This is a genomic window from Ancylobacter terrae (assembly GCF_045108345.1).
Taxonomy (GTDB): Bacteria; Pseudomonadota; Alphaproteobacteria; order Rhizobiales; family Xanthobacteraceae; genus Ancylobacter.
In genome coordinates this window covers 1-111,174 of record NZ_JBJGXH010000004.1, presented here as the reverse complement: position 1 = coordinate 111,174, position 111,174 = coordinate 1, and the positions used below count along the sequence as shown (strand labels likewise).

101 protein-coding genes and 1 tRNA gene (1 of these 102 only partly in view) are annotated in these 111,174 nt (G+C 69.4%); 46 read left to right on the top strand and 56 right to left on the bottom strand.

Features of this window, described 5'->3' with window-relative positions; genetic code table 11:
* The 3 genes in view from ACEUEL_RS19010 to ACEUEL_RS19000 are tightly spaced (at most 8 nt apart) and all read right to left on the bottom strand, a layout consistent with a single transcriptional unit that may run on beyond the window.
* Window positions 1-431, bottom strand: the start of a protein-coding gene (locus ACEUEL_RS19010) for an FAD-binding protein (protein WP_405708727.1). It extends 781 nt beyond the left edge of the window; only the first 431 of its 1,212 coding nucleotides appear in the window; it begins with the start codon at window positions 429-431; its stop codon lies off the left edge, out of view.
* Window positions 432-436: 5 nt separating this feature from the next.
* Window positions 437-1,855, bottom strand: a complete 1,419-nt coding sequence (locus tag ACEUEL_RS19005; RefSeq protein ID WP_405708724.1) for an 8-oxoguanine deaminase — start codon at window positions 1,853-1,855, stop codon at window positions 437-439.
* An 8-nt stretch (window positions 1,856-1,863) separates the two neighbouring features.
* The gene (locus ACEUEL_RS19000) at window positions 1,864-3,360 is read right to left on the bottom strand and encodes an FAD-linked oxidase C-terminal domain-containing protein (protein WP_405708721.1); all 1,497 of its coding nucleotides are present in this window, start codon (window positions 3,358-3,360) and stop codon (window positions 1,864-1,866) included.
* 176 nt (window positions 3,361-3,536) lie between these two features.
* On the opposite strand from ACEUEL_RS19000, the gene ACEUEL_RS18995 reads away from it, so the two are divergent.
* A complete protein-coding gene (locus ACEUEL_RS18995) occupies window positions 3,537-3,935 on the top strand; it encodes a hypothetical protein (protein WP_405708718.1) in 399 nt (132 codons plus the stop codon).
* 39 nt (window positions 3,936-3,974) lie between these two features.
* Here ACEUEL_RS18995 and ACEUEL_RS18990 read toward each other — a convergent pair whose 3' ends face one another.
* Window positions 3,975-4,676 carry a thioesterase domain-containing protein gene (locus ACEUEL_RS18990; protein ID WP_405708716.1) on the bottom strand — a complete coding sequence of 234 codons (702 nt, stop codon included), beginning with the start codon at window positions 4,674-4,676 and terminating at the stop codon, window positions 3,975-3,977.
* Window positions 4,677-5,059: 383 nt separating this feature from the next.
* Here ACEUEL_RS18990 and ACEUEL_RS18985 point away from each other — a divergent pair, with 383 nt between their 5' ends.
* Window positions 5,060-6,364: a DUF3422 family protein gene (locus ACEUEL_RS18985; RefSeq protein WP_405708713.1), complete on the top strand. Its 1,305-nt coding sequence runs from the start codon at window positions 5,060-5,062 to the stop codon at window positions 6,362-6,364.
* A gap of 40 nt (window positions 6,365-6,404) precedes the next feature.
* Here the strand turns inward: ACEUEL_RS18985 and ACEUEL_RS18980 are convergent, their stop codons facing one another.
* The 11 genes from ACEUEL_RS18980 to ACEUEL_RS18930 form a co-directional block, all read right to left on the bottom strand.
* Entirely contained in the window at window positions 6,405-7,256 is an 852-nt protein-coding gene (locus ACEUEL_RS18980; RefSeq protein ID WP_405708710.1) for a hypothetical protein, read from the bottom strand.
* Between the two features lie 109 nt (window positions 7,257-7,365).
* A complete protein-coding gene (locus ACEUEL_RS18975) occupies window positions 7,366-8,667 on the bottom strand; it encodes a M16 family metallopeptidase (protein WP_405708707.1) in 1,302 nt (433 codons plus the stop codon).
* A gap of 53 nt (window positions 8,668-8,720) precedes the next feature.
* The gene (locus tag ACEUEL_RS18970) at window positions 8,721-10,067 is read right to left on the bottom strand and encodes a M16 family metallopeptidase (RefSeq protein ID WP_405708704.1); all 1,347 of its coding nucleotides are present in this window, start codon (window positions 10,065-10,067) and stop codon (window positions 8,721-8,723) included.
* Window positions 10,068-10,380: 313 nt separating this feature from the next.
* On the bottom strand, window positions 10,381-11,010 hold the full coding sequence (locus ACEUEL_RS18965; protein ID WP_405708701.1) for a hypothetical protein: 630 nt from the start codon (window positions 11,008-11,010) through the stop codon (window positions 10,381-10,383).
* Between the two features lie 128 nt (window positions 11,011-11,138).
* Window positions 11,139-11,651, bottom strand: coding sequence for a signal peptidase II (gene lspA / locus ACEUEL_RS18960; protein WP_405708698.1), 513 nt, complete (start codon window positions 11,649-11,651; stop codon window positions 11,139-11,141).
* Between the two features lie 7 nt (window positions 11,652-11,658).
* Window positions 11,659-14,730 carry an isoleucine--tRNA ligase gene (gene ileS / locus ACEUEL_RS18955; RefSeq protein ID WP_405708695.1) on the bottom strand — a complete coding sequence of 1,024 codons (3,072 nt, stop codon included), beginning with the start codon at window positions 14,728-14,730 and terminating at the stop codon, window positions 11,659-11,661.
* A 70-nt stretch (window positions 14,731-14,800) separates the two neighbouring features.
* Window positions 14,801-15,748, bottom strand: a complete 948-nt coding sequence (locus ACEUEL_RS18950; RefSeq protein ID WP_405708692.1) for a bifunctional riboflavin kinase/FAD synthetase — start codon at window positions 15,746-15,748, stop codon at window positions 14,801-14,803.
* A gap of 78 nt (window positions 15,749-15,826) precedes the next feature.
* Entirely contained in the window at window positions 15,827-16,291 is a 465-nt protein-coding gene (locus ACEUEL_RS18945; RefSeq protein WP_405708689.1) for a MaoC family dehydratase, read from the bottom strand.
* Between the two features lie 111 nt (window positions 16,292-16,402).
* Window positions 16,403-17,293, bottom strand: coding sequence for a TIGR01459 family HAD-type hydrolase (locus tag ACEUEL_RS18940; RefSeq protein WP_405708686.1), 891 nt, complete (start codon window positions 17,291-17,293; stop codon window positions 16,403-16,405).
* Between the two features lie 126 nt (window positions 17,294-17,419).
* Entirely contained in the window at window positions 17,420-20,395 is a 2,976-nt protein-coding gene (polA, locus tag ACEUEL_RS18935; RefSeq protein WP_405708683.1) for a DNA polymerase I, read from the bottom strand.
* Window positions 20,396-20,571: 176 nt separating this feature from the next.
* Window positions 20,572-21,615 (bottom strand): acyltransferase family protein, encoded by a 1,044-nt coding sequence (locus tag ACEUEL_RS18930; protein ID WP_405708680.1) that lies wholly within the window; start codon window positions 21,613-21,615, stop codon window positions 20,572-20,574.
* Between the two features lie 155 nt (window positions 21,616-21,770).
* On the opposite strand from ACEUEL_RS18930, the gene truA reads away from it, so the two are divergent.
* The gene (gene truA / locus ACEUEL_RS18925) at window positions 21,771-22,511 is read left to right on the top strand and encodes a tRNA pseudouridine(38-40) synthase TruA (RefSeq protein WP_405708678.1); all 741 of its coding nucleotides are present in this window, start codon (window positions 21,771-21,773) and stop codon (window positions 22,509-22,511) included.
* A 5-nt stretch (window positions 22,512-22,516) separates the two neighbouring features.
* On the opposite strand, the gene ACEUEL_RS18920 is transcribed toward truA, so the two are convergent.
* Window positions 22,517-22,987, bottom strand: a complete 471-nt coding sequence (locus ACEUEL_RS18920; protein ID WP_405708675.1) for a DUF4279 domain-containing protein — start codon at window positions 22,985-22,987, stop codon at window positions 22,517-22,519.
* Between the two features lie 10 nt (window positions 22,988-22,997).
* Window positions 22,998-24,344 carry a dihydroorotase gene (locus ACEUEL_RS18915; RefSeq protein ID WP_405708673.1) on the bottom strand — a complete coding sequence of 449 codons (1,347 nt, stop codon included), beginning with the start codon at window positions 24,342-24,344 and terminating at the stop codon, window positions 22,998-23,000.
* 118 nt (window positions 24,345-24,462) lie between these two features.
* Here ACEUEL_RS18915 and ygfZ point away from each other — a divergent pair, with 118 nt between their 5' ends.
* The 7 genes from ygfZ to ACEUEL_RS18880 all read left to right on the top strand — a co-directional run bounded on the left by ygfZ (window position 24,463) and on the right by ACEUEL_RS18880 (window position 29,767).
* On the top strand, window positions 24,463-25,317 hold the full coding sequence (gene ygfZ / locus ACEUEL_RS18910) for a CAF17-like 4Fe-4S cluster assembly/insertion protein YgfZ (RefSeq protein WP_405708670.1): 855 nt from the start codon (window positions 24,463-24,465) through the stop codon (window positions 25,315-25,317).
* Window positions 25,314-25,922 carry a DNA-3-methyladenine glycosylase I gene (locus ACEUEL_RS18905; protein WP_405708667.1) on the top strand — a complete coding sequence of 203 codons (609 nt, stop codon included), beginning with the start codon at window positions 25,314-25,316 and terminating at the stop codon, window positions 25,920-25,922. Before ygfZ ends, ACEUEL_RS18905 begins: the two co-directional genes overlap by 4 nt.
* An 83-nt stretch (window positions 25,923-26,005) precedes the next feature.
* Window positions 26,006-26,572 carry an HD domain-containing protein gene (locus ACEUEL_RS18900; protein WP_405709529.1) on the top strand — a complete coding sequence of 189 codons (567 nt, stop codon included), beginning with the start codon at window positions 26,006-26,008 and terminating at the stop codon, window positions 26,570-26,572.
* Window positions 26,569-27,075: a tyrosine phosphatase family protein gene (locus ACEUEL_RS18895; protein ID WP_405708664.1), complete on the top strand. Its 507-nt coding sequence runs from the start codon at window positions 26,569-26,571 to the stop codon at window positions 27,073-27,075. Before ACEUEL_RS18900 ends, ACEUEL_RS18895 begins: the two co-directional genes overlap by 4 nt.
* Before the next feature lie 117 nt (window positions 27,076-27,192).
* A complete protein-coding gene (locus ACEUEL_RS18890) occupies window positions 27,193-27,696 on the top strand; it encodes a c-type cytochrome (protein WP_405708661.1) in 504 nt (167 codons plus the stop codon).
* A 176-nt stretch (window positions 27,697-27,872) separates the two neighbouring features.
* On the top strand, window positions 27,873-29,114 hold the full coding sequence (locus ACEUEL_RS18885; RefSeq protein WP_405708658.1) for an MFS transporter: 1,242 nt from the start codon (window positions 27,873-27,875) through the stop codon (window positions 29,112-29,114).
* A gap of 200 nt (window positions 29,115-29,314) precedes the next feature.
* Window positions 29,315-29,767 carry a hypothetical protein gene (locus ACEUEL_RS18880; RefSeq protein WP_405708656.1) on the top strand — a complete coding sequence of 151 codons (453 nt, stop codon included), beginning with the start codon at window positions 29,315-29,317 and terminating at the stop codon, window positions 29,765-29,767.
* A gap of 16 nt (window positions 29,768-29,783) precedes the next feature.
* Here ACEUEL_RS18880 and ACEUEL_RS18875 read toward each other — a convergent pair whose 3' ends face one another.
* Window positions 29,784-30,683, bottom strand: a complete 900-nt coding sequence (locus ACEUEL_RS18875; RefSeq protein WP_405708653.1) for a LysR family transcriptional regulator — start codon at window positions 30,681-30,683, stop codon at window positions 29,784-29,786.
* A 112-nt stretch (window positions 30,684-30,795) separates the two neighbouring features.
* On the opposite strand from ACEUEL_RS18875, the gene ACEUEL_RS18870 reads away from it, so the two are divergent.
* Complete coding sequence (locus tag ACEUEL_RS18870; protein ID WP_405708650.1) at window positions 30,796-31,221, top strand: DoxX family protein; 426 nt, start codon at window positions 30,796-30,798, stop codon at window positions 31,219-31,221.
* 55 nt (window positions 31,222-31,276) lie between these two features.
* Here ACEUEL_RS18870 and ACEUEL_RS18865 read toward each other — a convergent pair whose 3' ends face one another.
* Window positions 31,277-33,976, bottom strand: coding sequence for a DUF2339 domain-containing protein (locus ACEUEL_RS18865; RefSeq protein WP_405708647.1), 2,700 nt, complete (start codon window positions 33,974-33,976; stop codon window positions 31,277-31,279).
* A gap of 418 nt (window positions 33,977-34,394) precedes the next feature.
* Window positions 34,395-36,158, bottom strand: a complete 1,764-nt coding sequence (locus ACEUEL_RS18860; protein WP_405709526.1) for a tetratricopeptide repeat protein — start codon at window positions 36,156-36,158, stop codon at window positions 34,395-34,397.
* Window positions 36,159-36,443: 285 nt separating this feature from the next.
* Between ACEUEL_RS18860 and ACEUEL_RS18855 the strand changes: the two genes are divergently transcribed.
* Together ACEUEL_RS18855 and ACEUEL_RS18850 are read left to right on the top strand one after the other, a co-directional pair.
* Window positions 36,444-37,373 (top strand): 4-(cytidine 5'-diphospho)-2-C-methyl-D-erythritol kinase, encoded by a 930-nt coding sequence (locus ACEUEL_RS18855; RefSeq protein WP_405708644.1) that lies wholly within the window; start codon window positions 36,444-36,446, stop codon window positions 37,371-37,373.
* The gene (locus tag ACEUEL_RS18850) at window positions 37,370-37,696 is read left to right on the top strand and encodes a YnfA family protein (RefSeq protein ID WP_405708641.1); all 327 of its coding nucleotides are present in this window, start codon (window positions 37,370-37,372) and stop codon (window positions 37,694-37,696) included. The genes ACEUEL_RS18855 and ACEUEL_RS18850 overlap by 4 nt, the downstream gene beginning before the upstream one ends.
* 15 nt (window positions 37,697-37,711) lie before the next feature.
* Here ACEUEL_RS18850 and ACEUEL_RS18845 read toward each other — a convergent pair whose 3' ends face one another.
* Window positions 37,712-38,722, bottom strand: coding sequence for a polyprenyl synthetase family protein (locus ACEUEL_RS18845; RefSeq protein WP_405708638.1), 1,011 nt, complete (start codon window positions 38,720-38,722; stop codon window positions 37,712-37,714).
* 136 nt (window positions 38,723-38,858) lie between these two features.
* On the opposite strand from ACEUEL_RS18845, the gene ACEUEL_RS18840 reads away from it, so the two are divergent.
* From ACEUEL_RS18840 to ACEUEL_RS18805, 8 genes are all read left to right on the top strand, one after another.
* The gene (locus tag ACEUEL_RS18840; protein WP_405708635.1) at window positions 38,859-39,080 is read left to right on the top strand and encodes a putative signal transducing protein; all 222 of its coding nucleotides are present in this window, start codon (window positions 38,859-38,861) and stop codon (window positions 39,078-39,080) included.
* A complete protein-coding gene (locus tag ACEUEL_RS18835; RefSeq protein ID WP_405708632.1) occupies window positions 39,064-39,885 on the top strand; it encodes a tRNA1(Val) (adenine(37)-N6)-methyltransferase in 822 nt (273 codons plus the stop codon). The genes ACEUEL_RS18840 and ACEUEL_RS18835 overlap by 17 nt, the downstream gene beginning before the upstream one ends.
* Before the next feature lie 32 nt (window positions 39,886-39,917).
* Entirely contained in the window at window positions 39,918-40,808 is an 891-nt protein-coding gene (locus tag ACEUEL_RS18830; protein ID WP_405708629.1) for a S49 family peptidase, read from the top strand.
* 47 nt (window positions 40,809-40,855) lie between these two features.
* Window positions 40,856-41,059 (top strand): hypothetical protein, encoded by a 204-nt coding sequence (locus ACEUEL_RS18825; protein WP_405708626.1) that lies wholly within the window; start codon window positions 40,856-40,858, stop codon window positions 41,057-41,059.
* Window positions 41,060-41,147: 88 nt separating this feature from the next.
* Window positions 41,148-42,347: an efflux RND transporter periplasmic adaptor subunit gene (locus ACEUEL_RS18820; protein WP_405708624.1), complete on the top strand. Its 1,200-nt coding sequence runs from the start codon at window positions 41,148-41,150 to the stop codon at window positions 42,345-42,347.
* Between the two features lie 76 nt (window positions 42,348-42,423).
* Window positions 42,424-44,382, top strand: a complete 1,959-nt coding sequence (locus tag ACEUEL_RS18815; protein WP_405709523.1) for a MacB family efflux pump subunit — start codon at window positions 42,424-42,426, stop codon at window positions 44,380-44,382.
* Between the two features lie 72 nt (window positions 44,383-44,454).
* On the top strand, window positions 44,455-45,723 hold the full coding sequence (gene purD / locus ACEUEL_RS18810; RefSeq protein ID WP_405708621.1) for a phosphoribosylamine--glycine ligase: 1,269 nt from the start codon (window positions 44,455-44,457) through the stop codon (window positions 45,721-45,723).
* Between the two features lie 122 nt (window positions 45,724-45,845).
* On the top strand, window positions 45,846-46,736 hold the full coding sequence (locus ACEUEL_RS18805; RefSeq protein WP_405708619.1) for a patatin-like phospholipase family protein: 891 nt from the start codon (window positions 45,846-45,848) through the stop codon (window positions 46,734-46,736).
* Between the two features lie 47 nt (window positions 46,737-46,783).
* Here the strand turns inward: ACEUEL_RS18805 and ACEUEL_RS18800 are convergent, their stop codons facing one another.
* Together ACEUEL_RS18800 and ACEUEL_RS18795 are read right to left on the bottom strand one after the other, a co-directional pair.
* Window positions 46,784-47,572: a hypothetical protein gene (locus ACEUEL_RS18800; protein WP_405708616.1), complete on the bottom strand. Its 789-nt coding sequence runs from the start codon at window positions 47,570-47,572 to the stop codon at window positions 46,784-46,786.
* Between the two features lie 83 nt (window positions 47,573-47,655).
* Window positions 47,656-48,090: a nucleoside deaminase gene (locus ACEUEL_RS18795; RefSeq protein ID WP_405709520.1), complete on the bottom strand. Its 435-nt coding sequence runs from the start codon at window positions 48,088-48,090 to the stop codon at window positions 47,656-47,658.
* Between the two features lie 91 nt (window positions 48,091-48,181).
* Between ACEUEL_RS18795 and ACEUEL_RS18790 the strand changes: the two genes are divergently transcribed.
* Window positions 48,182-50,527 (top strand): pseudouridine synthase, encoded by a 2,346-nt coding sequence (locus ACEUEL_RS18790; RefSeq protein ID WP_405708613.1) that lies wholly within the window; start codon window positions 48,182-48,184, stop codon window positions 50,525-50,527.
* Between the two features lie 3 nt (window positions 50,528-50,530).
* Complete coding sequence (rsmD, locus tag ACEUEL_RS18785; RefSeq protein WP_405708610.1) at window positions 50,531-51,088, top strand: 16S rRNA (guanine(966)-N(2))-methyltransferase RsmD; 558 nt, start codon at window positions 50,531-50,533, stop codon at window positions 51,086-51,088.
* A 9-nt stretch (window positions 51,089-51,097) separates the two neighbouring features.
* On the opposite strand, the gene ACEUEL_RS18780 is transcribed toward rsmD, so the two are convergent.
* Window positions 51,098-51,874, bottom strand: coding sequence for an alpha/beta hydrolase (locus ACEUEL_RS18780; protein WP_405708608.1), 777 nt, complete (start codon window positions 51,872-51,874; stop codon window positions 51,098-51,100).
* A gap of 133 nt (window positions 51,875-52,007) precedes the next feature.
* On the opposite strand from ACEUEL_RS18780, the gene ACEUEL_RS18775 reads away from it, so the two are divergent.
* Window positions 52,008-53,288 (top strand): glycosyltransferase family 4 protein, encoded by a 1,281-nt coding sequence (locus ACEUEL_RS18775; protein WP_405708605.1) that lies wholly within the window; start codon window positions 52,008-52,010, stop codon window positions 53,286-53,288.
* A gap of 219 nt (window positions 53,289-53,507) precedes the next feature.
* Entirely contained in the window at window positions 53,508-54,038 is a 531-nt protein-coding gene (gene infC / locus ACEUEL_RS18770; protein WP_405708603.1) for a translation initiation factor IF-3, read from the top strand.
* A gap of 177 nt (window positions 54,039-54,215) precedes the next feature.
* On the opposite strand, the gene ACEUEL_RS18765 is transcribed toward infC, so the two are convergent.
* From ACEUEL_RS18765 to ACEUEL_RS18745, 5 genes are all read right to left on the bottom strand, one after another.
* Window positions 54,216-55,574, bottom strand: a complete 1,359-nt coding sequence (locus ACEUEL_RS18765; protein WP_405708600.1) for a bifunctional folylpolyglutamate synthase/dihydrofolate synthase — start codon at window positions 55,572-55,574, stop codon at window positions 54,216-54,218.
* Window positions 55,575-55,587: 13 nt separating this feature from the next.
* A complete protein-coding gene (gene accD, locus ACEUEL_RS18760; RefSeq protein WP_405708597.1) occupies window positions 55,588-56,523 on the bottom strand; it encodes an acetyl-CoA carboxylase, carboxyltransferase subunit beta in 936 nt (311 codons plus the stop codon).
* A 75-nt stretch (window positions 56,524-56,598) separates the two neighbouring features.
* Window positions 56,599-57,438, bottom strand: a complete 840-nt coding sequence (trpA, locus tag ACEUEL_RS18755) for a tryptophan synthase subunit alpha (RefSeq protein ID WP_405708594.1) — start codon at window positions 57,436-57,438, stop codon at window positions 56,599-56,601.
* Window positions 57,435-58,676: a tryptophan synthase subunit beta gene (trpB, locus tag ACEUEL_RS18750; RefSeq protein ID WP_405708591.1), complete on the bottom strand. Its 1,242-nt coding sequence runs from the start codon at window positions 58,674-58,676 to the stop codon at window positions 57,435-57,437. Before trpB ends, trpA begins: the two co-directional genes overlap by 4 nt.
* On the bottom strand, window positions 58,673-59,377 hold the full coding sequence (locus ACEUEL_RS18745) for a phosphoribosylanthranilate isomerase (protein ID WP_405708588.1): 705 nt from the start codon (window positions 59,375-59,377) through the stop codon (window positions 58,673-58,675). The genes trpB and ACEUEL_RS18745 overlap by 4 nt, the downstream gene beginning before the upstream one ends.
* A 180-nt stretch (window positions 59,378-59,557) precedes the next feature.
* Here ACEUEL_RS18745 and cysP point away from each other — a divergent pair, with 180 nt between their 5' ends.
* The 3 genes from cysP (at window position 59,558) to cysW (ending at window position 62,628) form a co-directional block, all read left to right on the top strand.
* Entirely contained in the window at window positions 59,558-60,583 is a 1,026-nt protein-coding gene (gene cysP / locus ACEUEL_RS18740; protein ID WP_405708585.1) for a thiosulfate ABC transporter substrate-binding protein CysP, read from the top strand.
* Window positions 60,584-60,939: 356 nt separating this feature from the next.
* Window positions 60,940-61,761, top strand: a complete 822-nt coding sequence (gene cysT, locus ACEUEL_RS18735; RefSeq protein ID WP_405708582.1) for a sulfate ABC transporter permease subunit CysT — start codon at window positions 60,940-60,942, stop codon at window positions 61,759-61,761.
* Between the two features lie 3 nt (window positions 61,762-61,764).
* Entirely contained in the window at window positions 61,765-62,628 is an 864-nt protein-coding gene (gene cysW, locus ACEUEL_RS18730) for a sulfate ABC transporter permease subunit CysW (protein WP_405708579.1), read from the top strand.
* A 21-nt stretch (window positions 62,629-62,649) separates the two neighbouring features.
* Here cysW and ACEUEL_RS18725 read toward each other — a convergent pair whose 3' ends face one another.
* From ACEUEL_RS18725 to ACEUEL_RS18695, 7 genes are all read right to left on the bottom strand, one after another.
* Entirely contained in the window at window positions 62,650-63,054 is a 405-nt protein-coding gene (locus ACEUEL_RS18725) for a lipopolysaccharide assembly protein LapA domain-containing protein (RefSeq protein ID WP_405708577.1), read from the bottom strand.
* A 173-nt stretch (window positions 63,055-63,227) separates the two neighbouring features.
* Window positions 63,228-63,515: an integration host factor subunit beta gene (ihfB, locus tag ACEUEL_RS18720; protein ID WP_405708574.1), complete on the bottom strand. Its 288-nt coding sequence runs from the start codon at window positions 63,513-63,515 to the stop codon at window positions 63,228-63,230.
* Window positions 63,516-63,587: 72 nt separating this feature from the next.
* The gene (gene sppA / locus ACEUEL_RS18715) at window positions 63,588-64,574 is read right to left on the bottom strand and encodes a signal peptide peptidase SppA (protein WP_405708572.1); all 987 of its coding nucleotides are present in this window, start codon (window positions 64,572-64,574) and stop codon (window positions 63,588-63,590) included.
* Window positions 64,575-64,788: 214 nt separating this feature from the next.
* On the bottom strand, window positions 64,789-65,403 hold the full coding sequence (locus ACEUEL_RS18710; RefSeq protein ID WP_405708569.1) for a DapH/DapD/GlmU-related protein: 615 nt from the start codon (window positions 65,401-65,403) through the stop codon (window positions 64,789-64,791).
* Window positions 65,400-66,116: a DUF1045 domain-containing protein gene (locus ACEUEL_RS18705; protein ID WP_405708566.1), complete on the bottom strand. Its 717-nt coding sequence runs from the start codon at window positions 66,114-66,116 to the stop codon at window positions 65,400-65,402. Before ACEUEL_RS18705 ends, ACEUEL_RS18710 begins: the two co-directional genes overlap by 4 nt.
* Before the next feature lie 9 nt (window positions 66,117-66,125).
* Entirely contained in the window at window positions 66,126-67,265 is a 1,140-nt protein-coding gene (locus tag ACEUEL_RS18700) for an alpha-D-ribose 1-methylphosphonate 5-triphosphate diphosphatase (RefSeq protein WP_405708563.1), read from the bottom strand.
* A gap of 168 nt (window positions 67,266-67,433) precedes the next feature.
* Window positions 67,434-69,029, bottom strand: coding sequence for a gamma-glutamyltransferase family protein (locus tag ACEUEL_RS18695; RefSeq protein WP_405708561.1), 1,596 nt, complete (start codon window positions 69,027-69,029; stop codon window positions 67,434-67,436).
* A 126-nt stretch (window positions 69,030-69,155) separates the two neighbouring features.
* Here ACEUEL_RS18695 and ACEUEL_RS18690 point away from each other — a divergent pair, with 126 nt between their 5' ends.
* Window positions 69,156-69,437 carry a hypothetical protein gene (locus ACEUEL_RS18690; protein ID WP_405708558.1) on the top strand — a complete coding sequence of 94 codons (282 nt, stop codon included), beginning with the start codon at window positions 69,156-69,158 and terminating at the stop codon, window positions 69,435-69,437.
* A 6-nt stretch (window positions 69,438-69,443) separates the two neighbouring features.
* On the opposite strand, the gene ACEUEL_RS18685 is transcribed toward ACEUEL_RS18690, so the two are convergent.
* Window positions 69,444-69,854: an SRPBCC family protein gene (locus ACEUEL_RS18685; RefSeq protein ID WP_405708555.1), complete on the bottom strand. Its 411-nt coding sequence runs from the start codon at window positions 69,852-69,854 to the stop codon at window positions 69,444-69,446.
* A 701-nt stretch (window positions 69,855-70,555) separates the two neighbouring features.
* Between ACEUEL_RS18685 and ACEUEL_RS18680 the strand changes: the two genes are divergently transcribed.
* From ACEUEL_RS18680 to ACEUEL_RS18670, 3 genes are all read left to right on the top strand, one after another.
* The gene (locus ACEUEL_RS18680; protein WP_405708552.1) at window positions 70,556-71,686 is read left to right on the top strand and encodes a type III PLP-dependent enzyme; all 1,131 of its coding nucleotides are present in this window, start codon (window positions 70,556-70,558) and stop codon (window positions 71,684-71,686) included.
* Between the two features lie 233 nt (window positions 71,687-71,919).
* Entirely contained in the window at window positions 71,920-72,564 is a 645-nt protein-coding gene (locus ACEUEL_RS18675; RefSeq protein ID WP_405708549.1) for a GNAT family N-acetyltransferase, read from the top strand.
* 79 nt (window positions 72,565-72,643) lie between these two features.
* A complete protein-coding gene (locus ACEUEL_RS18670) occupies window positions 72,644-73,615 on the top strand; it encodes a uracil-DNA glycosylase family protein (RefSeq protein WP_405708546.1) in 972 nt (323 codons plus the stop codon).
* Between the two features lie 6 nt (window positions 73,616-73,621).
* Here the strand turns inward: ACEUEL_RS18670 and ACEUEL_RS18665 are convergent, their stop codons facing one another.
* On the bottom strand, window positions 73,622-74,425 hold the full coding sequence (locus ACEUEL_RS18665; protein ID WP_405708544.1) for a glutathione S-transferase family protein: 804 nt from the start codon (window positions 74,423-74,425) through the stop codon (window positions 73,622-73,624).
* A gap of 291 nt (window positions 74,426-74,716) precedes the next feature.
* Here ACEUEL_RS18665 and ACEUEL_RS18660 point away from each other — a divergent pair, with 291 nt between their 5' ends.
* A complete protein-coding gene (locus ACEUEL_RS18660; RefSeq protein ID WP_405708541.1) occupies window positions 74,717-75,934 on the top strand; it encodes a polyhydroxyalkanoate depolymerase in 1,218 nt (405 codons plus the stop codon).
* 154 nt (window positions 75,935-76,088) lie between these two features.
* A complete protein-coding gene (locus tag ACEUEL_RS18655; protein WP_405708538.1) occupies window positions 76,089-77,516 on the top strand; it encodes a homospermidine synthase in 1,428 nt (475 codons plus the stop codon).
* 159 nt (window positions 77,517-77,675) lie between these two features.
* Here the strand turns inward: ACEUEL_RS18655 and ACEUEL_RS18650 are convergent, their stop codons facing one another.
* A complete protein-coding gene (locus tag ACEUEL_RS18650; protein WP_405708536.1) occupies window positions 77,676-78,476 on the bottom strand; it encodes a pyrroline-5-carboxylate reductase family protein in 801 nt (266 codons plus the stop codon).
* Window positions 78,477-78,626: 150 nt separating this feature from the next.
* Here ACEUEL_RS18650 and hemH point away from each other — a divergent pair, with 150 nt between their 5' ends.
* Entirely contained in the window at window positions 78,627-79,703 is a 1,077-nt protein-coding gene (hemH, locus tag ACEUEL_RS18645; RefSeq protein ID WP_405708533.1) for a ferrochelatase, read from the top strand.
* Between the two features lie 122 nt (window positions 79,704-79,825).
* Window positions 79,826-80,359, top strand: coding sequence for a sugar O-acetyltransferase (locus ACEUEL_RS18640; protein WP_405709517.1), 534 nt, complete (start codon window positions 79,826-79,828; stop codon window positions 80,357-80,359).
* Between the two features lie 7 nt (window positions 80,360-80,366).
* Here the strand turns inward: ACEUEL_RS18640 and ACEUEL_RS18635 are convergent, their stop codons facing one another.
* From ACEUEL_RS18635 to ACEUEL_RS18615, 5 genes are all read right to left on the bottom strand, one after another.
* Window positions 80,367-81,122, bottom strand: a complete 756-nt coding sequence (locus ACEUEL_RS18635; RefSeq protein WP_405708531.1) for a DUF2161 domain-containing phosphodiesterase — start codon at window positions 81,120-81,122, stop codon at window positions 80,367-80,369.
* A gap of 160 nt (window positions 81,123-81,282) precedes the next feature.
* Window positions 81,283-81,720, bottom strand: a complete 438-nt coding sequence (locus ACEUEL_RS18630) for a type II toxin-antitoxin system VapC family toxin (RefSeq protein WP_405708528.1) — start codon at window positions 81,718-81,720, stop codon at window positions 81,283-81,285.
* A 3-nt stretch (window positions 81,721-81,723) separates the two neighbouring features.
* Window positions 81,724-81,993, bottom strand: coding sequence for a type II toxin-antitoxin system Phd/YefM family antitoxin (locus ACEUEL_RS18625; RefSeq protein ID WP_405708525.1), 270 nt, complete (start codon window positions 81,991-81,993; stop codon window positions 81,724-81,726).
* Window positions 81,994-82,144: 151 nt separating this feature from the next.
* Window positions 82,145-83,857, bottom strand: coding sequence for a 30S ribosomal protein S1 (gene rpsA / locus ACEUEL_RS18620; RefSeq protein ID WP_405708522.1), 1,713 nt, complete (start codon window positions 83,855-83,857; stop codon window positions 82,145-82,147).
* A gap of 467 nt (window positions 83,858-84,324) precedes the next feature.
* Window positions 84,325-84,546 (bottom strand): hypothetical protein, encoded by a 222-nt coding sequence (locus ACEUEL_RS18615; protein WP_405708519.1) that lies wholly within the window; start codon window positions 84,544-84,546, stop codon window positions 84,325-84,327.
* Between the two features lie 197 nt (window positions 84,547-84,743).
* Between ACEUEL_RS18615 and ACEUEL_RS18610 the strand changes: the two genes are divergently transcribed.
* The 4 genes from ACEUEL_RS18610 to ACEUEL_RS18595 all read left to right on the top strand — a co-directional run bounded on the left by ACEUEL_RS18610 (window position 84,744) and on the right by ACEUEL_RS18595 (window position 90,763).
* Window positions 84,744-85,541: a VHL beta domain-containing protein gene (locus ACEUEL_RS18610; RefSeq protein ID WP_405708516.1), complete on the top strand. Its 798-nt coding sequence runs from the start codon at window positions 84,744-84,746 to the stop codon at window positions 85,539-85,541.
* A gap of 573 nt (window positions 85,542-86,114) precedes the next feature.
* Window positions 86,115-87,167, top strand: coding sequence for an Ldh family oxidoreductase (locus ACEUEL_RS18605; protein ID WP_405708513.1), 1,053 nt, complete (start codon window positions 86,115-86,117; stop codon window positions 87,165-87,167).
* Window positions 87,168-87,349: 182 nt separating this feature from the next.
* On the top strand, window positions 87,350-89,014 hold the full coding sequence (locus tag ACEUEL_RS18600) for a COG3904 family protein (RefSeq protein WP_405708510.1): 1,665 nt from the start codon (window positions 87,350-87,352) through the stop codon (window positions 89,012-89,014).
* A gap of 195 nt (window positions 89,015-89,209) precedes the next feature.
* Complete coding sequence (locus ACEUEL_RS18595; RefSeq protein ID WP_405708507.1) at window positions 89,210-90,763, top strand: EAL domain-containing protein; 1,554 nt, start codon at window positions 89,210-89,212, stop codon at window positions 90,761-90,763.
* A 3-nt stretch (window positions 90,764-90,766) separates the two neighbouring features.
* On the opposite strand, the gene ACEUEL_RS18590 is transcribed toward ACEUEL_RS18595, so the two are convergent.
* The 3 genes from ACEUEL_RS18590 to aroA are packed head-to-tail and all read right to left on the bottom strand — an operon-like array spanning window position 90,767 to window position 93,190.
* The gene (locus ACEUEL_RS18590; RefSeq protein WP_405708504.1) at window positions 90,767-91,162 is read right to left on the bottom strand and encodes a carboxymuconolactone decarboxylase family protein; all 396 of its coding nucleotides are present in this window, start codon (window positions 91,160-91,162) and stop codon (window positions 90,767-90,769) included.
* 37 nt (window positions 91,163-91,199) lie between these two features.
* Window positions 91,200-91,844 (bottom strand): (d)CMP kinase, encoded by a 645-nt coding sequence (gene cmk / locus ACEUEL_RS18585; RefSeq protein ID WP_405708501.1) that lies wholly within the window; start codon window positions 91,842-91,844, stop codon window positions 91,200-91,202.
* On the bottom strand, window positions 91,841-93,190 hold the full coding sequence (gene aroA, locus ACEUEL_RS18580; RefSeq protein WP_405708498.1) for a 3-phosphoshikimate 1-carboxyvinyltransferase: 1,350 nt from the start codon (window positions 93,188-93,190) through the stop codon (window positions 91,841-91,843). The genes cmk and aroA overlap by 4 nt, the downstream gene beginning before the upstream one ends.
* A 145-nt stretch (window positions 93,191-93,335) precedes the next feature.
* Here aroA and ACEUEL_RS18575 point away from each other — a divergent pair, with 145 nt between their 5' ends.
* From ACEUEL_RS18575 to poxB, 3 genes are all read left to right on the top strand, one after another.
* The gene (locus tag ACEUEL_RS18575; RefSeq protein WP_405708496.1) at window positions 93,336-93,728 is read left to right on the top strand and encodes a TIGR02300 family protein; all 393 of its coding nucleotides are present in this window, start codon (window positions 93,336-93,338) and stop codon (window positions 93,726-93,728) included.
* Between the two features lie 125 nt (window positions 93,729-93,853).
* Window positions 93,854-93,929: transfer RNA gene (locus tag ACEUEL_RS18570), tRNA-Ala, on the top strand.
* An 892-nt stretch (window positions 93,930-94,821) separates the two neighbouring features.
* Window positions 94,822-96,552: a ubiquinone-dependent pyruvate dehydrogenase gene (poxB, locus tag ACEUEL_RS18565; protein WP_405708493.1), complete on the top strand. Its 1,731-nt coding sequence runs from the start codon at window positions 94,822-94,824 to the stop codon at window positions 96,550-96,552.
* Between the two features lie 111 nt (window positions 96,553-96,663).
* Here the strand turns inward: poxB and ACEUEL_RS18560 are convergent, their stop codons facing one another.
* Window positions 96,664-98,991, bottom strand: coding sequence for an acetamidase/formamidase family protein (locus tag ACEUEL_RS18560; protein ID WP_405708491.1), 2,328 nt, complete (start codon window positions 98,989-98,991; stop codon window positions 96,664-96,666).
* A 325-nt stretch (window positions 98,992-99,316) separates the two neighbouring features.
* Between ACEUEL_RS18560 and ACEUEL_RS18555 the strand changes: the two genes are divergently transcribed.
* The 3 genes from ACEUEL_RS18555 (at window position 99,317) to ACEUEL_RS18545 (ending at window position 102,743) form a co-directional block, all read left to right on the top strand.
* Window positions 99,317-100,765 (top strand): acetamidase/formamidase family protein, encoded by a 1,449-nt coding sequence (locus ACEUEL_RS18555; RefSeq protein WP_405708489.1) that lies wholly within the window; start codon window positions 99,317-99,319, stop codon window positions 100,763-100,765.
* Window positions 100,766-100,987: 222 nt separating this feature from the next.
* Entirely contained in the window at window positions 100,988-101,239 is a 252-nt protein-coding gene (locus tag ACEUEL_RS18550; RefSeq protein WP_405708486.1) for a hypothetical protein, read from the top strand.
* Window positions 101,240-102,041: 802 nt separating this feature from the next.
* Entirely contained in the window at window positions 102,042-102,743 is a 702-nt protein-coding gene (locus ACEUEL_RS18545; RefSeq protein ID WP_405708485.1) for a TIR domain-containing protein, read from the top strand.
* Window positions 102,744-103,579: 836 nt separating this feature from the next.
* On the opposite strand, the gene ACEUEL_RS18540 is transcribed toward ACEUEL_RS18545, so the two are convergent.
* The 8 genes from ACEUEL_RS18540 to ACEUEL_RS18505 all read right to left on the bottom strand — a co-directional run bounded on the left by ACEUEL_RS18540 (window position 103,580) and on the right by ACEUEL_RS18505 (window position 111,117).
* A complete protein-coding gene (locus ACEUEL_RS18540; protein WP_405708482.1) occupies window positions 103,580-104,161 on the bottom strand; it encodes a recombinase family protein in 582 nt (193 codons plus the stop codon).
* 685 nt (window positions 104,162-104,846) lie between these two features.
* Window positions 104,847-105,545 carry a hypothetical protein gene (locus tag ACEUEL_RS18535; protein WP_405708479.1) on the bottom strand — a complete coding sequence of 233 codons (699 nt, stop codon included), beginning with the start codon at window positions 105,543-105,545 and terminating at the stop codon, window positions 104,847-104,849.
* A gap of 61 nt (window positions 105,546-105,606) precedes the next feature.
* Window positions 105,607-106,728, bottom strand: a complete 1,122-nt coding sequence (locus ACEUEL_RS18530; protein WP_405708476.1) for a hypothetical protein — start codon at window positions 106,726-106,728, stop codon at window positions 105,607-105,609.
* Window positions 106,729-106,782: 54 nt separating this feature from the next.
* A complete protein-coding gene (locus ACEUEL_RS18525; protein ID WP_405708473.1) occupies window positions 106,783-107,808 on the bottom strand; it encodes a hypothetical protein in 1,026 nt (341 codons plus the stop codon).
* Entirely contained in the window at window positions 107,805-108,278 is a 474-nt protein-coding gene (locus ACEUEL_RS18520; protein WP_405708470.1) for a ribonuclease H family protein, read from the bottom strand. Before ACEUEL_RS18520 ends, ACEUEL_RS18525 begins: the two co-directional genes overlap by 4 nt.
* The gene (locus tag ACEUEL_RS18515; RefSeq protein ID WP_405708468.1) at window positions 108,275-108,757 is read right to left on the bottom strand and encodes a hypothetical protein; all 483 of its coding nucleotides are present in this window, start codon (window positions 108,755-108,757) and stop codon (window positions 108,275-108,277) included. The genes ACEUEL_RS18520 and ACEUEL_RS18515 overlap by 4 nt, the downstream gene beginning before the upstream one ends.
* Window positions 108,754-109,425: a hypothetical protein gene (locus ACEUEL_RS18510; RefSeq protein ID WP_405708465.1), complete on the bottom strand. Its 672-nt coding sequence runs from the start codon at window positions 109,423-109,425 to the stop codon at window positions 108,754-108,756. The genes ACEUEL_RS18515 and ACEUEL_RS18510 overlap by 4 nt, the downstream gene beginning before the upstream one ends.
* A gap of 1,164 nt (window positions 109,426-110,589) precedes the next feature.
* Window positions 110,590-111,117 carry an RNase H family protein gene (locus tag ACEUEL_RS18505; protein ID WP_405708462.1) on the bottom strand — a complete coding sequence of 176 codons (528 nt, stop codon included), beginning with the start codon at window positions 111,115-111,117 and terminating at the stop codon, window positions 110,590-110,592.
* Between the last annotated feature and the right edge of the window lie 57 nt (window positions 111,118-111,174).

Genomic DNA, 111,174 nt, shown 5'->3' with positions numbered 1-111,174 from the left:
AACACTTCGCCACGTCCCGAGACGGCGCGGATGCCGAGCGCGTGGTCCCGGGCCGCGCCGGCGCTCAGCCGCCGAGGTCCGGCGAGATTGCAGGCGAGCAGTCCGCCGAGCGTGCCGCCGCCGGGAGGCTCGCCGAGCAGGGGGCCATAGTCCATCGGCTCGAATGCCAGCATCTGGCCCTGCGCGGCGACCAGCTCCCCGATTTGCTGCAGCGGGGTGGCGGCCTTGGCCGACAGGACCAGTTCCTCGGGCTCGTAGAGTTCAACACCGGCGAGCGACGACAGGTCGAGTGTCGCATCGGTCTGGACGGCGCGCCCGAGCGCCCGCTTCGATCCTCCGCCCACGAGCTCGAAGGTGCGCCCTTCCGCTGCTGCCCAGCGGATCGCATCGCTCACCTCGGCTTCGTCGCGCGGGCATAGTCGGTCGGTCATGGCAATCACGGACTCACGCTCGCGGCAAGATGGGCCGCATGTCGGTTATGCTCGGCGACGACCGCCGGAAGGTCGATAGTCACGACCTCGCCGCCGGCGACGATGACGCGTCCTCCGACGACGGTATAACTTGCCGGTTGCGGGGAACAGAAGAGGGCGGCGGCGACCGGATCGGCGAGGCCGCCCGCATAGCCGACGCGGTTGAGGTCGAGCGCGAAGAAATCGGCGCATTTGCCGGGCTGCAACGAGCCGATGTCGGTCCGCCCCAGCACGCTCGCTCCGCCCAGCGTCGCCATCTCGAGCGCCTCCCGTGCGGTCATCCATTCGTGGTCGCGCGCGGGATCGGAGGTCGACAGCGTGGTATCAGGCCCTTCGGGCGGCCGAAGCGCGATCCTGAGGCGCGCCAGCAGCATGGCCTGCCGGGCCTCGCCCAGCATGTGGTTGCCGTCATTCGAGGCCGAGCCGTCGACGCCGAGCCCGACCTTCACCCCCGAATCGCGATAGGCCCGGACCGGCGCGATGCCGGAGGCGAGGCGCATATTCGAGGACGGGCAATGGCAGACGCCGACCCCGGCGCCGGCGAAGCAGCCGATCTCGTGTTCGTTCACGTGAACCGCGTGGGCGAACCAGACGTCGTCGGCCAGCCAGCCGAGTTCCTCCATATAGGCGACCGGGCGCTTGCCGAAGCGCGCCAGCGTGAAGCGCTCCTCGTCGATGGTCTCGGCGAGATGGGTGTGCAGGCGCACCCCGTGCCGGCGCGCCATCGCCGCGGATTCCCGCATCAGCTCGGGTGACACCGAGAAGGGCGAGCACGGCGCCAGCGCGATCTGCAGCATCGAGCCGGGGCGGGGATCATGATAGGCGCCGATCACCCGCTCGCTGTCGGCGAGGATGGCGTCCTCCTCCTCGACGCAACCGTCCGGCGGCAACCCGCCCCGCGACTGACCGAGCGACATCGAGCCGCGCGAGACGACGAAGCGCAGGCCGATCTCGCGCGCGGCGGCGATCTGGTCGTCGACCCGGCAGCCGTTGCGGAACACATAGGCATGGTCGAACACTGTCGTGCAGCCGGACAGCGCCAGCTCCGCCAGACCGACCAGCGTGGCGGTGCGCGAGGCTTCCGGCGTGCGCGCCGCCCAGATCAGGTAGTGCGCCTTGAGCCAGCGGAACAGGTTGGTGTTCTGCGCCGCCGGCAGATTGCGCGTCAGCGTCTGGTCGAGATGGTGATGCGTGTTCACCAGGCCGGGCAGCACGAGATGGCCGGAGAGATCAAGCACCCGATCGGCCGTGGCCGGCAGCTCGGCTGTCGGGCCGACCTGCGCGATGATGCCGTCCTGCGCGAACAGGCCGCCGCCGGCGATCTCGCGACGCGCCCCGTCCATGGTGACAAGCACCGTGGCGTTCTTCACCAGCAGGGTTGCCATGCCGCCCTTCAGAACCTCGGAATGTCGGGGTATGGCACCTGGCCGCGGCTCACATGCATGCGGCCGAGTTCGGCACAGCGATGCAGTACCGGGAACATCTTGCCGGGATTGAGCAGGGACTGCGGATCAAACGCGCATTTCAGCCGCTGCTGATGGGCGAGATCGACCTCGTTGAACATGATCGGCATGAGATCGCGCTTCTCGACGCCGACGCCGTGCTCGCCGGTGAGCACGCCCCCGACCTTCACGCACAGGCGCAAGATGTCGTTGCCGAACTCCTCCGCCGCGGCGAGCTGGCCCGGCTTGTTGGCATCGTAGAGAATGAGCGGGTGCAGATTGCCGTCGCCGGCGTGGAAGACGTTGGCGACGTCAAGTCCGTGCTTCACGGAGAGTTCGGCCATGCCGGACAGCACCTCGGGTAGCGCCCTCCGGGGAATGGTCCCGTCCATGCAGAGATAGTCCGGCGAGATACGCCCGGCGGCCGGGAAGGCGGCCTTGCGGCCGGCCCAGAAGGCGAGGCGCTCCTCCTCGCTGGTGGACGCCCTGAGCGTCACGCAGCCGCACTGGCCGGCAATGTCGGACACCCGCTCGATCAGGTGGTTGACCTCGGCTTCGGGGCCGTCGAGCTCGACGATCAGCAGCGCCTCGACATCGAGCGGATAGCCCACCTTGACGAAGGCTTCCGTTGCGTGAATGGCCGGTTTGTCCATCATCTCCATGCCGCCGGGGATGATCCCCGCGGCGATGATGCGGGCAACGCAGGCGCCCGCCGCTTCCGACGTCGGAAAGCCGACCAGGACCGCCCGGGCGGTCTCGGGCTTCCTGAGGATGCGCACGGTCACCTCGGTGACCACGCCGAGCAGGCCCTCCGAGCCGACGATGAGCCCGAGCAGGTCGAGCCCGCCGGAATCGAGGTGCTTGCCGCCGATCCGGATCACCTCGCCGGTGATCAGCACCATCTCGACGCCGAGCACGTTGTTGGTGGTGAGGCCATATTTCAGGCAGTGCACGCCGCCGGAATTCTCCGCCACATTGCCGCCGATGGTGCAGGCGATCTGGGAGGAGGGGTCCGGGGCGTAATAGAACCCCTCATGGATCACCGCATTGGTGATGCCGAGATTGGTGACGCCCGGCTGGGCGGTCACCGTCCGGTTCGCGAAGTCGATATCGAGGATGCGATTGAACTTCGACATGCCGAGCAGGATGGCGTCGGCAAGCGGCAGCGCCCCGCCCGAAAGCGACGTCCCGGCCCCGCGCGGAACCACGCGGATGCCGTTCTCGTGGCAGTAGGCCAGCACGCGGGACACCTGATCGGTGGTCGACGGCAGCACGACCGCGAGCGGCAGCTGGCGGTAGGCCGTCAGGCCGTCGGTCTCGTAGGGCCGCATCTCGGTGACGGTGTCGATCACACCTTCGCCCGGGACGATGGCGCGCAGGGCGCCGACGATCTCGGCGCGCCGGGCGAGCACGCTCGCGTACGGTTCCGGCATGACGAGTCCGGACATGGCGTCCCTCCTGTTTGTTGGCGCCATTCTAAAGCGAAAACCGACCGCGTTGCCATCGGTCCGAAACACGGTCCGCCTCGTTTCGTCCCGTCTTGCGCAGGATCAATGCCGCGATCATGTCTTGCAGCGATGGGTCAACGCCGCCATTCCGCAGCCGCAGTCAGGAGAGCCGTCCCATGGACCACGCCAGAACCAGCGCACTGAAGCGCATCCGGCTCAACCTTGCCCGGTCGAAAGACCATCCCGAGGGCAGCAGTCGCCATGGATACGAGTTCGTCGCCCCGCTCGACGCCGCCGGTCGCATCGACCTCGATGCCTGGCGGGAAAGCCGTAGCGCCTGCACGGTGCGGCGCTTCTGGGGCGATGAAGCCCCCGAGACCGGCCGCCTCGTCCATCGCGCGGGCGGCAGCCAGGGGGCAACCTGGGTGTTCGACTACAACGCGGCGGATACGGACGATGACGAGGCCGGCTTCCGGTTCGCCGACCACGCTTTCCAACCCGGGGAATATGTCTCGATCCGCGACGACGACGGTGCTTTGCACACCTTCCAGGTCGTCACGGTCGACAAGGCGTAGCCGGGGGCCGTCGGGCTGATCGGATGCGGCCGCCGCGATTCACATCGGCGCCGCCGGCTTGGGCTCGGCCGATGCCGGTGCCGAAGCGGCGGCGGGGCTGGCAACGGGCGCGCTGTCAGCTCCGCCCGTCGCGGCTGCCGTGCTGGCGGCCGGCGCCGGAGCGCTGGCTGAGACCGGACTTGCCGCCGGCGTATCGGTGCCCGTTATCGCCGAAGCCGGAGGGGTCGCCGGCTTCGGCCGCGGCTTGCGGGCCGTCGGCGCCGTCGGCTTCATGATCATGGCGATCACCTGTTCATGCAGGTTGGCCGCCTTCTCGATGTTGAAGTGGCTGAGGCCGCCGGTGCGGGTCAGGTCGATATTGCTGACCCGAGCGCCGCTCACCGGCTTTCCCGAGCCGCCGGCCTGATAGTAGTTAACTACCTTTCCGATCGCGGGAGAAGCCACGGTCGGCGTTACCGGGTCGAAGGTCACGACCAGAGGGACGGGCGCACCGAGCTCGACCACGCGGTTGGCCATGTAGACCGCCGCGTCGGCACCGAGCGAGTGGCCGATGATGATGACGGGCGCGCCCTTGCCGCCGGCCTGCCGCGAGCGGGCGGCGGCGGTGGCCGCCAGCGTCTTCCACTCCGTATAAGGATAGACCGCCGCCGGAATGCCGCGCTCATTGAGCTTGCGGGCGAGGTCGTCCATGCCGAGCGAGAAGATGTTGGCGAGGCCCCGGAGCAGGTAGACCTGTCCCACGCGGGGCTGCGGCTTCGTCTGCGCTGATGCGGGGCCTGCCAGAACCAGCAAGCTTGCACCGAAGACAACGACCAGGAACGCGCGCGCAAACCGCATCATCTTGGCACCTCACCAAACACAGCCATCCTGTTTCTCCTGCGCCGTTCGTCGTGGCAATCGACTTTTTCGAGCGTCGCCCCGTTGACGCGATCGTGATGCAGACACGCAACAGCAGCCCTACGGGCAGGTGGCCCCGCGACCCCGGCACGAGGTCATCGGCCACGCCTGCCGAGGCTTGAAAACGCCCCCCGGCCGTGCAACCCACTTCGGAGCCGGAGGTTCCGGCCGGCGAGGGAGCAGTGGGCGTGACGGGCGAGAGCGAGTCGACCGGAACAGACCGGTCGTTGCTGCAGGTTGCGGGCTTTGCCCCACATCCCCTGCGTTCGGCCGTTCTGGGCGAACTGCACGCCCGGCCCTTTGTCCCGATCCCGACCCCGGCCCGTATCCTGCACGCGGCCTTCATCGTCGATCGCGAACAGGCTCTGGCCGATCGCGCCGCCTTCAAGGCGCTGTGCGCCTCCCGCGGGCAGCCGCTGCCGCCATCCGGCGCCAAGCATCATCGCGTCGCCTTCGGCGGCGCGACGCTGCGCTGGGAGAGGCACGCGGAGTTCACGACCTACACCTGGGAGCTGCCGTCCGAGGATCTGGTTGAAGGCGGCCTGCCGTTCCATCCCTCCGCCGGCAGCCTCGCCTCGGTTTTTTCGGATCTGCCCCCGCCCGGCCCGCTGCTGGTTGCCGTCGACCTGCATCTGGTGACCGACACGGCCGACGCCCTGCCGCTCGACCGGCTGTTCGACCGCTCAAGCCTCGCGCGGTCCGATGTCGAGGACGGGCTCGCCGAGATCGTCACCGACTTCCAGCCCGACCCGTCGGGCTTCGTGCGCATTCTGGTGCGCGACCGTGGGCTCACCCCGGACGCCGCCGGAGCGTTGGTACAACGCGTCCTCGAGGTCGAGACCTATCGCACCCTGGCCTTGCTCGGCCTACCGGAGGCGCAGGCACTGGCGCCGACCGTCGCCCGGATCGAAGGGCGGCTCAGCGCGCTCACCGAGGCGATGAAGAGCTCGCAGGGACTCGCCGCGAACAACGGTCTGCTCGACGAGCTGACCTCGCTGGCGGCGGAGCTCGAGGCCGATGCGGCAGCCTCGCTGTTCCGGTTCGGGGCTACGCGCGCCTATGAGGAGATCGTCAAGCTGAGGCTGAAGACGATCGGCGAGCGACCGGTGCCGGGCTTCCCCACCTGGCAGCAGTTCCTGGCGCGCCGCATGCAGCCGGCGATGCGCACCTGCCAGGGCATCGAGCACCGCCAGGCCAATCTGTCGGTGAAGCTGACAAGCGCCGCCAACCTGCTGCGCACGCGGGTCGATGTCGAACTCGAGCAGCAGAACCGCGATCTGCTGACCAGCATGAACGCCCGTGCCCGCATGCAGCTGCGCCTGCAGCAGACGGTGGAAGGCCTCTCGGTCGCGGCCATCACCTATTATGTGGTGAGCCTGATCCACCACGTGCTGGAAGGGTTCCACGGCGAACTCGAAGCGGCCGGCATCCACTACGATGTCGGTATCGCGACGGCGTTGTCCGTGCCTCTTGTCGCGCTGATCATTTGGTCGGTCGTTCGCCGCATCCGGCGCGGCCACAGCGACGATTGACGGACGCCGCCTGAAACGAGGGGCGGCGCCGTGTGGCGGATTACTGCGAAAAACCGCCGCTGGAAGGCGCCGGAGCGCCGATCCATTGCGTGTTCTCGTGGCTGGCAGCGGGAGCCGGGGCGGGAGGGGCGACGCGCACCTGGGTCGGTGCGGCCTGAGCCGATTCCGCCGCGGCGGAGGCGGTGCTGGCCGCCGGCTTGGGCCGCGCCGCGACCGGCTTGGGCTGGGCGGGCGCACTCGCACGCGGGGCGGCGGGCTTCGGCCTGGCCCGGGTTTCCGCAACCGCGCCGGCCTGCGGATCGAAGCCGACATAGATGACGTACTTGTCGAGGATCGCCGGCTGCGGTCGGGGGAAGGTGACGTCCTCGGCCACATAGCTGAAATCGAGCTGCGTCACACCGGGGCCGATCTGGACCGGCACGGTATAGAGCTTGGTCCACACCGGCTTCGGCGTGGGGCCTTCCTCGACCACGGCAAGCCGGATCGGAACGGTCAGCGAGCCCCCGGTTCCCGCCGCCGCCGCGCCGGCGAGGACGCGCCCCTGAATGCCGACGCGGACGCGCATGTCCGGCGTCGTGAACTTGCACTCGCGGGCCCGCTGGCCCAGCGAGACCTGATAGCGCAGCGCGCCATCGGGCTTCTCGTTCACCTGCCAGGCCGACGCACCCGAGCGGACCTCGACCGGCGGGCAGTTGAAATCCGAATCGCCCGGCGCTCCGGCCCCCGCGGCCTGGGCCGTTTCGGCGACCGTGACGGTTTCCATGGTCGAGCCCGCGAAACCCTGGTTGGTGTTCGTGCTGCCGAGCGGACCGATCGGTGCGGAACCCGAACAGCCAGCCAGCAAGAGCCCGGCCAGCGTCGCGGTTATGGCGAAAAGCGCGGGAAGGCGCATTCCCGCGTCCGGTCGATGCATCAGGTCACTCCTCGACGGCGATCCCACGACTCCACCCTAAGGCAGCCAGCCGAAAGGGGCGGCAGGGTGGCAGAAGCGGCGGGAATTGTCATCCGCCGTTGGCGTTCGTCCCGGTCGGCCGGCCCGCAATGCTGACCAGCAGGTCGGAGTTGGCGGCGAGACGGCCTGCAACGCGGCGTATGTCGTCGAGAGTCACGGCCGCGACGAGCTCGTTGCGGCGGTCGATATAATCGATGCCTAGGTCATCCATCTGGATCTGCAGCAGCTGCGAGGCGACCTTCGACGACGAATCGAATCGCAGCGCGAACGAGCCGATCAGGTAGCTCTTCGCATCGGCGAGTTCCTGCTCGGTCGGCCCCTCGGCGAGCAGCTTGCGGTATTCCTGCTTGATGAGATCGATCGATTCCCCCGCGCGCTCGTTCTTCGTGGCCGTTCCGCCGAGGACCAGGCCGGTATGGTCGAGCGGCGCGAGGTGGCTGTAGACCGAGTAGGCCAGCCCGCGCTTTTCGCGGACCTCCTTGAACAGGCGCGAGGAGAAGGCGCTGCCACCCAGCATGTGGTTGAGCACGAAGGCGGGAATGAAATCGGGGTCGTTGCGCTTCAGGCCGAGACCTCCGAACGTGATCGAGGCCTGCGGCACGTCGATGTCGGTCACGATCGTCTCGCCGAGGCCTTGCGGCTGGATGTCGGCCACGGCGACCAGATCGGCCTTTGCCGGCAGCGACCCGAAGGTGCGGTCGAGAGCCGCGCCGAGCGTCTCCGGCGTGACGTCGCCGACCACGGCGATCTTCAGGTTGCTGCGCGCGATGACCCGGCGGGCATAGGCGACGAGATCGTCGCGGCCAATAGCGGGAACGCTCTCCAGCGTGCCGTCCACCGGGCGGCCATAGGCGTGGTTCGGGAAAGCCCGCGCCGACCAGGCGAGGTTCGCCAGCGTCGAGGGATCCGTGGAGCGCCGCCGCAGCGAGGCGAGTTGCCCCTGCCGGATTCGCTCGATCGCTTCCGCGTCGAACCGCGGCGCGGTCAGCGACAGGCGCAGCATGTCGAGCGCGGCATCGAGATTCTCGGACAGTGTGCGCACCGAGCCGCTCAGCGTATCCCGCGAGGCGTCAAAACGCAGCTCGATCGCCTTTTCGGCGAGCTTGTCCTGGAAGTCGCGCGAATTGAACTCGCCCGCCCCTTCGTCCAGCAGGGAGGACACCAGGCTGGCGACACCCGGCTTGTCCGCCGGATCTTGCGCCGCGCCGCCGACGAACGCGATCTCGACGGCGACGAGGGGCAGGGTGGTGTCATGGACGAGCCAAGCCTCGATACCCCCGGGGCTGATGACACGCTGGATCCGGGTGGTCTGGGACTGCGCCTTGGGGATCGAGAGCAATGCGAGGGTCATGAAGAGGGCCGATGCAAGAATGAGAAGAAGCCGCGCGGGGTTGGATGCCGATCTCACGAGCGCTTCTCCGGGGCCGGCGCGGGCTTGAGCAGCAGGCTCGTCACCGCCCGGTTCGCGACAAGAAAGCGCTGTGCGGCATTGCGGACCTGCTCGGCGGTCACGCTCTTGACGGCTTCGGGCCAGTTCTGCACATGCGCGATATCGGTCCCGGTCGTCAGGGAGGCGCCGTAAATGCGCGCCAGCGTCGCCTGGTTGTCCTGCGAATAGACCGCATCGGCCACGAGCCGCGTCTTGGCGCGGGCGAGTTCGGCGTCGTCCGGGCCCTTTGCGGCAATCTCGGCGATCACCGCGTCCGTTGCGGCCTCGAGCTTGTCGAGTTCGACGCCGGGGCGCGGGGAGGCCGAGACGCCGAACCGCGTGGCGTCGAGAGATGTCCCCTGATACCAGGCGCCGGCATTGGCGGCGAGGCCCTGGTCCGCGACGAGGCTGCGATAGAGGCGGCCGGTCGAGCCGCCGCCGAGAATCTGCGCCAGCACGTCGAGCGCCTCGGCCTCGTTGCCGTCGGCGGTCCGGTAGGAAGGTACCAGATAGGCACGCGAGAAATTCGGCTGCGCGACGCGGGCATCGGCGAGGCTGACACGCCGCTCGGCGCGTGATTCCGGTTCGGTCGGCCGCTGACGTTCGGGCACCTCGAAGCGCCGCGGAACCGGTCCGTAGTGCTGGTCGGCCAGCTTGCGGACATCCTCGGCGGTCACGTCGCCGGCCACGACGAGAACGGCGTTATTCGGCGTATAGAACCGGTTGTAGAACGACAGCGCGTCCTCGCGGTTCAGCTTCCGGATCTCGTCTTCCCACCCGATGATCGGATGGCTGTAGGGGTGGTTGGCGTACATCGCGGCCTGCGCGGCCTCGGCGAGCTGAGCGCCCGGATTGTTATCCGTGCGCATGCGCCGCTCTTCCAGAACCACGTCGCGCTCGGGCAACACGACCTCATCGGTGAGCACGAGGCCGGTCATGCGATCGGCCTCGAAAGCCATCACCTGGCCGAGATGCTCCTTCGCGACGCGTTGGAAATAGGCGGTGTAGTCCTGCGAGGTGAAGGCATTTTCCTGCCCGCCGAGTTGCGCCACGACTTGCGAGAACTCGCCCGCCGGGTGCTTCTGTGTCCCCTTGAACATGAGGTGTTCGAGGAAATGCGCGATGCCCGACTTGCCCGGCTGCTCGTCCGCCGACCCGACCCGATACCACACCATGTGCGTGACCACGGGCGCACGGTGATCGGGGATGACCACGACCTGCAGGCCGTTCGGCAGCGTGAATTCGGAGACGGCGGGCGCGGCAAGCGCGGATGGGGCCAGCGCGGTTGCGGCGCCGGCCGCGGCGATAAACAGGGCGGTCATCAGCTTTCCAGTGGTCGATCCGGTCACGTAGCCTATCCGAATTCGGGACATTGCGGGCGATAGCGTCGGCGCGGACTTACGAGATCCGCGGCCATGATCATCAGAGATAGGGGATCATCGTCCGGAAGCCGCATCAATCCCGTGTTACCCGGCATGGCGCGGTCACGCGAGCCGGCAACGGCTCGGGCGGCAATCGCGAAGGGACGGGCGCACATCCCGTTCCCCCGACGTAGGCGAAGCACGCCGATGCCGGAAGCCGCCTCCGATATCGCTTCAGGAGGCGACGCGACGCACAATCAGGAACGCCACGCGATCAGTTGCGTGTCTTGTTCTTCTGGCTCGCATCGAACCAGTCCGACGGCGACCAGGTCTTGTCCTTGCGGTCCTCGACCACGCCGTAGGGCGCATTGGTGGCCGGCGTCTGGTAGCCCGGCGGCGGCTGGGTCAGGCTGTCGCGGTCGGGCTCGCCGGCGAACACCATCGGCTGTTCGGTCTTCTTGTTGCCCCACCCGGTGAAGTCGAGAAACTTGGGGTGCAGCCAGTCTCTCTGCTCGTCGGCAGGCTTCACCGGTGCTCGACGCGCACCGGGGGAGGCATGACCCCGCGCCATCTCGCTCGGGCTGAGCGCCTTCGCATCGGCGCGGGCGTCATCGATCTGCGTGCGCGGCTTGCGCTTCTGCTCCGCCCGCTCCTTTTCGCGACGGCTGACGTCGGCGTCCTTCGGCCAGGCCGGATCGGACGCGACCGTCGACGCATCGCGCGGAGGCGGCAGCATGTCGGGCGAAGGCGGCACCACCAGCGGCGCGCGCTCGCGATAGTCGATATCGGGGGCATCGCGCGGGGCAAGGCCGATATTGGACAGGATCGTCTGGGTGAGATCCTCCTGCGCCGAGGCGCGCGGGGCGCTGAAGATCAGGAGCGAAACGCCGGCAAGGGCGATCACGGCCCCACGCGCAGACGTCCCGACGCGGGCCCGAACCGGATGGTGCGCACTCGTCGTGGCATCGTGCATGAGCTTGTCTCCCGGCACGCAACTCCCCGCAGGGAGTCCTTGGGTCGATGAAGCGAGGTTCAACGAGTTTCATCGGAGGGCGGCGAATTTACGGCGCGCCCGGAAAAGGAATCGTACAGGAGCAGGCCGACGCCGGCAACGATGGCGACATCCGACAGGTTGAACACGTACCAGTAGAAGCCGAAAGCGTGCAGCGACACGAAGTCGAACACCGCGCCATAGGCCACGCGGTCGATCGCATTGCCAAGCGCGCCACCGATCAGCAGGCCGAGCGCCACCGCCTCGGTCCTGCGCTCGACACGGGCGAGCCAGATCCAGAAAACGACGGCCGCTACGATCTTCAAGCCCCCGAGCAGCCACCAGCCGTCGATCCCCTGCTCGAACAGGCCGTAGCTGATGCCGGTGTTCCAGGCCCGCACGATATCGAGGAAGGGCAGCACATGCACGATCCCGCTCTCGCCGAAATCGACGCCGTGCAGCACCGCCAGCTTGCTGATCTGGTCGATGGCCAGCGCCGCTACGGCATAGACGGCGCCGGTGCGCGTCAGCGGTCCGGTGAGAGGAAGTCTCACGATGGCGTCATTCCGCGGCCCGCCGTGCCGTCGCCAGTTCGCGCAGGGCCTGCGCGTCCCGCGGCGTCACGTCGGGATAATCCGGGTCGGTGCCGACCAGCGGCGATATCTTCCACGACCGGGCGCATTTGTGGCCTTCCGCTTTCACGGGAACCACGGCGACGCCGGGCACGTCCGGAAGCCGGAAGGCGTCCTTCGGTCCTTCGTCCGGCATGAGATGTGCGTCGGAGGTGATGCAGGCCTCGGCGAGGTCGACGGCGCTCACGGCGGCGAACAGGTTGGGATCGGAGACGTGCACGATCGGCGCGGCCTCGAGGCTCGAGCCGATGCGCTTCGCCGCGCGCTCGATCTCGAGGGCGCCGAGCACGACGCGGCGGACCAGGCGGATCTGGCGCCATTCATCCGCCAACACCTCGTCGCGCCATTTGGCGGGCGTCTCGGGGAAGGTCTCCAGATGCACCGAACCATCCTCCGACGGATAGCGGGCGAGCCAGGTTTCCTCCGCCGTGAACGGCAGGATCGGCGCGAGCCAGACCACAAGGCGCCGGAACACCTCGTCCAGCACGGTGAGACAGGCCCGCCGCGTGACCGAGGAGATCGGATCGCAGTAGAGCGCGTCCTTGCGCACGTCGAAATAGAAGGCTGAAAGCTCCGTCGTCATGAACGACGACAGCACGGCGTGGACGCGCTTGAAGTCGAACGCTGCGTAGGCCTCGCGCACCGTGCCGTCCAGCTCGACCAGCCGATGCAGCACCATGCGTTCCAGCGCCGGCATCTGCGCGAAGGCGATGCGCTCGCTTTCGCGGTAGTGGCACAGGCTGCCGAGCAGCCAGCGCAGCGTGTTGCGCAGCTTGCGGTAGGTCTCGACCGTGGTCTTCAGGATCTCCGGGCCGATGCGCAGGTCGTCCGCATAGTCGGACGCGCACACCCACAGGCGCAGTATGTCGGCGCCGGAGTTCTTGATCACCTCCTGCGGCGCGACCACGTTGCCCACCGATTTCGACATCTTGCGCCCCTGCTCGTCGAGCACGAAGCCATGCGTCAGCACGACATCGTAAGGGGGGCGGCCGCGCGTGCCGCAGCTCTCGAGCAGCGAGGAATGGAACCAGCCGCGGTGCTGGTCCGAGCCTTCCAGATACATCACCCGGTCGGGGCCGCCCGAGAAGGCGCGATCCACCTTGAGGTCGTCGCGCACCTCCAGCGTGAAGGCGTGGGTCGAGCCGGAATCGAACCAGACGTCCAGGATGTCGTCGACCTTGCTCCATTCATTGGAGCTGTAGTCGCTGCCGAGGAAGCGTTGCGCCGCGCCTTCCTTGTACCAGGCGTCGGCGCCTTCGCTGGCGAAGGCCTCAGTGATGCGCGCATTGACTTTCGCATCGCGCAGGATCTCGACCGTGCCGTCGCCCTTGTCCTTGACGAAGACGGCGATCGGTACGCCCCAGGCGCGCTGGCGCGAGACCACCCAGTCGGGCCGGTTCTCGATCATGCCGTTGATGCGGTTGCGGCCGGTCTCGGGAACCCAGTCGACGCCGGCGATGCCGCCGAGCGCCCGGGCCCGCAGCGTGTCGCCGGGCGTCGTCGTGCCGTCTGCCGCCGCGATGTCCTTGTCCATCGCGATGAACCATTGCGGCGTGTTGCGGAAGATGATCGGCGCCTTCGAGCGCCAGGAATGGGGGTATTGGTGCTTCAGCCGGCCGCGCGCGATCAGCGCACCGGCGCCGGCGAGCGCCTTGATGACGACGTCGTTGGCGTCGCCGTCCTTGCCCTTGTCGTCCATCACCCGGTGGCCGGCGAAGAGCGGGACATGATCGTAATAGCGCCCGTCGGGGCCGACCGTATGCGGGACCTCGCCGAGCTTCTCGGCGATGTAGAGGTTGAAGTCGTCGGCGCCGTGGCCGGGCGCGATATGGACGAAGCCGGTGCCGGTGTCATCGGTGACGAAGTCGCCCGCCACCACCGGCACGCAGAAGTCGAAATAGCTTCCCGCTCCCTCCACGCCGCGCAGCGGATGGGCGCAGACGAGATGGGTGGGATCAACCTCCTTGCGGCGCTCATAGCCGGTCACGCGGGCTGCCTTGAACACCTCGGGCGCGAGCTTGTCGGCCAGGATGAAGTGCTCGCCGACCTTGGCCCAGTTGTCGGCCGGGGCCTCGGTCACCTCGTAGACGGCATAGGTGACGTCCTTCGAGAAGGCGATGGCGCGGTTGCCCGGGATGGTCCAGGGCGTGGTCGTCCAGATGACGATCGCGGCAGCCTCATAGGAGGGGAACAGGTGGATGTCGTCGGCCTTCTCCGGCGCCTGCAGGCCGGCCGGGTCGCCGCCATGCGTCGAGTTGCGCTCGCGATAGCCGGTGACCGGGAACTTCACGAAGATGGTCGTCGAGGTGTGGTCGTGATATTCGACCTCGGCCTCGGCCAGCGCCGTCTTCTCGACCACCGACCACATCACCGGCTTCGAGCCGCGATAGAGCAGCCCGTTGGTAGCGAATTTCATGATCTCGCGCGCGATCTGCGCCTCGGCGTCGAAGCTCATTGTCGCATAGGGGTGCGCCCAGTCGCCCTCGACGCCGAGCCGCTTGAATTCCTCGCGCTGCACGTCGAGCCAGTGCTCGGCATAGGCGCGGCATTCCTGCCGGAACGCGACCATCGCCTGCGCATCCGCGAAGTCGGGCTTCACCTTGCCCTTCTTGCGGTAGGTCTCTTCCTCGATCTTCCATTCGATCGGCAGGCCGTGGCAATCCCAGCCCGGGACATAGTTGGAGTCATGGCCGAGCGCGCCCTGCGAGCGCACCACGACGTCCTTCAGGATCTTGTTGAGCGCGTGGCCGATATGGATGTTGCCGTTGGCGTAGGGAGGGCCATCGTGCAGCACGAAGCGCGGACGGCCTGCGGCCATCTGGCGCTGGCGGCCATAGAGCCCGATCCGCGCCCATCGCGCCAGCAGGTCCGGTTCCTTCTGGGGCAGCCCGGCCCGCATCGGAAAGTCGGTCTGCGGCAGGAACAGGGTCGAGGAATAGTCGTGGCCAGCCGGGCTCGCCGCCTCGTCCACGGTTCGACCATCGCTGTTGCGGCTCGTCATGACGCGCTCCTTCGCTCGCCGCGAGGTTTAAGCGCAGCGGCAGGGCGGTGCAAGCGCGCGTTCGGCCGGTTCAGGCCCCGAGAACACGGCGCGCTGCGGCGCTGTCCGCATCCATCTGGACGATGAGCGCGTCGACGCTGTCGAATTTGAGCTCCGGCCGGAGATAGGCGTGAAAGGCGACGCGCAGTCTCTTGCCATAGAGGTCGCCCGCGAAGTCGAACACGAACACTTCGAGCCGCGGGGCGCCGTCGTCGAAGGTTGGCCGCCGGCCGAAGCTCGCCACGGCGGCATGGCGCACACCGTCGATCTCGGCGGTGACGGCGTAAATGCCGTGGGCGAGCGCGATCGTCGGATCGAGCCGCATATTGGCGGTCGGATAGCCGAGCTCGCGCCCCCGCTTGTCGCCGTGGATCACCTTCGCCTCGACCTCGAACGGGCTGCCGAGCATGTGGGCAGCCTGCTCCACGCGCCCCTGCGCCAGGGCGGCGCGGATGGCGCTGGACGATATCTGCGCGCCCTCGTCGAGCAGCGGCGGTACGATTTCCACTCGGAAACCGTGGCGCGGCCCCGCTTCCCGCAGGAAGGAGGGTGAACCGCCGCGTCCCTTGCCGAAATGAAAGTCGAAGCCGGCCACCACCATTGCGGCACCCAGTTGTCCGGCCAGGATGTCGGCGACGAAGCCCTCGGCGTCCTTTGCCGCCAGAGCCGCATCAAAGGCGAGCACCACCGCGCCGTCGAGACCGGTCTCCGCGAGGCGGGCCAGCTTGATCGGTTCGGGTGTCAGGCGGAACAGGGCTTCGCCGGGGCGGAAGAAGGCGCGCGGATGCGGCTCGAAGGTCAGCGCCAGCGCCGGCCGCCCGAGCGAGCGCGCCTGTTCGACGGCGGTGGCGATCACCGCCCGGTGGCCGCGATGCACCCCGTCGAAGTTTCCGATCGCGACGACCGGATGGGCGAGGATGGGGGGAAGGGGATCGCCGTCGCGAAGGACGGTGAAGGGAAAGCGGGAGCGGCTGGTCATGCGAGGTGCTGTCATTCGGGGTCGGCAAGCTCGCGCAGAGGCGGGGGCGCGTCAACCGCGCCGACATCTCCGCCACGCTCAGCCGGCGGGCGTCTCCTTGGGACGCGGCGGCACGGAGACCTCCGCCTCGCCGTCCAGCACCACCTTGCCGTCGACCAGCGCCTCGCAGGAAAGCCGCACGCGCCGGCCCTGCGGGTTGAGCTCGACCACTTCGACGATGATCGAGACCACGTCCCCGATCTTGACCGGGGCATGGAAGTTCAGCGTCTGCGAGCGGTAGACCGCGCCGGGCCCCGGCAGGCGGGTGCCGAGAACCGCCGAGATCAGGCTCGCCGTATAGAGGCCGTGGGCGATGCGCTGGCCGAAGCGCGTCGTCGCCGCGTACATCTCGTTGAGATGGATCGGGTTGTCGTCGCCGGACAGCTTGGCGAATCCGACCACGTCCTCGTCCATCACCGTGCGCATCAGCGTCTCGCGCTGGCCGACGGTGAGGTCCTCGAAATAGAGGACGCGGATGGCCTTCAGATTGAGCGGCGCGTTCATGGCAGTGACACCTCGCAAGGGGCGCGAGTGTGCTCATGCGTCCGTATCCGCCGCAATGCAACAAAGGTGCGAGAAAAGGTCCGTGATGCTGACTGACCCGCTGGCGCGCCGCTACCAGGCAAGGCGCGTCGTCACCGCCGTCGGCAGCGCGGGGGCGTCTTCGAACAGACGCACGAGCGCGGCCGGATCGGCCTCCTGCCCGTGGTCGAGCCCCAGTTCGAAAGCGTGGATGCCCGCGGCGACGAACAGGCAGTCGATCCCCGCGCCGTGGGCGCCGGCGATGTCCGTGCGGAGCGCGTCGCCGATGGCGATCACCCGCTGGCGCGCGACGGGCGCCCCGCGCAGCCGCTCGGAGGCTGCCAGCGCCGCGTCGTAGATCGGCGCGTGCGGCTTGCCGCAATAGACCACCGCGCCGCCGAGCGCTTCATAGGCCTCCGCGAGGGCGCCGGCGCACCAGATCAGCTCGCCGCCGCGCTCCACGACGATGTCGGGATTCGCGCAGATGAATTCGAGCCCGCGCCCGCGCGCCTGCGCCAGGGTTTCCGCGTAATGGTCCGGCGTCTCGACCGTATCGTCGAACAGGCCGGTGCAGACGATGAGATCGGCCTCCTCGAGGCCGGTGCGCGCGACCGGAAGGTCGTCATAGATGCCGAGGTCGCGATCCGGTCCCAGATGGTAGACGCGGGCATCCGTGCGCCCCCGCAGCAGGGACTTCGTGACGTCGCCGGAGGTCACGATCGCATCCCACGCGGTGCGCGGCACGCCGAATCCGTCGAGTATCGTTGCGACGCCGTCGTTGGGCCGCGGCGCGTTGGAAACCAGCACGACCGTGGCGCCCGCCTCCCGCGCCCGCGTCAGCGCCTCCCCGGCCGCCTGCGAGGCAACGGCGCCGTTGTGCAGCACCCCCCAGACATCGCAGAGGATGACGTCGTAGCGCGGCGCGAGGCGCGCGAAGGAGGCGACCGGGACGAGGGCTTCGGGAACGCGAGAGGATGTGGCCATCCGCGCGAATTGCCACGCCTTGCCGCGATGCACAAGGCCTGCACTGGCGACGGGAGAGGGCGCGGCCACGGGCGGGGTATCTCCCGACCTTTCGCGGTCGGCGCCGCCCCGGCGCGGCAGCCGCGACTAGTGCGCCTCGTCCCAGTTCGCGGCCGCGCGGGCATCCACCTTGAGCGGGACGCTGAGGTTCACAGCCGGCAGGGCTGCGTGCTCCATCACACCCGCCACGAGGGGCAGGGTGGCCTCGATCTCGTCGTCCGGCACCTCGAACACCAGTTCGTCGTGGACCTGCAGCAGCATGCGGGCCGAGAGCGTCGCCGTGGCCAGCGCCGGCTCCATCCGCACCATCGCCCGCCGGATGATGTCGGCCGCCGTGCCCTGAAGACGCGCATTGATCGCCGCCCGCTCGTTGAAGGCGCGGATCGAGGGGTTCTTGGCGTTGATGTCCGGGTAGTGGCAGCGCCGACCGAACAATGTCTCGACATAGCCGTGCTCGCGGGCAAAGGCCCGCGTCTCGTCCATATAGGCGCGGATGCCCGGGAAGCGCTCGAAATAGCGCTTGATGTAGGCCCCCGCCTCCTCGCGCGGGATCGAGAGCTGGTTGGCGAGGCCGAATGCGGAGATGCCGTAGATGATGCCGAAATTGATCGCCTTGGCACGCCGGCGCACTTCCGCGGGCATGCCGACGATCGGCACGCCGAACATCTCGGAGGCGGTCATGGCGTGGATGTCGAGCCCGTCCTGGAAGGCCTGGCGCAGCGAGGGGGTGTCGGCGATCTCGGCCAGCAGGCGCAGCTCGATCTGCGAATAGTCGGCCGAGACCAGCTTGTGGCCGGGGCTCGCCACGAAGGCCTTGCGGATCTTGCGCCCTTCCTCGGTGCGCACCGGGATGTTCTGCAGGTTCGGGTCGGAGGAGGAGAGGCGCCCCGTCGTGGTCGCCGCCAGCGCGTAGCTGGTGTGGACGCGATGCGTCTGCGGGTTCACGAAGGTCGGCAAGGCGTCGGCATAGGTCGATTTCAGCTTCTGCAGCTGGCGCCAGTCGAGGATCCGGCGGGGCAATGCGTGGCCCTGCTCGGCGAGTTCCTCCAGCACGTCGGCACCCGTGGACCAGGCGCCGGTCGGCGTCTTGCGGCCGCCCGGGATCTGCATCTTGCCGAACAGGATGTCGCCGAGCTGCTTCGGCGAGCCGGGATTGAAGCTTTCCCCGGCCATCTCGCCGATCTCGGCTTCCAGCCGCGCCATCCCTTGCGCGAACTCGCCGGAGAGGCGCGAGAGCATCTGCCGGTCGATGGAGATGCCGTGGCGCTCCATGCGGCCCAGCGTCGTCACCATCGGCCGTTCCAGCGTCTCGTAGACGGTGGCCTTGCCCTCGGCCACGAGGCGAGGCTGCAGCGCGCGCCAGAGCCGCAGCGTGACGTCGGCATCCTCGGCGGCATAGGCGGTCGCGCGGTCGATGGCGACGCGGTCGAAGGTCACCGCGGTCTTCCCCTTGCCGGCGACCTCCTCGTATTTGATCGGCGTATGCCCGAGCCAGCGGACCGACAGCGGGTCCATGCCGTGCGGCGAAGCACCGGCATCGAGCACATAGGAAATCAGCATCGTGTCATCGTACGGCCCGACATCGATGCCGTGGCGGCTCAGCACCAGCCAGTCATATTTGAGGTTCTGGCCGATCTTGAGCACGGCCGGGTCTTCCAGCAGTGGCTTCAGCGTGGCGATCGCCGCCTCGAGCGGGATCTGGCCCGGCAGCAGCCCCTCGCTGAACAGCCCGTCCCCGGCCCCGACATGCTGGAGCGGGATGTAGCAGGCCTCGTTCGGCGCGACCGCCAGCGACGCCCCGACCAGATCGGCCTGCATCGCGTCGAGCGAATTGGTTTCGGTATCGATCGCCACGATTCCGACGTCCGTCGCACGGGCGACCCACGCCCGCAGCCGCTCGAGGGTCGTCACCGTCTCATATGTCGTCCGGTCGACCGGGGTGGCGGTCGCCTCGGCGATACGGGCGGCGGCATGGGTCGCGGGTCTATATCCCGCGCTCTCTCCACGGCCGGGCGCCTGCGCGGATCCGTTCGTCTCAGTCTCGGCGCCGGCGGCCGGATTCGTGTCCTCGATCAGCTCGGCGGGATCGGCGCTGCCGCCCGCCTTCAGCCGGCGATCGGCCTCGATCGCGGCGGCCTCGACCGCATAAGTCTCGGCGACGCGGCGCGTCAGCGTGGTGAACTCCATCGCCTTCAGGAAGGCGATCAGACGCTTGCCCTCGGGCTGGACGACCGCGATGTCGTCGAGCGGCACGTCGAGCGCGACGTCGCGCTTGAGCGTGACGAGCTCGCGCGAGAGCCGGGCTTGGTCGGCGAATTCGATCAGGTTTTCCCGCCGCTTGGTCTGCTTGATCTCGGGCGCGCGGGCGAGCAGCGTGTCGAGGTCGCCATATTCGGCGAGGAGCTGCGCGGCGGTCTTGATGCCGATACCCGGCACGCCCGGCACGTTGTCGACCGAATCGCCGGCGAGCGATTGCACGTCGATCACCTTGTCCGGGCTGACGCCGAACTTCTCGAACACCTCGTCGATGCCGATCGGCTTGTCCTTCATCGGGTCGTAGAGCCGCACCCGCTCGTCGACCAGCTGCATCAGGTCCTTGTCGGAGGAGATGATGGTAACCCGCGCGCCGCGCGCCTTGGCCTCTTCGGCATAGGTCGCCATCAGATCGTCGGCCTCGTACTTGTCCTGCTCGACGCAGGCGAGGTCGAAGGCCCGGGTCGCTTCCCGAATGAGCGGGAACTGCGGGATCAGGTCCTCCGGCAGGTCCGGGCGCTGCGCCTTGTAGAGCGGGTAGATGTCCTTGCGGAAGGTCTGCTCGCTCTTGTCGAACACCACCGCGAGATGGGTCGGCGCAGGCTGGAAGCCGACATGCTCCGCGCTCGACCGCACCAGCTTCCACAGCATGTTGCAGAAGCCCGCGACCGCGCCGATGGGCAGCTTGTCGGAGGTTCGCGTGAGCGGCGGCAGGGCGTGATAGGCGCGGAAGATATAGGCCGAGCCGTCGATCAGGACGACGTGGTCGCCGGCATCAACGGGGTCGGCCTCAGGCGTGGTGACGGGCATCGCTCGCTCCGGTTCGGGCGCGCACGATGCCGAAGCCCAAGGCGGGCGGCAAGCCCGCCGTCACGCGTTCGCTATCCGGGCGGCAAGCCCGCCGTCACGTGTCAGATGTCGGGCGGCAACCCGCCGTCACGCGTTTGCTATTCGGGCGGCAAGCCCGCCGTCCGTCTCTGCCGCGCCTATTCCGCCGGCTGCAGGGCGGGCTTGCTGCGGTTTTCCAGCCGGAACATCGCCGGCCGCTCGAACAGGAAGCGCAGCCGGGTGTTGCGCACCAGCGCGTGGAAGATCAGAGGCGTCACCACCGCGACCACCGTCACGATCAGCGAGACGACGCCGATGTCCGCGATGAGCCCGGTCTTCAGCAGCACGGTGCGGGTGATCGCCATCGGCAGGAAGAAGGCGAGATAGACCACGATGGAGTTCCGCCCGGCATATTCCAGCCAGCCGAAGGCGCCGGAACGGGCCAGCAGCGCGCTGATGATGATCACCGCTACCGCACCGATGAAGCCGAGCGCGAGCGCGATGCCCGGCAGCCGCGCATAACCCTCGAACACCAGCCAGCCGTTCACCGCGCCCCAAACCGCGAGAAAGGCGAGGCCCAGCACCGGCGCGTTCTGCGCCCGCGCCGCGAAGCGGAAGGCGAAGGGGGCGAAGGCGTAGCCGGCGTAGAAATAGACGAAGCGCTCGCAGAATTCGTCGATCACCGTCCAGCCGGTCTCGACGGTCGCCATCTCGAGGCCGGCGCCGATCACCAGCATGACCCAGATCGGGACATTGCGGGTGAGCTTCACCACCACGAAGAAGATCGGCAGCAGGTAGATGAACCACAGCGTCCCGAACGGCTCGATATAGGCGAGGAAATACTGCCCGACGACGCCGAGCACGCCATGTTCGGCGGCCAGCCCCGGCGCCTTGAAGGCGAACTGGATCGTCACCCAGATCACGTAGAAATAGGCGAAATGCACCACCTTGCGGTCGAGATAGGTGCGCCAGTCGCGGTCGATCACCCGCGAGAGGAAAAGTCCCGAGATCAGGAAGAAGTCCGGCATCCGGAACGGGCGGGCGAACTCGACGACATAGCCCATGAAGCCGGTCGCCTCCGCCGCCTCCTGCGTGCCGAGCGTCGAGTGCATCATCACCACGAAGACGATGCAGAAGCCCTTGGCCATGTCGACCCAGTCGACGCGCGGGGCCGAAGGCGTGCTGACATGGGGTGCCGGCATGGTCGACTTTCCCGATATCTGTCCCGGAATGGGGCGGTTGCGGTGTATTTACCGAAGGTCACCGCAATCAGCATGCCATGGTCGCGTAAGCCGATCCTTGACGCGATCGCCGAAACCTCGTCTTGCATCGGCGCTGCCGAGGTCACGAGATCGCGATGCCCCGCTACAAGCTCACCATCGAATATGACGGCACGCCCTTCGTCGGCTGGCAGTTCCAGGCCGAGGGTCGGTCCGTGCAGGGCGTGCTCTCGGATGCGGTGTTCGCGCTGTCCGGCGAGCGGGTGCAGGTGCAGGGCGCCGGCCGCACCGATGCCGGCGTCCACGCCACCGGACAGGTCGGCCATGTCGATCTGGCCAAGGAATGGCGGGCCGACACGGTGCGCGACGCGCTGAACGCGCATCTTCGGCCCCATCCCGTTGCCGTGCTGGCGGCCGAGCGGGTGGCGGACGATTTCCACGCCCGCTTCTCGGCGACCGGTCGGCGGTATTTCTACCGCATCATCGGCCGGCGCGCCGATCTCGTGCTCGACCGCGACCGCGCCTGGAAGGTGCCGAAGCCGCTTGATGCGGCGGCGATGCACCGTGGCGCGCAATATCTGGTCGGGCGGCACGACTTCACCACCTTCCGCGCCGCCGAATGCCAGGCGAATTCACCGGTGAAGACGCTGGACCGGCTCGACGTCGAGTCCCTTGGCGACGAGGTGCGCGTGCACGCCGCCGCGCGCTCCTTCCTGCACCATCAGGTGCGCTCGATGGTCGGCTCGCTGGTCAAGGTCGGCCAGGGGGCGTGGCAGCCGGAGGATGTGCGCGCCGCGCTGGAGGCGAGGGACCGCACCCGCTGCGGCCCGATGGCGCCGTCCGCGGGGCTGTATCTCGCGGAGGTAAGCTATCCCTAGCCGCGTCATCCTCCCTGCGCGCGAGGCACTTTCAATGTAACAGCTTGCGCGTCCCGATCGTCGATGGCGTCGTGGCAGGTGTAGATATCGAAATCCAGCCGCAAGCCCCGTGCCCCGATCGCCGCGAGCACCTCGGGCTCGATCGCGATGCCCTCATTGCCGTGCTTCAGCATCAGGCCGACGAACAGATGCCCATGGTAACGTCGTGATAGGTCCCTCCAGACGTCGAGATCGGTACTCGCAAGCGAAAAGAGCGACGATATCGGCTTGTCGAGATCACCGGGTACTTTGCGGCCGATATGGAAGTGCCACATACCGGTACGCGCGATCATCTCCGTGCCGTTGGGGAGGAACCAGATTTCGCCTTTGCGGACGCCCTTGGTTGGCCGCAGGCCGATTGCGGTCGATACCGCCTCGGGGTCGAGGTCATCGCCCGAAAAACGCAAGGTGACCGCGGATTCATGCACCTTGGCCATGGCCCGACAGTCACACCCGCGCCAGCGCCTCGAGGAACCGCACCGGCTCGCCCCGTGACGGGCCGGTGAGTTCGCCTTCCCACATCACGCGGCTGCCGCGCACGATCGTTCCCACCGGCCAGCCGTTGACCTCGACGCCGTCATAGGGCGTCCAGCCGGCCTTGGAGGCGATCCACTCGTTGCGGATGGTCTCGCGCCGCTTGAGGTCGACCACGGTGAAGTCGGCGTCATAGCCGACCGCGATGCGGCCCTTGCCGGCGATGTCGAAGATGCGCGCCGGGCCGGCGCTGGAGAGATCCACGAAGCGTGCCAGCGACAGGCGGCCGGCCGCCACATGGTCGAGCATGATCGGCACCAGCGTCTGCACGCCGGTCATGCCGGAGGGGCTGTCGGGATAGGGCTTCTGCTTCTCGGCCAGCGTGTGCGGGGCGTGGTCGGAGCCCAGCACGTCGACGATGCCCTCGGCTAGAGCCGCCCACAGCGCCGCCTTGTGGCGGGCGTCACGCACGGGCGGGTTCATCTGCACCAGCGAGCCGTGCGTGCCGTACCAGCTCGCATCCAGGGTCAGGTGATGCGGCGTCACCTCCACCGTCGCCACGTCCTTGTGATGGCGCAGATACTCCATCTCCTCGGCCGAGGTGACGTGCAGCACGTGGACGCGCTTGCCCTCTTCCTCGGCGAGCGACACCAGCCGGCGCGTCGCGGTCAGCGCGGCGATCTCGTCGCGCCACACCGGGTGCGAGGACGCATCGCCCGGCACGCGCAGGCCCTTGCGATCGTTGAGGCGCGGCTCATCCTCGCAATGGAAGGCGGCGCGCCGGGAGATCACCTTGAGGATCGCCCGCACGCCCGGATCGTCCGCCACCAGCAGCGAGCCGGTGGAGGAACCGATGAACACCTTGATGCCGGCCGCGCCCGGCAGGCGCTCCAGTTCCGGCAGCTCGGCGACGTTCTCATGGGTGCCGCCGACGAAGAAGGCGAAGTCGCAATGCATCCGGTTGCGAGCGCGGGCCACCTTGTCGGCCAGCGCCGCCTCGGACGTGGTGAGCGGATTGGTGTTCGGCATCTCGAACACCGCCGTCACCCCGCCCATGACGGCGGCGCGCGCGCCCGATTCGAGGTCTTCCTTGTGCTCCAGCCCCGGCTCGCGGAAATGCACCTGCGTGTCGATCACGCCGGGCAGGATGTGGAGGCCGGCGGCGTCGATGGTCTCGCCGGCCTGCGCGGGCGAGAACGAACCGATCCCGGCGATCTTGCCGTTGCGCACGCCGATGTCGCGCACGCCGGCGCCATCCTGGTTCACCACCGTGCCGCCCTTGAGGATCAGGTCGAAGGTTTCAGTGGGAGAGGCGGTCATGGCGTTCCTCGCGACGGCTGAAAGCTGAGGGCAATGGCGGATCACCGGCCGCCTGCGCCTTGCAGGCGGGCCATGGGCGCTTTACGTCTCGGCACGCGGGCTGGCAAGGACGCGCGTGATGCCGATTGCGATTCTCGAAAGCCGCGCCGTGGTGCGCATCGCCGGTGCGGACGCGGCGCATTTCCTCGACAACCTGTTGACCGCGCGCACCCCGGCGCCGGGCGCGGCACGCTATGGGGCACTGCTGACGCCGCAGGGCAAGATCGTCGCCGACATGATCGTCGTCGCCACCGAGGCCGGCTTCCGGCTCGATGCGCCGAAGGCGGTCGTCGCCGACCTCATCAAGCGCCTGACGCTCTACCGCCTGCGCGCCAAGGTCGAGATCGGCACGCTGGACGACCTCGCCGTCGCCGTGGCGTGGGGCGGCGCGAGCCCGGTGGTCGACGCGCTCGCCTATGACGACCCGCGCCTGCCCGCGCTGGGGCGGCGCTTCCTGCTGCCGGCGGCGGAAGCCGCGGCGCTCGGCGCCGCGCCGGAGGCGGACTGGCAGGCGCACCGCATCGCGCTCGGCATCCCCGAGGGCGCGGCGGATTTCGTCTATGGCGACGCCTTCCCGCACGAGGCCGACATGGACCAGCTCGGCGGCATCGATTTCGACAAGGGCTGCTATGTGGGGCAGGAGATCGTCAGCCGCATGCAGCATCGCGGCACGGCCCGCACGCGGATCATCCCCTTCGCCGTGTGCGGCCCGCCGCCGCCGGAAGGCACGCCGATCCTGGCCGGCGACAAGACCATCGGCCGGGTCGGCTCGGGGGTGGACGGCCGGCTGCTCGCCACCATCCGCCTCGACCGGCTGGAGGAAGCGCGCCTCGCCGGCCACGCGGTCACCGCGGGTGAGGAGAAGCTGAGCGTGGAGCCCTTGCCCTGGGCACGCTTCCCCATCCCCGGCCTTTCCGAAGGAAGCGCGTCATGAGGCACCACGAACATCCGGACGGCGTGGTCCGCTGCGCCTGGTGCGGCACCGAGCCGCTCTACGTCGCCTATCACGACACCGAATGGGGCATGCCGGAGTTTGACGACCGGGCGCTGTTCGAGAAGCTGATCCTCGACGGCTTCCAGGCGGGGCTCGCCTGGATCACCATCTTGCGCAAGCGCGAGAACTTCCGCCGTGCTTTCGACGGCTTCGAGCCGGAGGTGATCGCGTCATACGGCCCCGCCAAGGTCGAGGCGCTGATGCAGGACGCCGGCATCGTGCGCAACCGCGCCAAGATCGAGGCGACGGTGCGCTCGGCGCGCGCCTATCTCGACATCATGGAGAAGGGGCCGGGCTTTTCTGCGCTACTATGGGGCATCAATGGCGGCGCCGTGCGCGACAACCGCCTCGGTCCGGGCGATCCGTCGCCGACGACCTCGCCCGAAGCGATGGCGATGTCGAAGGAGCTGAAGAAGCGCGGCTTCAATTTCGTCGGCCCGACCATCGTCTACGCCTTCATGCAGGCCGTCGGCATGGTCGACGACCATCGCGTCGCCTGCCATCGCCACGGGCTGTTTGCCGGCGAGCGCCGTAAGGACGGATGATGTCGCCCGCTCCCGAGGCCCCCGGTCCCGCGGGCGCGGCGGCGACCGTCCGCACGGCGAAAGCGCCGCGCGCCTGGCAGCGCATGCTGTCCGGGCGCCGGCTCGACCTGCTCGATCCGTCCCCGCTCGACATCGAGATCGAGGACATCGCCCACGGGCTCGCCCGCGTCGCCCGCTGGAACGGGCAGACGCATGGCACCAACATCTTCTCGGTGGCCCAGCATTCGGTGCTGGTCGAGGCGCTGGCGCGCCGGCAGGCGCCCAATATCGACACGACATGGCGGCTCGCCGTGCTGCTGCACGATGCCCCCGAATATGTCATCGGCGACATGATCAGCCCGTTCAAGGCGGTTCTCGGGGGAGACTACAAGGTGGTGGAGGCGCGTCTCCTCGCCGCCATCAGCCGCCGCTTCGGGCTGCCGGCGAAATGGCCGGACGTGCTCATCCGCATCGTTAAGGCGGCCGACCGTGCCGGCGCCTTCCTCGAGGCGACGCGGCTCGCCGGTTTCGAACTGGCCGAGGCGCGCCGTTTTTTCGGACGCCCCTTTCCGCTCGATCCGGCGGCCGAGCGGGATTATCTTGTCCCGTGGAGCGCCGATGAGGCGACGTCGCGTTTCCTCGCGCGCTTCAACGAACTGGTGCGGCCATGATCCATGTCTGCCCGCTGTCGCGCCTCTCCGAGACGGTCGCCCGGACCGGCGCCCGCCATGTGCTGAGCGTGATCAACGCCGGCACGCCGGTGGTCCGTCCGGCCGGAATCGCCCCCGGCGACCACCTGTTCCTCGGCTTCAACGACATCGTCGAGCCGCAGCCCGGCCTGATCCACCCGGCCGAGGAGCATATGCGGGCGCTGCTCGAATTCGTGCGGCGCTGGCCACGCGAGGCGGCACTCGTCGTGCACTGTTATGCCGGCATCAGCCGCTCCACCGCGAGCGCCTTCATCGCCGCCTGTGCGCTGGATCCGAGGCGCGATGAAACGGAAATCGCCGCGCGGCTGCGCGCGGCCTCCCCGAGCGCGACGCCCAATGCCCGGCTGGTCGCGCTGGGCGATGCCGCGCTCGGCCGGGGCGGACGCATGAGCGCGGCCATCGCCGCCATCGGCCGGGGGGCGGATGCCTTCGAGGGCGAGCCTTTCGCCCTGGCGATCGACTGAACGTGGCGGGCCGGGTGCGATGAACCGCCCGTACAGCTTCCGTACATCTTCATTCTTCTAGGTCCACGCCGCCCCCCAGCCACAGAGGAAGATCGTCCGCGATCACTGCGTGTTCCGATGCACAAGACCATCGCCATTTCGGCTCTCGGCGGCCTGCTGCTGGCCGCCACCATCCCTTCCGCCGGGGCGGCGGAAAATTCCGCTCAGATCAAGCGCGGCGAATACCTCGCCGGCATCATGGACTGCGGCGGCTGCCACACGCCCGGCGTGTTTCTCGGCAAGCCCGACATGGCGCGCCGGTTCGCCGGCTCGGAAGTCGGCTTCCAGATCCCCGGTCTCGGCATCTTCTATCCGCCGAACCTGACCTCGGACAAGGATACCGGCCTCGGCAACTGGAGCGAGGCCGACATCGTCAAGGCGGTCACCAAGGGCGAACGCCCCGACGGGCGGGTCCTCGCCCCGGCGATGCCCTACCACGCCTATTCCAGCCTCAACGCCGCCGACGCCAAGGCGCTGGCCGGATATCTCAAGAGCCTCAAGCCGATCGTCAATCAGGTGCCGGCACCGGTGGGCCCGAGCGGCAAGGCCAGCGCGCCCTACCTCACCGTCGTCGCGCCATGAGCGCGCGACCGCCCCGCAGCGCGGGGCGGTCTGCCGGGCCGGCGGCGGCACGGCATCCGCGCTGCATCGGATTTGGTGATGATATCCGTCATGCTATTTCATTTCCGATGCGATGCGCGGGCGGCTAGCGTACGAGTCCCGCGCCGCCGCGGCAGGCCGGGGTCTGGAGAGTTTCGATGAGCCCCGTTGCCTCCCCGCGCCCGAGCTTCGCCGCCCGCGCGCCCCTCTTCGTGGTGCTGTGCGGCTGCCTCATCGCCATGCTCACCTTCGGGCCGCGCGCCTCGACCGGCATCTTCCTGCTGCCGATGACGCATGAATTCGGCTGGGGACGCGATACGTTCGGCCTCGCCATCGCCATCCAGAACCTGCTCTGGGGCCTCGGTACGCCCTTTGCCGGCGCGGTGGCGGACCGCTTCGGCGTGGTGCGGGTGCTGTGGTTCGGGGCGGCCCTTTATGCCGGCGGCCTCGCGCTGATGGCCTATGCCGCCACGCCGGGGATGCTGCATCTGAGCGCCGGCGTGCTGGTCGGCTTCGGGCTGTCCGGCTGCTCGTTCAACATCGTGCTGGCCGCCTTCGGCAAGCTGCTGCCCGATCGCTGGCGCCCGCTGGCCTTCGGCGCCGGCACCGCGGCCGGCTCCTTCGGCCAGTTCCTGTTCCCGCCGCTGGCGGCGGGGCTGATCGGGACGGTGGGCTGGCAGGAGACGCTGGTCATCTTTGCCGTCACCATGCTGCTGATCATGCCGGTGGCGTTCGCGCTGGCCACGCCGGGCGCCGCCAGCGCGAATGCCGGCGGCCCGCAGCAGTCCATCCGCGCGGCGCTGGGCGAGGCCTTCCGGCATCCGAGCTATGTCTTTCTCGTGCTGGGCTTCTTCACCTGCGGCTTCCAGCTCGCCTTCGTCACCACGCATCTGCCGGCCTATCTCGCCGACAAGGGCCTGTCGGTGACGATCGGCGGCTGGACGCTGGCCACCATCGGCCTCGCCAACATGGTCGGATCGCTCACCTCGGGCTGGCTGTCGAGCCGCATGTCCAAGCGCTGGCTGCTGGCGATCATCTATTTCGCGCGCGGCGTGGCGATCGCCGCCTTCGTGCTTTTGCCGGCGAGTCCCGCCAGTGCCATCGGCTTCGGCGTCGCCATCGGCCTGCTGTGGCTGTCCACGGTGCCCCCGACCTCGGGCCTCGTCATGCTGATGTTCGGCACGCGCTACCTCGCCATGCTCTACGGTTTCGCCTTCTTCAGCCATCAGGTCGGCGGCTTCCTGGGCGTGTGGCTGGGCGGGCTGCTCTACGAGCGGCTCGGCTCCTACGACCTCGTCTGGTGGTTCTCGGTCGCGCTGTCCTTCGCCTCGGCCGCGATCAACCTGCCGATCGTCGAGCGGCCGGTCGCCCGGCCGGAGGCGGCGGCGCAGCCGGCGTGACGATCCTGCCGGCCTTTGCGCTCTGTTAACCAAAAATGCCGCAGATTTGCCGGGCTGTGGCCGGATTGGCGTTGCGGGTGCGACACAGGGCGCGGGGAACGCGGGCGTTTGGCCGGCGCAACCGGCCCCGCGCCTTGACAAGGCCCCCGTTTCGCAGCGCATCGTGAACGCTCTGTTACAGCTCCGGATGGATTGCGCCTATGCGCCGTAGCTTTGCCCTTCTCGTAGCCGCCTTCGCCGCCGCGCCGACCCTGGCGAGTGCGGATTCGATGGATGCCGAAGCCGCGCGCAGCTTCGTGGTCGGCCGCACCTTTTCCTACAGCTGCTACGAAGGCACCGTCGGTTCCGGGCGGGTGCTGGCGGACGGGTCCGTCGCCGGCACCATCCGCGTCCGTGGCCAGGGCTCTGCCCGCTATGTCGAGCTCCCGGCCGGCACGCTGAAGGCGAAGGGCGCCTCCATCTGCGCCCAGCTCCGCGGCGTTGCCTTCCAGCCCTGTTTCGAGCTCGACAAGATCAGCGACACCAGCTTCCGCGGCAATATCGCCGGCTTCGATCGCATGTGGTGCGAGTTCAACCGGGGCGGTTCGGGCCGCAGCGCTCTGGTGACGCGTCGCAAGACCGGCGCCACCGCCGAGGTTCAGGCGCGCAACTGATCGACCGCGGGGGCGCTCACGCGGCGAGCGTGCGCCCCTCGATGAAGTCGCGGCGCTTCGCCAGCTCGCGCCCGATATGCTCCATGAACGCCCGCACGCGCGCCGTGCCGCGCAGGTCGGGATGGGTGAGCAGCCAGAGGCCGGCATTGATGTCTTCCTCGGGCTCGGTCAGGCGCACCAGCCCCGGCGTGGCGCTGCCGATGAAGCACGGCAGCAGCGCCAGCCCCGCCCCCGCCTGGGCCGCTTCCGCCAGCCCCATCACCGTATCGACGCGGTACATGATCCGCTCCTCGCCGACATGGTCGTGCAGCCACGCCGCCGGGGGCAGGTTGGCGAGGTTGTCGGCAAAGCCCACCCAATGGAAATCGCGCGCCCGGGCATGGTCGTAGCCGTCGGGGCCAACCATCTCCGGCCGGCTGTAGACCGCCCAGCGGATGCTCGCGGTCCGCCGTCCGATCAGCGTCTCGGGCGGGTGCTGCGTCGCCCGGACCGCGACGTCGGCATCGCGCTTCGAGAGGTTGAGCGAGGCATTGGAGACGATGATCTCCAGCCGGATGTCGGGATAGGCCTTGCGGAAATCGACCAGCAGCGGCGTCAGCAGGTGCATCAGCAGCGTGTCGTTGGTGGTCACCCTCAGGTCGCCGGAGGGGCGCAGGTCCTGCCCGGTGATGCGCCGCTCCAGCGTGACGATCTCCTCCGCCATGCGCTCGGCGACGCGCACCATCTCCTCGCCGGCCGCGGTCGGGGCGTAGCCGGTGCGGGCGCGCTCGAACAGCCGGGTGCCGAGCGCCTCTTCCAGAGAACCGAGGCGCCGGAAGATGGTGGAGTGGTTGACGCCGAGCGTTTCCGCCGCCCCCGCGAGCGAGTGCGCCTCGGCGATGGCCTTCACCAGCCGGAAGTCGTCCCAGGCGATCATGTTGTTGCATCCGTGCAAATCAATAGCGGCAAATCAGAGTATGGCTTTGCGTTATTGTCAACGCTAGCTTCGCGCCAGTCCTGAACCACGGCTGACCCTCACGGAGGCTCGCATGATCGACACCCGCACCGCTCCCTACGGCATCTTCCTCCTCCGCGTCGCGCTGGGCGCGATGTGGATCTCGCACGCTCTGCTCAAATATCTCGTCTTCACCATTCCGGGCTTCGCCGGCTTCCTCGGCAGCATCGGCATGCCGGAAGCGCTGGCCTGGCCGGTCTTCCTCGCCGAACTCATCGGCGGCATCCTCATCGTGCTCGGCGTCTATGCTCGGCATGTGGCGCTGCTGCTCATCCCGGTGATGGCCGCGGCCACGACGGTGCACATCCCGAACGGCTGGCTGTTCTCGGCGGCCGGCGGCGGCTGGGAATACCCGGTGTTCCTGATCGTGGCGTCCTTCGCCCTCTGGCTGCTCGGCGACGGTGCCTTCGCGCTGCGCTCCCGCCCGCTTCTCTTCGCCGGCAAGCCCGCGACGGCCTGAAAAAGTTCCCGGTCGACATGATGAGGGGCGGCTCGCGGCCGCCCCTTCCGCCGTTTCAGGACGGTTCCGCCGCATCCTCGCGACGGCGCAGCAGCAGGTTCTGGTAGAGCCAGCCGATCCCCACCAGCACCAGCCCGAGGCCGATGAAGGAGAGCGCGCGCAGCGCGCCCGTCAGGTCGGCCATGTCCCAGAGAAACACCTTGGCGATGGTCAGCAGCACGATGACCGCCGAGGCCAGCCGCAGGTCTCCCGAGCGCATCACCAGCCCGGCGACCAGCAGCGCGATGCCGAAGCCCAGCCACACCGCCGAATAGGCATAGAGTTCGGTATCGCCGAGCGTGAAGGCATCGAGGGACTCGCCGACGAACAGGCGGCGGACCTGAAGCGTCAGATAGGCGAGCGCGAGCACCAGCGCGAGCGTGCCCGACAGGCGCCGGTGCCAGATGCCGCGCTGGCCCGCCGTGGTCACGTTGAGACCGAAGGCGAGAAGCGCCGGCAGCCCATAGCCGAGCAGCAGCAGGTTGACGAGGCGCCCGCCGACCGGATCGCCGGTGAAGGCGGGGTTGAGAGCGGTGAGCAGCACGAGCGCCAGAGCGCCGGCCGCCGCGAACATGACGAGCGAGCCGATCTGGTGGACCGGGCTTGCCCCCGCCCGCCGCAGCCGCTCGAGACCGATCGCATAGGCCAGCGCGACGCACAGATAGCCGCCGATCTCCGCGAAGTCGGCCGCCGGCGCCAGCAGGTCGCCATGCACCCAATGCCGGATTTCGGTCACCGCCAGCAGGACTGCGAACATCAGCGCGAGACTGTCATGGGTCCGCCGCGCCCAGTCGCCGCCGCCGAGCTTCCACGCCGCGAGAGCGAACGCGGCAGCCGGCACGCCATAGCCCCAGAGCAGCCAGTTGATCACCAGCCCCGGCCCGGGATCGCCGCCGGCGATGGCGGGATCCCAGACGATGCGCCCGAGCACGGAGACGCCGACCAGAGCGGACAGCGCGCGCAGGCCCGGCAGCGGCCGCAGGCTCCACACCCAGGCGATGCCGAGCGAGGCGAGCGCGAGGCCGACGGTGAGCCAGCCGCGCTCGAGCGCCATGGTCAGCCCCAGCGCCAGTGCGCCCACCGCGCCGGCCGCGAAGGCCGCGCCCGAATACATTCCCGCGATCGACTGCCGCGACAGCCGGTCGACCGCCCACATCGCCAGCAGCGCGAGCAGCAGGGCGAGAGCGGCGAAGCCGAAGCTGCGCTCGAACCCCGCCAGCCGCCAGTACCCCGCGATCAGCATGAGCAGCGGGCCGATGGTCGCGGCCGCGCTCCAGGCGAGTGCCGGCGGCAGGCGGCGCGAGCGGCGGGCGCCGATGAAGCCGGAGAGCGCGAGCAGCCCGCCAAAGCCGAGGCCGAAGCCGACGAATCCGCCGATCGCCAGGGTCGGCGGGCCGGCGACGACACCCTCCATCGCGCCCGGTGCCGCGACGGTGGTGCCGGGCGTCGGCAGCACGTCCCAGGCGGCCAGCACGAAGGCGGCGCCGAGCCCGGCGATCAGCGGGCCGGCCATCGCCGCTTCCGCCCGTGCCGCCATCGCCACGGCTGCAACGCCGAGCACCGCGAACAGGATGAGGGCCGCCGGCGCCTGCTCGCTCCTCGCCGTCAGCAGCGCGCCGAGGACGAGGGCACCGGCGATGCCGATCAGCGACAGCCAGTCCGGTCGCGCCCGGCGCGGGGCCGGCGGTCCGCGCAGCAGGCCCGGCACCAGCAGCGCACCGGTCAACGCCATCAGCGCCGCGGCCAGGAAGCCCGCCGCCGCCGAACTGCCCGGGGTCTCGGGCATGGCAATCAGCACCAGCCCCCACAACAGCGCGCCGACCGCGGCGAGGGCGGCGAGCCACGCCCAGAGCCGTACGCGGGCGAGAGCGAAGGCGGCGGCCGCGACCATGGCGACATAAACGGCGAGCCCCCAGGCGCTCGGCTCCGCGCTGGCGACAAGCAACGGCGCAACGCCGGCGCCCACCAGGCCGAGTGCGGCGAGCATGGGACCGTGCAGCAGGGCGGCGAGCATGCAGCCGGCGGCGACCAGCCCGAGCAGGCCGAAGGCCAGCGGCGGCGGCAGCATGCCGTAGAGCTCATAGCCGGCATAGACCACCGCATAGGCCGTGCTGGTGCCCGCCGCGGTCAGCATGGCCGGCACGTCGGCGAAGGGCAGCCGCACACGGGTGATTCCCTCTTCCTCCCGCATCCGGTCGGACCGGCGCAGCCATTCGCCGAGGCCGAGCAGGAACAGCGCCAGCAGGCCGCCGAGCGCGAGGCGCACGCCCGGTCCGATCAGGTCGGCCTCGATGGCGTAGCGCACCAGGAAGATGCCGCCGAGCGCCAGCGCCAGCCCGCCGAGCCAGACCGTCCACAAGGCGCCGAAGCGTTCCTCGAAACCCGCAAGCGGCCGGGCGCGACCCTTTGCGGTTTCCGGCGCGGAATCGGCAGGGCCGGCGGTGGCACTGGCCGCCGGATCCGGCTCGGCGGCCTTGCGCGCGGCCATCGGCACGACCTCGCCCGGTGGGGAGGCGGCAGCGGTCGCGTCCGCTTCGGGCGCTATCCGCGATTCGGGCGCGACGGGAGTTGCGGGCGCTTCCTCTGCCCCGCGAGCGCGAACGAGGCTGCCGGTCTCCAGGGCCGCAAGCCGCAGTTCGAGGCGCTTCACGCGCCCACGCAGCCGGAAGATGAGGATCAGGGCAACGAGGAGCAGAAGACCGGACAGTCCGTCCATGACACACCGCTTTGGGCCGCGGGCAGGAATTGACGCCGGATCGGCGGTGAGGACTCGGCGGGCGGCCGGCACGCGAGCGGGTGTGGCTTGTGCCGGCCGGCGTCTGAACGCTTGATGAAGTGACCGTTCAGCACTTGGATACCGATCGAAACGGTGGGAGGGGCTTCACCCGCCCGTCATCGCCGGCATCGGCATATGTCGTTGAGAACATGCACGACGCCGGTTCGGCGTAGGTGCCGGGCGCGGGCCTCATCGGCCCTCGCCAGGCACGCGATCGCCGCTTCTCGTCAGGAGAAATCCGGGCAGGCGGGTCGCCCGTGCGGCCAATGCACCCGGCGCGGCCGGCCAATCCGCCGGGAAAAACGCGCCGGTCCCCTGCTGCGCAGCAGGCCGGCGCGTCGGGTGTCAGCCCGTGCGGTCAGCCACCACCGGGCTTGCCGGTGGCCGGGGGGGTGATCTCCGCGCTCGCCTTCTGCGCCTCGTCGAGGCCGACGGCGATCTTGCGCTGGATCTTGGCCAGATCATCCGGCTCGGGATTCTGGTCCCGGGCGTGGTTCCACTGGAATTGTGCCTCGAGCTTGCGCCCGACCTTCCAGTAGGCGTCGCCGAGATGGTCGTTGATCACCGATTCCTCGGGTTTCAGCTCGACCGCACGCTCGAGCTCCCGCACGGCATCGTCATAATGGCCGGTGCGGTAATAGGCCCAGCCGAGGCTGTCGATGAAATAGCCGTCGTCCGGCCGGAGGGTGACCGCCTTGCGGATCATCTCCATGCCGTCGTCGAGGTTGATGCCCTGGTCGATCCAGCTGTAGCCGAGATAGTTGAGCACATGCGGCTGGTCGGGCTTCAGTTCGAGCGCCTTCTTGAGGTCGGCCTCGGATTTCGCCCATTCCTTGGTCCGCTCATAGGCGGTGCCGCGGAAATAGTAGAGCGTCCAGTTGGCCGCGGTCGGCGCCTGAAGCTGGTCGATGGCGCGGGTATAGGTGGCGGCGGCGTCGGCATATTCCTGCTTGGACCGCTGCACGTCGCCGAGCGCGGTGATCGCCCGCAGATCCTTGGGGTTCTTCTCGATGACCGCCTTCAGCACGGCCTTGGCCTCGTCGGACCGGCTGGCTGCATCGAGGTTCATCGCCCGCTGGATGTCGGCGGCCGACTTGAGCGGCGAGGAATCCGGCACCTGCACGAGCACGGCGATGGCCTCGTCGTGCTTCTTCATGTTTTCGAGCAGGTCGGCGAGCGTGATGTCGATCAGCGCGTGCGAGGGGTCGAGCCAGCGGGCGAGCTGGAGATAGATCAGCGCCAGATCCTCGCCGCCCTGGCGGCCGAGCTCGGCGCCGAGCCCATAGAGGATTTCCGCCGCGCCCTGCGCCGGGGTCCGCACCAGCGGCTGCAGCGTCCCGCCCGATTCGAGCGTCGCGACCGACTGCTCGACCAGCGGATTGTTCGGCAGGACCTTGTCGAAGCTCTCGTAGGTGGCCAGCGCGAGCTTCTTGTCGCCGCTGCGCGAGGCCCAGCGGGCATAGGCATCGACGACCCGCAGCGTGCGCGAATCGATCTTCAACGCCTCTTCCAGCCGACGGCCGGCGGCCTTACGCTGGCCTGCGGCGTCGAGGATCAGGCCCGCATGCAGGTCCTTGAAGCCGGCGTACCAGTCGGGGCCCTGCAGCGAATCGATGCCGTCGACCGCGCCTTTGGTGTTGTCGGAGCCGAACTGGCTCCAGCCGATCATGATCGCCGCGGCGAGATTGCCCACCGCGCCCTGGCCGGCCACGCGCAGGTTGCGCCGTGCCGTGGCGTACTGCTTCTGCCGCAGAGCCTGGACGCCCAGGACCAGGCGGGCGAGCCGATGGTCGGGCGCGATCTTGACGATGCGCTCGGCGAGATCGGCGGCCTCGTCCACCGAGCCCTCCGACAGCACGGTGAGGAAGGCCGGTTCGAGAATGGCGCCGTTGCGCGGGAAGATCCGCACCAGCGCGCGGTAGTAGGTCGCCGCGGCGACATTGTCGCGCTCGGAGGTGGCGAAATGCGCCGCCAGATAGTTGCCGGCGGGCGAGACGGTCGCCAGACGGCCGGAAACGGGCGAGGGGGGAGCGGCGGCGGAGGGCAGCTGGGCGAAGGCGGGCGCGGAGCCGGTGACCGCCACAACCGCGGCCAGCAGGGCCGCAGCGGGCCGGATCGACATGCGTCGGAACGTCAAGTTGGAAACCTCCACCGGCAATGCCGAACGGGCCCCCATGCCCGACTGGCAGATTGATCCGTTTTGTTCGCGCCTGCAAGGACGCGCCCGCTGATTGTTCCGCCGGCCCCGGGTGACCACGGCCCGCCTGCCCGCATCCGCGACCGGCGCGCCGCCGTCTCGGCGCCGATCCGGGGTGTTGTTGCACGGCTTCGGGGCCGCGGCAGGGCAAGGATGCGGCGGATTCGTCGCGGCTTGCCAGCAGCGGCCGGTCCCCGCATAAGACCTTCCATGCCTCCAGCACAAGAGAACGACCCGCGCTCCCGCATTGTTGATCCGGCTGGCGCGCGCGGGCGCCTGTCGGAGCGGGCGCCGGCCAAGGTCAATCTCACGCTGCGGGTGCTCGGCCGCCGCGACGACGGTTACCACGCGCTCGCCAGCCTCGTCGCCTTCGCCGGCACGGGCGATCGCCTGCACCTCTTCCCCGACGCCCCGCCGGGGCTCGACATCGAGGGCGCCCGCGCGGCCGATGCCGGCCCGGCCGAGGCCAATCTCGTGCTGCGCGCAGCGGCCGCTCTCGCCGCGAGGGTGCCGGGCCTGAGAGGCGGGCGGTTCCATCTGATCAAGCGTTTGCCCGTTTCCGCCGGTCTTGGCGGCGGCTCGTCGGATGCGGCGGCGGCGCTGCGCCTGCTGGCGCGGCTCAACGGGCTTGCGCTCGATGATCCGCGCCTCGGGGCGGCGGCGCTGGAGACCGGCTCGGATGTGCCGGCCTGCCTGTTCGGCCGGGCCTGCCTGATGTCAGGACGCGGGGAGGCGGTGGAGGGCGTCCGCATCGCGCCGCTCGCCGCGGTGCTGCTCAACCCCGGCATTCCCGTGGCGACCGCCCATGTCTTCCACGCCCTGGCGCTGCGGCCCGGCGAGTTCCACGCCGGCGTCTCGCACCCCGCGAACACGGAACTGGCGCTCGACCGCACGGCGCTGCTCGATCTCCTGCGCCATCTGCCGAACGATCTCGAGCCGGTCGCCCGCCGCATGACACCGGTGCTGGAGGAGGCTGCCCGCGCGCTGGCCGTCACCCCCGGCGTGCGGCTGGTGCGCATGTCCGGCTCGGGTGCGACAATGTTCGCCCTCTATGATGATTGCCGGGCCGCGGCTGGCGCTGCCAAATGGCTCGCCAACGCCCACCCCCATTGGTGGGTCCGCCCCACGGTTCTCAGATGACAACGCCGATCGTCTTCATCATGGCCGCCCTCGCGGAGATCGCCGGCTGCTTCGCCTTCTGGATGGTGGTGCGCAACGGTGCATCGACCCTCTGGCTCGCCCCCGGCGCGGTCAGCCTCGTCATCTTCGGCGCGCTGCTGACGCTGGTCGAGACCGATGCGGCGGGGCGGGCCTTCGCCGCCTATGGCGGGGTCTATGTCGCGGCGTCGCTGTGCTGGCTGTGGGCCGTGGAGGGCTTCCGCCCCGACCGCTGGGATCTCGCCGGCGGCGCCATCTGCCTCGTCGGCGCCGCAGTGGTGGTGTTCGGGCCGCGCGCCGGCTGATCGCCCGAAAGGGCTTTACCGCGCCCGCGCCACGCAGAAATCGACCACGTCCAGCAGCGCCTGCTTGGCGGGGCTGTCGGCGAACAGGCCGAGCGCGTCCTTGGCGATGGCGCCGTAGTGGCGGGCGCGGTCGACCGTGTCGGCGAGCGCGCGGTGATGGGCGAGCAGGTCCATCGCGCGCTCGAGGTCGCCCTCGCCGATCTCGCCCTTCTCGAGACAGCGGCGCCAGAAGCCGCGTTCCTCCTCGTTGCCGCGCCGGAAGGCGAGCACGATCGGCAGCGTGATCTTGCCCTCGCGGAAATCGTCGCCGACATTCTTGCCAAGCTTGGCGCGCGAGCCGCCATAGTCGAGCGCGTCGTCGACCAGCTGGAAGGCGATGCCGAGATTCATGCCGTAGCTGCGGCAGGCCGTGTGCGCGACCTTGTCGCGCTCGGCGATCACCGGCCCGACCTCGCAGGCGGCGGCGAAAAGCTCCGCCGTCTTGCCGCGGATCACGGCGAGATATTCGTCCTCGGTTGTCGCGGTGTTCTTGGCGGCGGCGAGCTGGGCGACTTCACCCTCGGCGATCACCACCGCGGCGGTCGAGAGGATGTCGAGCGCGCGCATGTTGCCGACCTCGACCATCATGCGGAAGGCCTGGCCGAGCAGGAAGTCGCCCACCAGCACGCTCGCCTCGTTGCCCCACAGCATGCGGGCGGCGAGCTTGCCCCGGCGCATCTCGCTGGCATCCACCACGTCGTCATGCAGCAGCGTCGCTGTGTGCATGAACTCGACCGAGGCGGCGAGCCGGATGTGGCCGTCGCCGCGATAGCCCGACAACGCCGCGGTCGCGAGCGTCAGCATCGGGCGCAGCCGCTTGCCGCCCGAGGAGATGAGGTGTGTCGCCACCTCCGGAATCATCGCCACATCCGAGCCGGTTCGGCTGAGGATGAGCGCGTTCACCCGCTCCATGTCGGCCTTCACGAGATCGACGATGCCCTCGATCGAGGGTTCGAGAAGCGGGTCGAAAGGCAGGATGACGGCCACGGAACATTTTCCAACGCTTGCCGGCGCACCATAGAAAGGACGATGCCGCCACTTCAAGAGGGTCACGCGCGACGATGCGTCCAAGACGTGCGCCTTTCGTCTCGCCTGCCACGTGCACCCGTGCGAGGATGCAAAAATGCGTGAACTGATGCGGACCAATGATCTGGTGCTGATTTCCGCCGTCGAGGCGCTGCTTCAGGCCGCCGGCATCGGCCATTATGTCGCCGACAGCCACATGAGCGCCCTCGAAGGCTCGATCGGCCTCCTGCCGCGGCGGCTGCTGGTGGAGGACGACGAGCATGTCCGGGCCCGCCGGCTGCTGGCCGAGGCGGGGTTGCGGCATGTCCTCGTCGACTGACGCCGCGACGGGGGGCAACGGTTCGGCCCTCCTGCCCGCGTCGAACGGCCCCGATCTGACCGACGACGCCTTCCTCGGTGGCCGGCTGCGGCTGAACCAGCCGGCGCGCGGCCACCGGGCCGGCCATGACGCCATGCTTCTGGCGGCCGCCGCGCCAGGCGATGCCCGCCGGGCGGTGGATCTCGGCGCCGGGGTCGGCGCCGCCGGGCTCGCCCTTGCCGTGCGGGTGCCGGCGGTATCGGTCAGCCTGGTCGAGATCGATCCGGTCATCGCCGCCATCGCCGCCGGAAATGCGCGCCGGCAGGGGCTCGAGGCGCGGGTCGAGGTCGTCGTCGCCGATGTCGCGACGCTGGCGCGGCCGGGCGGTCCGCCCGCTCCGGCGGCGCGGAGCGCGGATCTCGTCGTGATGAATCCGCCGTTCAACGATCCCGCCCGTCACCGCACCTCACCGGATGCGGTCCGCGCCGGCGCCCATATGGCGCCCGACGAGGCGGTGGATGTCTGGATCCGGGCGGCCGAGCGGCTGCTGGAGCCGGCCGGGCGCCTCGTGCTGATCCATCGGCCCGAAGCGCTGGCGGCCCTCCTCGCCGCGCTCGACCGCCGCTTCGGCGCGGTGACGATCCGCCCCGTCCATGCCCGCCCGGACGCCGCCGCGATCCGCCTGCTGGTCGGCGCGGTGAAGGGGCGCCGGACGCCGCCCGCCGTCCTGCCGCCGCTGGTTCTGGCGGATGCCGAGGGGCGGCAGAGCGCGGCGGCGGCCCGGATTCTGCGCGATGGCGAGGCGATCTCGGGCGGGAACGCTTGAGCACGGCTGCGCCTGCGCCTATTTCTGGTCCCATGGCCGAACGCACCTTCCTCGACAGCCTCCGCCGTCGCCTCGCCCCGATCCTGCCGAAGCGCCTGCGCGCCGATGTCGCGATCGTCCCCGTGGTGCGCCTCACCGGCGCCATCGGCATGCCCTCGCCGCTGCGGCAGGGCATCACCTTCGCCGGCGTCGCGAAGGCGCTCGACCGCGCCTTCGCGGTGAAGGGCGCGAAGGCGGTCGCGCTCGTCATCAACTCGCCGGGCGGTTCGCCGGTGCAGTCGCATCTCGTCTACCGCCGGGTGCGCGCGCTGGCCGAGGAGAAGAACATCCCGGTCTTCGCTTTCATCGAGGACGTCGCCGCCTCGGGCGGCTACATGCTGGCCTGCGCGGCGGACGAGATCGTGGCGGATCCGTTCTCGATCGTCGGCTCGATCGGTGTGGTCAGCGCCGGCTTCGGCTTCGACAAGGCGATCGAGAAGCTCGGTGTCGAGCGCCGGGTCTACACCGCCGGCGAGCGCAAGGTGATGCTTGACCCGTTCCAGCCGGAGAAACCGGAGGACATCAAGCGGCTGAAGCTGCTGCAGCGCGAGATTCACGACCGGTTCGTCGATCTGGTGCGGCTGCGCCGCGGCAGTGTCCTCACCGGCCCTGAGAAAGCCTTGTTTTCCGGGGAATTCTGGGCGGCGTCGCAGGCGCTGGAGTTCGGTCTGGTCGATGCGCTCGGCGACATGCGTTCGCATTTGCGAGCGCGCTATGGCGAGGGCGTGGTGACGCCGCTGGTCGTGGCGGGCGGCGGCCTGTTCGGCCGGCGCGTGCCGGGCGTGGCGGTCGGCGCGGCGCCGGAAGCCATCGGCGCCGGCCTCGCCGACGGCCTGCTGGCGAGCGCCGAGGAGCGGGCCCTGTGGAGCCGGTTCGGCCTCTGACGCGTGCAGCGAGGCGGTCCGGTGGTGAGGAACGAGCGGGAGACGGCATGCCGCCGGTGATCATTGCGGCTCTTGGCGCGTTGGGGGCGGCGGCGCTCGTCAAGCTGCTGGCGCGGGAGTCGCGCCGCGTCAACGAGGAACTCGGCGCCCTGCGCCGTGATGCTCAGGACGAGGGTGAGCGCCCCACGCTGCACCGCGATCCGCAGACCGGCACGTTCCGGCCCCGTGCGGACGATCGGGCAAGACCCTGAATCTTACGATAAATTCACTTTCGGACCGGCGCATCGAGGCGTAACGATGAAGGGCATGAAGCCGCATCGCTAGGGGAGATCGGCGCGGATGCTGCAGCGCCCTGAGGGGAAGTGGGATAGCCTTGCCGCCTCGCGGCGTCCGCGCCGCCGCGCGTGGCGCTGGGGCGTGCTCGTGCTGCTGCTCGCCGCCGGCGGTGCCTATGCCTATCGGCACTTTGCCGCCGCCCCGGCCGCCCCTGCCTTCGAGACCGCCACCATTGCGCTGGGCACGGTGGAATCGAGCGTCAGCGCGATCGCCAATATCCAGCCGAAGACCTATGTCGACGTCGGCACCCAGGTGTCGGGGCAGCTGCGCAGCATTCCGGTCGAGGTCGGCGATCTCGTGCGGAAGGGGCAGCTGCTCGGCCAGATCGACCCGACCGTCTACCAGACCAAGGTCAATGCCGGCCGCGCCAGCCTGGACAACCTGCGCGCGCAGCTGTCGCAGGCCGAAGCCCAGCTCGATCTCGACAAGCTGCGCAACGACCGGGCGCAGCAGCTGCTGAAGAACCAGACCGGCAGCAAGGATGCCGCCGATGCCGCCGACGCCACCGCCCGCATCAGCGCCGCCAAGATCGACGCGCTGAAGGCGCAGATCAAGCAGACCCAGGCGACGCTGGACGGCGACCTCGCCAATCTCGGCTACACCCAGATCTACGCGCCGATGGACGGCACGGTCGTCAGCATCACCGCCCGCGAGGGCCAGACGCTGAACGCCAATCAGGCGGCGCCGATCATCCTGCGCATCGCCGATCTCGCCACCATGACGGTGACCGCGCAGGTCGCCGAGGGCGACATTCCCCGCATCAAGGTGGGGGCCTCGGCCTGGTTCAAGACGCTCGGCATGCCCGAGCGGCGCTGGGAAGGCACGGTCCGCCAGATCGAGCCGACACCGACCATCGTCAACGACGTCGTGCTCTACAACGTGCTGATCGACGTGCCCAACACTGACCTCCTGCTGATGACCAACATGACGGCGCAGGTGTTCTTCCGCCTCGGCGAGGCCAAGGACGTGCCGCTGGTGCCGGTGGAGGCGCTGCGGGCGGGCCGTGACGGCGGCAGCAGCGTGCGCGTGGTGGCACCCGACGGCAGCGTCGAGACCCGCACGGTGCGCATCGGCCTGTCGGACCGTTCCAAGGCGCAGGTGATCGACGGCCTCGCCGTCGGCGATCGTGTCGTCACCGTCGAGACCGCGCCGTCCGTGCCGCGCACCGGCCCTCCCGCCGGCCTCATGCCGCGCTTGCGCTGAGGCGGCGGGCATGGACGAGGCCATCCGCATCGGGGCTTCCGCGGCGCCGCCGCAGCCGACCTCCGTCCCGCCGGGGATGGCGTCGGGGAGGGGCCTGCAGCCGGTGGTGGAACTGGTCGACGTCAGCCGGCTCTATCCCAATGGCGAGAGCGTGGTGCGCGCGCTCGACCGGGTGTCGCTGACCGTCATGTCCGGCGAGTTCATTGCCATCATGGGGCAGTCGGGCTCGGGCAAGTCGACGCTGATGAACATCATCGGCTGCCTCGATCGCCCGAGCGGAGGCACTTACCGCGTCGCCGGCATCGATGTGGCGGAGCTCGATGCCGACGCCCTGGCGGATCTGCGCTCGCGCTGTTTCGGCTTCGTGTTCCAGCGCTACAACCTGCTGCCGACCCTGACCGCGGCGGAGAATGTCGAGATTCCCGCCGTCTATGCCGGCTTGCCGAAGGCGGAGCGGGCGTCGCGCGCGCATCGGCTCCTCGCTCGCCTCGGCCTCGCCGACCGCGCCGACCATCGGCCGGGCCAGCTCTCCGGCGGCCAGCAGCAGCGCGTCTCGATCGCCCGCGCGCTGATGAACGCCGCACCCGTGATCCTCGCCGACGAGCCCACCGGCGCGCTCGACAGCCATAGCGGCGAGGAGGTGCTGGCGCTGCTCGGCGAGCTCAACCGCGAGGGGCACACCGTCATCCTCATCACCCACGATCCGGCGGTGGCCGCCCATGCCCACCGGGTGGTGCGCATCCAGGACGGGGAGATCGTGTCGGACGAGCGCCGTGCGATCGATACGCCGGCGCCGGCGGAACTGCCGGCCGGCCTCCCGCCGCGCACCGGTTTCGGCCGGCTGCTGCCCGACGTCGCCGAAGCGGTGAAGATGGCGTTCGGCTCGATGGCGGCCAACCTGTTCCGCACCGCACTGACCCTGCTCGGCATCGTGATCGGGGTCGCCTCGGTCATCACCATGCTGGCGGTGGGCGACGGCGGCAAGCGCGAGGTGATGGAGCGCATCGCCGTCACCGGCACCAACCTGCTGCTGGTGCGGCCGGGCGCGCCCGGGGTGCGCAAGCTCGGCGACAACGCGACGCTGCTGGTCGAGGACGCGCAGGCGCTGCGCGAGATTCCCCATGTGCTCGGCATCGCGCCCGAGCGGACCGGCCGCTTCACCGCGCGCCAGGGAACCAACGACTACTTTGCCTTCGTCTCGGCGACCTCGCATGACTACGCGGTGGTGCGGGACTGGCCGCTGGCGCGGGGCAGCATGTTCACGGCCGCGGAAGTCGGCGCCTATGCGCCGGTCGTGGTGCTGGGCGAGACCGTCCGGCAGGCGCTGTTCCCCGACGGCTCCGACCCGATCGGGCGCTACATACTGATCAAGAACGTGCCCTATGAGGTGGTCGGCGTGCTGGCCCCGAAGGGCTCCAACGCCTTCGGCATCGATCAGGACGACCTCATTGTCATGCCGGTCACCACCGGCTTCATGCGGCTGTTCGGACGCCGCTATCTCCACCTGGTGATGGTCAAGGTCGACGATGCGGCCAATGTGCCGGCGGTGCAGGAGTCGGTGCGCCGCACGCTGACGCGGCGCCACCAGGCGGAGGATTTCCAGATCCGCGCCTCCACCCAGATCATGGAGACGGCCGCCGCCGCCCAGAACACGCTCACCCTCGTGCTCGGCTGCGTGGCGGCCATCTCGCTGCTGGTCGCCGGGATCGGGGTGATGAACATCATGCTGGTCAGCGTCACCGAGCGCACCCGCGAGATCGGCATCCGCATGGCCACGGGCGCGCGGATGAGCAACATCCTGCTGCAGTTCAACACCGAGGCGCTGGTGGTGTGCGGCGTCGGCGGCGCGGTCGGGGTGCTGCTGGGGCTCGGCACCGCGCTGGCGCTGGAGGCGGCGGGGGTTACCATCGCCCTGACGCTGCTGCCGCCGCTGCTGGCCTTCGCCTGCTCCTTCCTCACCGGCCTCGTCTTCGGCTATCTGCCCGCCCGCAAGGCTGCCGCGCTCGATCCGGTCGTCGCGCTCTCCTACGAATAGCGCCCGCCGCCGCACCCCTTGCCCCTCCGGCCGGGAACCGTTAGCCAGACGGCGGATGGGGAGACACGCCGCATGAATGTCCTTCTGCTCGGCTCGGGTGGCCGCGAGCACGCGCTCGCCTGGAAGCTGGCGCAGAGCCGCGGCCTCGGCACGCTCTATGCGCTGCCCGGCAATCCCGGCATCGCGGAGGTGGCGACGCTGGTCCCCAACGTGGCCATCGACGATCATGATTCCATCGTCACGCTGTGCGGCGCGCTGAAGATCGGCCTCGTGGTGGTCGGCCCCGAAGCGCCGCTGGTGGCCGGCATCGCCGACCGGCTGCGGGCGGAGGGCATCGCCGTGTTCGGGCCGGACCGGGTCGGCGCCCAGCTCGAGGGCTCGAAGCTCTTCACCAAGGAATTGTGCAAGGCGCACGCCATCCCCACCGCCGCCTTCGGCCGTTTCGACGATCCCGCCGCGGCCCGCGCCTTCATCGATGCGCAGGGCGCGCCGATCGTGCTCAAGGCCGACGGGCTGATGGCCGGCAAGGGCGTCATCGTCGCCATGACGCTGGGCGAGGCGCTCGCCGCGGTCGACGAGGTCTTCGCCATGGGCAGCGGCGGCACCGAGATCCTCGTCGAGGAATTTCTGGACGGCGAGGAGGTCAGCTTCTTCGCGCTGGTCGATGGCGAGACGGTGCTGTCCTTCGGCTCGGCGCAGGACCACAAGCGCGCCTTCGACGGCGATGCGGGCCCGAACACCGGCGGCATGGGCGCCTATTCGCCGGCGCCGGTCTTCACCGCCGAACTCGAGCGACAGGTGCTCTCCGAGATCGTGAAGCCCACCGCCCGCGCCCTCGCCGACGCCGGCACGCCCTATCGCGGCGTGCTGTTCGCCGGGCTGATGATCACCGCCGCCGGGCCGCGGCTGATCGAATACAATGTCCGCTTCGGCGATCCCGAATGCCAGGTGCTGATGCTGCGCCTGGAAGGCGATCTGCTGGAACTGCTGCACGCCACCGCCACCGGCACGCTGAAGGGCCATCATGTCGCGCTGCGCGACGAGGCGGCGCTCACGGTGGTCATGGCCGCGCGCGGCTATCCCGGCGACTATGCAAAGGGCACCGAAATCCGCGGCCTCGATGCCGCCGCCGCCGTCGAGGGTGTCAGCATCTTCCACGCCGGCACGCGCCGGGACGGCGAGCGCCTCGTCGCCGCCGGCGGGCGCGTGCTGAACGTCGCCGCCCACGCCGGCGATGTCGCCACCGCCCGCGCCCGCGCCTACGAGGCGATCGCCCGGATCGACTGGCCGGACGGGTTCTGCCGCAGCGACATCGCCTGGCGCGCGTTGGCACGGGAGTGATTGCGGCCCGGCAGGCCGGCCGCGGCGGGCCAGCCGGCGAAATCGGGGCCAGCGCGGGCGATTGCGCGATTCGCGGCGCCGCCGTCCCCACAAAAGCCGCGCTTTGCGGTTGAGTGAGCGCCATGGACCAGCACGCGCCGCCCGATTCCGATCACCACGCGACCCGCCCGCACCGTCCCCGCAACGCGCCGCACCGGCGCACCGTGGCGGTTGCGCTCGGCTCGGGGGGCGCCCGCGGTCTCGCCCATATCGCCGTGCTGGAGGCGCTGGACGAACTCGGCGTGCGCCCGGTCGCCATCGCCGGCGCCTCGATCGGCGCCATGATCGGCGCGCTCTATGCCGCCAACGTGCCGGCGAAGGAGCTGCGCGCCATGGCCGGCGCCATGCTGCGCAACCGGGGCGAGGTGATGCGCCGCCTGCTCACGGCGCGGGTGGGGCGCATCACCGACCTGTTCGGCGGCCTCGGCAATCCGGTGCTGGTCGATGCCGAGCGCTTCGTCGACGCCTTCCTGCCCGAGGCGGTGCCGCAGGATTTCGCCGACCTCGCCATCCCCCTCGAGATCGTCGCGACCGACTACTGGGAGCGCCGCGAGTGCGTGATCGACCAGGGGGCGCTGCGCCCGGCCATCGCCGCCTCGATGGCCATTCCTGGCCTGATGCGCCCGGTGTCGCACCAGGGCTGCGTCCTCGTCGACGGCGGCGCGGTCAACCCGCTCCCGTTCGACCTGCTGCGGACCAAGGCCGACATCGTGCTCGCCGTCGACATCACCGGCGGGCCCTCCGGCGAGCCGCGGCTCGTGCCGCGCCCGTTCGAGGCGATGTTCGCCACGCTGCAGATCATGGCCGGCAGCATCGTCGGCGAGAAGCTGAAGGCCGGCGCGCCGGATGTGCTGATCCGGCCGAATGTCGACCATATCCGGGTGCTCGACTTCTTCCGCGCCACCGCCATCCTGAAGGCCTCAGAGCCGGCCAAGGAAGAGGTGAAGCGCCAGCTCGAGGCGGTGCTGGCCTAGCGACGCGGGGCGGGCACGCGGATGCGCCGGCCGGAAGGCGATCGGCCTCACCTGCCGGGGGACAAGGGCGGGGCGAGTTCGGGGATCGGGGCCACGGCATAGACATCCACCTTCGTCAGGGCAGCCGGGGGCGGCAGCTGAGCGGGTGGCTGGATCGTGGGATCGGCTTTCGTGCCCAGAAACGCGTTCCACAAGATCGAGGACGGCGTGCAGGACGGCTTCGTGAGCTGGGTCTCGATGAAATTGGCCTGGAACAGCAGCAGTTGGATCGAGCGAAAGGCGAGGTCCCGGATCTCGGCGAACGCCGCGGCTTCATTGGTGCCCGTCGGCAGGAGGTCCGTCGACAGCAGGATGGCCGAATCCGACATGGCCTGCCGGAACGGCTTGCCCGGAAAGATCAGCCCGCTCGCCGCCTCGAGATAGGCGTCCACCGTCTCGCCGTTCACGAAGCCGTGCTGCTCGCGCAGGAGTTGCCGGTACAGGTAGAAGAAATCGGAGGTCCCCAAGACGGCGTTCTGCACGTCCGCGCCCTGCTTTCGCAGCTCCACGAACTCGTCCATGGAGCGGGCCTTCTGGTAGAAGACATAGTCGACGGACAGGCGGGCCTTGATCTCCTCGATGAGCGCCGAGCTCTTCGTCATCACCTGCTGGGTCTGGTCGATGCACTGGCGGTAATTCTCGTAATAGAAGCTCACGATGCCGATGAGGACGACCGTGAGGAACCAGTTGATGAAGGGCGAGCTGAACCACTCGGCGACGAAGCTCCGCCCCCGCTTCTGTTCCTCGCGCCGGGCATCGCGCGCCAGTTTCTCGCGGTAGCGTTCCAGCGGAGTCATGACGGCCGGCCTCGCTGCGCCGCTGTAGGGGTCGTGGGGAAAAGCGCGGTCACGGGGGCTGCCATGGCGATTCCAAAGCGATGCTAGCGTGCGCGCCGCTCGCTGAAAAAGTCCTTCAGCAGCGCCGCGGCCTCACTCTCGCCGATTCCACCGTAGATGTCGGGGCGGTGATGGCAGGTGGGCTGCGCGAAGAAGCGCACGCCGCTTTCCACCGCCCCGCCCTTGGGGTCGGCCGCGCCGTAATAGAGCCGCCGCAGCCGTGCCCAGGCGATGGCGCCCGCGCACATGGTGCAGGGCTCCAGCGTCACGTAGAGATCGCAGTCGCCGAGCCGGTCGCTGCCCAGGCGGGCCGCGCCGGCCCGGATCGCCAGCATCTCGGCATGGGCGGTGGGATCGGCCCGTTCGCGCGTGCGGTTGCCGTCGGCGGCGATCACCGCGCCGGCGCGCACCAGCACCGCGCCCACCGGCACCTCGCCGCGTTCGCCCGCCCGCGCCGCTTCCTCGAGCGCGAGCGCCATGAAGCCGGAGCGCCTCTCGCCGCTCAACGCCCGCCTCGCTTCCCCGCGCAGGACATGCTAGCACCCGCCACCATCCGTTGAGACCGATCCCATGCCCAAAAAGCCGCCGCCCCGCAAGGACCAGAACCGTGTGCCGCGCCCCCCGCGCGCGCTCACCCCTATACCCGAGCGGGAGGTGGAGCGCATCGCCAAGGTCATCGCCCGCGCCGGGCTCGGCTCGCGGCGCGAGATCGAGGAGTGGATCGCGGCCGGCCGCGTGGCGGTGAACGGCGAGGTGCTCGACAGCCCCGCGCGGAATGTCGGGCCCGAGGATGCGGTGATGGTGGATGGCGTTCCGCTGCCGGCGCGCGAGCGCACGCGGCTGTTCCTCTACCACAAGCCGAAGGGCGTGGTGACCACCAACCACGACCCGGAGGGCCGGCCGACCCTGTTCGAGATCCTGCCGGGCGGGCTGCCGCGCCTCGTCTCGGTCGGGCGGCTCGACCTCAACACCGAAGGGCTGATCCTGCTCACCAATGATGGCGGGCTGGCGCGGGTGCTGGAACTGCCGGAGACCGGCTGGCTGCGCCGCTACCGCGTGCGCGCCAAGGGCGAGATCACCCAGGACAAGCTCGACGCCCTGATCAAGGGCGTCACCGTCGACGGCATCCATTATGGGCCGATCGAGGCGCTGCTCGACCGCGTGCAGGGCGCCAATGTGTGGCTGACGCTGGCGTTGCGCGAAGGCAAGAACCGCGAGGTCCGCAACGTCCTCGCCGAGCTCGGCCTGCAGGTGAACCGGCTGATCCGCCTCTCCTACGGCCCCTTCCAGCTGGCCGAGATCGGCGAGGGCGCCGCCGAGGAGGTGCCGACCCGCGTGCTCGCCGACCAGCTCGGCCCCGAGCTCACCGCGGCGGCCGGCGCCGATTTTGCCGGTCCGCTGTTCGACCATGCCGTCGCCGAGGAGGAGGAGCGCCCGGCGCGCTCGGCTGCTCCGGCCCGCGGCCGTCGCGGCACCGAGGAGCGCCCGGCCGGCAAGCCGGCGCGCGGCGCCCGCGCGGAAGCCGCCGAGGCGCCGGCGAAAAAGCTCTCCGCCGGCATCCTGACCGACCGCAAGGGCCGCAAGTTCCTCGTCCAGCGCCTGCGCAGCGAGGAATCCGAGACGCCGCCGCCCCGCGAGGAACGCGGCGGCGAGCGCACCTACCGCGCCCGCCCGCGCCGCGACGAGGCCGGGGAAGGCGAGCGCAGCTTCCGCCCGCGCCGCGAGCGGCCCGAAGGCGAGAGCGCCGAGCGCCCCGCCCGCCGCGAGCGGCCGGAGGGCGATCGTCCGGCTCGTTCCCGCCCCGACGGTGACCGGCCCGCGCGGTCCCGTCCCGAGGGCGACCGCCCGTTCCGTTCCCGCAGCGAGGGTGACCGGCCCGCGCGGTCCCGCCCGGAAGGCGACCGCCCGTTCCGCGAGCGTCCCCGCCGTGACGAGGCCGGGGAGGGCGAGCGCAGCTTCCGCCCGCGCCGCGAGCGTCCAGAAGGCGAGAGCGCCGAGCGCCCCGCCCGCCGCGAGCGCCCCGAGGGGGATCGCCCGTTCCGCTCCCGCCCCGAGGGAGACCGCCCGGCTCTTTCGCGCCCCGACGGTGACCGCCCGTTCCGCTCCCGCAGCGAGGGCGACAGGCCCGCGCGGTCCCGTCCCGAAGGCGAGCGTTCGTTCCGCGAGCGTCCCCGCCGTGACGAGGCCGGGGAGGGCGAGCGCAGCTTCCGCCCGCGGCGCGAGCGCCCTGAAGGCGAGACCGCCGAGCGCCCCGCCCGCCGCGAGCGGACGGAGGGGGATCGCCCGTTCCGCGAGCGTCCGGCGGGAGACCGTCCGGCTCGTTCGCGCCCCGACGGCGACCGCCCGTTCCGTTCCCGCCCCGACGGCGACCGGCCCGCGCGGTCCCGCCCGGAAGGCGACCGCCCGTTCCGCGAGCGTCCCCGCCGTGACGAGGCCGGGGAGGGCGAGCGCAGCTTCCGCCCGCGCCGCGAGCGTCCCGAAGGCGAGACCTCCGAGCGCCCGCCGCGCCGCGAGCGGCCGGAGGGAGAGCGCCCCTACCGTTCCCGCAGCGGGGGCGATCGCCCGATGACCGGGCGCGCCATCAAGGACGCCCGCCGCTCCGGCAAGCCCGGGCGCTCCTTCGGCGCCGAAGCCGGCGACGAGCGCCCCGCGCGGGGCAAGTCCTCCGCCGGCAAGACCTTCGCCGGCAAGTCCTTCGCGAGCAGGCCCTCCGGCGGCAAGCCCTTCGCCAAGGGCGACGCCGGCGAACCGCGCGGCGAGCGCCCCGCGCGGGGCAAGTCGTTTGGCGGCAAGCCCGGCGGCCGTCCCGGTGGTGGCAAGCCTTCCGGCGGAAAACCCGGCGACCGTCCCGGTGGCGGCAAACCTCCGGGCGGCAAACCCTCGGGTGGACCGCGCGGCCGCCCGCCGCGGGGCTGAGCCATGCGCATCGTCGGCGGACGGCTGCGCGGGCGGGTGCTGCGCGGCCCGTCCTCGCAGGCGGTGCGCCCGACCAGCGACCGCTTGCGCGAGGCGCTGTTCAACGTCCTCGCCCATGCCTATGGCGATCCCGCCGACGGTGCAAGCGTGCTCGACCTGTTCGCCGGCACCGGCGCGCTCGGCCTCGAGGCGCTGTCGCGCGGGGCGCAGGCGGCGCTGTTCGTCGACAATTCGGCCGAGGGGCGGGCGCTGGTGCGCGCCAATATCGAGGCGCTGGGCCTTGGCGGCCAGGCGCGCCTCCTGCCGCGCGACGCGTCCCGGCTCGGCGCGGCGGCGGGGGAGGCGCCGTTCGATCTCGTCTTCTGCGATCCGCCCTATGGCCGCGACCTCGCGGGCCGCGCGCTCGCGGCGGCTCAGGCCGGCGGCTGGCTGGCGCCCGGCGCGCTGGTGGTGGTGGAAGAGGCGGCGCAGGCGGGATTCCTGCCGCCGGAGGGCTTCGCCGAACAGGAGCGCCGGCGCTACGACGCCACCGAGATCGTCATCCTGCGGGCGCCGGGCTGAGGCGGCGGCTCAGCTCAGTTCCTCGATCGCCGCCAGCATGCGCTCGAGGTCTTCCGGCCGGGACAGCCGATGGTCGCCGTCCTTGATCAGCGTCAGCACCACGTCGTCCTCGGCGAGGCAAGAGGTCAGCCGCATCGCGTGCTGCCACGGCACGTCCGGATCGGCGACCCCCTGCAGGATGCGCACCGGGCAGCCGACCGCGAAGGGCGTGCCGAGCACGAGATTGGCCCGCCCGTCCTCGATCAGCGCCCGCGTCACCGTCAGCGGCGGGCCGTAGTCGGACGGACGGTGCCAGACGCCCTCGGCCATGATCTGCCGGCGCACCTCCTCCGGCATCGCCTTCCACATCAGTTCCTCGGTGAAGTCCGGTGCCGGCGCCAGCAGCAGCAGCGCCTTGAGCCGGCCCGACGCGCCGGTCGCGGCGAGGTGGCGGGCGAGCAGCAGCGCCATCCAGCCGCCCATGGACGAGCCCACCACGATCTGCGGGCCGCGGGTGACCGCCTCGAACACCGCGAGGGCGTCGGCGAACCACAGCGAGATGGTGCCGTCCTCGAAGCGCCCGTCCGATTCGCCGTGGCCGGAATAGTCGAACCGCACCACCCGGCGGCCGGCGCGCGCGCCCCAGTCGGCGAGCGCCTGCGCCTTGGTGCCCTGCATGTCGGAGGCGAAGCCCCCGCACCAGATCACGCCGGGGCGGGTGTCGCCGGCGGCACCCTCGGTGATCCGCACGGCGACGCGGTGGCGATCCGCGCCGACCGTCAGGAATTGCAGGGAGTCGGCCGTCATCCTAGCGTTGTCCTCGTTGATCGGCGGTGATTCGCGCTGCCGTCGGCGGCGTGCGTTCCGGGTGTTCGATTACAGCGTCCGTTTTCCGAGAGCCAGCAGGCGCTGGCGCCAGAGCCGCACCGAAACGATCGACATGACCCCTGCGCCCGCCGACCTGCCGATGCCCGCGCCGACGGCGCCGGTGTCGGCGCGTGGCCCCGAGCCATCGCTCAGCGGCGTGCTGGCGGGGCGCACCGTGCTTCAGGTCGTGGCCGATCTCACCGGCGCCTCCGGTGCCGAGCGCGAGGTGGTGGATGTCGCCGCCGCGCTGGTGCAGGCGGGCGCGCGGGCGCTGGTGGCGGGGCCGCACGGGCCGCTGGTCGGCGAATTGCAGGCGCGCGGGGCGGAATGGCTGCCGCTGCCGACCGAGAGCCCGCAGATCGGCCGCACGCTCGCCAATGTGCGCCGCCTGCGCCGCCTCATCCGGGCGGAGCGGGTCGGCATCGTCCACGCCCGCGCACGGGCGCCGGCGTGGAGCGCCTTCCTCGCCACGCGGCTCATCGGCGTGCCGCTGGTGACCACCCATTCCGGCCCCTATGCCGGGCGCAGCGTGCTGGCGCGGCTGTACAACGGCATCATGGCGCAGGGCGACAGCGTGCTGGTATCGTCCCGCTTCGGCCGCGATCAGGTGATCCGGCGGCATCCGCGCGCGGCCGAGCGCATCGCCATCGTGCCGCGCGGCATCGATCTCGCGGCGTTCGATCCCGAGTCGGTGCCGCTCTATCATGTCGACCGGCAGCGCGAGGACTGGGACGCGACCGCCGACGAACGGGTCATCCTGCTGCCGGGGCGCCTCGTGCCGTGGAAGGGGCAGGCGGTGCTGATCGAGGCGGTGAAGCGCCTCATCGCCCGGGGCGGCGGCCCGCTGCGCCTCGTGCTCGCCGGCGAGGCGACCGCGGGGTCGGACTATCTCAAGCGCCTCGCCCGCCGCATCGAATCGGACGATCTCGGCGAGCAGGTGGTGGTCGCCGACGTCCCCCGCGACATGGCGGTGGCGCTGATGGCGGCGGATATCGTCGTGCTGCCGTCGACCGAGCCGGAAGCGTTTGCGCGCGGTGCGCTGGAGGCGATGGCGCTCGGCCGGCCGCTGATCGTCGCCGATCACGGCGCGCAGTCCGAGCCGGTGCGCCATCACGGCCCGGAGCGCACCGGCTGGCTGGTGCCGCCCGGCGATGTCGGCGCGCTGGCCGAGGCGCTCGACGCGGCGCTGGCTCTGGACGAGGCCGCGCGGGCGGCGCTCGCCCGCCGCGCCCGGCATCTGGTGGCCCGCCATTTCTCCCGCCAGCAGGAGGTCATGGCGACGGTGGACGCCTATGCGCGGCTCGTCTCCGGCACCGTTCCCACCCCCGCCATGGTCCCCGCCTGGCGCAGCTGAGGCGTCCCGAACGCATTCTCCGCGCCGCCGGGCGCTAATCCGTCGACGCCGCAATTGACTTCTGCGGGGTTTGTCACGATGTTCTGCAACCGTTTCACGCGCGGACATCCGCGCGAAGGCGCCCCTGCACCGGCCCGCCCGTGCTCCGGCGCACCCGCTTCCGCCCGTGAGACGAACCACAGCGAAACGGCAGAGGAGAGGACCCCCATTCGCCGCCCCATGAGACCCGTCGCGCCGGAAAAGGAAGGCCCGCGCGTCAATGAAGACATCCGCATCCGCGAGGTGCAGCTGATCGACCAGGACGGTCAGAATCGCGGCGTCGTGCCGACCCGCGAAGCGATCGCCATTGCTCAGGACGCCGGGCTCGATCTCGTCGAGATTTCACCGAATTCGGTGCCGCCGGTCTGCAAGATCCTCGATTTCGGCCGGTTCAAGTACCAGAACCAGAAGAAGGCCAACGAGGCCCGCAAGAAGCAGAAGGTCGTGGAGATCAAGGAGATCAAGCTGCGGCCGGGCATCGACACGCACGATTACGACGTGAAGATGAAGTCGATCCACCGCTTCTTCGAGGAAGGCGACAAGGTGAAGGTCACCCTGCGCTTCCGCGGCCGCGAGATGGCGCACCAGGAGCTCGGCTACAAGCTGCTGAACAAGCTGCGCGACGAGCTGGCGCCCATCGCCAAGGTCGAATCGGAGCCGCAGCTCGAAGGCCGCCAGATGATCATGGTCCTGGCGCCGCGGACGACATAGGCCCACCTGCCGGGCGGGGCAGGGGGCGCAGGTGCGCCCTGGATCGCGCGCCGCACGACGGCGCGCCTCCGGCCGCTTTCGGGCGGTTCCCGCAGGGCGCAGGGCCTCCGGAAAGACGGATCGGGCGCCCTTTGATCGCCGGGCTGCGCCTGACGCCGTGCCACACGCCGGGGCGCCTCACACCGGCAGCGTGCCGTTTTCCTCCAGCACCGCTCCCGCCAGATAGAGCGAGCCGGTGACCAGCACGCGCGGCGGCGGGCTGAGCGGATAGGCGCGCAGCCCGTCCAGCGCGGCGGCGACGCTGCCGGCCGTCGAGGCGGGGATGCCATGCGTGGCGGCGGCCGCCGCCACCGCGTCCGGCGGCTGGCCCTTGTGCTCGCCGGGCACCGGCACCGCGACGATCTCGCGCGCCAGCCCCGCGAAGGGGGCCAGGAATGCGCCCGAATCCTTCGTGCCCAGCATGCCGACCACCAGCACCAACGGGCGCGGCACCCGATCCTCGATGTCGGCGAGGGCGGCGGCCAGCGCCTGCCCGCCGGCGGCGTTGTGACCGCCGTCGAGCCAGACCTCGACCCCCTCGGGCGCCCGCGCCGTCAGCGGGCCGGGCGGCAGGCGCTGCAGGCGGGCCGGCCATTCGACGCTGCGCATGCCGGTCTCGAAGGCGGCGACCGGCAGCGCCCAGCGGCCCTCCCCGCGCGCGGCGCCGGCCTGGGCCACCGCCCGCAGCGCCGCCACGGCAAGGCCGGCATTCTCGATCTGGTGCGGCCCGACCAGGCGCGGGCGCGGCAGGTCGAGCAGCCCCAGCTCATCCGCCACGACGAGCCGCCCGCCCTCCTCATGGGCGTGGAACTGCTCGCCCATGATGTGGAGAGGGGAGCCGAGCCGCGCCGCATGCCGCTCGATCACCTTGAGCGCCTCCGGCGGCTGGCGGCCGATGATCGCGGGCACGCGGCGCTTGAGGATGCCCGCCTTTTCGGCGGCGATGCGCTCCAGCGTGCCGCCGAGGAACTCGACATGGTCGATCGAGACCGGCGTGATCACGGTCGCGAGCGGCTGGTCGACGACATTGGTGGCGTCGAGCCGCCCGCCGAGCCCGACCTCGAGCAGCAGGATGTCGGCCGGCTCCTCCGCGAACAGCAGCAGCGCCGCCGCCGTGGTGATCTCGAACAGGGTGATCGGCGCGCCGCCATTCGCCCGCTCCGCACGGTCGAGCATGGCGCCGAGCCGCGCCTCGTCGACGAGCTGGCCGGCGAGCCGGATGCGCTCGGAGAAGCGCACCAGATGGGGCGAGGTGTAGACGTGCACGCGCTTGCCGGCGGCCTCCAGCACCGCGCGCATGAAGGCGACGGTGGAGCCCTTGCCGTTGGTGCCGGCGACATGGATCACCGGCGGCAGCCGCCGCTCGGGATGGTCGAGCCGCGCCAGCAGCCGCCACATCCGGTCGAGCGACAGGTCGATCAGCTTGGGATGCAGCGCCAGCAGCCGCGCCAGTATGGCATCGACCGGTTCGTCGCCGGCGCGCGCGGGCGAAGCCATGGCGCGCGCCCGCTCAGGCGGCGCCGGGCGCCGGCGCGGCGGCGGGGGCCGGAACGGGCGCCGGGTCCGCTTCCGCCGCCGGCTCGACCGGCTTGGCCGGCTGCGGCGCGCGGGTCAGCAGCCGGCACAGCCGCGCCAGCGTCGCCCGCATCTCGTGCCGGTGCACCACCAGGTCGATCATGCCGTGGTCGCGCAGATATTCGGCGCGCTGGAAGCCGTCCGGCAGCTTCTCGCGGATGGTCTGCTCGATCACCCGCGGGCCGGCGAAGCCGATCAGCGCGCCGGGCTCGGCGATCTGCACGTCGCCCAGCATGGCGTAGGAGGCGGTGATGCCGCCGGTCGTGGGGTTGGTCAGCACGACGATGTAGGGGAGTTTCGCCTCGCGCAGTTCCTGCACGGCGCAGGTCGTGCGCGGCATCTGCATCAGCGAGAGGATGCCCTCCTGCATGCGCATCCCGCCGCCGCAGGCGAAGATGATGAAGGGCGTGTTGCGCGAGACGGCGGTCTCCAGCCCCGTCACCACCGCCTCGCCGGCGGCCATGCCGAGCGAACCGCCCATGAAGCCGAAATCCTGCACCGCGATGGTCACGGGAAGGCCTTCGAGCTTGCCGTAGCCGACCTTCAGCGCATCCTGCTGGCCGGTCTTGGTGCGGGCGTCCTTCAGGCGGTCGACATAGCGCTTCTCGTCGCGGAAGCGCAGCGGGTCGGCGGCGGCGCCGGGCAGCGCGATGTCATACCAGTGGCCGCCGTCGAAGGTCGCGCGCAGCCGGGCCATCGGATCCATGCGCATATGGAAGCCGGAGCCGGGGATGACGTGGAGATTCGCCTCGAGGTCCTTGTGGAAGACCATCTGGCCGGTCTCCGGGCACTTCACCCAGAGGTTCTCCGGCACTTCCCGGCGCAGGAAGCTGTTGATCTTCGGGCGGACGACGTTCGAGATCCAGTTCAATTCAGGCTCCGCGCTTCAGGGCCGCGATCGGCTGCCGCTGATGTAAGCGGCGAAAGACGTCAGGAAAAGGTCCGCTCACTCGGCCGCCGCGCGCGGCACGGTGCGCACCGCATCGGCGAGCGAGCGCACCAGCGCGGTGACGGCGGGCACGCTCGCCGCGGTGGCGCGGCCCTCGCCGTCGAGGCTGGTGCGGACCGCCTCGACCAGCGCCGAGCCGACCACGACGCCGTCGGCGCCCGCGGCGATCGCCGCCGCCTGCTCGGGCGTGCGCACGCCGAAGCCGACCGCGACCGGCAGCGCCGTGTGGCGCTTGATGCGGGCGACCGCGGTCGCGACCTTGGAGGCGTCGGGCGTCGCCGAGCCGGTGATGCCGGTGATCGAGACATAATAGACGAAGCCCGCCGTGTGGGCGAGCACCGCCGGCAGGCGGTGGTCGTCCGTGGTCGGCGTGGCGAGGCGGATGAAGTCGAGGCCCGCCTTCAGCGCCGGCAGGCAGAGTTCCTCGTCCTCCTCGGGGGGCAGGTCGACCACGATCAGGCCGTCGACGCCGGCCGCCTTGGCATCGACCAGGAAGCGATCGACGCCATAGATGTAGATCGGGTTGTAATAGCCCATCAGCACGATCGGCGTGTCGCCGTCGCCGGCGCGGAACGCCGCCACCATGGCCAGCGTCTTCGCCAGCGTCTGGCCGGCTTTCAGCGCGCGCAGGCCCGCCGCCTGGATCGCCGGGCCGTCGGCCATCGGGTCGGTGAACGGCACGCCGAGCTCGATGATGTCGGCGCCCGCGCCCGGCAGCGCCTTGAGGATGGCGAGCGAGGTGTCGTGGTCGGGATCGCCGGCGGTGACGAAGGTCACCAGCGCGGCGCGGCCTTCGCCGGCGACGGCGCGGAAGCGGGTGTCGAGGCGGGTGGTCATGCGCGGCTCCCGAGGATGTCGGCGACCTGGGGGATGTCCTTGTCCCCGCGTCCCGAGAGGTTCACGACCATCAGGTGGTCCTGCGGCAGGCCCGGGGCGAGCTCGATCACGCGGGCCAGCGCGTGGGCCGGCTCGAGCGCGGGGATGATGCCCTCGAGCTTGGAGAGCAGCTGGAAGGCGCTGAGCGCCTCCTCGTCGGTGGCCGAGAGGTATTTCACCCGGCCGATGTCGTTCAGCCAGGAATGCTCCGGCCCGATGCCGGGATAGTCGAGGCCGGCCGAGATGGAATGCGCCTCGGCGATCTGCCCGTCATCGTCCATCAGCAGGTAGGTGCGGTTGCCGTGCAGCACGCCCGGCCGCCCGCCGGTGAGCGAGGCGGCGTGCTGGCCGGAGGGGATGCCGTGGCCGGCCGCCTCGACGCCGTAGATGGCGACGTCCGGATCGTCGAGGAAGGGGTGGAACAGGCCCATGGCATTGGAGCCGCCGCCGATGCAGGCGATCAGGCTGTCCGGCAGGCGCCCTTCCGCCTCCAGCATCTGCGCGCGGGTCTCGTTGCCGATGATCGACTGGAAATCGCGCACCATGGCCGGGTAGGGGTGGGGGCCCGCCACCGTGCCGATGCAGTAGAACGTGTCGTGCACGTTGGTTACCCAGTCGCGCAGCGCGTCGTTCATCGCGTCCTTGAGCGTCTTCGAGCCGGACTGCACGGGAACGACGGTGGCGCCCAGCATCTGCATGCGGAACACGTTCGGCGCCTGCCGGGCGACGTCGACCGCGCCCATGTAGACGACGCATTCGAGCCCGTAGCGCGCGCACAGCGTGGCGGTGGCGACGCCGTGCTGGCCGGCGCCGGTCTCGGCGATGATCCGCTTCTTGCCCATGCGGCGGGCGAGCAGGATCTGGCCGAGCACGTTGTTCACCTTGTGCGAGCCGGTGTGGTTCAACTCCTCGCGCTTCAGGTAGATCTTGGCGCCGCCCGAACGCCCGCTCGCGGCCGCCACGCCGCGCAGGTGCTCGGTCAGCCGCTCGGCGAAATAGAGCGGCGAGGGCCGCCCGACATAGTGCTTCAGCCCCGCGTCCATTTCCGCGTGATAGGCGGGGTCGGCCTTCGCGTCCTTGTAGGCCTCCTCGAGCGAGAGGATCAGCGGCATCAGCGTCTCGGCGACGAAGCGTCCGCCGAAGATGCCGAAATGGCCCTTCTCGTCAGGGCCGGTGCGGAAGGAGTTGGGTGCGTTCACGGCAGCAGGCTCTTTTCCTCGGCCGGCGCGGCGGCGACGGCGTCATGGGTGGACAGGTGGCGGAAAGCCTCGCGCGCGGCTTGCACGAATGCGACGATGCGTGCCGGATCCTTCACCCCGGGCGCGCTCTCCACGCCGGAGGATACGTCGATGCCGGGCGCTCGGGTCAGTCGCAGCGCGGTGCCGACATTGCCCGGATCGAGCCCGCCCGACAGCATGAAGGGCTTTCCAAGGTCAAGCCCGGCGACGAGCTTCCAGTCGAAGGCGAGGCCGTTGCCGCCGGGATGGGCCGCGCCGGGCGGCGCCTTGGCGTCGAGCAGCAGCCGGTCGGCGGCGCCGAGATAGGTCCGCGCCCGCGCGACATCCTCCGCCGTCGCGATCCCCACCGCCTTCATCACCGGCAGTCCGGTGAGGGCGCGGATCCGCGCGACCCGCTCCGGGCTCTCGCTTCCGTGCAGTTGCACGAGGTCGAAGCCGAGCGCGGCGGCGGCCGCCGCCTCCGCGTCGGAGGGATCGACCAGCAGCACGGTGGCGAGTGCGCGCCCGCGCGCCTGGGCCAGCAGCTCGCGGGCGGTGGACGGCTCGATATGGCGGGGGCTCTTCGGGAAGAACACCATGCCGACGAGATCGGCGCCGGCGCTCAGCGCCGCCTCCAGCGTCTCGGGGGTCTTCAGCCCGCAGATCTTGATCTCGCCCTGCACGTCGCGCCTCGCTTCCGCGCCGCACCTAGCACGGATCGGGGGCGCGAGGCGAGCGGCCCGCGTCGACGCCGGCGGCATGAGCGGGGTGCGGGCGTTTCCGCTTCCCCCACGGCAGGAGCCGTGTTAAACGGGACGCAACGTGAAATGATAAATTTCACTAACAATACTTGGAGAATAAGCATGCGCCTGACGCGCCGCCTTGCCCTCGTCGCTCCGTTTGCCGCCGCCGTGGCCGCGTCCGCGCTGTTCGCGCCGCCCGCCCGGGCGCAGGAGCCGACCTCGATCCTCAACGCCTCCTACGACATCGCCCGCGAGCTGTTCGAGGCGATCAACAAGGAGTTCGAGCCGGCCGAGAAGGCCAAGACCGGCAAGGAGATCAAGGTCAACCAGAGCCATGCCGGCACCTCCAAGCAGGCCCGCTCCATCACCGAGGGCCTCGAGGCCGACGTCGTCACCTTCAACCAGATCACCGACATCACCTTCCTGGTCGACAAGGGCTTCATCGCCAAGGACTGGCAGGGCCGCCTGCCGAACGCCTCCTCGCCCTGGTATTCATTTCCCGCCTTCCTGGTCCGGCAGGGCAACCCCAAGGGCGTGAAGAGCTGGGACGACCTCGTCCGCGACGACGTCAAGCTGGTGTTCCCCAACCCGAAGACCTCCGGCAATGCGCGCTACACCTATCTCGCCGCCTATGCCTATGCGCTGGAGAAGTTCAACGGCGACACCGCAAAGGCCGACGCCTTCGTGAAGAAGCTGCTGTCCAACGTGGTGGTGTTCGACACCGGCGGGCGCGGCGCCACCACCTCCTTCGTCGAGCGCGAGCTGGGCGACGTGCTGATCACCTTCGAGGCCGAGACCATCGGCGTGCGCGAGGCCTACAAGGACAAGGGCTTCCAGGTGGTGGTGCCGCCGGTGAGCCTGCTCGCCGAGTTCCCCGTCGCGGTGGTGGACAAGGTGGTCGATAAGCGCGGCTCGCGCGCCATCGCCACCGACTACCTGACCTTCCTCTACTCGCCCGAAGGCCAGACCGTCGCCGCCAAGGCCTATAACCGCGTCGTGAACCCGGAAGTCGCCGAGAAGTTCAAGGCGCAGTTCGCCCCCGTGCGGCTGCTCAAGGTCGAGGACGTGTTCGGCGGCTGGGACAAGGTGCAGAAGGAGCACTTCGCCTCCGACGGCAAGCTCGACAAGCTGTTCGTCGCGAAGTGAGGCGATGCGGCGGGCGGGGCGCTGCCTGTCCGCCGAGCCGCCGTCATGGCCGGGCTCGTCCCGGCCATCCACGTCCTGGCGGGGGTGGTGAAAGGCGGGGATTCCCGGGACAAGCCCGGGGACGACGCCGAGCGGGAGGCCTGGCAGGTGGTCGCGCCGAGGCCTGAACTCACCTTTCCCCGTCGGAGAGAGATGCAACGCGCGGCGGGAGGTCCCGCCCCGCGCGGCAATTCACGGTACAACGGCGTGAAGGGCACCCCCCGTACTGGACATCGCCGGCCGATTGCGGCATGGCCGGTCGCGTCCCGTGCGATCGCCGCCGGGCCGGCCGTCGCCCCGCGCGAGGAGACCCGCCCTTGAACCGCGTCATCCCCGGCTATCCGCTCTCGATCGGCGTGACCCTGCTCTATCTGAGCCTGATCGTGCTGCTGCCGCTGGGCGCGCTGATGGCGCAGGCGCTCGGCATCGGCTGGGAGCGCTACATCGCCATCCTCTCGGGCGAGCGCACGCAGGCCGCCTTCCGCGTCACCTTCACCGCGGCGGCGTTCGCCACGGTCTTCAACGCCATCTACGGCCTCGCGCTGGCCTGGGTGCTGGTGCGCTACGAATTCCCCGGCCGGCGCCTGCTCGATGCGCTGGTCGACGTGCCCTTCGCCCTGCCGACCGCGGTGGCCGGCATCGCCCTCTCCGCCCTGTTCGCCCGGAACGGCTGGTTCGGCGCGCCGCTGGCGGAACTCGGCATCGCGGTGGCCTATACGCCGATCGGCATTGCCGTGGCGATGGCCTTCACCTCCATCCCCTTCGTGGTGCGCACCGTCCAGCCCGTGCTGGAGGATCTCGCCGCCGACGTCGAGGAGGCGGCCGCCACGCTCGGCGCCTCGGACCGGCGCATCTTCACCCGCGTGATCTTCCCGGCGCTGTTTCCCGCCTTCCTCACCGGCTGCGCGCTCTCCTTCGCCCGCTCGCTCGGCGAATTCGGCGCCGTCATCTTCATCGCCGGCAACCTGCCGCTGAAGACCGAGGTGGTCTCGCTGCTCGCCTTCATCCGCATCGAGGAATACGACTACCAGGCGGCGGCGGCGATCGCCGCGACGCTGCTGGGCATCGCGTTCGCGATGCTGCTCCTCGTCAACACCATCCAGATGTGGCAGCAGCGCCGCGTCGGTTCGGAGGGCTGAGCGATGGCGGGTCCCTCCCACGGCCGGCTGCGCGTCGGCGACGGCCCGCGGACGCGGCGCCTGCTGATCGGGGCGGTGCTTCTGTTCACCGCGCTCATGCTGGTGGCGCCGCTGGCGGCGATCTTCGCGGAGGCGTTCCGGCGCGGCTGGGGCGCCTACATCGCCAGCTTCGCCGCGCCCGATACCCGCCACGCCATCGGCCTCACCCTCCTCGTCGCGTTGATCGTTGTGCCGATCAACGTCGCCTTCGGCATCGCGGCGGCCTGGTGCATCGCCAAGTTCCGCTTCCCGGGCCGCAATCTGCTGCTGGCGCTGGTCGAGCTGCCCTTCTCCATCTCGCCGATCATCGCCGGCGTCGCCTATCTCTTCGTCTATGGCGCGCAGGGCCTGCTGGGGCCGTTCCTCGAGGCGCACGACATCAAGATCATGTTCGCGCTGCCCGGCATCGTGCTGGCGAGCCTGTTCGTCACCGCGCCCTTCGTCGCCCGCGAGTTGATCCCGCTGATGACCGCGCAGGGCACCGAGGAGGAGGAGGCGGCGGTGACGCTGGGGGCGGGGGGCTGGCGCATCCTGCGGCTGGTGACGCTGCCCAACATCCGCTTCGCGCTGGTCTATGGCGTCGCGCTCTGCAATGCGCGGGTGATGGGCGAGTTCGGCGCGGTGTCCATCGTGTCGGGCAACATACGCGGCCAGACCAACACGCTCCCGCTGCAGATCGAACTGCTCTACCAGGACAACAACGCCGTCGGCGCCTTCGCGGTGGCGACCCTGCTCACGCTGGTGGCGATCGGCACCCTCATCGCCAAGGCGATCATCGAGCGGCTCGACGCGGCCCGCGCCCGCGCTCTGTCCGGCCCGGGCGACTGACCCGGCCGGCGGAACCGCCGCTCAGGCAGCGGTGCGCCGGTCCGGCAGCGCCGCCGGAGCGCCGGGGGCGGGGAGGGTGGTGAGACCGGTGGTGGCCACCTGCGCCGCCTCGCGGTTCAGCGTGCCGATGCGGGCGCGCAGCTCTTCCGCCTGCGCCGCCGTGCGCCGGGCCTCGCGGCGCGATTCCCGTGCGGCGCGGCGATAGCGGCCCTGCCGCAGCCACGCGGCGACGCCGCCCAGCACCACGCCGAGGATCAGCGTCGCGAACAGCAGCAGGAACAGCGGCACGTGGACGGCGAAGCCCTCCGGCGCCGCCGAGAACGGATCGAGCACCAGCGCCACCGAATGCCGGTTCGCCACCGCGAGCGCGACGACGAGCAGCGAGAGCGGCAGCACGATCAGGATGAGCAGCAGCCGGCGCAGCATGGGCAATCCTCGTCTTCGGCGGTGTCACCCGCGGGGATCGCCCCGCGGACGGCCGCCAGCCTCGGGCGGCTTTGCGGCAATAGCATGCCGGCGGCCCGCGCCGGAAGAGGCCGGCAGGGTCGCAGGCGATGCGGGCCGGGCGGTTCGAGCGGGTGGTCCGGACGCGGTGCCGTTCAGTCCGCGCCGCCGTTGAGACGCTCGCGCATCTCCTTGCCCGTCTTGAAATAGGGCACGACCTTGCCGTCGACCGCGACATGCTCGCCGGTGCGCGGGTTGCGGCCGGTGCGGGCGGGGCGCGCCTTCACCGAGAAGGCGCCGAAGCCGCGCAGCTCGACCCGGTCGCCCCGCGCCAGGGCGGTGACGATCTCGTCGAGAATCGCGTTCACGATGTTCTCGACGTCGCGTTGATAGAGATGCGGATTCGCCTCGGCGATCCGTTGCACCAGTTCGGACTTGATCATCGACGCCCCCGTTCCCCCGCCGACTGACCGTCGCAAAAGGAACTATTTATATTATCGAGACTTTTTGTCCCGTCAGCCACCGTCCCGAGCCTGCCAGAGGGCCAAAAGCCCGTCAAGGCGCTGCTGCGTCGCCGCGTCCCCGATCGCGCCGGCGAGCATCTGCGCGAGCGGGCCGAGGCCGAGCCCCTGCAGCGCGCCCGCCACCGCCCCGCGCAGCCAGCCGAACTCGTCGCCGGCGCGATCGGTGCGCCAGTCGCGGATGGTGAGGCCGGCCGGGACGTCCCTCTCCTTGGCGAGCCAGGCGCGGGCGTCGCGCTCGTCGCCGATCTGGTCGATCAGGTGCATGGGCAGCGCCATGTGGCCGGTGAAGACCCGCCCGTTCGAGGCGTCGTCGAGCATGGCGCCGCTGAGGTCGCGCCGTTCCGCCACCAGCCCCTTGAACCAGTCGTAGCTGTCGGCGACCAGCGCCTCGATCGCCGCCCGCGCGGCGGGGCTGGTCGGCTCGTAGCCGTTCGGCGCCGCCTTCAGCGGGCTCGACTTGATCTCCTCGACCGAGACGCCGACCGTCTTCAGCAGCTCGTAGACATTGGGATACTGGAAGATCACGCCGATCGAGCCGACCATGGCGTTGCGCTGGGCGAAGATCCGCTCGGTGCCCATCGCCGCGATATAGGCGCCCGAGGCCGCCATGCCGTTGACGACGGCGACCACGGGGATGCGCTCGTTGAGCCGGCGCAGCGCGCCATAGAGCGCCTCCGACCCCGCCACCGTGCCGCCGGGGCTGTCGATCGAGACGATCAGCGCCCGCGCGCCGGACTTGCCGATGCGCTCGATCAGCTCGATGCGCTCGCGGTCGTTGCGGATCAGCCCGCCGACGGTGAGGCGCGCCACATGCGGGGCCGAGCGCGAGGGCACCACGTCGGCCCGCCACAGGCCGAGCGCGACGATGCCGCCGACCAGCAGCACGATGCCGAGCGCGCGCCAGAAGGCGAGCCGGCGCCGCAGGCGGCGACGATCGACGATCTGGTCGACCTCGCTCGAGGATGTTCCGAACGCCATGCGCGCCTCCGAGCGTTGCGGCGCCCGGGCTCCGGACGGCGGCGCCGCCTCCCGTTGACGCCGGAAGCGGTGCCGCGAGCCCGCACGGGCTCCCTGACGCCGGCAGGCGTATCGCCCCCCGCCGCGCGGCGCAAGCGCACCCGGCGCGCGCTGCGCCGATGCCGGCGCCGGGCGGCGACGCCATGCCGCATGGGAAACGCAAGCGGCGGCGCCGTCAGCCGCCGTGGCGCTCCAGAAAGGCGGCGACGTCGAGCGTGCGGAAATCCGCGAGCGCCGCCCGCAGCCGGTCGTGCTCCCAGTCCCACCAGCCGAGCGCGGCGAGGCGTTCGGCGATCGGCGCGGCAAAGCGCGGGCGCAGCGGTGTGGCCGGCACGCCGCCGACGAGCGTGTAGGGGGCGACGTCCTTCGTCACCACCGCGCCCGCCGCCACCACCGCGCCGTCACCGATGACCCGGCCCGCCAGCACGATGGCGCCGTGCCCGATCCACACATCGTGGCCGATCGTAACCCGAGCCGCGCGCCGCCGCGCGAAGAGGGCGGGCTCGTCCGCGGCATCGTCGAAATAGGCCGAGGCGCGATAGGTGAAATGCGACTGCGAGGCGCGCTCCATCGGGTGGTTGCCCGGGTTGATCCGGGTCATCGCCGCGATGGAGGTGAACTTGCCGATCCGCGCATAGGCGATGTCGGCATCGTTCACGACATAGGAATAGTCGCCCATCTCGACCTCGAGCAGGCGCGTGCGCGCGCCGACCTCGGTGTAGCGCCCGAGCCGGCAATCGGTGAGCTCGGCGCTCGGGTCGATGGTCGGCGCGAGGCCGAGCCGGGTCATCGCCCGCCCTCGATCGTCGCGGTGCCGAGCGGCAGGCGCTCGATCAGCCGGAAGCTGCCGCCGTCCTGCTGGCGGTAGAGCGCGATCTCGCTGACGATGAGCGGGCCGTCGGCGGGGCTGGCGGTGAAGATCTCGGCGAGTTCGGCTTCCGCCTGCCGGCGCGGCTCGTCGTCCATCGGCCCGGTCAGCGTCATGTGGAAGCGGAAATCCTCCATCACATAGGGATAGCCCCAGCGGGACAGATGGTCCTTCTGCCGCTCGCTGAGCGGGGCGCGTCGCCGCCGTTCCAGCTCTTGCGCCGTCGGCGGGGCGCGGAACGGCTCGAACGCCTCGACCGCTCCCGCCGCCAGCCGGTCGAGCGCGGCGCAGGCATGCACCGGCTTCAGCGCGATGAAGCGGCCGATCGAGACCACCTGCATGCCGGCGCAGGCGAAGCGCGCGCGCTGGGCGGCGAAGTCGCGGGCGGCGGCGCGCAGCCCGGCCTCGTCGCGGCCCTCCGCCAGCCGGAACGGCGCCTTCAGCGTGCCGTGGAAGCCGTAGCGGCGCGGCTCGGCGGTGGCCTCGCGCCAGGCCGCGGGGGCAAAGCGCTTCAGCGGCGGCGGGCCGGCATCGAGTCCGGTCTCGGCGTCGTAGCCGATCACCGCCGAGCCGAAGCGCCACAGCGCGCTCTGCGCCGGCGGGGCGAGATAGATGGCGTAGCGGGGCACGTTCATCGCGCGGCCCTAGAACACGCGCCGGCCACCGGCCAGCACCTCGCGCACCACCGGCGTGCCGGCGGCGATGTCGAACAGCAGCAGATCCGCCCGCCGTCCCGGCTCCAGCCGGCCGCGGTCGTCGAGGCCGGCCAGTTCCGCCGGCCGCGCGCTCACCAGCGCGATCGCCGCCGGCAGCGGCAGGCCCGGCGCGCGGGTCAGCGCCACCGCCGCCTGCAGCAGGCTCGCGGGCACATAGTCGGAGGCGAGCGCATCGACGAGGCCTTCCGCGGCGAGGTCGCGGATGGAGACGCCGCCCGAATGCGAGCCGCCGCGCACCACGTTCGGCGCGCCGCCGATGGTGGCGAGCCCGGCCGCCTTCGCCGCCCGCGCCGCGTCCGGCGTGGTGGGGAATTCGCTGATGGTGCAGCCGGCCGCCCGCGCCTCCGCGACATGGTCGGGCGTGGTGTCGTCATGGCTCGCCAGCACCAGCCCCGAGCCGGCGAAGGTCGCGACCATGCGCGGGAAATTTTCCGCCACCGCCGCCCGCCCGCGCGCCGAGCGCTCGGCGATTTCGGCCTCCATCTCGCCGGCGGTGCGGCCGATGCCGGAGAGATAGGTGCGCAGGTGCTCGACATTGCGCCATTGCCGCGCGCCCGGCGTGTGGTCCATCAGCGAGGCAAGGCCGAGGGTGCGGCGGCCGAGCGCGTCCTCCACCAGCTCCGGCAGCGACGGATCGGTCATCTCGCAGCGCAGGTGGATGCGGTGATCGACGCGGAACAGCCCGTCGCGGTCGCCGTCCTCCACCGCGTCGAGCATGGTGCGGTAGAGCTCGCGCCGCCCGGCCTTGGTCTGGTCGAAGCCGCCGGCGCAGATGGCGTCGAACACGGTGGTGACGCCGGAGGCGGCCATCTGGGCGTCATGGGCGAGGGCGGCGGCGCGTGCATCGGGCCAGTAGACCTTCGGACGCGGCATGAAATGGCCTTCGAGCGCATCCGTGTGCAGGTCGATCAGGCCGGGCGCCAGATAGGCGCCGGCGCAGTCGATCGCGCCGGCGAGGTGGGAGCGCCCCTCGTCGAGCGCACGGATATGGCCGCCGGCGTGCACCAGCGTGCCCTCGACGAGGCGGTCGGCCAGCACGAGGCGGGCATTGGTGAGAATCGTTTCCATGCTTCCGAGGCTCGCGTGAGGCGGCGCCTCTCGCATGTTCCTGTGACTTTTGCGTGAAGCCGCGCTGGCTGGGCCAGGGGACGAGGCCGCGAACACGTCCGGGACGGAGGTGCGGCGCGGCGCCGGAGCCGGCCGAGACCCGGATCCGGCGGCTTCCCCGCCGCGCGGTCAGACCCCCGCCGCGCCGCCGTCCGAGCGCGGATCGTGCCCGCCCTCCAGCCCGCCGCGCGGGTGCAGCACCACCGCCCCGGCATGGCCCATCACCCCGGAGAACGGCGTGTCGAGCAACTCGACCTCGTGCCCCGCCCGCAGCATCCGCTCGACGACGCCGGAATCGACGCGCGGCTCCATGCGCAGGCTCATCGTTTCCGAGCCCCAGGTGCGGCCCAGCACCCAGCGCGGCGCCTCGATGGCGGTGCCGAGCGGCTGGCCGAACATGAGATGGCGCGACATCACCGCGGCGTTGGTCTGCGGCTGGCCTTCCCCGCCCATGGTGCCGAAACCGACCACGCGCCCGTCCGCCGTCGCCGCCATGGCCGGGTTCAGCGTGTGGAAGGGACGCCGGCCCGGCTCCAGTGGGTTGGGCGAGGCCGGGTCGAGCGAGAAGCTCGAGCCGCGATTCTGCATCAGCACGCCGGTCGAAGGCAGCACCAGGCCCGAGCCGAACTCCCAGTAGATCGACTGGATGTAGGAGACGACGATGCCGCTCGCATCCGCCGCGCCGAGCCAGATCGTGTCGCCGGGCCGCGCCTTGTGCGGCCAGGGCGCGGCGCGCTTGGGATCGATCGCCGCCGCTTCGCGGGCCAGCGCTTCCGGGGTGAGGAAGCTCGCCGGGTCGTGCGTCAGCCGCTCGAAGTCCGTCACCACCCGGTCGCGCACGAGGAAGGCGCGCTTGGTCGCCTCGATCAGCCCGTGCAGGTGCTCGAACCCTTCCGCCTGCGTCACCCCGAGCCGGTCGAACAAAGCGAGGATCATCAGCGTCGCCAGCCCCTGCGTCGGCGGCGGCGAGCCCCACAGCTCCATGCCGGAGAGCTTCACATGCAGCGGCGCCCGCAGCACGGCGCGGAAGGCCTGGAGGTCCGCCCGCGTCACCGGGCTGCCGGCGCGTTCGAGATCGCCGGCGATCTCGCGCCCGACATCGCCGCGGTAATAGTCGTCGAGCCCCGCGCGGGCGAGGTGCTCCAGCGTGTCGGCGACGCGCGGGAAACGCTGGATCGTGCCCGGTGCGGGCGGCTTGCCCTCGACGAGGAAGGTGGCGGCGAAGCCGGGCACGCCATCGAGCCCGGCCTGCTTCTCGGCGGTGAGCTCGGTCTGCGAGGCCGGCACCGGCGCGCCGTTCCGCGCATGGGCGATGGCCGGTTCCAGCAGGCGGGTGAGCGGCAGTCGCCCGCCGAGCGCGGCGGCCGCTTCCAGCGCCAGCATCCAGCCGCCGATCTGGCCGGGCACGGTGAGCGCTGCGAGCGGGCCGCGCGCGGGCACCGCGTCGTAGCCCTGCTCGCGGTAGAGCGCGCGCGTCGCCCTAGCGCCGGCCGGGCCGCAGGCCTCGATGTAGCGCACCTGCCCGTTGGGTGAGCGGATCAGCCAGAAGCCGTCACCGCCGAGATGGTTCATGTGCGGGTAGACCACGGCGATGGCCGCCGCCGTGGCGAGTGCCGCCTCGACGGCGTTGCCGCCCTCCGCGATCACCGCCCGGCCGGCCTCGACCGCCAGCCAGTGCGGGGCGGCGACCATGCCGCGGCCGGCATGCGCGCTCTCGTAAGCCATGGCGCTCTCCCTTCGCGATTTTCCGGCGGCCCCGGCCGGGCCGCGTTCTCATTGTGGCGGGCCGGCTTGACCCGCGCGCCCCGGCATAGCAGTTTGCGCCCCGCCATTTAACCCCGGGACGACACGATGAACGCCAGCCCTGCCTCCTCGCCCGCCGCGCCCGCCGCGCCCGGCGGCGCCCGGCGCGTCCGCTGGGATCACGTCAGCACGGTGGTGAGCGCCGCCATCCTGCTCGGGGCCGAGCTGATCGGGGCGGGCCTCGCCGCCGGCTGGGCGCTCGCCGCGCTGTTCGAGGCGAGCTGGCACTGGGAGCTTATCTTCGAGGGCGTCTTCGCCCTGCTCGCCATCTACGGCATCTACCGTTTCGTGAAGAAGGCCAAGGACGTCGAGCCCTTCGTCGAAGGTTAGCCGGCTCTAAGGCGATTGCGCCTCCAGCATCAGCTTGAGCCAGGCGAGGTCGCGCGCCACCCAGTCGGCATCCGCCTCGAACTGCCCCGCGCTCATCGCCGGGCGGCGGAACAAAGTGAACACCACCTCCGCGCCGTCGCCATTGGCCATCACCCGCATCGGATTGGCCATCGCCGCCCCGTCGCGCGGGTAGAGCGTATGGTCCAGCACGCCGTGCGGATTCGGCGGGGTGAACCGCACCCGCATCGGGCCTGTCGGGGTCTCCACCTGCCAGAAGCCCCCGGCGAGCGGCACGAGCCCGTCGCCGAGCCCTTCCGCCCAGGCCGGGAAATTGGCGGGCTGGGCGAGGAAGGCATGCACATCGGCAAAGGGGCGCGCGATGCTGACGCTGATGTGACGAGCGGGATCGATCCGCATGACGTTCCTCCTCTCTTGCGAACAAAATGAGAACATATCCCATTCCGTCGGGCAAGCCTCATCCCGCGATGCAGGCCGGGAAATTGGTAGCAGGCGGCAGTCGGGCGACGCGGGGCCGCGCCGGCGCGGTGCTTAGCCGGCGTGCGGGTCTGTGCCCCTGCCGCCACGCCGCCGGGCGGGTGCGCAAAAATCCTGAGAAGCCGCTTGCATATGACGGCGAACATCCCTACATCGCGTTCTGCCCAACATTCGCACGTGCCTGTGGTCGCGTGCCGATCGGCGGAAGTCCGGACAAGAGGCCGGAAAGTCGCCAGAGAAGATCGGTAGCCGGAGGCGAAACCGGCGCACCTCGCTCTCAGCGGGGAACGTGACTTGAAGCAACGACGTAGCGGGCTTTTTTGGTCTCTGTCGGCCCTCCAAAGGCCGGGAAACTAAAGAGGCACTACTTCTTGCCGGGCGTGCGGAGCGGGTCACCCCAATCCAAGCGAAGGCATCGGTCGAACGTCGATCGCGCTCCACACGCGGTCGCGGACGCATCGCTGCCACGGCTCCAATTCAGCCGATGAGGCGGGAAACCGCCGGCATCGGCAGGGCGGAGGCGACATCTCGCCATGAACGCGGTCGAACCCGACAGACGGGTGTCGCCGCGGGCGGGTAGTCGCATCCACGGGTCGAAGCTTCGGGTCAGTGGGGAGAGTGCCATGACCGACCGCATCCGCGAATTCCTGCGCAACCGACGTGAGGACGGTCCCTGCGTCGTCGTCGATCTGGACGTCGTCCGTTCCAACTACGCGGCCTTCGCGCATGCGCTGCCGGACACCCGCGTCTTCTATGCCGTGAAGGCCAACCCGGCGCCGGAAGTGCTGGCGCTGCTGGCCTCGCTCGGCTCGTGCTTCGACACCGCCTCGGTGGCGGAGGTCGAGATGGCGCTGGCCGCCGGCGCGACCGCGGACCGCATCTCCTATGGCAACACGATCAAGAAGGAGCGCGACATCGAGGCGGCCTTCAAGCTCGGCGTGCGCCTGTTCGCGGTCGACTGCAAGGCCGAGGTCGAGAAGATCGCCCGCGTCGCCCGCGGCGCGAAGATCTTCTGCCGCATCCTGTGCGACGGCGCCGGCGCCGAGTGGCCGCTCAGCCGCAAGTTCGGCTGCGTGCCGGAGATGGCGGCGGACGTGCTGGAGCACGGCCATCGCCTCGGCCTCGAGGCCTATGGCGTGTCGTTCCATGTCGGCTCGCAGCAGAACAACGTGGAAGCGTGGGACCAGGCGCTCGCCTCGGCCTCCGCCATCTTCCGCGACTGCGCCGAGCGCGGCATCTCGCTCAGCCTGGTCAATCTCGGCGGCGGCTTCCCGACCCGCTACCTCAAGGACGTGCCGGCGGCGGAAGCCTATGGCGAGGCGATCTTCCGCGCCCTGCGAAAGCATTTCGGCAACGGCATCCCGGAGACCATCATCGAGCCGGGCCGCGGCATGGTCGGCTCCGCCGGCATGATCGAGGCCGAGGTGGTGCTGATCTCGAAGAAGGCCGAGGAGGACGCGGTGCGCTGGGTCTATCTCGACATCGGCAAGTTCGGCGGCCTCGCCGAGACCATGGACGAGGCGATCCGCTACCCGATCCGCACCCCGCGCGACGGCGACGACACCGTGCCCTGCGTGCTGGCCGGCCCGACCTGCGATTCGGCCGACGTCATGTACGAGAAGGTGCCGGTGATGCTGCCCGTCTCGCTCGCCATCGGCGACCGGGTGCTGATCGAGGCGACCGGGGCCTACACCACCACCTATTCGGCGGTGGCGTTCAACGGCTTCGAGCCGCTGCGCTCCTACGTGATCTGAGCGCGCTTTCCCGCCGTCCGGCCCGCCGGTCGGCGGGTGCTCCGAACCCGGAGCCGCTTTCCGGGCCGGCCTGACCTCTCCACCCGCCACGGGTCCCGACCCGGCCGCACCCTCGCGGCCGGGGCACGGATCCGCGCGCGGGGGATGGAGGCGCCGGCCCGGCCCCGATCCCCGCGCCGACGCAACCATTCCCCCTCGACTCTGTTACCCGTGTCCGGGTTCTGGAGGCCGATATGAGCCAGACGATCGACATCCGCCCCTTCGACGCCGCCCCCGTGCCGGCGGCCGAGACCGTGCGCCTGCCCGCCGCGCCGGTGATCACGCTGGAGACGGCGGCCGACCTCGCCCAGCGCGAGAGCCTGCTGGATCTCGCCTTCGGCCGCGCCGCGCGCCTTGCCAAGACCTCGGAGCGGCTGCGCGAGGGGCGCGAGCCGGCGGCCGGGCTCGCCTTCGCCGCGCACGGCCCGGACGGACGCCTCAGCGGAACGCTGCGGCTCTGGCATGTCAGCGCCGGCCCGTCGCGCCCGGCGCTGCTGCTCGGCCCGCTCGCCGTGCATCCCTGGTTCCGCGACCGCGGCCTCGGCCGCGCGCTGATGTCGACGGCGATCAACGAGGCCGCCCGCCTCGGCCACGGCGCCATCCTGCTGGTGGGCGATGCGCCCTATTACGCGCGCTTCGGCTTTTCGGCGGCACTGACACAGGGCCTGTGGCTGCCCGGCGCCTTCGACCGTTCGCGCTTCCTCGGCCTCGAACTGGTCCCCGGCGCGCTCGCGGGCGCCCGCGGCCTCGTCAGCCCGACGGGCGATTTCAGCGCCGCCCCGAGCCTCGCGGAGCTCGTGGCGCGAGAGGCCGGCGCCGGGATGAAGCGGATCGCGTGAGCGCGCGCTCGGCTTTCCAGGTTTGTGGATCCCTGATTTCATCGCGCGGCGTCTCGGACATCGCGCGATGGAGGCTTAGGTGGATGAGGTATTCGCTTCGATTTGTGCAATCGGCCCGGTGACAGTCGGTCAGCTACGGTTAGTCACTGGTTTCGCCAGCGACAAAGATGTGCGCAACGCAATCGATGGACTTCGAGCGAGGGGCGTGCCGATCTGCCATAGCTCGCGCGGGTTCTGGCATAATCCCGGCTTCGTCCCGTCGTCGACGCCGCATCAGAGATGGAAGTGCGAGCCGCATGCGATGCCGGCTGGATTTATCGACGTCGAGTCGACGCCCGCCATCGTGCCTCGCCGTTCCGAGGGAAGTGCAGCACTCACGCATACCGATGGCATGAAAAGTGCGGCTCTGGCCGCACTCGTCGCCATGCGGCGCGATCACCCGCTGGCCGGCTACAGGACGCTCGGGGACATACACGGCGGGTTCTATGAATGTGACTTCGTCACGCCCTGGACCCTGTCCGCGCGCAATCTCGATGCCCGCCTGATGCTGATCGGACAGGACTGGGCATCGGAGGACTATTTCGAGACCCGGGGGGCGGATGAGCAACTGAGGCGCCTCGGTCATGACCCCACCCTGCCAACGAACCGCAATCTCGTTGGCCTTCTCGCAGATCACGACCTGCCGTCGTTCGCGCAGTGCTACGCGACCAACCTGTTCCCGTTCATCAAGCCGAAGGGGATGAGCAGCGCAATTCGCGAGGCCGACATGGTTGCGTGCGCCCGTGCCTATACGGTCGTCGAGATCGAGACGATTCGGCCCGTGGTGGCGGCGTGCCTGGGAGCGGCGGCCTTCAATGCGCTGCGGCTGGCGCTCGGCCTGCCGAAATCCGCCAGTCTTGAGGACGCGATCACGAGGGGGGCTTTTCGCCATGATTCGACGCAGATCTGTTGCGTTGCACACACCGGAGCCCGCGGCACCCAGGCCCGAAACGCCAGCCCGACGGTCGCCAGCGACTGGCAGAGAGTAAAGGCCTATCTCGCCGCCGCTTGAGCCCCCTCAGAACTCGACGTCCAACTCCTCCATCTCGTCCGGCTCGGCGAGGGCGGCGTCGCGCCACTCCGCCATGGCGGGGTGCGCGAGGATCAGTTCGCAATAGGCCTTGCTCGCCGGATCGAGCTTCACGTCATAGGTGGTGAAGCGCGAGCAGACCGGGGCGTACATCGCGTCGGCCAGCGTCGGCGCCCCGCCGAACAGGTACGGCCCGCCATAGGTCGCGAGGCACTCGCCCCAGATGGCGAGGATGCGGGCGATGTCGCCCTGCGCCCCGGTCCACACCTTGAAGCCGGGATGGTGCGCCTTGATGTTCATCGGCAGCGCCGAGCGCAGATTGGCGAAGCCCGAATGCATCTCACCCGCGATCGAGCGGCAATGGGCGCGCGCTGCCTTGTCCTTGGGCAGAAGCCCGGCCTCTGGCGCGATCTCGTGCAGGTATTCGGCGATGGAGAGCGTGTCCCAGATCTTCAGCCCGTCATGCACCAGGAACGGCACGAGGAAAGACGAGGATTGCAGCAGCAGCTCCGCCCGGATGGTCGGGTCGTCGGCGGAAAGCCGCTCCTCCTCGAAGTCGAGCCCGGCGAGGCGGCACAGCAGCCAGCCGCGCAGCGACCATGAGGAATAGTTCTTGCTACTGATCGTCAGCGTCGCCGCGGCCTTGGCGCGGGCGGCAGGTTCGTCCTTCGGGGAGGACGCGGTCTTGGTGGATTTCTTGACGGTCGGGTTCTTGGCGCCGGAGGGCGAGCCGGGAGCGCGCGCCCTGGCCGAGCGGGAGGCGGGCTTGGGGGCGGCGGTCGGCGGGGCCATGCGGGTACATCCTGGTTCGGCGGTCACGGACACGTTCGGCACCCGCCGGCCAATCACTATTCGTGCCATCCCGGATCGCGGCGATGCGACGCGCGGGCGAGCCGCGTTTCTGCGACGAAGGTCGCACGCGTTGCACGGCCCTTTTGCCGCCGGGGCGGATCGCCGCGCTGCGGTAAATCGTCTAGCGTCGAGGTCTGCGACCCGTTCCGGCCCCTTCCGCGCGGCTTTGCCCAAGAGGTTCCTCGGCGTGACGTTGTGCTGTCTCCGCTTCCGCCTGCCGGGCCTTGCCGCATGATCTACGCCGCGTACCAGGCGCAGGCCGACCTGATGGAACCGGTGCGGCTGATGGCCCGCCTGTCGCGCCGCATGCTCGACACGACGCTCGGTGGCGTCGCCCCGGGGGCGCTGCTGCGCAACCTCACCGCCGCTTGCGAGATGATCGAGCGCGCCAGCCTCAGCCACCGGCGCCCCGCCTTCGGCATCGACCAGATCGAGGTCGGCAACCGGCTCGTGCCGGTGGTCGAGGAGGTGGCCTTCGCGACGCCCTTCGGCTCGCTGCTGCATTTCCGCAAGGATATCGGGCAGCCGCAGCCGCGCGTGCTGGTGGTCGCCCCGCTGTCCGGCCATTTCGCGACGCTGCTGCACGACACGGTGAAGACGCTGCTGCCGGACAACGACGTCTTCGTCACCGACTGGCATAATGCCCGCGACATTCCCCTCGACGCCGGCCCGTTCGGCTTCGACGACTATGTCGAGAACGTCATCCGCTTCCTCGAGGCGATCGGCCCCGGCGGGCATGTGCTGGCGGTGTGCCAGCCCTGCGTGCAGGTGCTCGCCGCGGCCGCGGTGATGGCCCAGCAGGGCAATCCCGCCCAGCCCCATTCCATGACGTTGATGGCGGGTCCCGTGGACTGCCGCGTCAGCCCGACCAAGGTCAACGAGCTCGCCACCTCGAAGCCGATCGACTGGTTCGAGCAGAACCTGATCCAGGTGGTGCCGCCGGGCTTCCGCGGCGCCGGGCGGCGGGTCTATCCCGGCTTCGTGCAGGTCGGCGCCTTCATGGCGATGAACATGGACCGGCACGTGAAGGCCCATGTCGAGCTGTTCGAGAACCTCGCCATGGGCGAGCACGGTAAGGCGGTGAAGACCAAGACCTTCTACGACGAGTATTTCGCCGTGCTCGACCTCGCCGCCGAGTTCTACCTCGAGACCATCGCCAAGGTGTTCCAGAACCACGACCTGCCGCGCGGCGCGCTCACCTTCCGCGGCGAGCCGATCGACTTCCGCGCCGTGCGCCGCACCGCGCTGCTCACCGTCGAGGGCGAGCGCGACGACATCTGCGCGGTCGGCCAGACCGTGGCGGCGCAGGACATCTGCACCGGCCTGCGCCCGCACCAGCGCCGCCACCACATGCAGGCCGGCGTCGGCCATTACGGCGTGTTCTCCGGCCGGCGCTGGCAGACGCAGGTCTACCCCCTGGTGCGCAACCACATCCTCGCCAGCGAGTGACGCGGCCGCGCGCCGGCGGGCCGAATCGAACGTCACGCCCCCGTCACGGTTGACGGCGCACCTTCCGGTCCGCATGGTGCCGGCGGCCCGCCAGCCCGTGCGGCGCCTTGATTTCAACGCCTGAATCCACGTCTCCCGGAGGAGTAGCGAAAGAATGTCCGTTTGGCCTGTCTATGGAAAAATCGATGGTCCCATCGTGATGATCGGCTTCGGCTCGATCGGTCGCGGCACGCTGCCGCTGCTGGAGCGGCACTTCGATTTCGACAAGGAGCGCCTCACGGTCATCGATCCCGTGGATGACGACCGGGCGCTGCTCGACGAGCGCGGCGTGACCTTCGTGCAGAAGCACGTCACCAAGGAGAACTACCGCGACATCCTCACGCCGCTGCTGACCGCCGGCGGGCGCGGCTTCGTGGTGAACCTCTCCGTCGACACCTCCTCGGTGGCGATCATGGAGCTCGCCCGCGAGCTGGGCGCGCTCTACATCGACACCGTCGCCGAGCCGTGGCTGGGCTTCTATTTCGACAAGAACGCCACCACCGCCTCGCGCTCCAACTACGCGCTGCGCGAGAGCGTGCTGGCGGCGCGCGCCCGCAAGCCGGGCGGGCCGACCGCGGTCTCCTGCTGCGGCGCCAATCCCGGCATGGTCTCGTGGTTCGTCAAGCAGGCGCTGCTCGACATCGCCCGCGACACCGGCCATCCCGTCGAAGCGCCGACCAGCCGCGCGGGCTGGGGCAAGCTGATGCAGACGCTCGGCGTCAAGGGCGTCCACATCGCCGAGCGCGACACCCAGCGCGCCCGCGACCCCAAGCCCATGAACGTGTTCGTCAACACCTGGTCGGTCGAGGGCTTCGTCTCCGAGGGCCTGCAGCCGGCCGAACTCGGCTGGGGCACGCATGAGCGCTGGATGCCGGCGAACGGGCGCACCCATGAGAGCGGCTGCGGCGCGGCGATCTACCTGCTGCAGGCCGGCGCCAATACCCGCGTGCGCTCCTGGTGCCCGACGCCGGGCCCGCAATATGGCTTCCTGGTGACGCACAACGAGTCGATCTCGATCGCCGACTTCTTCACCGTCCGCGAGGGCGACGAGGTCGTCTACCGCCCCACCTGCCACTATGCATATCACCCGGCCAACGACGCCGTGCTGTCGCTGCACGAGATGTTCGGCGCCGAGGGCAAGTTCCAGGACGACTGGAAAATCCTCGACGAGCACGAGATCGTCGACGGCATCGACGAGCTCGGCGTGCTGGTCTACGGCCACGCGAAGAACGCCTACTGGTACGGTTCGCAGCTCTCCATCGAGGAGACCCGCAAGCTCGCCCCCTACCAGAACGCCACCGGCCTCCAGGTCTCCTCCGCCGTGCTGGCCGGCATGGTGTGGGCGCTGGAAAACCCGGAAGCGGGCATCGTCGAGGCGGACGAGCTGGACTTCCAGCGCTGCCTCCAGGTGCAGAAGCCCTATCTCGGCCCGGTGAAGGGCTACTACACCGACTGGACCCCGCTCGCCGGCCGCCCGGGCCTGTTCCCGGAGGACATCGACGAGAGCGACCCCTGGCAGTTCCGCAACGTGCTGGTGCGCTGAGGTCGTCGCGCCCGAGCCTGGCGCCGGCACTGACGTCATCCCGGACGCCGCGTGAGCGGCGCGCCGGGATCGCGTGTCGTTTGCCTCTCGGCAGGGCGATCCCGGATCGGGCCTGCGGCCCGTCCGGGATGACGCGGCGAACGGGTGTGCACGATCCGCTTATTCCGCCTTGCCGATGGTGAGGCACCGCAGCCGCGCGGCCTCCAACCCCTCGGCGATGGCGGCGCGGACCCCCCTGGCCTCCAGGGCGGCGAGACCCGCCGCGGTGGTGCCGGCATAATCCGCCATCTCCCTGACGAAGGCGGCGGGCGGGCGCTCCGGGGCCGCCAGCATCGGCCCGGCCGCGCGGAAAAGCTGGGCGACGGCGCGGCGCGCCGTCTCCGGCGCGATGCCCTGGCCCTCCGCATAATCCTGCATCGCCGCCGCGAAATAGGCGACGAAGCCCGGCACCGGCCCGGTGATGGCGGTGAAGACGTCGATCTGGCTCTCCGCCGGCACCTCGTCGGTGACGCCGCAAGCGCTGAAGACCGTGCGCGCCAGCCCCTTGCCGGCCGCGTCCAGCCCGGGCGCGTACCAGGGCGAATAGGCCATGCCGGTTTCGGCGGCGGGGTTCGACATGCCCCGCGCCACCCGCGCCGAACCGCTGATCTGCCGGAGCTCCGCGACCGTAATCCCGGCCATGACCGAGAGCACCAGCCGTCCCGGCGCGGAAAAGCGCAGCCCCCGTGCGCTCGCCGGCGGCAAAGCGAGCAGGATCGTGTCGCAGCCTTCCGCGATCGCCTGCGGGTCGCGCACCCAGCCGATGCCGGGATATGCGGCGAAGGCCGCCACGGGGCCGGAGCGGTTGCAGATGCGCATGTCGCTGGCGGCGATCGTGCCGCTCTCGATCAGCCGCCGGCCGATCGCCCCGCCGAGCTGGCCGCAGCCGATCAGCCCGAACATCCCCGGCCCGTCCGCCATGCCCGTGCCTCCGCTTGCCGCCGCGCCGCGCGCAGCCTGCCACCGGCGGCCCGGCGCGTCACGCGAAGGTGCGGCGGCGGCCGCCGCCCGGCGTTGGAAAGAAGGCGTTCCCGCCCTATAAGCGCGGCCATGACAGACGAGGTATCCGCGATGAAGACGGCCGATTCCGCGCCGAAGTCCGGCCTTTCCCGAGGCGCATCCCTGCCCGCCGGCCATCCCCCGGTCGCGTTCGGCAGGATCGGCGTGCTGATCGTCAATCTCGGCACGCCGGACGCGACCGACTACTGGTCGATGCGCCGCTACCTGAAGGAATTCCTCTCCGACCGCCGCGTGATCGAGGTGAACCGCGCGCTGTGGTGGTTCCTGCTCAACGTCGTGATCCTGTCGCGGCGCCCGCAGGCCAAGGGCAAGGATTACGACACGATCTGGAACAGGGAGCTGAACGAGGGCCCGCTGCGCACCATCACCCGCGCGCAGTCCGAGAAGCTCGCCAGCGCGCTGGCGCCGAAGGATGGCCGCCTGGTGATCGACTGGGCGATGCGCTACGGCAACCCCTCCGTCGCCTCGCGCATCGAGGCGCTCCACGCCCAGGGCTGCGAGCGCGTCCTGCTGGTGCCGCTCTATCCGCAATACGCCGCCGCCACCTCGGCGACCGTATGCGACGCCGCTTTCGACGCGCTGAAGAAGATGCGCTGGCAGCCGGTGCTGCGGGTCGCCCCGCACTGGCCGGACGAGCCGGCCTATATCGAGGCGCTGGCCAATTCGATCACCCGCGAGCTGGCGAGCCTCGACTGGGAGCCGGAGCTGGTGCTCGCCTCCTTCCACGGCATTCCCAAGGAATATTTCGAGAAGGGCGATCCCTATCACTGCTACTGCTACAAGACCGTCCGCCTCGTGCGCGAGAAGCTCGGCTGGCCGGAGGAGCGGCTGAAGCTCACCTTCCAGTCGCGCTTCGGCAAGGCGGAATGGCTGCAGCCCTACACCGACAAGACGGTGGAGGCGCTGGCGAAATCCGGCGTGAAGCGTCTCGCCGTCATCACCCCCGGCTTCGTCGCCGACTGCCTCGAGACGCTGGAGGAGATCGGCGGCGAGAACGCCGAGATCTTCCACCACAATGGCGGCGAGAAGTTCCACTTCATCAAATGCCTCAACGACACGCCGGACGGCATGAAGGTGCTGGAGGCGGTCGTCGCCCGCGAACTGCGCGGCTGGGCGGAGATCGGATGAGGCGGCGCGGCCGGTAGCAGAGCGTTGCACAATGTGAAGCGCGCCCGGCTACCGGCGCGAATCCGGCTCGGCTATCTCCCCGTGCGTCATCACCGGGGAGACGATGCGTGATCCGCACCGAGATGCAGAAGATGCTGGCCGGCGAACTCTACAGCGCCGCCGATCCCGAGATCCTCGCCGCCGAGATGGCGACCTATGAATGGCTGACCCGCTACAACGCGGCGCTCGCCGTCTCGCACGACGCGCGCCGGGCGCTGCTGCGCGAGCGGCTCAAGGCGGTGGGCGAGGGCGTGGTGGTGCGCCCGCCCTTCCACTGCGACTACGGCTTCAACATCCGCCTCGGCGACGGCGTGTTCATCAATTACGGCTGCATCATCCTCGACGGCACGGCGGTGACCATCGGCGCGAGGACGCTGATCGCGCCGGGCGTGTGCATCCTCACCGCCGACCATCCGCGCGATGCCGGGGAGCGCCGCAGCGGGCTCGAATTCGCCCGCCCGGTGACGATCGGGGACAATGTGTGGATCGGCGCCAACGCGCTCGTCCTGCCGGGGCTGACCGTGGGGGACGACGCGGTGATCGGCGCCGGCGCCGTCGTCACCCGCGACGTGCCCGCCGGCGCGACCGTGGTGGGCAATCCGGCACGTGTGCGCTGAAGGGCGCTCAGGCCACGGGTTCGGCCGTCGCCACGGTGGCGGTCGCACCGTAGATCGCCGGCTCATCGTCGACCCCGCCGACCGGCGACGGAACGGCCGGCGCGGTCCGCTCCAGCGCCCCCGCCCAGGCGGGGAGGGCGGCGTGCCCGGCCTCGGTCAGCCCGTACACGCCGCGCTCGATCCGCGTGAACCAGCCATAGACGTTCGACTGCAGGATCTTCGTCGCGTCGGGTGCGGCGGCGCGCAGATCGCGCGGGCGTGCCGGCGCCGCGGCGAGGGCGGCGGCGATGGCCAGCGCCTGCTGGCGATAGGCGGTGAGCTGCGGCAGCCGGGTCGAGCCGCCGGCGATCGGATCGCCCCGCCGGCGGCGGAATTCCTCGACGATGCGCGAGCGGCGCTTGCCGTCGCGGCGCGGCTTCCACGGCGCGGGTTCCACGATCACCTCGATCGCGCCTGCTTCCGTCACCGCCATCAGTCCGAAGCCGAGGAAGCGGCACAGCTTGCGCACGCGCGGGTCGCCCTCGCGCCCCCGCCCGCGCTTCGAGGCGGCGACGGCGAGCCAGACCTCGTCGCAGGCGGCGGTGCGGTCGACACCCTGCAGCACCAGTTCGAGCGTGAAGGCCGCCTTCAGCTCGCCGATCACCACGAGTTCCGGCGTGCCGGCGGACAGCGCCACGAGATCGCAGCCGCGCACCTCGCCCTTCACCTCGAGGCCGAGGCTCTCCAGATGCCGCTTCACCGGCGGGTAGAGGTCGCTTTCCATGATCGCCTCCGTCCCCCCGCGCGAATCGCCCCGATGCCGCCGCAGCATGGCGGGGAAGGGTTGAAAGTCCATTGGGGGAGGAGCGGTGGCGGCTCCGTCGTCGCGGAACACGAGGGATGATCCGCCTCCTCCGGCAGCACGCTCCGGCGCGGTCGGCGTATCAGGGGTCGGGCGGCAAGGCGGCGGTCGGATCGAGCGCGGCGACCCCCGTCGGGGCGAAGTGGCGGGTGTTGCGGGTCAGCACGGTGAGCCCATGCGTGGCGGCCGTCGCGGCGATGACGAGATCGGCGAGTTCAATCACCTGCGGCCGGGCGGCCTCCGCCAGATGGGCGATCCGCCGCGCCGCCGCCGCGTCCATCGGCAGCACCCGATCGGCGAAATCGGCGAGGATCGCCTCGAGCAGCGCCTCGATCTCGGCCGCCCGCGCCGCCTTGCCCTCCCGGCGCAGCTTGAGGATGCCGGCTTCCATCTCGGCCACGGTCATCGCGCTGAGGAACAGGAAGGCGCCGTTGCGCTCGATCCAGTCGACGAGGCCGGGCGCCGCCGCGTGCCGGCTGGCGTCGAGCAGCGAGACGATGTTGGTGTCGAGCAGGTACATCGCTCAGTCGATATCGGCGCCGAGCGGGCGGCGCTGCGGGAAGGCGCCCCCGATCGCCTCGCCCGCCGCGCCCGGCGGCGCCTGCCGCGCGTGCCGGGCGAGCAGGCTGCCGAGCGTACCCGCGCTGCCGCCCCGGGCCTCCCACTCGGCTTCCGAGACGATCACCACCGCCTCGCGGCCGTGCCGGGTCACCCGCTGCGGCTCGCCGGCGAGCGCGCGGTCGATCACGCGGGAGAAATGGGCTCGTGCTTCGTTCAGCGGATAGCTGCGCATGGGATCGTCCTCATAGTCTGCACATAATATGTGAAAATCTGCACATATCGCAACTGCGCCCCCCAACGAAAACGGCCGGCGTGTCGCCACGCCGGCCGGTTCCGTATCGCTAGACGAGCCGGCGCGCCGTAACAGCGCGCCGGGGCGGGGATCAGTCCGCCTTCTCGTTGGCCTTGCGCAGCGCGGCGCCGAGGATGTCGCCGAGCGAAGCGCCCGAATCCTGCGAACCGAACTGGGCCACGGCCTCCTTCTCCTCGGCGATCTCCAGCGCCTTGATCGACACCTGGACCTTGCGGGCCTTGCGGTCGAACAGGATGACGCGGGCGTCGAACTTCTCGCCGACCGCGAAGCGCTCGGGGCGCTGGTCGCCGCGGTCGCGGGCGAGCTCGGAACGCTTCACGAAGGTGGTGAGGTCGGTGCCGGTGAGCTTCACCTCGACGCCGCCATCCTTCACGTCGATCACCTCACAGGTGACGATCGAGCCCTTGCGCACTTCGCCGGCATCGACGAAGGGGTCGCCGGCGAGCTGCTTGACGCCGAGCGAGATGCGCTCCTTGTCCACGTCGACGTCGAGCACCTGGGCCTTGATGATGTCGCCCTTCTTGAACTCGTCGATGACCTGCTCGCCCGGGCGGTTCCAGTCGAGGTCGGAGAGGTGGACCATGCCGTCCACGTCGCCGTCGAGGCCGAGGAACAGGCCGAACTCGGTCTTGTTCTTGACTTCGCCTTCGACGATGGAGCCGGCCGGATACTTCTCGGCGAAGGCATCCCACGGGTTCTGCAGGGTCTGCTTGAGGCCGAGCGAGATGCGGCGCTTGACCGGATCCACCTCGAGGATCGCGACTTCCACTTCCTGGGAGGTGGCGACGATCTTGCCGGGGTGGACGTTCTTCTTGGTCCAGCTCATCTCGGAGACGTGGATCAGGCCCTCGATCCCCGGCTCCAGCTCGACGAACGCGCCGTAGTCGGTGATGTTGGTCACGCGGCCCTTGAAGCGGGCGTGCACCGGGTACTTGGCCTCGATGCCCTCCCACGGATCGCCGAGCAGCTGCTTCATGCCGAGCGAGATGCGGTGGGTCTCGTGGTTGATCTTGATGATCTTCACCTTGACCGTCTGGCCGATGTTCAGCACTTCGGTCGGGTGGTTCACGCGGCGCCAGGCGATGTCGGTGACGTGCAGCAGGCCGTCAATGCCGCCGAGGTCCACGAACGCACCGTAATCGGTGATGTTCTTGACCACGCCGTCGATGACCTGACCCTCTTCGAGATTCTGCACCAGCTCGTGGCGCTGCTCGGCGCGGGTCTCTTCCAGCACGGTGCGGCGGGAGACGACGATGTTGCCGCGGCGCCGGTCCATCTTGAGGATCTGGAAGGGCTGCGGGTTGTGCATCAGCGGGCCGACGTCGCGGATCGGGCGGATGTCGACCTGCGAACGCGGCAGGAAGGCCACGGCGCCGTCGAGATCGACGGTGAAGCCGCCCTTGACCTGGTTGAAGATCACGCCGGTGACCTTCTGCTGGTCGTTGAACGCCTTTTCGAGGCGGACCCAGCTCTCTTCGCGGCGCGCCTTGTCGCGCGACAGCACGGCTTCGCCGAGCGCATTCTCGATGCGGTCGAGATAGACCTCGACCTCGTCGCCGATCTTGATGGTCTGGTCGCGGCCGGGGCCGGCGAATTCCTTCAGAGCCACCCGGCCCTCGGTCTTCAGACCGATGTCGATGATGGCGAGGTCCTTCTCGATGGCGACGACGATGCCCTTGACGACGGACCCTTCGGCGAGCTCGTTCTGGCCGAAGCTCTCTTCGAGCATGGCCGCGAAATCATCGCGGCTCGGGTTGGCGCGGGCGGTTTGAGTGACGGACATTGGTTCTCCCTGAGCCAGTCGATTGCGCCGGTTGTCGGTTGCGAAACGGCTCTCGGGTCACGGACGCCGGGTCTGGCGGTCCCGGCGCAGCCTGTCGGGCGGTGAGGCCCGAAAAGCCCGGCGCGATGGCCGTGGCGCGAGAGTCGGTAGCGGTGAGCCGTCCGTCCCTGTCCCGCCGCGGCGGAAACGGCGCAGCCCGGCCCCGGACGGGGTCGGCCGCGCAGGGGCGAGCGACGGAAAGCGGATTGCAGGTCACCAGGGGCCGGCAGGGTCGGAGAGCTGTGCCTCCCGCAGCGGAGGCGCGCATCCCGCCCCTCCGGCTCTCCCGAAAACCGCCGACCAATAAATGGTGATCCGATCGGCGGTTGCCATACCCCAACGGGGCGCGCAGGGCAAGGCGCGCCGCACCATGGGCACGCGGGTTTGAACGGCGGAGCCGCGCCGCCGCGCCGGGCCGGATCGCTCGCTCAGCGCCGGAGCCGCACCGCCCGCACCAGCGCGGCGACCGAGAGCAGGATGGCGGAGACGGCGATGCCGGTGGTCACCACCCCCGCCGGGGTGATGCGCGCCGAGCCCTGCAACCGGATCAGCGAGCCGACCCGCACGTCATAGACCGCCTTCATCTCCTCGGGGTGGCTGGGCGCCGGCTCGGGGTCCGCCGGTGGGGAGGGCAGGGGTGTGATCGCCATGGCGGCGGGTCTCCTTGGGGGATCGCGGGCGCCCAGCCTACGCGCCCCTGCACGTCGGGCAACCGCGGCGCCGCCGGTCCGTGCCGATTGAGATCGCTTCGCGTCAGGGGACGGACATCGATACCGCCTTGACAGGCGACGGGCCCGAAATAGTGAATATGGCGCTAAATTCCAAACATAATGGAAGGAATCGTCACGTGCCGCTCCCCTCGTATCTGCGCGCGGGCCTGCTCGCGCTCGTCACCGGCCTCGGCCTCACCCTGCCGGCGGCGGCGCAGGAGGAAACCAGCTACGCCACACTGGGGCGCTGGTCGATCACGCTGGTGAAGGCCGGCGGCCAGTTCGGCTATTGCGCCGCCGATGTCGACAACGGAAAGGTGCAGTTCCGCATCGCCACGGACGGGCGCTCCTGGCAGATCGGCGTGCCCTATTACGGCAAGCGCGGCAAGGTCGAGGGGTATTACGGCTTCGGCGCCGCCGCCGAGGTTGGCAACTTCAATTCCGAGGGCGATGGCTGGGCCTCGATGCCGATCAATGGCGATCAGGTCAACGCCTTCCGCGGCAACCCCTCCTTCTCCATCGATCTCGACCGCGGCGAGCAGACGTTCGACCTGCGCGGCGCGGCCGGCGCCATCGACAAGGCCCGCGAATGCGCCAAGAACCGCGGCCAGCAAGTCGCGGCCGCCCCGCCCAAGCCGGCCGGCGGCAAGGGCTGCCCCGCCCCCGGCGCGGTGCGCTCGCAGAACAGCAACCGGCCGCTCGAAATCTCGTTCTTCAACGCCAGCAAGGTGCCGCTGACCATCTACTGGGTCGACTATGACGGCTCCTGGAAGAAGTACCACACGCTGGCGCCCAACACGCATGTCGAGCAGAAGACCTTCATGACCCACCCCTGGCTGGCGGTGGATGCCAAGGGCAACTGCCATGGCGGCGTGATGATGCCCGACCCGAAGAACGAGAGCGAAGGCGTCAACCAGTTCCAGATCTGGGACTGACGCGCCTCCGAAAGGCGCCCGCCGGCCGACCGGGCCGGCGGTGGCTCCGGGCCGGGCCCGGCAGGCGGCGCCGCGGCCGGCGGGCACTCGCGCCGTCGTGCTGATCGCCTGACGGGCGATCGCCGGCCGAGCGGGCGAACACCCGCTCCCGGCGGGGAGGGGGTGTCGCCATCTCCGGAGGGTGCGCTCCTCGCCGGCCCGCGACGCCTGTCCGCGGTCGCGCCGGAGACGAGACCCGGGGGCGGGCCGGTTCCTTCTGGCGAGGGAGGGAGTTGCCGATCAGGGCCGCCGCAGGACGGCGACACTTTTTCCGGACGCGCTCTCAGCGCAGGGCCGGGAACGGCACGGCCGCGCCCGCGCCGTCGTATCGGATGGCCGCCGGCGCCGCGCGGCGCCGGGAAGCGCCGGCCTCGGCCGGATTTTCCGGCCGCGGGGCGTGCCGCGGCGCTTGTGGTGGGTCCGGGCGTGGGCGACAAAGGGGCCCGCTCCGCTGCCGCGCGTCCGGCGTGGCCGCGCGGGCCGATGCCGCGTCGTTCCGTGCCGCCCCCTCCACCTCGCATGCCGGGTCAGCCCATGAGCCTCCATCTGCCCGAGCGCGCGCTCGCCGATCTGCTCGCCGACATCCTCGCCGCCGCCGGCGCCTCGGCCGGCCATGCCCGCACCGTCGCCGACAATCTCGCCCGCGCCGAGGTGCTCGGCCATGGCTCGCACGGCGCCCGGCTGGTGAACGTCTATGTCGACCGGCTGCGCGCGGGCGCGGTGGACGGCGCCGCCGAGCCGGTGATCCTGCGCGCGGACGGCCCGATCCTGCGCATCGACGGCCGGCGCACCTTCGGTCAGGTGGTCGGTGCCTTCAGCGCCGAGGCGGGCATCGCGGCGGCGAAGCGGCACGGCATCGCGGCGGTGATGGTGGAGAATTCCGGCCATCTCGGCCGCAACGGCGCCTGGCCGGAGATGGCGGCCGAGGCCGGCATCGCCTCGCTGCATTTCGCCAATTCCTCCAACGCGCTCGCCGTGGTGCCCTTCGGCGGCATCGAGCCGCTGCTCGGCACCAACCCCGCCGCCTTCGGCATCCCCGCGCCGGACGGGCGCCACGTGATCCTCGACTTCGCCAGTTCCGAGCTCTCGATGAACACGGTGAAACGCCTCGCCGAGACCGGCGGCCTGCTGCCCGCCGGCAGCGCCGTGCGCCGCGACGGCACGCCGACGCAGGCCCCCGCCGACGTCATCGACGGCCTCGCCGCGCTCACCGCCTTCGGCGGCTTCAAGGGCTACGGCCTCGCCGTGCTGGTGGAGATCTTCGCCGGCGTCATCGCGGGCGGCGAGGCGCAGGGCACCGAGGCGGTGCCGGTCAACAACATGTTCTCCATCTACGCCGATATCGCCCGCCTCACCGACGGCGAGCGCTACGGCGCGCGGCTCGAGGCCTTCCTGGAGCGCCTGCGCACCGGCACCCCGCGCCCGGGCGCCGGCGCCATCCCCGTCCCCGGCGACCGCGCCCGCGGTTTCCGCGAACGGCACGACGCGCACGGCATCCCCATCGACCCCGCGCTGCGGGGGATATTGCTCGGCGCGGCGGAGAGGGCGGGCGTCAGCGCGGCGGCGCGGGCGGGGTGGGGGATGTGAAGCGTTCGGAGCGGCAGCCGCAATCCCTGGTTAGGCGGCGCTCATCGGCCCGATAGAGCCGTGAGCACACGGGCCGGTGGCGACGCCGCGCGGGCGACACCACGGGGCGCAGCGAAACGGGTCGGGTGGATGGTGGTCCGGTGTGTCATATGGCATGTTGACGGCATCCATAGGGGAGCCAGATGGACGCCGAGACCGTTCGCTATGTTGTCCATGCCGCGTTCGGCGCCGTGGCCCTTGTGTGGCTGATAGTAAAAGGGCCCAAGAATATAGAAGAAAATTCCGGCGCTGCCCCGAAGCGTCCGTGGAATATCCTGTCAAACCACTGGAATGGTTTGTACACGCTCGGCATTTCGTACTGGGTGTTCGGCTTTCTCGTCTCGGCGGCGTCGCCTCTCGGTGTGGATGCCCTCATGTCAGCGCTGAACGTGGCTGAGGAGGGGCAGCCCGTTCTCATATTCGTTGGTATTCTCCTCGGCTGGATATTCATTTCCGCCCTGACGATCTGGCAGTGCGTCGGCATCTGGCGCTCGGCAGATCGCCTCACACAACAGCGCAAGGCCCAGTCGCGAACAGCACGATGGGCGGTCGTCGCCAAATTCATGGTTGTTGTCGGGTTGCTTCAGTCCGTCGCGCTCTTCGTCCGCAGCGGCGCGCCGATGCTCAAGGAAACCTACGATATGGCGTTCCGCGGCGATCCCGATCTTCCGGCTTACACGATGCGGCTGATGCGCGAGGGCACGGAAGCCGAGATCATCGGTGGCTTCAAATACGGGATCGCCGCCGACTTCGAGAGGCTGCTCGCGGAATCGCCGCAACTGGAGGTCGTTCATCTGGACAGCATCGGCGGCCGGCTCGGCGAGGCCGTGAAGGTGAACCGGATCATCCGGAACGCCAAGTTGAAGACCTATGTCAGCAATGTCTGCGCGTCGGCCTGCACGGTAGCCTTCGCCGGGGGCGTGGAGCGCTGGATGAGCGACGACGGCGTGCTGGCGTTTCACGGATCGGCGTTTCCCGGCGTGTCATCGCAGGACCTCCGTGAGGCCGACCGCCGGCAGCACGATGTCATGGTCAGCTCCGGTTTCGATGCCGCCTTTGTTACGAAGGCGCTGGCCATTCCGAACGAAGACATGTGGCAGCCCACGGCGTCGGAACTGCTGGCCGCCCATGTGATCACCGGGGTCGCCGATGGCACCCGATTTGCCATCTCCGGATTCGGGGAGACATCGAAGGCCGGCTTCGCCGATGCGGTCGGGGACGGCGTTCCCATCCTGCGCGCATTGAAGGCGAAGGACCCGACGGCGTTCGATCTGATCATCGACGAGTATTACACGGGGTATCTGGAGGGAAAGACCGAGGACGAGAATGCCAATATCCTGCGCTATGCGTCCTATGCGGCAGTCGTCGATCACCTGCCCGGCGCCGACGATGAGGCGGTCGTCGCCTGGGGGGCGCTGCTGGCGGAGGAACTGACCCGCCTCAAGGAGCGCGACCCCGTGGACTGCGCGATTTTCGGGCTGCAGGGAGGCGGGGACTTCGAGCTCCAGTACTCATTCGACAGCGATACGCTGGCCAAATACCAGGAGGTGGGCTCCCGCATCGTGCAGACGTCGACCGAACGCCGCGCCGAGGAGCCGGGACGTATTTCGGAGTTGAGCCGGCAGGTCAGGGAGGGGCTCAAGGGCATCGTGTCGGATGAACAGGTCGCGACGCTGGTCGCGGACCGCCTGACCGAGGAGCAGGCCCCGAATTACTGCACCGCCGTCATCGGCTTCGTCGAGGCCGCGCTGAAGGCGCCGGCGGGCGACGCCGCGGTCATCCTGCGGTCGCTGCTGAAGCCCGGTTGAGCCGGCACATCCCGCCGGCGCCCCTCCCACCCTCGTCGCCCCCCGACCCCCACCCCCCGACTGCAATTTCCGTTCGTACAATTAACGATGAAGTTGTAAGCTGCCGCCTAAAGATCGTGCATCTGCATACAATTGCGCGAAGGATGGCGCCGGCCGCCGGCCGGCCGACCGGGCTGCGCAACGTGGGTATCGATCGTGTCTCGTCGGTGGCGTGTCGCATTCGTCGTGCTGTGTGCGCTGATCGGCACGGCGGTGCCGGTGATTCCGACGCTGTGGATTTCCTGGCACCGGGCCGTCGCCGCCCAGCAGGGCATGCTCGACCATGCCGCGCAGAGGGCGCTCGCCAATGCCGACACGGTCTATGCGGACGCGGCGCGCGCGCTGCGCACCATCGCGGCGAGCGACGCCACGCCGTGCTCCCCCGAGCATGTCCGTGAGATGCTGCAGATCACCGAGGACACCCTCTCGGTGGTGAATATCGGCTTCGGCACCGGCGACATCGTCGAGTGCAATGCCTGGGGGCCGCTGAAATACCATCTGCCGAAGGCGGCGATCGACTTCGTGAACGCCGACGGCATCGGCATCGTCCTCAACTGGCGGCCGCCCACCTTCGGCCTCAACCGCCGGATGCTGATCCTGCGGCTGGGGACCTACAGCGCGCTGGTCGACCAGCGGCGGTTCTACGGGGGATGGGACGCGCCGAGCGACCAGGCCGCGATGACGGTGGAGGCGCCGGACGGACGCGCGCTGGTCGATATCGATGGCGACGGGCGCGCCGCGCCGGCCGATGCGCTCACCAGCCGCCGCAGTTCGGCCCACTGGGTCGTCACCGCGAGCGAGCCGCGCATCACCTTCGCCGAGCATCTGCACGACGAGGGCGCCATCCTGCTGCCGCTCGCGGCCACCATCGCCCTGCTGTGCGGGGCCTCCGTCACGCTGGTGCTGCGCCGGCAGCTCTCCCCCGGAGCCGAGCTGGAAGCGGCGGTGAACAAGGGCGAGCTCGTCGCCTACTACCAGCCGATCATCGAGCTCGCCACCGGGCGCTGCTGCGGGGCGGAGGCGCTGGCGCGCTGGCCGCGGCGCGACGGCAGCATGGTGTTGCCGGACGTGTTCATTCCCCTCGCCGAGAGCGCCGGCCTGATCTCGCGCATCACCGACCGGATGATCGCCGCCGTGGTGAACGACCTGGGCGACCTGCTGCGGCGCGATCCGGACCTTCACGTCAGCGTCAATCTCAGCGCCGCCGACATCAGCTCCGAGCGGATCCTGCCGGTGCTGGAGGGGGCGCTGGAGGGCTCCGGCATCCTGCCCCGCCAGATCTGGCTGGAGGCCACGGAGCGCGGCTTCATCGACATCGACGGCGCCCGCAAGACGCTCGCGGAACTGCGCCGGCGCGGCCACGCGACCGCGATCGACGATTTCGGGACCGGCTATTCCGGGCTGAGCTACCTGCAGAAGCTGCCGGTCGACATGCTGAAGATCGACCGCTCCTTCATCGACGTCATCGGCACCGAGGCGCCCACCCACAACGTCACCCCGCACATCATCGCCATGAGCCACGAGCTCGACGTGCCGGTGATCGCGGAGGGCGTGGAAACCGAGCGGCAGGCCGCCTATCTGCGCCTGATGGGGGTCCGCTTCGCGCAGGGCTGGCTGTTCTCGCGGGCGCTGCCGGCGGACGACTTCATCGCTTTCTGCCGGTCGAACCGCCACCTCCACGGCGCGGCCGACAGCCGGGTCGGCGGGTGAGCGTCACACCCCGCGCGCCGCGAACACCTTCTTCGCCACCAGCAGCGCGTCGAGCGCCGCCGGAAATCCCGCGTAGAGGGCCATCTGCAGGATGGTCTCCACCACCTCATCGCGGGTGGCGCCGCAGTTCAGCGCCGAGCCGATATGCACCTCCAGCTCGCGCTGGGCGTGGCCGAGGCAGACGAGGCCGGCGACGGTGGCCAGCATGCGCGTGCGCAGGTCGAGCCCCTCGCGCGAATAGACGTCGCCATAGCCGAACTCGAAAATGTAGCGCGCGAAGTCCGGCGCCACGTCCTCGAGCGCGGCCATCACCGCCTCGCCGGACTGGCCGGTGATCGCCTTCAGCCGGGCCCGCCCGCGGGCGAGACGGCTGTCGTTCTCATCGGTCGGATCGGTCATTTTTCGCTCTCATCGTCCACCCCACTGCACTGACTGGTCAGTCCGGATCGGGCAGCCGATCGGCCAGGATCGCCAGTGCCGCGAAGAAGCATTGCTCCGGTCCGAGATGGGTGTTGTCGAGCGTCACGGCATCCGGCGCCGCCTTCAGCGGCGCGCTGGCGCGGCCCGAATCGCGCGCGTCGCGGCGCTCGATGTCGGCGAGAACATCTGCGAAATCAATCGTTTCGCCGCGGCCGCGCAGCTCGGCATGGCGCCGCGCGGCCCGCGCCTCCGGCGTTGCGGTGACGAAGAACTTCACCGGCGCCTCGGGCGCGATGACGGTGCCGATGTCGCGCCCGTCGAGCACCGCGCCGCCCGGCTGGCGCGCGAAATCCTGTTGCAGCGTCAAAAGCTTGGCGCGAACCTGCGGGATCGCCGCCACCTTCGAGGCCGCTTCCCCCACCGGCCCCGCCCGCAGCGCCTCGGCGTCGAGGCCGGCGATGTCGAGCCTGGCGGCAAGCCCCGCCAGCGCCTCAACATCCTCGAAAGACACGGCTTTTTCCAGCGCGGCGGCGCCCACCGCGCGATAGAGCAGGCCGGTGTCGAGATGCGGCAGCCCGAAATGCGCGGCGAGTGCGCGGGCCAGCGTGCCCTTGCCGGAGGCGGCGGGCCCGTCGAGGGCGATGACCAGGGGCGGCGTCATCCGATGTCCGCCCCGAGCCGCACCATCAGCGGGATGAACCCGGGGAAGCTCGTCGCGACGAAGGAAATATCGTCTACTTTCATGGGCTTGACCGAGCCGAGCCCCATCACCAGGAAGCTCATGGCGATGCGGTGGTCCATGTGGGTGGCGACGATTCCGCCCCCTTCCGCCCGCCCGCGACCCTCGACGATGAGGTCGTCGCCCTCGATGGAATGGGCGACGCCCGCCGCCTTCAGCCCTGCCGCGACGGCGGCGAGACGGTCGGATTCCTTCACCCGCAGCTCGGAGAGCCCGCGCATCCGCGTGATTCCGGTGGCAAAAGAGGCGGCGACGGCGAGGATCGGGTATTCGTCGATCATCGAGGGCGCCCGCGCCGCCGGCACGTCGACGCCGGTGAGGGATGAGGCGCGCACGCGCAGGTCCGCCACGCTCTCGCCGCCCTCGACACGCGGGTCGAGCATCTCGATGTCGGCGCCCATCTCCTTGAGAGTCGTGAACAATCCGGTCCGCAGCGGGTTGATCATCACCCCCTCGACGACGAGCTCCGACCCTTGCGCGATCAGCGCCGCGACCACCGGGAAGGCGGCGGATGAGGGGTCGGCCGGCACCCGGATCGGCGCCGGCACCAGCTCCGGCCGGCCGGTCAGGGTGATGCGCCGCCCGTCCGCGCCATGGGGCTCCACCTGAACCTCGGCGCCGAAATGGGCGAGCATCCGCTCGGTATGGTCGCGGCTCGCCTCGGTCTCGATCACCGTGGTCTTGCCGGGCGCGCCGAGCCCCGCCAGCAGCACGGCGGACTTGATCTGCGCCGAGGCTACCGGCGTCTCGTAAGTGATTGGAATCGCATCGCGCGGCCCGCTCAGCGTGATCGGCAGGCGTCCGCCCTCGGCGGCGGCGATCACCTGCGCCCCCATCAGCGCCAGCGGGTCGAGGATGCGCTTCATCGGCCGCCGGCGCAGGCTGGCATCGCCGTCGAAGGTCGCGGTGATGTGATGGCCGGCAACGGCGCCCATCATCAGTCGCGCGCCGGTGCCCGAATTGCCGAAGTCGAGCGGCGCCTCCGGGGTGCGCAGGCCGCCGACCCCGACGCCGCGCACCCGCCAGGAGCCCGTGCCGACGCGCTCGACGCTGGCGCCGAGCGCCGCGCAGGCGCGGGCGGTGTTGAGCACGTCCTCGCCCTCCAGCAGGCCCTCGATCACCGTCTCGCCGGTCGCCAGCGCGCCGAAGATGAGGGCGCGGTGCGAGACGGACTTGTCGCCCGGCACGTTCAGGCGGCCGCGCAGCGGGCCTCCGGCACGGGCGCTGGCGGGGGCAGGGGACGACCCGTGGGCCGTGGCGTTGGACATGAAGCAACTCCTCAGGCGAGACCGCGGCTCTCTAGCACGGCGGGTGTGGCGGCGTCACCGCACTGCGATTCCCCGCTTGACAGAGCCCCGGCCCCGGTTCAATGGGAGCACCCTTCATTCACCAACGACTGAGGATGCCTGTCCCGTGGCGAAGCCCGAACTTGGCACCAAGCGCATCTGTCCCGTGACCGGGCGCAAATTCTACGACCTGAACAAGGATCCGGTGGTCTCGCCCTATACCGGCCAGATCGTCCCGATCGTCGCCCCCGTGCGCGGCCGCCCCGAGCCCATCGCCCGCACGGCGCCGGTCCCCGCCGATACCGAGGCGGAGGATACGGGCGATATCGAGCTGGTGTCGCTCGAGGATGCCGACGAGGAGGCCGCCGGCAGCGCCAAGACGGCCGTGGCTGACGACGATATCGAGATCGAGGACGACGTCGAGGCGGATGACGACACCTTCCTTGAGGAAGAGGAAGATGGCGCGGACGATGTCACCGATCTGATCGGCGACGGAATCGAAGACGACGAGGAGACCTGAAAAAAGTCTCTTGCAGTCGTCGGCGCCATGTGCTCTACGACCGTTCCGCTGCGGGCGTGACCCGCAGCGACCCGCCGGACCAAAGTCCCAAAGCGTGCCCGTCACGCGGTCTGGCAACCCCCGGTGGGGCCATAGCTCAGTTGGGAGAGCGCTTGAATGGCATTCAAGAGGTCGGCGGTTCGATTCCGCCTGGCTCCACCAATTTTCCTAAGGAATATCAAGAATTTGTATGGGCATCTGCGAAGTGGCAGGTGCCTTTTCTGCACCGGGGATCCCTGCGGTGTCGCGCTGACCTGGGACGCGGCCGACAACAGGCTGACCGGCCGGGGGCGCACCCACAACTGGGACGGCGAGAACCGGCCCGCGACCATCGCGGCTTCCAACGTCACCACCGCCTTCACCTGTGGCCCGGACGGCGAACGCTTCGCTATGCCGGCTGCCAAAGCCGCCCGAGCTTCCGCGTCCAGCTGGCCTACCGTCAGCACGCGCAATTTCGATCTGTCATCCGCAACAGCTGGGCGGCGTCCGCGACCTCGCCTACGGCCTCCAGCTTGGCAGCCCGCTTCTCACTCGCCTCGAAGAGGACGGTTCCGACCGCGGTATTCCCCTCCGTGCTGCAGAGCGTCCGTATCCATCCGCCTCGCCCGCCGCGGCTTTGAAGTAGTTGTGCATTCGGCTGGCGTGAAGGTATCGAGGAGCGCCCCGCGGGCGTCCTACAAGGCGCTAACAACGCGCCCGGCTCCAGCGCGCAGGAGGGGCTTACGGGCGCGATCGCGCATCGCTCCAGCGGGTTCGAGGATCGCCACCTGGCCCCTGGTGACGCTGTACAGTTTGCACACGATCTGACGCTGCCGGCATGCAAATGGGGCAACAAGCGCAAGGGTCTTCGCCCAGGCGCGGGCTGAGCAGCACCGGTCCGCCGTGCCGTCGTTGAACTCGATCAGCCCAACATATGATCACAGCACACGTTGGTCGAAGTGGCTCGTCTCTGGTTGTACGCTAACGTCTTTGCGTAGCCGACCCCAAAGCGACGATCGCAGAACGCGTTCTGCCTTCGCGGAAAGCATTGATCAAACAACAGCGAGCCACCCCCATGTCCGGAAATATCGCAAAGCTGATGGTTGACACTCTCGAGGCCGCCGGCGTCGCGCGCATCTATGGCGTCGTCGGCGACAGTCTGAACGGCCTCACCGAAGCGCTCCGCGGCAGCCGCATCGACTGGGTGCATGTGCGCCATGAGGAGGCGGCGGCGTTCGCAGCGGCCGGTGAGTCGCAGGTCACCGGCAGGCTCGCGGTCTGCGCCGGCTCGTGCGGGCCCGGCAACCTGCACCTGATCAACGGCCTGTTCGACGCGCAGCGCACCCGGACCCCGGTGCTGGCCATCGCCGCGCAGATTCCGTCCTCCGAGATCGGCGGCGGCTATTTCCAGGAAACCCATCCGCAGAACCTGTTCCGCGAATGCAGCGTCTATTGCGAGATGGTCTCCGATCCGTCGCAGATGCCCTTCGTGCTGGAGAACGCCATCCGCGCGGCGGTGGGTGAGCGCGGCGTCGCCGTGATCGTCGTGCCCGGCGACGTGGCGCTGCGCCCCGCGCCCGAGCGCGCCGTCTCGCCGGCCGCCGGCCTGCTGCCCGCGCCCGCGGTGGTGACGCCGGCCGTCACCCAGATCGAGGCGCTGGCCGACCTGATGAACGGGGCCGGCCGGGTGACGCTGTTCTGCGGGCGCGGCTGCGCGGGCGCGCATTCGGAGCTGATGGCGCTGGCCGAGGCGCTCAAGAGCCCGATCGTGCACGCGCTCGGTGGCAAGGAGCATGTCGAGTACGACAATCCCTATGATGTCGGCATGACCGGCTTCATCGGCTTCGCCTCCGGCTACGAGGCGATGCACGCCTGCGACCTGCTGGTGCTGCTCGGCACCGATTTCCCCTACAAGCAGTTCCTGCCGACCGGGATCAGGATCGCGCAGGTGGATATCCGCCCCAGCCAGCTCGGCCGGCGCTGCAAGCTCGATCTCGGCGTTGTCGGCGATGTGCGCGCCACCCTCGCGGCGGTACTGCCGCTGCTCACCACCAAGACCGACCGGCACCATCTCGACCACAGCCTCTCGCGCTACAAAAGCGCCCGGAAGGGCCTCGACGATCTCGCCGTCGGCACGCCCGGCCGCAGGCCGATCCACCCGCAATACCTCGCCAAGGTGGTAAGCGACCTCGCCGCCGAGGATGCCGTCTTCACCTTCGACGTCGGCACCCCGACCATCTGGGCGGCGCGCTATGTGACGATGAACGGCAGGCGCCAGCTGGTCGGCTCGCTCGCCCACGGCTCGATGGCCAACGCGATGCCGCAGGCGATCGGCATCCAGGCGTCGCAGCCGAAGCGGCAGGTTATCTCGCTCTCCGGCGACGGCGGCTTCGCCATGCTGATGGGCGACCTCATCACCCTCACGCAGGAAAAGCTGCCCGTGAAGGTGGTGATCTTCAACAACGGCGTGCTCGGCTTCGTCGCGCTGGAAATGAAGGCAGCCGGCTTCGTCGGGCTCGGCACCGACCTCGAGAATCCCGATTTCGCGGCCATGGCGCGGGCGATGGGCATCCTCGGCGTGCGGGTGGAAGACCCCGGCGACCTGCCCGGTGCGGTCGCGCAGGTGCTCGCCCATGACGGGCCGGCGGTGCTCGATGTCGTCACCGCCAAGCAGGAGCTCTCCATGCCGCCCACCATCGGCCTCGAGCAGGCCAAGGGCTTCGGCCTGTGGATGATCCGCGCGGTGATGAGCGGGCGTGGCGACGAGGTACTGGACCTCGCCAAGCAGAACCTGCTGCCGCGCTGAACGGGCGAGGGGCGCCCGATCGGGCGCCCCAGGTCATCGCCCTATGTCGTGCAGGGATCGGCACGGCGGCCCGGCCGTGGCGCGCGGCGTCTCTCCCGCGCGATCGCGCCGTCAATCGGCCGCTTCCCCGCCGTCGAACATCTTCTTGCGGATCACCGCGTGAACACCCCAATTGCCGTCCGCGACCTGGGTAACGCCGAAATCGACACCGACGGAGATCAGCGAAAGCGCCTCGTCCTCGTCGAGCCGCCAAGCATCCATCAGGAATTTACGCGTCGAGCGGAAGGCCGAGCGCAGTGCCTTCGACAGCGACGACTTCTTGTAGACCTCGGACTGCGCGTTGCGGCCGAGATCGCGCAGATAGTTCGGGTAGCTGAAGCCGTGCAGGACGAATTCGTCCTTCGTCTCCAGGAGCGGGGCGTTGAGGCCGGCGAGGTAACTCTTATCCGTCTGACCGCGCTTGTGGACGATCAAACGGAAGCGCCCGGTCAGCGAGGCCTCGAGCGCCGTGCCGTTGATTTCGCCGTCGCCCTGGGCGAGATGCCCGTCCCCGACTGAGAACAGGGCGCCGGGAACGGCCACCGGCAGATAGAGCGTCGACCCCTTACCCGCCCGCCAATTGTCGAAGTTGCCGCCGAAATAGCCGGGAGGAATGGAATCCACCAGTTCCGCCTCGCGGGGGGCCACCGCCATGCAGCCGAAATGCGGCCGCAAGGGCACGCGAATATTCGCCATCACCCCCCGACGCTTCTCGATGCTGGCGTGGTCCACCGGCACGCCGGGATAGTCCATGGTGTCGTGGCGCACACCGAACGGATCGATCTGCGGCGTCCAGCGATAGGAATAGAGGGCGCGCGCAAACTCGCCCTCCGGCTCGACCTCGTAGATGGTGATGACCTCGCGCGGCTTCGGATCGCCGAGCAGATCGGAATACTGATAGCCCCACCACGCCGAGACGTTGGAGGCGAAACATCGCCCCTCGAACGCGGGATTGGAACTCGGCCGCGGGGCGATGTCGAGGATCTGCACCTCGAGCACATCGCCCGGCTCGGCGCCGTTCACGAAGACCGGCCCGGTGAAAATGTGCACGCCGAAACCTTCCCCCGCGCCGCGTCCCAGGATGCTGGCGTTCATCGGCCCGGCACCGCGTCGATCGATCGTCTTGCCGTCCCGGGTCCAGGCGAACACGCTCTCGGCAGCCGGATCACCTTTGATCATCCGGTCGTAATCGTCATAGGCGTGCTGGGTCAGCGTCTCGATCACCACCTCCGCGCCGGAATCGATGCGCATGACCGGCGGGATGGAGCGGCTGAGATAGCCCCAATGCAGACTGTCCTTGCCGATGGCGATGCGCCGCTCGTTGTCGCCATGGCATACCGAGGCACCCGCGCGGGCGCGCAGTTCCGCCACCCGTTTCTCGTGGGTTGCGGGAACGGTGACGACGTTGTGAGGCACGCTCCGTTCGAGCGGGCGCCCGCGCCGAAGCAGGTTGCGCGGCTCGACGGGTGTCGCTGCCCGGAATGCGCGCGGGGAGACACCGAATGCCGCGCTGAACGCGCGGCTGAAATGCGCCGGATCGCGGAATCCCCATCGGAACGCGATCTCCGCCACCCCGTCCGCGCCGTGGCGGGGGTCGGCGAGATCGAGCCGCGCCCGGTCGAGCCGGCGCTGGCGCACATAGTCGGAGAAGGTCGTCTCCTGCATCTCGAACAGCTTCTGGATGTAGCGCTGTGACAACACCTCCTGCGCCGCGATCACCGCCATCGACAGGTCGGAGCTCATGAGCCGCAGCTCGATGGCGGAGGTGACGCGCCGGAAATGCGCGGCCTGCGTCTGCGTCGCGCCCTCGTCCTTCAGCCGAGCCTCGGCCAGCAGTGCGCCCACCACGAGCTCGGTCACCGCCATCTGCGCCGAGGTCAGATCCGCCACGTTGACCTGCTCGAAATGCAAGGCGAGCGTACGCATCACCGGGCGCGCGGCGGCGGCGGCGACGGTGGCGCCGAGTACCTTGGGCAGTTGTATCTGGCCGCGCCCGAGCCGCATGAGCACGCGCTCGCGTGGAATTTCCAGAAGCAGTAGCTCGAAATCCTCGCGCATCTCGTAGGTAAAGGGCTGCGCGCGATCGATGACGCAGACGTCGCCCTCGGCAACGTCGCGCACCGGCTTGCCGCGCCGGACGGCACCGCGCCCCTGAACATGGAACGCCACGACTAGCGGCCCACCCTCGCTCCCGCTACCGCTGATCTCCTGCGGTGAGGAGCGCAGCCGCATCAGCAGGGTCCCGTCCGGCGAACGAAGCAGACCGACCTCGCCGGTGGCCGCGCCGCCGTCAGGCCGTCGGCTCGCCAGGCCGGCCGAGCCGAGAGCCTGCGACCACGCATCGGACTGGGTAGCCAACGGAAAGGCGTCGATCGAGATCACGGTCGGCCCGACGGGCATGTCTTCCCCCTGCTGGCGGACATGAAGCGCGAACCGCGTTTCGTGCCGCGCACCGTCCTGAGCCCGGTGGCGGCCCGAGAGACGGCGAATCTCGCGACGACGCCCGCTTTGCCGCGCGGGACCGCTCGCGGTCCGGGCGGTACGACGAAGGCATCATGCATCATGGCAGTCGCGCCGCCTTGCCTGCGGGCGCACAAAAAATTGATCCAGCGCGCTCTCGCCCCGAAGCAAGAGATTGGGCGCCTGCTGTCATTCCCGCAAGCCGGGATCCGACGCACGCTTTCCTCCGCACGCCCTTCCAGAGAACGGCAAAAGGAGCCAGAAGATGTGCGCAGGTGACGACAGCAATTGCCCGCAATTCGAGAAGCACCGGGCAAAAATGATGGAGGCGCTCGGTGTCGAGCGCCGCTCTTTCCTAAAGAGCGCGTTCGTCGCGACCGGCGGAGCCGCAGCGCTCGCGGGCGGCGGCATGTCGCTGGTCTCGCCCGCTCTCGCCCAGGCGTCGGCGGCGCGCACCGCCGGCCAGCCGGGGTTCCACTACCTTCCGGCCAACGACCAGACCGTCCACTGGGGGTATTTCTCCAAGAAGCTGAAGCCGCGGGTCGAGATCGACAGTGGCGATATCATCACCATCGAAGCCCTGACGCATCACGCCAATGACGATGCCGAGCTCATGGTGAAGGGCGATCCCGGCGCCGAAAGCGTCTTCACCTGGACCAAGGAGAAAAAGAACGTCAAGCGCCGCGGCGCGGGCGACGAGAACGACACCAAGATCGGCGGCGGCGGCGGACTGGGCGTCCACGTCTGCACCGGCCCGGTGATGGTGCGCGGCGCCGAGCCGGGCGATGTGCTCGAGGTGCGCATTCTCGACACCAAGTTCCGTCCCTCCGCCAACCCGCAGCAGAAGGGCAAGGCCTTCGGTGTTACCGCCGCCGCGTGGTGGGGTTTCCACTATAAGGATCAGCTCGAGGAGCCCAAGGACCGCGAGGTCGTCACCGTGTTCGAGGTCGACGCCAATGGCGGCAACCCGTTCGCCCGCGCCGCCTACAATTTCCGCTGGACGCCCCAGACCGATCCCGAAGGGATCGTGCACAAGACCATCGACTATCCCGGCGTGCCGGTGAACCACGCCACGATCAAGAAGAACACCGACATATTGAAGGGCGTGCGCGTGCCGATCCGCCCGCATTTCGGGGTGATCGCGCTCGCGCCGAACGAAGCCGACTACGTCAACTCCATTCCGCCCATGGCGACTGGCGGTAACATCGACAACTGGCGCATCGGCAAGGGCGCGACGATGTACTACCCCGTCGCGGTCGAGGGCGGCCTGATGTCCGTCGGCGACCCCCACGCCTCGCAGGGCGATTCGGAGTTGTGCGGCACGGCCATCGAATGCTCGATCACCGGCACCTTCCAGCTGATCCTGCACAAGAAGAAGGACCTCGGTGGCACGGCGCTCGAGGGGCTGGAATACCCGATGCTCGAAACGCCGACGGAATGGCTGGTGCACGGGTACAGCTACGCGAACTATCTCGCGGAGCTCGGGCCGAACGCGCAGAGCGAGATTTTCGGCAAGAGTTCAGTCGACCTCGCCCTCCGCGACGCCTTCCGCAAGATGCGCAGATTCCTGATGACCACGCAGGGGCTGACCGAGGACGAGGCGATCGCACTGATGTCGGTCGGCGTCGATTTCGGCGTGACGCAGGTCGTGGATGGCAACTGGGGCTGCCACGGCGTCATCCGCAAGGACATCTTCGCCGGCCGGATGAGCTGACGATCAGCCCGGCCCGGGCGGCGCTCCCGCCCGGGCCTTGCCGTCGCGCGATGGCGCGCCGCCGCCTTCGAGGCTCGCCACTCGCTCGCGCTCGGTCGGCCCGCCCCCACATCGTGGTGACCATCCCGATCTTCGATCTTGCCTGAAGGTTCCTTATCTGTTCTCGTTGCTCCCGACGAGTCAATCCGCTCCCGATCTCGCGAGCGTGACGGGAGCGATGGCATGGCGATCGAGACGGTCTATGTGGTGCAGACGTTCAAGGCAGGCCCGCGCGGCGGGCTGAGGGCCGAGCCGGCGAGCCGCGCCCGCAACGAGGCGATGGCCGTCCGCACGGCCGAGCGCCTGGCCCTCGCCAAGACCGGAGTCGTCGCTTTCGCGACTTCCGGCGACGTCGACTCGGGCGAGTTCGACGACGAGCCGAAGATCCTGTTCAAGGCCGGCCGGCTGCCGCCGCAATTCGGCGACGAGGGGTAGTCCGGCGTGGATTGCCGTGGGCGCCGGCGGCGTGCTTCCTCCGTCATCCGGCCTTGGACCACTCCATTTTTTATCAGGCGCGACTCGTTGATATCGAGCGGGCCGAGTGATCGTGCAGCTTATTCAAATGCCGAATTTTGCAGTATTCCGCGCCTGGTTCGTGCTCGACATATGACGCAAAGCTGCCCCTCCCGGTAGGCCCTTCACTCTTGCGGAACGGCACCGGCATCACCTGCGCTTCAGGCTGGTGAAAGTGCGCTCGGGCCATGAACTGGAGATCGATGTCGTTTATGTCGTCGGCTGGTGCCGCAGGGGCGAGGTGTTCACGGGCGGCAGTCAAGAGGCCATCGATTCGTTACGGGCTCGAAGTTGGAGAGGCGCTCGCCCTCACTACGCGGCACCGAACCGAACGATTCCCATCTTTCCGCCTCGCCGATGATCGGACGGGTTCTTCGGGCACCGCGACCCAAGAGGTTCATTTCCCGGAGCGCTGGACGAGCCTCACATGCCTGCCATCTCGCCCTCGACTGTAGCAGGCGACTGCAGCAAGCCCTTTAGCAAGTTTTTGACATCACCCATTATTCAATAGTTTCAATGGGTTAACTGGTGCTGCGAGAGAGGATTGAAGACGGCGGACGCGATCATTCTGTATTGAAATACAACGATATTTCCGATCCTCCGGCAAGCGCTGTGTAGCAGCCTCGTGTGTGCGGTCGCCTATTTTGTGGAAGCACGTACTTCCTTGGTGCCTTCACCTTATTCCGCGCGGTAGGCTATAACCTGAGGAAACCTGGGCAGCGCCATGAACAGAGAAGAAGTCATCGCCCTTCTGCAAACAAACGGCTTCGAGATTTCAAACGTTGTGCGCATGAGCAACGACGTCGGCTGGGACATTCGGTGTACTGGCGGCGAAGCTATTATGGTCTATGATAGCGGGAAGGTCGTACCGCAGGGAAAAAATCAAAACGCCGTTAAGGCGCTTCTTGGTCAGCCGGCGCCTGCTGCCGGCAATCACGCTATTTTACAACCAAGTGGGAACGGGAATGCCGGACCACGCGATGTGTTCGTCGTGTATGGCCACGACATAACTGCTCGAACGCAGCTAGAGGCAATGCTAAGACGCTGGGGTCTTAATCCTCTAATCCTGGATCAGCTAACTTCAGGCGGCCAAACAATTATCGAAAAATTGGAGAGTACCGCGAGCAAGGCGAATTTTGCTGTCATCCTTGCTACCCCGGACGACGAAGGCCATAGGGCGGGGCATGATGAGGAAAATGCCTATCGTGCTCGCCAAAACGTGGTTCTTGAGCTTGGCATGATGCTGGTAAAGCTGGGGCGAGACCGAGTAGCTATCTTGCTGAAAACTCAGACCAACATGGAGCGCCCAAGTGACATTCAGGGGCTGATATACATACCTTTCATAGACGACGTAAACGAGACGGCGCTTCAATTGGCAAAGGAAATCAACGCTAAGGGCATCGCCATCGATCTCAGTCGTGTGTAATTGCAGGTCACTCCCTCTTGAGGCGCTCCCATTCGTCAATCAAGGTAACGTATCGCCGTCTGAACACTGTCTCCTCATCCCCCTTCAATGGAGTTGTTTGCGGCGAGAAAAATGTTCGCCGTAGAATGTCTATGATTCGCATGTCGTTGGGGTCATGTGTAGGCAATGCCTGCTGCATCGCCCATATGCCCAATCGCCCCCCTTCTTCCGGGAGAGGCGGTTCCTCACTGAAATATGGATATACAACGCGTGTATATTCGCCTCGGACGCGTGCGTGGAGAGCATCCCTGATCCGCACGGTCGCCTCTATTCCGTGAGGCAATAAGATGCCGTGAACACTCTTGGGAACAATTTCAACGGGCTGATTTGTCCATCGTAGTTTTGCGTTGAGCAAATCAAGAACCCCATCTCTCAATGCGGGGTATAGCCGTGCATAAGCTTTATTCGACTGTATGCGCTGCTCGGTTAGCTCTCGAAGGTCTCCAATGCCAGCGACGTGTTTTTTCACATCGGTCCAAAACGGGAGATAGAAATCACCCCCTCGACTCCTATTACCGCCCTCCTCTTTACGGCGATCAAGCCGTATGTCTTCTTTAAGGATTTTGCGTCGAAGCGGCTCGGCCGCATAGAATAACTGCAAAGCCTTGCGAAGCGGAATATCTCGAACTGACATACATGCCCCTACGAAATGCCGTACAAGGAGTTGGCTGGGGCATTGTTCGAATGTCAATCTAAATACATATAAATTCGCGCTTTCCCACGCCCGTCGCACACATCGAAACCAACAGCTACCCTCTCTCCGATCCGCAAAAGGACAGAGGGGCTCTCCCCCATCCTCACTTCCCCAGCGCCCGGTACACGCTCCCCCGGCCGATTCCGAGCGCCTTGGCAATCTCGGTGGGTGTCTTGCCCTCGGCATGCAGTCTGCGGGCATCATCGGCCTTGAGCCTGGCCGTGGGTTTCCTGCCCAGGTAGCGGCCTTCCGCCTTCGCCTTCGCGATCCCCTCCTTCTGCCGCTCCAGCATCATCTCCCGTTCAAACTGGGCGAACCCGGCGAAGATGTTGAGTATCAAACGCCCCGTGGCGCTGCGGGTGTCGACCATCTCCCCGCCAAGGTTCAGCACCCGCAGGCTGACGCCGTTGCCGTCCAGCTCCTTCACCAACTCCCACAGGTTGATGGTGGAGCGGGCCAAGCGGTCGATCTTGGTCACCACCAGCGTGTCGCCCTCGCGGACGTATTCGAGGGCACGAGTGAGCACCGGGCGGTCACCGACCGATGATGCCTGTTCGGTGAAGACCTTGGCGCACCCGGCCGCCTGGAGGTCGCGGCGCTGGGCTTCAAGCCCTGCTTCCTGTTCGGCGGTGGAGGTGCGGCCGTAGCCGATGAGGTGGCCGTTAGAGGTTGTGTTCGTGTCCATGTTCCAATGCCCCGGAGTGTCCATAAGTCCTGGGCATGAGAGTCGCAAGCGTCCACAATGTCAATGCCCATGCTAATGGACGCGATTGGCGACAGAAGCGGACACGTCCACATGGGCAGGGTCTATTGGACGACAGTGAACGCTGGGCTCGACCGACCGCCACAGAAATGCCCAGCGCGGTCGGGATGCTCCAGCCGTCCCCTTGGAGAAAGGAGGTCAGGATGAAGTTTCGGCTTCGTCTAAGTCGTACCGGAAAACCCATCGGGTAAAAACCACAGGTCCCCGGGCTCCTGACAGGAGGGGCAAGCGACCATAGACGTGTGGCAGTAAAGGCAGGCGTTGCGGTCAGACGCCACGGTTAAAGTCCGTAGGGCAAAGCGCGAGTGTCCCCTGATCGGCCTCGCACCCTTACCAACACACACACCGGCTTCTCCATGCCCCACCGGCCGGCGGCATGCTTCGGAGGTCGCTTCAACGGCTCGACGAGCCGGCACGGGGGGATCGCCGCGCGGACTATTCCATTGAAGGGGCTCTCAGAAATTTCCGCCAAATCCGGTAATCCCCTTGCACCCGCTACAGCCCGCTACAGCCCGCCACCGCCTCGCCTAGAACGGCCGGGAAGGGGCCTGGGGCGCCTACCCCAGCCCGATCCCCAAACAGCCGCCTACGGCGCCACGGCGACGGTCTAACGCTCCTTCCGTGGGCTGTCGGGTCCCACCTTCACCCCCAGAATGGGCTGTGCCGGGAACAGGATCGCGGCAAGGCGATGCTGCGGGCTGAGGCCCCATGCCTTGCGCTTGGTCTTGGTCCGGTCGTTCTGGCGGTGCGTCATGCGGCCGTCGCTGAGGAGCGGCGGGTAATGCCCCGTGGCCCGGTAGTGCAGGCTCCAGGGAATGACGACAAGGTTCTCTCGACGGAGGTTGAAGCGGTCGCCGTCGCGGAAGACGACCACCTCCCCGTTGCCGGCGTTGGCGATCAGCTTGGCGACACTGCGACTGCCGGTCCCGACCGAGACGCCATTATCGGCGACGTGGAGACGGTGATAGCCCATGGATTGCAACGCGGCCCAATCGCCAGCTTCCATCGTCACCGCGTGAGTGGAGACGACGCGACGACGGACCTTGCGCACCGCCGGGATCGTCACCGGGCGGGCATCGGGGAAGCCGCTGGGCTGCTCGGGCGCCTCATGGCCTGACCTATTGGCCGCGAAGGGTGCCCTGGGGGGATTTCTGGCAGCGCGTCGTCTATCGAGACCCTCACAGATTTCCGCGTGCAATCGGCCACTTTCCGCCCGGCGGAGGCGTTCTTCCGGGGAGGGGTTCAACAGCTCGGCGGGCGGGCGAACCGTGAACCCGTCGAGGTCATCATAGTCGAATGAGTGCATGGCGATGACAGCCCAGCCGGCACCGCCGCCCCGGTGAGAGGGCGACGGCACCGTGCCGAGATTACTTCCCGACGCCCAAGCGTCCGGCAGTCGGCCGGAACAGCCACGCGCCGAAATCCTTGAGCCACTCCGGCGGGGCGTTCAGCTTGCGCTGCTCGTCGGAAAGCTCACGGAGCCGCTGCTGGTCCGCTACGGCCTGCTCACGGGGCGAAGGTTGCACCACAGGCCCCTTACGGGTCTGGGTGACGGTCGGGTTGTTGTAGTCGTCGATGATCTTCTGCGCCTTGGCGTCGCCTATCGACTTCTCCATGTCCTGGAGCTGGCGGTCGGTGACGGTCATGAAGGACGCCTTGCCGTTCGGGAGACGCACCGGGACCGGGGCGCCGTCCTTGGCCGAGACGATCTGGTACATGCCGCCCGTGTAGCGGACGGAGAGACCCTCGGGGCCGTCGATGCCGAAGGCGCCAAGGATGTCCTTGTGCTGGTCGTAGGCGGCCTGGAGCATGGTCTCGACCACTGGCACCTTGTCCTTGGTGAGGAAGGCGGAGCGCGTGAACAGGGCTTGGCCGTGGACGACTGGGGTGTCGGCCTGGAGCTTGTCTCGGACGGCCTCAATGGCCGTCTTGGCGTCCAAACCCTGGGCTCGGGTGATCATCATTGCGGCCTCAAGGATGCGGCTGTAGGCAGCTCCGCCGTTGTACAGGGTGTTCGATCCCAAGAGACGGTCGATGCCCTGGTCCCGGACGGCGGACTCCAGTTCCTGCCAGCGAGCCCGGACGGCCGGATCGTTCTGGTTCTCCGGCTGCTGCACCACGGCCGCATTACGCAGCGCTACATCATCCCCCTGCCCAAGCTGGCGGAACAGGGTGTACGCCTCGTAGAACCGTCGCGGCTTCTCGGAAAGCATCCCTTCGACATAGGCCGGGTTCCGCTCACGGAGCTGGTTGTACAGGTTCACGGCCGCCTTCGCCCTGTTGGCCATCGCCGGATCAGTCAGCGACGTGGTGTCGCCTACCGCCTTCGGCACCGCCTCCAGCGCATCCTTCCACTCCGGGTTCGGAACCCCGGCCGGGATGAACTTGTCGGCGGTCGTGTTGAAGACGATGCGCTCCTGAACGTCGCGGGGCTGGCCGTTGAGCTGCTTGCCCACGTTGTCCCTGACAGTCGTGCTGTACAGCGCCACGGCCTCCTTACGGGTCTCCTCACCCGACACCTTGAAGTCCTGCCCTGAGAAGGGTTAGGTCCGCACGGTGTCCTGGATGAGGTCGAAGGACCCATCGCCCCGCTGCCAAGCCGCCAGAGCCGCCTGGGCAAGCTCCTTCTTCTGGCCGTTCTGCCAGTCCTTCTCGAGGACGCGGGTGGCCGCTGCCCGGAGGTTCGAGACATCGTCGGCGAAGCGGGGATTGGAGGCGAGAGCGCCGATGGCCTGCCCACTGTCGACCGCCTTACGGGGCGCGTCGAGGATCGCCAGGACATTCCGGGCGAGGCCAGGGGTGGCCGTCTGCGGGTCCATGGCGAGCTTGAGCTGGCCCACGAGCTGGTCATCAACGTCCCGGTAGGGGATGTGTAGGGCGTCGGCAGCGGCCTTGGTGTAGGTGCCGATGGACGCCCCGACTTCCTCCGGGGTGCGGGCGGAGAGCCCGTCATCGCCTACGAGGGTGCGGAGCGTGGTCTGTAGGGTGACCGCCGTGTCCTGCTTGGCGCGGGCGGCAGCGTACTGCTGCTGGGTTCCGGTGGCCCAGGAGACGGCGTTCTCGACGGAGTTGTTGAAGGCCGCCATGGCATGCGGGGAGCCCTGCGGTAGGCCGGTCATGCCCTCCTTCGCCATGTCGGCGATGGCCTTCCGGGGGTCCACGAAGGAGCCGTCAGGGTTCAGGAGGGTGCCACCCCCGCCGGGGCCATAGAAGGTCTTGACCTTGGTGAGGAGGTCGGTGCCGGCGTTGGTCCCGAGGGCTCGCTCATAGAGGCCATTGGCGACCTTGTTGCCCTGTCGGGGGAGCGCACCGGCATGGTAGGCGTCCCAGAGCTGCTTGTTGGTAGAGGTCGCCAGATAGCGCTCCGCCTCCGCTCGGGCGGCGTCCCTGTCGTCCGCCTGCTCCCGGTTCGCGTAGGCCGCAAGGGTCCCGGAGAAGCCCTGGAGAGCCTGGGCCAGGGCGAGGTCCGGGGGGACTTCCGGGCGGGCGTAGGTGTCTCCCCCGAAGGAGGGGACGCGGATGCGGTCGGGGGACGGGAGGTCGGGGATGACGAGGCGGTTGCGGGTCATCGGGCATTCTCCTCATCAGCGACACCCCAGCGGCGGCGTTCGGCCTCGGCGCGGGCGAGCTTGTCGACGGCCTCGTTCATCTCGTTGCCGGCGTGACCACGGGTCCACCGGAGCGCCGCCAGCGGCTTGCTGTCCTTCGCGGCGAACAGCTTCTCCCACAGGTCACGGTTCACCACGGGCTTGCGCTGGGCGTTCTTCCAGCCCCGTGCCTCCCAGCTCGGGCGCCAGTCGTTGACACCCTTGACGACTATCTCACTGTCGCAGAACACCAGCGCAGGGATGCCGGCCGGCAGCGCAAGCAACGCCTGCGTCGCGGCCGTAATCTCTTGTCTGTTGTTGGTCGAGTGGGACTCGCCCCCGGAGAAGGTACGTCGGGAGCCATCGGGATATTGGACGATAACGGCCCAGCCGCCAGGGCCGGGATTGCCGAGCGAGGAACCATCGGCGTAAGCGACGATATCGGCGCTCATTCAGCGGTCTCGAAAGTGAGGAAGTTGGAGCTGGCGTGGTGCTGGAGCGCGAGAGGCTTTTCCATCTCGCCGTCGCGGATGAGGGAACCGGCCAAGCGGTCGACATCACCTACCGATGTGGAAAGGAGGAATGCCCCGCCATCCGGGCCGCGAACGTGAAGGTCCGTAGCTTCGATGGACCCGCGAATATGGCGCAGGATATAGCCGGCCGCCTGTACGGGGTGCCTGGAGATGGTGAGGGGATCGGCCTCGCCGTCGACACGGACGACGCAACTGTCGGTGCCCGCTATCGGCGTGACGATAATGATTGCCGAATGCCAGTGCGGCGAGACGTGCCCAGCCGATAGGGCGATGCCATACCGCTTGCGGGCGATCTCGTTGAAGCTGTCGATGGGGTCCGCGTTGTCGCAGACGGAGGTAAGGGTGTCAGGAATGGGAGTGGGTCCGGTTTGAGAGGGAGAGGAGGCTGTGACGTTCATTGGTCGTCGTTCCAAGCAAGCTCACGAAGACGATCCTGTTTACGGGTGTCGACGACTGGCCTGCCAAAGCACAGGTCGATGCCACCCGCTGCGGCGATTTCCTGCCGCACCCGCTCGCTCGCCGCGCTGAGGAGCTTCACGTCCGGGGTTCCCCACCGGCCCAGGAGGCAGGTCGAGGGGAATAGGAAGGCGGTCGAAGTGCCCCGAGCTTCGGGAACTTCCATCTCGCCGGCCGCGATCATGGCTTCGGCACGGTCACAGGCTTTGCCGATGGTGGATCGCTCAAACTCTTCCGGCTCGCCCCACCAGTCGGTTGCGCGGCTATGGGAGAACGGCCGGCCGTTGACCAGCACATCCGCAACCGGGCGATCCGGGCGGAAGATGATCAAGGTCGCATCGCGCCGATAGACGCGAACGCGGTGGAGGAGATAGCCGGCGACGGCGAGCGGTGACGCGCGTGTCTGGGCGAAGATGATCGTCTCGCCCGGCAGGCGAAGAAAGGAGTCGTCCTGTTTGAAGATGCCCGGCGTCACCAGGACGCGGACATCATCGGCCGTGGCGGGGTCTTCGGCGATACCGTCCGCCACGAGGGCGGCGTATCGGCGCTGGACGACGGCGTTCCACCAGCTCGGGGAGGCGATGGTGGGAGAAGTGCTGTCAGTGTTCAAGTCTGTCCGGGGGCTTGAGGGTGACGGGAATGCACGCGGCGCTGCGCAGGACGGCCGATCTGTGGTCGCGGCTGTATGGGTAGCCGGGCGCATCGGAACGGGCGTCCTCGGTCGACACCGCCGGGAGTGGAGAGGCTATCTGGCGGCGATGATCGGTCGCGGGCGATAGACCCGGACAGAAAGACCACCACGGTCACGCTCCTCCACTGAGAAGCGGGCGGCCCTGCCCACGGTCGACCACATGGCCGGCTTGTTCTGTCCGACATGGCGCATGGTGAGCGGGGTGGCCGGGTCGACACCACGAGCCGCGAGGACACGGGCGCCTGCGAACAAGGGCTGGTGGCTGGTGACGATGTGGTCTCCATCCGGCAGGGTGGCAGCATAGCGGCCGTGGCCGGTGGGCGAGACGATCAGTTCAATGGCGGCCAGAGAGGGACCGGGAGCGGGCGTAGGCGAGGGGTGAAGTTCGGGGTTCAAATGGTCCGGTGGGTTTGAGGGTGAACCTGTGCCGACGATCAGAGGCCGCGCAGAGCGGCTCTCAGCACAGGGCCAAACGCCTCCCCGGAGCCGGCTGGAGGGCCGGCGACATTCCCATGCGCGGTGCCTCAAGCCCGCTGCCGCACCGGACAAGACCGGCGACGGGCGAGACAACAGCACGACATGGGAATGGGGGAGGCGCTTGACGCTGGGCTGAGGGCGGAAGGTCAAGCGGGACGACGGTGGCCTATGGCGGCCGTGGGCCGCACGACGGGGACGACATGGCTATGAGAGCGACATCGTAGCCGAAGAGGGGCGAGAGCCCCGAACCAGTGGGATGTGGACAGCCGTAGAGCGACATATGAGGGTTTCTATAGGTTCTTATCCTTACGGCTGCTAAGCGTCCCTATAAGCTCTCTTAAAGGGTCTTTGTTTGATTGCATTAGACGCACCCGTGCGTAGCGCCCGCGTAAGGACGACTTCCGGGATCGCAACGGGAGGGTCGGAAATTCTTTGTCGTCCGTCCCGGCGGGTTCCGTGGTCAGGGATCGGGGTAGGTCGCCGGACAGGATACCGTTTGCCGTGTCACGGTGTCGACCGTGGACGCCCGTTTCGGGGCCGGGAGCTACATCGGTAGCGGCGGAGGCAATCGGCCGTCCACGGCGACAACGGGTGAGCGCGAAATTGCTATGCCGCCTGGGCCAGTCCAGCGGCCTTCCGGGCCTCGTCACGGGCCACGAGGCGCAACGGCTCCATTTCCTCGAAATGATCGGCGCCCCGGCAGCGCTCCAGTCGGACGAGAGGGCGAGCGTCGAGCTGGGCGAACAGGGACCGCCAGAGCTGATAGTTCGCGATGATGGGGCCGTCCGCACTGCGCCAATTGCGAGCTTCCCAGGCGGGGCGCCAGTCGTAGACGCCCCGGACGACATAGGCGCTGTCCAGGAAGACCGTCGCAGCACTGTCGGCGGGAAGGGCAGAGACGGTGGCGAGGACTGCCCGAAGCGCCATGACATTGGCACTGGAGCGGCCTTCGCCACCGGCAAGGCGCTGGCGGGAGCCGTCAGCGGACACGATGGAGGCGGCCCAGCCGCTGGGGCCGGAGAGGCCGGGCGGGACCGCCAAGGCGATGTAGGCGTGGAAATTGGGGGAGGTCATGGGCCGGGGCGAGATGTTCCAATTTAGTCTCGTGTGCAACCTAGAGCGGAAGCCGATCATATTGGATCATATCCAGCGGCTTCGAAGAAGTTCTGGCACTGCTGTGGCGTGAAGAGA

What these genes read in the sequence shown, in the direction of transcription:
- ACEUEL_RS19005 (WP_405708724.1), bottom strand. Translation starts at nt 1,855, where the DNA reads ATGGCAACCCTGCTGGTGAAGAACGCCACGGTGCTTGTCACCATGGAC.
- ACEUEL_RS19000 (WP_405708721.1), bottom strand. Translation starts at nt 3,360, where the DNA reads ATGTCCGGACTCGTCATGCCGGAACCGTACGCGAGCGTGCTCGCCCGG.
- ACEUEL_RS18995 (WP_405708718.1), top strand. Translation starts at nt 3,537, where the DNA reads ATGGACCACGCCAGAACCAGCGCACTGAAGCGCATCCGGCTCAACCTT.
- ACEUEL_RS18980 (WP_405708710.1), bottom strand. Translation starts at nt 7,256, where the DNA reads ATGCGCCTTCCCGCGCTTTTCGCCATAACCGCGACGCTGGCCGGGCTC.
- ACEUEL_RS18975 (WP_405708707.1), bottom strand. Translation starts at nt 8,667, where the DNA reads ATGACCCTCGCATTGCTCTCGATCCCCAAGGCGCAGTCCCAGACCACC.
- ACEUEL_RS18970 (WP_405708704.1), bottom strand. Translation starts at nt 10,067, where the DNA reads ATGACCGCCCTGTTTATCGCCGCGGCCGGCGCCGCAACCGCGCTGGCC.
- ileS (WP_405708695.1), bottom strand. Translation starts at nt 14,730, where the DNA reads ATGACGAGCCGCAACAGCGATGGTCGAACCGTGGACGAGGCGGCGAGC.
- ACEUEL_RS18950 (WP_405708692.1), bottom strand. Translation starts at nt 15,748, where the DNA reads ATGACCAGCCGCTCCCGCTTTCCCTTCACCGTCCTTCGCGACGGCGAT.
- ACEUEL_RS18945 (WP_405708689.1), bottom strand. Translation starts at nt 16,291, where the DNA reads ATGAACGCGCCGCTCAATCTGAAGGCCATCCGCGTCCTCTATTTCGAG.
- ACEUEL_RS18940 (WP_405708686.1), bottom strand. Translation starts at nt 17,293, where the DNA reads ATGGCCACATCCTCTCGCGTTCCCGAAGCCCTCGTCCCGGTCGCCTCC.
- polA (WP_405708683.1), bottom strand. Translation starts at nt 20,395, where the DNA reads ATGCCCGTCACCACGCCTGAGGCCGACCCCGTTGATGCCGGCGACCAC.
- ACEUEL_RS18930 (WP_405708680.1), bottom strand. Translation starts at nt 21,615, where the DNA reads ATGCCGGCACCCCATGTCAGCACGCCTTCGGCCCCGCGCGTCGACTGG.
- truA (WP_405708678.1), top strand. Translation starts at nt 21,771, where the DNA reads ATGCCCCGCTACAAGCTCACCATCGAATATGACGGCACGCCCTTCGTC.
- ACEUEL_RS18920 (WP_405708675.1), bottom strand. Translation starts at nt 22,987, where the DNA reads ATGGCCAAGGTGCATGAATCCGCGGTCACCTTGCGTTTTTCGGGCGAT.
- ACEUEL_RS18915 (WP_405708673.1), bottom strand. Translation starts at nt 24,344, where the DNA reads ATGACCGCCTCTCCCACTGAAACCTTCGACCTGATCCTCAAGGGCGGC.
- ygfZ (WP_405708670.1), top strand. Translation starts at nt 24,463, where the DNA reads ATGCCGATTGCGATTCTCGAAAGCCGCGCCGTGGTGCGCATCGCCGGT.
- ACEUEL_RS18905 (WP_405708667.1), top strand. Translation starts at nt 25,314, where the DNA reads ATGAGGCACCACGAACATCCGGACGGCGTGGTCCGCTGCGCCTGGTGC.
- ACEUEL_RS18900 (WP_405709529.1), top strand. Translation starts at nt 26,006, where the DNA reads ATGCTGTCCGGGCGCCGGCTCGACCTGCTCGATCCGTCCCCGCTCGAC.
- ACEUEL_RS18895 (WP_405708664.1), top strand. Translation starts at nt 26,569, where the DNA reads ATGATCCATGTCTGCCCGCTGTCGCGCCTCTCCGAGACGGTCGCCCGG.
- ACEUEL_RS18890 (WP_405708661.1), top strand. Translation starts at nt 27,193, where the DNA reads ATGCACAAGACCATCGCCATTTCGGCTCTCGGCGGCCTGCTGCTGGCC.
- ACEUEL_RS18885 (WP_405708658.1), top strand. Translation starts at nt 27,873, where the DNA reads ATGAGCCCCGTTGCCTCCCCGCGCCCGAGCTTCGCCGCCCGCGCGCCC.
- ACEUEL_RS18880 (WP_405708656.1), top strand. Translation starts at nt 29,315, where the DNA reads ATGCGCCGTAGCTTTGCCCTTCTCGTAGCCGCCTTCGCCGCCGCGCCG.
- ACEUEL_RS18875 (WP_405708653.1), bottom strand. Translation starts at nt 30,683, where the DNA reads ATGATCGCCTGGGACGACTTCCGGCTGGTGAAGGCCATCGCCGAGGCG.
- ACEUEL_RS18870 (WP_405708650.1), top strand. Translation starts at nt 30,796, where the DNA reads ATGATCGACACCCGCACCGCTCCCTACGGCATCTTCCTCCTCCGCGTC.
- ACEUEL_RS18865 (WP_405708647.1), bottom strand. Translation starts at nt 33,976, where the DNA reads ATGGACGGACTGTCCGGTCTTCTGCTCCTCGTTGCCCTGATCCTCATC.
- ACEUEL_RS18860 (WP_405709526.1), bottom strand. Translation starts at nt 36,158, where the DNA reads ATGTCGATCCGGCCCGCTGCGGCCCTGCTGGCCGCGGTTGTGGCGGTC.
- ACEUEL_RS18855 (WP_405708644.1), top strand. Translation starts at nt 36,444, where the DNA reads ATGCCTCCAGCACAAGAGAACGACCCGCGCTCCCGCATTGTTGATCCG.
- ACEUEL_RS18850 (WP_405708641.1), top strand. Translation starts at nt 37,370, where the DNA reads ATGACAACGCCGATCGTCTTCATCATGGCCGCCCTCGCGGAGATCGCC.
- ACEUEL_RS18840 (WP_405708635.1), top strand. Translation starts at nt 38,859, where the DNA reads ATGCGTGAACTGATGCGGACCAATGATCTGGTGCTGATTTCCGCCGTC.
- ACEUEL_RS18835 (WP_405708632.1), top strand. Translation starts at nt 39,064, where the DNA reads ATGTCCTCGTCGACTGACGCCGCGACGGGGGGCAACGGTTCGGCCCTC.
- ACEUEL_RS18830 (WP_405708629.1), top strand. Translation starts at nt 39,918, where the DNA reads ATGGCCGAACGCACCTTCCTCGACAGCCTCCGCCGTCGCCTCGCCCCG.
- ACEUEL_RS18825 (WP_405708626.1), top strand. Translation starts at nt 40,856, where the DNA reads ATGCCGCCGGTGATCATTGCGGCTCTTGGCGCGTTGGGGGCGGCGGCG.
- ACEUEL_RS18820 (WP_405708624.1), top strand. Translation starts at nt 41,148, where the DNA reads ATGCTGCAGCGCCCTGAGGGGAAGTGGGATAGCCTTGCCGCCTCGCGG.
- ACEUEL_RS18815 (WP_405709523.1), top strand. Translation starts at nt 42,424, where the DNA reads ATGGCGTCGGGGAGGGGCCTGCAGCCGGTGGTGGAACTGGTCGACGTC.
- purD (WP_405708621.1), top strand. Translation starts at nt 44,455, where the DNA reads ATGAATGTCCTTCTGCTCGGCTCGGGTGGCCGCGAGCACGCGCTCGCC.
- ACEUEL_RS18805 (WP_405708619.1), top strand. Translation starts at nt 45,846, where the DNA reads ATGGACCAGCACGCGCCGCCCGATTCCGATCACCACGCGACCCGCCCG.
- ACEUEL_RS18800 (WP_405708616.1), bottom strand. Translation starts at nt 47,572, where the DNA reads ATGACTCCGCTGGAACGCTACCGCGAGAAACTGGCGCGCGATGCCCGG.
- ACEUEL_RS18795 (WP_405709520.1), bottom strand. Translation starts at nt 48,090, where the DNA reads ATGGCGCTCGCGCTCGAGGAAGCGGCGCGGGCGGGCGAACGCGGCGAG.
- ACEUEL_RS18790 (WP_405708613.1), top strand. Translation starts at nt 48,182, where the DNA reads ATGCCCAAAAAGCCGCCGCCCCGCAAGGACCAGAACCGTGTGCCGCGC.
- rsmD (WP_405708610.1), top strand. Translation starts at nt 50,531, where the DNA reads ATGCGCATCGTCGGCGGACGGCTGCGCGGGCGGGTGCTGCGCGGCCCG.
- ACEUEL_RS18780 (WP_405708608.1), bottom strand. Translation starts at nt 51,874, where the DNA reads ATGACGGCCGACTCCCTGCAATTCCTGACGGTCGGCGCGGATCGCCAC.
- ACEUEL_RS18775 (WP_405708605.1), top strand. Translation starts at nt 52,008, where the DNA reads ATGACCCCTGCGCCCGCCGACCTGCCGATGCCCGCGCCGACGGCGCCG.
- infC (WP_405708603.1), top strand. Translation starts at nt 53,508, where the DNA reads ATGAGACCCGTCGCGCCGGAAAAGGAAGGCCCGCGCGTCAATGAAGAC.
- ACEUEL_RS18765 (WP_405708600.1), bottom strand. Translation starts at nt 55,574, where the DNA reads ATGGCTTCGCCCGCGCGCGCCGGCGACGAACCGGTCGATGCCATACTG.
- trpA (WP_405708594.1), bottom strand. Translation starts at nt 57,438, where the DNA reads ATGACCACCCGCCTCGACACCCGCTTCCGCGCCGTCGCCGGCGAAGGC.
- cysP (WP_405708585.1), top strand. Translation starts at nt 59,558, where the DNA reads ATGCGCCTGACGCGCCGCCTTGCCCTCGTCGCTCCGTTTGCCGCCGCC.
- cysW (WP_405708579.1), top strand. Translation starts at nt 61,765, where the DNA reads ATGGCGGGTCCCTCCCACGGCCGGCTGCGCGTCGGCGACGGCCCGCGG.
- ACEUEL_RS18725 (WP_405708577.1), bottom strand. Translation starts at nt 63,054, where the DNA reads ATGCTGCGCCGGCTGCTGCTCATCCTGATCGTGCTGCCGCTCTCGCTG.
- ihfB (WP_405708574.1), bottom strand. Translation starts at nt 63,515, where the DNA reads ATGATCAAGTCCGAACTGGTGCAACGGATCGCCGAGGCGAATCCGCAT.
- sppA (WP_405708572.1), bottom strand. Translation starts at nt 64,574, where the DNA reads ATGGCGTTCGGAACATCCTCGAGCGAGGTCGACCAGATCGTCGATCGT.
- ACEUEL_RS18710 (WP_405708569.1), bottom strand. Translation starts at nt 65,403, where the DNA reads ATGACCCGGCTCGGCCTCGCGCCGACCATCGACCCGAGCGCCGAGCTC.
- ACEUEL_RS18705 (WP_405708566.1), bottom strand. Translation starts at nt 66,116, where the DNA reads ATGAACGTGCCCCGCTACGCCATCTATCTCGCCCCGCCGGCGCAGAGC.
- ACEUEL_RS18700 (WP_405708563.1), bottom strand. Translation starts at nt 67,265, where the DNA reads ATGGAAACGATTCTCACCAATGCCCGCCTCGTGCTGGCCGACCGCCTC.
- ACEUEL_RS18695 (WP_405708561.1), bottom strand. Translation starts at nt 69,029, where the DNA reads ATGGCTTACGAGAGCGCGCATGCCGGCCGCGGCATGGTCGCCGCCCCG.
- ACEUEL_RS18690 (WP_405708558.1), top strand. Translation starts at nt 69,156, where the DNA reads ATGAACGCCAGCCCTGCCTCCTCGCCCGCCGCGCCCGCCGCGCCCGGC.
- ACEUEL_RS18685 (WP_405708555.1), bottom strand. Translation starts at nt 69,854, where the DNA reads ATGCGGATCGATCCCGCTCGTCACATCAGCGTCAGCATCGCGCGCCCC.
- ACEUEL_RS18680 (WP_405708552.1), top strand. Translation starts at nt 70,556, where the DNA reads ATGACCGACCGCATCCGCGAATTCCTGCGCAACCGACGTGAGGACGGT.
- ACEUEL_RS18675 (WP_405708549.1), top strand. Translation starts at nt 71,920, where the DNA reads ATGAGCCAGACGATCGACATCCGCCCCTTCGACGCCGCCCCCGTGCCG.
- ACEUEL_RS18665 (WP_405708544.1), bottom strand. Translation starts at nt 74,425, where the DNA reads ATGGCCCCGCCGACCGCCGCCCCCAAGCCCGCCTCCCGCTCGGCCAGG.
- ACEUEL_RS18660 (WP_405708541.1), top strand. Translation starts at nt 74,717, where the DNA reads ATGATCTACGCCGCGTACCAGGCGCAGGCCGACCTGATGGAACCGGTG.
- ACEUEL_RS18655 (WP_405708538.1), top strand. Translation starts at nt 76,089, where the DNA reads ATGTCCGTTTGGCCTGTCTATGGAAAAATCGATGGTCCCATCGTGATG.
- ACEUEL_RS18650 (WP_405708536.1), bottom strand. Translation starts at nt 78,476, where the DNA reads ATGGCGGACGGGCCGGGGATGTTCGGGCTGATCGGCTGCGGCCAGCTC.
- hemH (WP_405708533.1), top strand. Translation starts at nt 78,627, where the DNA reads ATGAAGACGGCCGATTCCGCGCCGAAGTCCGGCCTTTCCCGAGGCGCA.
- ACEUEL_RS18640 (WP_405709517.1), top strand. Translation starts at nt 79,826, where the DNA reads ATGCAGAAGATGCTGGCCGGCGAACTCTACAGCGCCGCCGATCCCGAG.
- ACEUEL_RS18635 (WP_405708531.1), bottom strand. Translation starts at nt 81,122, where the DNA reads ATGGAAAGCGACCTCTACCCGCCGGTGAAGCGGCATCTGGAGAGCCTC.
- ACEUEL_RS18630 (WP_405708528.1), bottom strand. Translation starts at nt 81,720, where the DNA reads ATGTACCTGCTCGACACCAACATCGTCTCGCTGCTCGACGCCAGCCGG.
- ACEUEL_RS18625 (WP_405708525.1), bottom strand. Translation starts at nt 81,993, where the DNA reads ATGCGCAGCTATCCGCTGAACGAAGCACGAGCCCATTTCTCCCGCGTG.
- rpsA (WP_405708522.1), bottom strand. Translation starts at nt 83,857, where the DNA reads ATGTCCGTCACTCAAACCGCCCGCGCCAACCCGAGCCGCGATGATTTC.
- ACEUEL_RS18615 (WP_405708519.1), bottom strand. Translation starts at nt 84,546, where the DNA reads ATGGCGATCACACCCCTGCCCTCCCCACCGGCGGACCCCGAGCCGGCG.
- ACEUEL_RS18605 (WP_405708513.1), top strand. Translation starts at nt 86,115, where the DNA reads ATGAGCCTCCATCTGCCCGAGCGCGCGCTCGCCGATCTGCTCGCCGAC.
- ACEUEL_RS18600 (WP_405708510.1), top strand. Translation starts at nt 87,350, where the DNA reads ATGGACGCCGAGACCGTTCGCTATGTTGTCCATGCCGCGTTCGGCGCC.
- ACEUEL_RS18590 (WP_405708504.1), bottom strand. Translation starts at nt 91,162, where the DNA reads ATGACCGATCCGACCGATGAGAACGACAGCCGTCTCGCCCGCGGGCGG.
- cmk (WP_405708501.1), bottom strand. Translation starts at nt 91,844, where the DNA reads ATGACGCCGCCCCTGGTCATCGCCCTCGACGGGCCCGCCGCCTCCGGC.
- aroA (WP_405708498.1), bottom strand. Translation starts at nt 93,190, where the DNA reads ATGTCCAACGCCACGGCCCACGGGTCGTCCCCTGCCCCCGCCAGCGCC.
- poxB (WP_405708493.1), top strand. Translation starts at nt 94,822, where the DNA reads ATGTCCGGAAATATCGCAAAGCTGATGGTTGACACTCTCGAGGCCGCC.
- ACEUEL_RS18560 (WP_405708491.1), bottom strand. Translation starts at nt 98,991, where the DNA reads ATGCCCGTCGGGCCGACCGTGATCTCGATCGACGCCTTTCCGTTGGCT.
- ACEUEL_RS18555 (WP_405708489.1), top strand. Translation starts at nt 99,317, where the DNA reads ATGTGCGCAGGTGACGACAGCAATTGCCCGCAATTCGAGAAGCACCGG.
- ACEUEL_RS18550 (WP_405708486.1), top strand. Translation starts at nt 100,988, where the DNA reads ATGGCGATCGAGACGGTCTATGTGGTGCAGACGTTCAAGGCAGGCCCG.
- ACEUEL_RS18545 (WP_405708485.1), top strand. Translation starts at nt 102,042, where the DNA reads ATGAACAGAGAAGAAGTCATCGCCCTTCTGCAAACAAACGGCTTCGAG.
- ACEUEL_RS18540 (WP_405708482.1), bottom strand. Translation starts at nt 104,161, where the DNA reads ATGGACACGAACACAACCTCTAACGGCCACCTCATCGGCTACGGCCGC.
- ACEUEL_RS18535 (WP_405708479.1), bottom strand. Translation starts at nt 105,545, where the DNA reads ATGCACTCATTCGACTATGATGACCTCGACGGGTTCACGGTTCGCCCG.
- ACEUEL_RS18525 (WP_405708473.1), bottom strand. Translation starts at nt 107,808, where the DNA reads ATGACCCGCAACCGCCTCGTCATCCCCGACCTCCCGTCCCCCGACCGC.
- ACEUEL_RS18520 (WP_405708470.1), bottom strand. Translation starts at nt 108,278, where the DNA reads ATGAGCGCCGATATCGTCGCTTACGCCGATGGTTCCTCGCTCGGCAAT.
- ACEUEL_RS18515 (WP_405708468.1), bottom strand. Translation starts at nt 108,757, where the DNA reads ATGAACGTCACAGCCTCCTCTCCCTCTCAAACCGGACCCACTCCCATT.
- ACEUEL_RS18505 (WP_405708462.1), bottom strand. Translation starts at nt 111,117, where the DNA reads ATGATCGGCTTCCGCTCTAGGTTGCACACGAGACTAAATTGGAACATC.